The organism is Streptomyces sp. AC550_RSS872, from assembly GCF_019049285.1.
Taxonomy (GTDB): domain Bacteria; phylum Actinomycetota; class Actinomycetes; order Streptomycetales; family Streptomycetaceae; genus Streptomyces.
The window spans coordinates 54,993-168,772 of the sequence record NZ_JAGMUL010000208.1; the positions used below are offsets into that span (position 1 = coordinate 54,993).

General features: G+C 70.0%; 104 protein-coding genes, 1 tRNA gene and 6 pseudogenes (1 of these 111 only partly in view). 73 read left to right on the plus strand and 38 right to left on the minus strand.

The annotated features are described in order from the left end of the window. Positions 1–54: 54 nt before the first annotated feature. The 3 genes from KUM44_RS43780 to KUM44_RS46590 form a co-directional block, all read right to left on the minus strand. Positions 55–450 (minus strand): hypothetical protein, encoded by a 396-nt coding sequence (locus KUM44_RS43780; RefSeq protein WP_217215342.1) that lies wholly within the window; start codon positions 448–450, stop codon positions 55–57. An 87-nt stretch (positions 451–537) separates the two neighbouring features. After that, a complete protein-coding gene (locus KUM44_RS43785; protein WP_217215343.1) occupies positions 538–1,038 on the minus strand; it encodes an NUDIX domain-containing protein in 501 nt (166 codons plus the stop codon). Between the two features lie 102 nt (positions 1,039–1,140). Next, positions 1,141–1,554: a hypothetical protein gene (locus tag KUM44_RS46590; protein WP_254390981.1), complete on the minus strand. Its 414-nt coding sequence runs from the start codon at positions 1,552–1,554 to the stop codon at positions 1,141–1,143. A 17-nt stretch (positions 1,555–1,571) separates the two neighbouring features. On the opposite strand from KUM44_RS46590, the pseudogene KUM44_RS47440 reads away from it, so the two are divergent. After that, positions 1,572–1,793 (plus strand): annotated as a pseudogene (locus KUM44_RS47440) (site-specific integrase); the annotation flags it as partial. Positions 1,794–1,800: 7 nt separating this feature from the next. On the opposite strand, the gene sodN reads toward KUM44_RS47440, so the two are convergent. Next, positions 1,801–2,196 (minus strand): superoxide dismutase, Ni, encoded by a 396-nt coding sequence (gene sodN / locus KUM44_RS43795; RefSeq protein ID WP_217215344.1) that lies wholly within the window; start codon positions 2,194–2,196, stop codon positions 1,801–1,803. A 145-nt stretch (positions 2,197–2,341) separates the two neighbouring features. Here sodN and sodX point away from each other — a divergent pair, with 145 nt between their 5' ends. Beyond that, positions 2,342–2,776, plus strand: a complete 435-nt coding sequence (sodX, locus tag KUM44_RS43800; protein ID WP_217215504.1) for a nickel-type superoxide dismutase maturation protease — start codon at positions 2,342–2,344, stop codon at positions 2,774–2,776. On the opposite strand, the gene KUM44_RS43805 is transcribed toward sodX, so the two are convergent. Further along, the gene (locus KUM44_RS43805) at positions 2,680–3,309 is read right to left on the minus strand and encodes an ABATE domain-containing protein (protein ID WP_217215345.1); all 630 of its coding nucleotides are present in this window, start codon (positions 3,307–3,309) and stop codon (positions 2,680–2,682) included. The genes sodX and KUM44_RS43805 overlap by 97 nt on opposite strands. Positions 3,310–3,407: 98 nt before the next feature. On the opposite strand from KUM44_RS43805, the gene KUM44_RS43810 reads away from it, so the two are divergent. Together KUM44_RS43810 and KUM44_RS43815 are read left to right on the plus strand one after the other, a co-directional pair. Continuing rightward, on the plus strand, positions 3,408–4,181 hold the full coding sequence (locus KUM44_RS43810) for a trans-aconitate 2-methyltransferase (RefSeq protein WP_217215346.1): 774 nt from the start codon (positions 3,408–3,410) through the stop codon (positions 4,179–4,181). A 219-nt stretch (positions 4,182–4,400) separates the two neighbouring features. Then, on the plus strand, positions 4,401–4,790 hold the full coding sequence (locus tag KUM44_RS43815) for a hypothetical protein (RefSeq protein WP_217215347.1): 390 nt from the start codon (positions 4,401–4,403) through the stop codon (positions 4,788–4,790). Positions 4,791–4,871: 81 nt separating this feature from the next. On the opposite strand, the gene KUM44_RS43820 is transcribed toward KUM44_RS43815, so the two are convergent. From KUM44_RS43820 to KUM44_RS43830, 3 genes are read right to left on the minus strand one after another with little or no spacing between them, the layout of a single operon-like run. Beyond that, positions 4,872–5,633 (minus strand): amino acid ABC transporter ATP-binding protein, encoded by a 762-nt coding sequence (locus tag KUM44_RS43820; RefSeq protein WP_302186131.1) that lies wholly within the window; start codon positions 5,631–5,633, stop codon positions 4,872–4,874. Next, the gene (locus tag KUM44_RS43825) at positions 5,630–6,592 is read right to left on the minus strand and encodes an amino acid ABC transporter permease (RefSeq protein ID WP_217215348.1); all 963 of its coding nucleotides are present in this window, start codon (positions 6,590–6,592) and stop codon (positions 5,630–5,632) included. The genes KUM44_RS43820 and KUM44_RS43825 overlap by 4 nt, the downstream gene beginning before the upstream one ends. Positions 6,593–6,622: 30 nt before the next feature. After that, positions 6,623–7,588 (minus strand): ABC transporter substrate-binding protein, encoded by a 966-nt coding sequence (locus tag KUM44_RS43830; protein ID WP_217215349.1) that lies wholly within the window; start codon positions 7,586–7,588, stop codon positions 6,623–6,625. A 665-nt stretch (positions 7,589–8,253) separates the two neighbouring features. Between KUM44_RS43830 and KUM44_RS43835 the strand changes: the two genes are divergently transcribed. The 4 genes from KUM44_RS43835 to KUM44_RS43850 all read left to right on the plus strand — a co-directional run bounded on the left by KUM44_RS43835 (position 8,254) and on the right by KUM44_RS43850 (position 11,759). Further along, on the plus strand, positions 8,254–9,477 hold the full coding sequence (locus tag KUM44_RS43835; RefSeq protein ID WP_217215350.1) for an NADP-dependent malic enzyme: 1,224 nt from the start codon (positions 8,254–8,256) through the stop codon (positions 9,475–9,477). A 433-nt stretch (positions 9,478–9,910) separates the two neighbouring features. Next, positions 9,911–10,873 (plus strand): zinc-binding dehydrogenase, encoded by a 963-nt coding sequence (locus KUM44_RS43840; protein ID WP_217215351.1) that lies wholly within the window; start codon positions 9,911–9,913, stop codon positions 10,871–10,873. Between the two features lie 113 nt (positions 10,874–10,986). Continuing rightward, on the plus strand, positions 10,987–11,196 hold the full coding sequence (locus KUM44_RS43845; RefSeq protein ID WP_030049537.1) for a helix-turn-helix domain-containing protein: 210 nt from the start codon (positions 10,987–10,989) through the stop codon (positions 11,194–11,196). Continuing rightward, positions 11,196–11,759: a Clp protease N-terminal domain-containing protein gene (locus tag KUM44_RS43850; RefSeq protein WP_217215352.1), complete on the plus strand. Its 564-nt coding sequence runs from the start codon at positions 11,196–11,198 to the stop codon at positions 11,757–11,759. The genes KUM44_RS43845 and KUM44_RS43850 overlap by 1 nt, the downstream gene beginning before the upstream one ends. Before the next feature lie 100 nt (positions 11,760–11,859). Here the strand turns inward: KUM44_RS43850 and KUM44_RS43855 are convergent, their stop codons facing one another. Both KUM44_RS43855 and KUM44_RS43860 read right to left on the minus strand, forming a co-directional pair. After that, entirely contained in the window at positions 11,860–12,909 is a 1,050-nt protein-coding gene (locus KUM44_RS43855) for a PadR family transcriptional regulator (protein WP_217215353.1), read from the minus strand. Between the two features lies 1 nt (position 12,910). Beyond that, on the minus strand, positions 12,911–13,915 hold the full coding sequence (locus KUM44_RS43860; protein WP_217215354.1) for a DUF4097 family beta strand repeat-containing protein: 1,005 nt from the start codon (positions 13,913–13,915) through the stop codon (positions 12,911–12,913). Positions 13,916–14,086: 171 nt separating this feature from the next. Here KUM44_RS43860 and KUM44_RS43865 point away from each other — a divergent pair, with 171 nt between their 5' ends. The 9 genes from KUM44_RS43865 to fxsT all read left to right on the plus strand — a co-directional run bounded on the left by KUM44_RS43865 (position 14,087) and on the right by fxsT (position 26,951). Beyond that, the gene (locus KUM44_RS43865) at positions 14,087–14,932 is read left to right on the plus strand and encodes a hypothetical protein (RefSeq protein WP_217215355.1); all 846 of its coding nucleotides are present in this window, start codon (positions 14,087–14,089) and stop codon (positions 14,930–14,932) included. Between the two features lie 81 nt (positions 14,933–15,013). After that, the gene (locus KUM44_RS43870) at positions 15,014–15,193 is read left to right on the plus strand and encodes a DUF6104 family protein (RefSeq protein ID WP_030049542.1); all 180 of its coding nucleotides are present in this window, start codon (positions 15,014–15,016) and stop codon (positions 15,191–15,193) included. 649 nt (positions 15,194–15,842) lie between these two features. Further along, complete coding sequence (locus tag KUM44_RS43875) at positions 15,843–16,199, plus strand: CU044_2847 family protein (RefSeq protein WP_217215356.1); 357 nt, start codon at positions 15,843–15,845, stop codon at positions 16,197–16,199. Continuing rightward, positions 16,196–18,145, plus strand: a complete 1,950-nt coding sequence (locus KUM44_RS43880; protein ID WP_217215357.1) for a trypsin-like peptidase domain-containing protein — start codon at positions 16,196–16,198, stop codon at positions 18,143–18,145. Before KUM44_RS43875 ends, KUM44_RS43880 begins: the two co-directional genes overlap by 4 nt. A gap of 136 nt (positions 18,146–18,281) precedes the next feature. Further along, positions 18,282–19,280, plus strand: coding sequence for a MoxR family ATPase (locus tag KUM44_RS43885; RefSeq protein WP_217215358.1), 999 nt, complete (start codon positions 18,282–18,284; stop codon positions 19,278–19,280). A 3-nt stretch (positions 19,281–19,283) separates the two neighbouring features. Next, positions 19,284–22,544 carry an SAV_2336 N-terminal domain-related protein gene (locus tag KUM44_RS43890; RefSeq protein ID WP_217215359.1) on the plus strand — a complete coding sequence of 1,087 codons (3,261 nt, stop codon included), beginning with the start codon at positions 19,284–19,286 and terminating at the stop codon, positions 22,542–22,544. Further along, positions 22,541–22,693 (plus strand): hypothetical protein, encoded by a 153-nt coding sequence (locus tag KUM44_RS43895; RefSeq protein ID WP_217215360.1) that lies wholly within the window; start codon positions 22,541–22,543, stop codon positions 22,691–22,693. Before KUM44_RS43890 ends, KUM44_RS43895 begins: the two co-directional genes overlap by 4 nt. Further along, a complete protein-coding gene (locus tag KUM44_RS43900) occupies positions 22,690–23,889 on the plus strand; it encodes an FxsB family cyclophane-forming radical SAM/SPASM peptide maturase (protein WP_217215361.1) in 1,200 nt (399 codons plus the stop codon). Before KUM44_RS43895 ends, KUM44_RS43900 begins: the two co-directional genes overlap by 4 nt. Before the next feature lie 101 nt (positions 23,890–23,990). Then, the gene (fxsT, locus tag KUM44_RS43905; RefSeq protein ID WP_217215362.1) at positions 23,991–26,951 is read left to right on the plus strand and encodes an FxSxx-COOH system tetratricopeptide repeat protein; all 2,961 of its coding nucleotides are present in this window, start codon (positions 23,991–23,993) and stop codon (positions 26,949–26,951) included. A 207-nt stretch (positions 26,952–27,158) separates the two neighbouring features. Here the strand turns inward: fxsT and KUM44_RS43910 are convergent, their stop codons facing one another. From KUM44_RS43910 to KUM44_RS43925, 4 genes are all read right to left on the minus strand, one after another. Next, the gene (locus KUM44_RS43910) at positions 27,159–30,968 is read right to left on the minus strand and encodes a multifunctional oxoglutarate decarboxylase/oxoglutarate dehydrogenase thiamine pyrophosphate-binding subunit/dihydrolipoyllysine-residue succinyltransferase subunit (RefSeq protein WP_217215363.1); all 3,810 of its coding nucleotides are present in this window, start codon (positions 30,966–30,968) and stop codon (positions 27,159–27,161) included. A 291-nt stretch (positions 30,969–31,259) separates the two neighbouring features. Beyond that, entirely contained in the window at positions 31,260–32,366 is a 1,107-nt protein-coding gene (locus KUM44_RS43915) for a cell wall metabolism sensor histidine kinase WalK (RefSeq protein ID WP_217215364.1), read from the minus strand. Next, positions 32,363–33,100 carry a response regulator transcription factor gene (locus KUM44_RS43920; RefSeq protein ID WP_030956984.1) on the minus strand — a complete coding sequence of 246 codons (738 nt, stop codon included), beginning with the start codon at positions 33,098–33,100 and terminating at the stop codon, positions 32,363–32,365. The genes KUM44_RS43915 and KUM44_RS43920 overlap by 4 nt, the downstream gene beginning before the upstream one ends. 133 nt (positions 33,101–33,233) lie before the next feature. Further along, entirely contained in the window at positions 33,234–33,911 is a 678-nt protein-coding gene (locus KUM44_RS43925; protein ID WP_217215365.1) for a spermidine synthase, read from the minus strand. 186 nt (positions 33,912–34,097) lie between these two features. Here KUM44_RS43925 and KUM44_RS43930 point away from each other — a divergent pair, with 186 nt between their 5' ends. Further along, on the plus strand, positions 34,098–34,931 hold the full coding sequence (locus KUM44_RS43930; protein ID WP_217215366.1) for a rhomboid-like protein: 834 nt from the start codon (positions 34,098–34,100) through the stop codon (positions 34,929–34,931). Here KUM44_RS43930 and KUM44_RS43935 read toward each other — a convergent pair. Beyond that, entirely contained in the window at positions 34,914–35,714 is an 801-nt protein-coding gene (locus tag KUM44_RS43935) for a GNAT family N-acetyltransferase (RefSeq protein ID WP_217215367.1), read from the minus strand. The genes KUM44_RS43930 and KUM44_RS43935 overlap by 18 nt on opposite strands. Before the next feature lie 169 nt (positions 35,715–35,883). Here KUM44_RS43935 and lon point away from each other — a divergent pair, with 169 nt between their 5' ends. After that, on the plus strand, positions 35,884–38,298 hold the full coding sequence (gene lon / locus KUM44_RS43940) for an endopeptidase La (RefSeq protein ID WP_217215368.1): 2,415 nt from the start codon (positions 35,884–35,886) through the stop codon (positions 38,296–38,298). A gap of 114 nt (positions 38,299–38,412) precedes the next feature. Here lon and KUM44_RS43945 read toward each other — a convergent pair whose 3' ends face one another. Further along, positions 38,413–39,252, minus strand: a complete 840-nt coding sequence (locus KUM44_RS43945) for a lysozyme (protein WP_217215369.1) — start codon at positions 39,250–39,252, stop codon at positions 38,413–38,415. A 252-nt stretch (positions 39,253–39,504) separates the two neighbouring features. On the opposite strand from KUM44_RS43945, the gene KUM44_RS43950 reads away from it, so the two are divergent. Next, entirely contained in the window at positions 39,505–40,017 is a 513-nt protein-coding gene (locus tag KUM44_RS43950) for a MarR family transcriptional regulator (protein ID WP_217215370.1), read from the plus strand. Between the two features lie 61 nt (positions 40,018–40,078). On the opposite strand, the gene KUM44_RS43955 is transcribed toward KUM44_RS43950, so the two are convergent. Then, positions 40,079–40,867 carry a protein phosphatase 2C domain-containing protein gene (locus tag KUM44_RS43955; RefSeq protein ID WP_217215371.1) on the minus strand — a complete coding sequence of 263 codons (789 nt, stop codon included), beginning with the start codon at positions 40,865–40,867 and terminating at the stop codon, positions 40,079–40,081. A 444-nt stretch (positions 40,868–41,311) separates the two neighbouring features. On the opposite strand from KUM44_RS43955, the gene KUM44_RS43960 reads away from it, so the two are divergent. From KUM44_RS43960 to KUM44_RS43980, 5 genes are read left to right on the plus strand one after another with little or no spacing between them, the layout of a single operon-like run. Then, positions 41,312–44,671 (plus strand): nitrate- and nitrite sensing domain-containing protein, encoded by a 3,360-nt coding sequence (locus tag KUM44_RS43960; RefSeq protein ID WP_217215372.1) that lies wholly within the window; start codon positions 41,312–41,314, stop codon positions 44,669–44,671. Continuing rightward, entirely contained in the window at positions 44,668–45,171 is a 504-nt protein-coding gene (locus KUM44_RS43965; protein WP_217215373.1) for a roadblock/LC7 domain-containing protein, read from the plus strand. Before KUM44_RS43960 ends, KUM44_RS43965 begins: the two co-directional genes overlap by 4 nt. After that, the gene (locus KUM44_RS43970) at positions 45,168–45,596 is read left to right on the plus strand and encodes a DUF742 domain-containing protein (RefSeq protein ID WP_217215374.1); all 429 of its coding nucleotides are present in this window, start codon (positions 45,168–45,170) and stop codon (positions 45,594–45,596) included. Before KUM44_RS43965 ends, KUM44_RS43970 begins: the two co-directional genes overlap by 4 nt. After that, entirely contained in the window at positions 45,577–46,215 is a 639-nt protein-coding gene (locus KUM44_RS43975) for an ATP/GTP-binding protein (RefSeq protein WP_217215375.1), read from the plus strand. The genes KUM44_RS43970 and KUM44_RS43975 overlap by 20 nt, the downstream gene beginning before the upstream one ends. 25 nt (positions 46,216–46,240) lie before the next feature. Beyond that, entirely contained in the window at positions 46,241–47,494 is a 1,254-nt protein-coding gene (locus tag KUM44_RS43980; RefSeq protein WP_217215376.1) for a styrene monooxygenase/indole monooxygenase family protein, read from the plus strand. Here the strand turns inward: KUM44_RS43980 and KUM44_RS43985 are convergent. From KUM44_RS43985 to KUM44_RS44000, 4 genes are all read right to left on the minus strand, one after another. Next, complete coding sequence (locus KUM44_RS43985) at positions 47,412–48,566, minus strand: NlpC/P60 family protein (protein ID WP_217215377.1); 1,155 nt, start codon at positions 48,564–48,566, stop codon at positions 47,412–47,414. The two genes, KUM44_RS43980 and KUM44_RS43985, sit on opposite strands and share 83 nt — an antisense overlap. Positions 48,567–48,668: 102 nt before the next feature. Further along, on the minus strand, positions 48,669–48,986 hold the full coding sequence (locus KUM44_RS43990; RefSeq protein ID WP_217215378.1) for a hypothetical protein: 318 nt from the start codon (positions 48,984–48,986) through the stop codon (positions 48,669–48,671). Next, the gene (locus KUM44_RS43995) at positions 48,979–49,623 is read right to left on the minus strand and encodes a TetR/AcrR family transcriptional regulator (protein WP_217215379.1); all 645 of its coding nucleotides are present in this window, start codon (positions 49,621–49,623) and stop codon (positions 48,979–48,981) included. The genes KUM44_RS43990 and KUM44_RS43995 overlap by 8 nt, the downstream gene beginning before the upstream one ends. A 273-nt stretch (positions 49,624–49,896) precedes the next feature. Beyond that, entirely contained in the window at positions 49,897–50,835 is a 939-nt protein-coding gene (locus tag KUM44_RS44000) for a diiron oxygenase (RefSeq protein WP_217215380.1), read from the minus strand. Positions 50,836–50,960: 125 nt separating this feature from the next. Here KUM44_RS44000 and KUM44_RS44005 point away from each other — a divergent pair, with 125 nt between their 5' ends. Then, positions 50,961–52,070: a ferritin-like domain-containing protein gene (locus KUM44_RS44005; protein WP_217215381.1), complete on the plus strand. Its 1,110-nt coding sequence runs from the start codon at positions 50,961–50,963 to the stop codon at positions 52,068–52,070. A gap of 257 nt (positions 52,071–52,327) precedes the next feature. Here KUM44_RS44005 and KUM44_RS44010 read toward each other — a convergent pair whose 3' ends face one another. From KUM44_RS44010 to KUM44_RS44035, 6 genes are all read right to left on the minus strand, one after another. Further along, positions 52,328–52,858, minus strand: a complete 531-nt coding sequence (locus KUM44_RS44010) for a DUF3291 domain-containing protein (protein ID WP_217215382.1) — start codon at positions 52,856–52,858, stop codon at positions 52,328–52,330. Between the two features lie 70 nt (positions 52,859–52,928). Beyond that, positions 52,929–54,404 (minus strand): penicillin-binding transpeptidase domain-containing protein, encoded by a 1,476-nt coding sequence (locus tag KUM44_RS44015; RefSeq protein ID WP_217215383.1) that lies wholly within the window; start codon positions 54,402–54,404, stop codon positions 52,929–52,931. Beyond that, positions 54,401–55,783 (minus strand): FtsW/RodA/SpoVE family cell cycle protein, encoded by a 1,383-nt coding sequence (locus tag KUM44_RS44020; RefSeq protein WP_217215384.1) that lies wholly within the window; start codon positions 55,781–55,783, stop codon positions 54,401–54,403. The genes KUM44_RS44015 and KUM44_RS44020 overlap by 4 nt, the downstream gene beginning before the upstream one ends. A 181-nt stretch (positions 55,784–55,964) precedes the next feature. Next, positions 55,965–57,200, minus strand: a complete 1,236-nt coding sequence (locus KUM44_RS44025; protein WP_217215385.1) for a HAMP domain-containing sensor histidine kinase — start codon at positions 57,198–57,200, stop codon at positions 55,965–55,967. Then, positions 57,197–57,970 (minus strand): hypothetical protein, encoded by a 774-nt coding sequence (locus KUM44_RS44030; protein WP_217215386.1) that lies wholly within the window; start codon positions 57,968–57,970, stop codon positions 57,197–57,199. The genes KUM44_RS44025 and KUM44_RS44030 overlap by 4 nt, the downstream gene beginning before the upstream one ends. 91 nt (positions 57,971–58,061) lie before the next feature. Continuing rightward, positions 58,062–58,568, minus strand: coding sequence for a dual specificity protein phosphatase family protein (locus KUM44_RS44035; protein WP_217215387.1), 507 nt, complete (start codon positions 58,566–58,568; stop codon positions 58,062–58,064). Between the two features lie 112 nt (positions 58,569–58,680). On the opposite strand from KUM44_RS44035, the gene KUM44_RS44040 reads away from it, so the two are divergent. Continuing rightward, the gene (locus KUM44_RS44040) at positions 58,681–59,487 is read left to right on the plus strand and encodes a nuclease-related domain-containing protein (protein WP_217215388.1); all 807 of its coding nucleotides are present in this window, start codon (positions 58,681–58,683) and stop codon (positions 59,485–59,487) included. Positions 59,488–60,109: 622 nt separating this feature from the next. Here KUM44_RS44040 and ligD read toward each other — a convergent pair. Beyond that, positions 60,110–60,991 (minus strand): non-homologous end-joining DNA ligase, encoded by an 882-nt coding sequence (gene ligD, locus KUM44_RS44045; protein WP_217215390.1) that lies wholly within the window; start codon positions 60,989–60,991, stop codon positions 60,110–60,112. Between the two features lie 71 nt (positions 60,992–61,062). Between ligD and KUM44_RS44050 the strand changes: the two genes are divergently transcribed. Beyond that, positions 61,063–62,124: a Ku protein gene (locus KUM44_RS44050; protein WP_217215398.1), complete on the plus strand. Its 1,062-nt coding sequence runs from the start codon at positions 61,063–61,065 to the stop codon at positions 62,122–62,124. A gap of 17 nt (positions 62,125–62,141) precedes the next feature. Here KUM44_RS44050 and KUM44_RS44055 read toward each other — a convergent pair. Then, positions 62,142–63,413: pseudogene (locus KUM44_RS44055) on the minus strand (beta-ketoacyl synthase); the annotation flags it as partial. Positions 63,414–63,424: 11 nt separating this feature from the next. After that, positions 63,425–63,823, minus strand: coding sequence for a thioesterase domain-containing protein (locus tag KUM44_RS44060; protein WP_308402857.1), 399 nt, complete (start codon positions 63,821–63,823; stop codon positions 63,425–63,427). A gap of 236 nt (positions 63,824–64,059) precedes the next feature. On the opposite strand from KUM44_RS44060, the gene KUM44_RS44065 reads away from it, so the two are divergent. Continuing rightward, complete coding sequence (locus KUM44_RS44065) at positions 64,060–64,878, plus strand: SAM-dependent methyltransferase (RefSeq protein WP_217215401.1); 819 nt, start codon at positions 64,060–64,062, stop codon at positions 64,876–64,878. An 18-nt stretch (positions 64,879–64,896) separates the two neighbouring features. Here KUM44_RS44065 and KUM44_RS44070 read toward each other — a convergent pair whose 3' ends face one another. Together KUM44_RS44070 and KUM44_RS44075 are read right to left on the minus strand one after the other, a co-directional pair. Then, positions 64,897–65,817 carry a helix-turn-helix transcriptional regulator gene (locus tag KUM44_RS44070; RefSeq protein ID WP_217215404.1) on the minus strand — a complete coding sequence of 307 codons (921 nt, stop codon included), beginning with the start codon at positions 65,815–65,817 and terminating at the stop codon, positions 64,897–64,899. A 189-nt stretch (positions 65,818–66,006) separates the two neighbouring features. After that, positions 66,007–66,237: a DUF397 domain-containing protein gene (locus tag KUM44_RS44075; protein WP_217215406.1), complete on the minus strand. Its 231-nt coding sequence runs from the start codon at positions 66,235–66,237 to the stop codon at positions 66,007–66,009. 263 nt (positions 66,238–66,500) lie between these two features. Here KUM44_RS44075 and KUM44_RS44080 point away from each other — a divergent pair, with 263 nt between their 5' ends. The 4 genes from KUM44_RS44080 to KUM44_RS44095 all read left to right on the plus strand — a co-directional run bounded on the left by KUM44_RS44080 (position 66,501) and on the right by KUM44_RS44095 (position 68,633). After that, the gene (locus tag KUM44_RS44080) at positions 66,501–66,998 is read left to right on the plus strand and encodes an ATP-binding protein (RefSeq protein WP_308402858.1); all 498 of its coding nucleotides are present in this window, start codon (positions 66,501–66,503) and stop codon (positions 66,996–66,998) included. A 228-nt stretch (positions 66,999–67,226) separates the two neighbouring features. Continuing rightward, positions 67,227–67,583, plus strand: coding sequence for a hypothetical protein (locus KUM44_RS44085; RefSeq protein ID WP_308402859.1), 357 nt, complete (start codon positions 67,227–67,229; stop codon positions 67,581–67,583). 29 nt (positions 67,584–67,612) lie between these two features. Beyond that, positions 67,613–67,807, plus strand: a complete 195-nt coding sequence (locus KUM44_RS44090; protein WP_217215407.1) for a hypothetical protein — start codon at positions 67,613–67,615, stop codon at positions 67,805–67,807. Between the two features lie 622 nt (positions 67,808–68,429). Further along, a complete protein-coding gene (locus KUM44_RS44095; RefSeq protein ID WP_069768673.1) occupies positions 68,430–68,633 on the plus strand; it encodes a cold-shock protein in 204 nt (67 codons plus the stop codon). 298 nt (positions 68,634–68,931) lie between these two features. On the opposite strand, the gene KUM44_RS44100 is transcribed toward KUM44_RS44095, so the two are convergent. Continuing rightward, on the minus strand, positions 68,932–69,345 hold the full coding sequence (locus KUM44_RS44100) for an arsenate reductase ArsC (protein WP_217215409.1): 414 nt from the start codon (positions 69,343–69,345) through the stop codon (positions 68,932–68,934). A gap of 90 nt (positions 69,346–69,435) precedes the next feature. Here KUM44_RS44100 and KUM44_RS44105 point away from each other — a divergent pair. Then, positions 69,436–69,578 (plus strand): annotated as a pseudogene (locus KUM44_RS44105) (ArsR family transcriptional regulator); the annotation flags it as partial. A 524-nt stretch (positions 69,579–70,102) separates the two neighbouring features. Here the strand turns inward: KUM44_RS44105 and KUM44_RS44110 are convergent. Further along, complete coding sequence (locus KUM44_RS44110) at positions 70,103–70,474, minus strand: helix-turn-helix transcriptional regulator (RefSeq protein WP_217215411.1); 372 nt, start codon at positions 70,472–70,474, stop codon at positions 70,103–70,105. Positions 70,475–70,818: 344 nt separating this feature from the next. On the opposite strand from KUM44_RS44110, the gene KUM44_RS44115 reads away from it, so the two are divergent. The 4 genes from KUM44_RS44115 to KUM44_RS47445 all read left to right on the plus strand — a co-directional run bounded on the left by KUM44_RS44115 (position 70,819) and on the right by KUM44_RS47445 (position 76,419). Next, positions 70,819–72,180: an NAD(P)-binding domain-containing protein gene (locus KUM44_RS44115; RefSeq protein WP_217215413.1), complete on the plus strand. Its 1,362-nt coding sequence runs from the start codon at positions 70,819–70,821 to the stop codon at positions 72,178–72,180. A 573-nt stretch (positions 72,181–72,753) separates the two neighbouring features. Then, entirely contained in the window at positions 72,754–73,776 is a 1,023-nt protein-coding gene (locus KUM44_RS44120; protein WP_217215414.1) for a hypothetical protein, read from the plus strand. Between the two features lie 229 nt (positions 73,777–74,005). Further along, positions 74,006–75,466, plus strand: a complete 1,461-nt coding sequence (locus tag KUM44_RS44125; RefSeq protein WP_217215415.1) for a class I SAM-dependent DNA methyltransferase — start codon at positions 74,006–74,008, stop codon at positions 75,464–75,466. Then, the gene (locus KUM44_RS47445; RefSeq protein WP_217215416.1) at positions 75,463–76,419 is read left to right on the plus strand and encodes a BsuBI/PstI family type II restriction endonuclease; all 957 of its coding nucleotides are present in this window, start codon (positions 75,463–75,465) and stop codon (positions 76,417–76,419) included. The genes KUM44_RS44125 and KUM44_RS47445 overlap by 4 nt, the downstream gene beginning before the upstream one ends. A gap of 516 nt (positions 76,420–76,935) precedes the next feature. Here the strand turns inward: KUM44_RS47445 and KUM44_RS44135 are convergent. Further along, a complete protein-coding gene (locus KUM44_RS44135; RefSeq protein ID WP_308402860.1) occupies positions 76,936–77,694 on the minus strand; it encodes an HNH endonuclease in 759 nt (252 codons plus the stop codon). Between the two features lie 56 nt (positions 77,695–77,750). On the opposite strand from KUM44_RS44135, the pseudogene KUM44_RS44140 reads away from it, so the two are divergent. From KUM44_RS44140 to KUM44_RS44150, 3 genes and pseudogenes are all read left to right on the plus strand, one after another. Then, positions 77,751–78,549 (plus strand): annotated as a pseudogene (locus KUM44_RS44140) (IS5 family transposase). 1,487 nt (positions 78,550–80,036) lie between these two features. Beyond that, positions 80,037–80,498 (plus strand): GntR family transcriptional regulator, encoded by a 462-nt coding sequence (locus KUM44_RS44145; protein ID WP_217215418.1) that lies wholly within the window; start codon positions 80,037–80,039, stop codon positions 80,496–80,498. Between the two features lies 1 nt (position 80,499). Further along, complete coding sequence (locus KUM44_RS44150; protein ID WP_217215420.1) at positions 80,500–81,066, plus strand: HD domain-containing protein; 567 nt, start codon at positions 80,500–80,502, stop codon at positions 81,064–81,066. Here the strand turns inward: KUM44_RS44150 and KUM44_RS44155 are convergent. Together KUM44_RS44155 and KUM44_RS44160 are read right to left on the minus strand one after the other, a co-directional pair. Next, on the minus strand, positions 81,054–81,527 hold the full coding sequence (locus tag KUM44_RS44155) for an NUDIX domain-containing protein (protein WP_217215422.1): 474 nt from the start codon (positions 81,525–81,527) through the stop codon (positions 81,054–81,056). The genes KUM44_RS44150 and KUM44_RS44155 overlap by 13 nt on opposite strands. Positions 81,528–81,530: 3 nt before the next feature. Then, complete coding sequence (locus tag KUM44_RS44160) at positions 81,531–82,286, minus strand: helix-turn-helix domain-containing protein (RefSeq protein WP_217215424.1); 756 nt, start codon at positions 82,284–82,286, stop codon at positions 81,531–81,533. A gap of 667 nt (positions 82,287–82,953) precedes the next feature. On the opposite strand from KUM44_RS44160, the gene KUM44_RS44165 reads away from it, so the two are divergent. The 15 genes and pseudogenes from KUM44_RS44165 (at position 82,954) to KUM44_RS44235 (ending at position 95,067) form a co-directional block, all read left to right on the plus strand. Further along, positions 82,954–83,304 (plus strand): hypothetical protein, encoded by a 351-nt coding sequence (locus KUM44_RS44165; RefSeq protein WP_217215426.1) that lies wholly within the window; start codon positions 82,954–82,956, stop codon positions 83,302–83,304. After that, positions 83,301–83,630 (plus strand): hypothetical protein, encoded by a 330-nt coding sequence (locus tag KUM44_RS44170; RefSeq protein WP_217215427.1) that lies wholly within the window; start codon positions 83,301–83,303, stop codon positions 83,628–83,630. The genes KUM44_RS44165 and KUM44_RS44170 overlap by 4 nt, the downstream gene beginning before the upstream one ends. Continuing rightward, positions 83,630–84,007 carry an RRQRL motif-containing zinc-binding protein gene (locus tag KUM44_RS44175; protein WP_217215429.1) on the plus strand — a complete coding sequence of 126 codons (378 nt, stop codon included), beginning with the start codon at positions 83,630–83,632 and terminating at the stop codon, positions 84,005–84,007. The genes KUM44_RS44170 and KUM44_RS44175 overlap by 1 nt, the downstream gene beginning before the upstream one ends. 4 nt (positions 84,008–84,011) lie before the next feature. Continuing rightward, positions 84,012–85,022 carry a hypothetical protein gene (locus tag KUM44_RS44180; RefSeq protein WP_217215431.1) on the plus strand — a complete coding sequence of 337 codons (1,011 nt, stop codon included), beginning with the start codon at positions 84,012–84,014 and terminating at the stop codon, positions 85,020–85,022. A 198-nt stretch (positions 85,023–85,220) separates the two neighbouring features. After that, positions 85,221–85,463, plus strand: coding sequence for a hypothetical protein (locus KUM44_RS44185; protein WP_217215433.1), 243 nt, complete (start codon positions 85,221–85,223; stop codon positions 85,461–85,463). Between the two features lie 93 nt (positions 85,464–85,556). Next, positions 85,557–87,137: a hypothetical protein gene (locus KUM44_RS44190; RefSeq protein WP_217215435.1), complete on the plus strand. Its 1,581-nt coding sequence runs from the start codon at positions 85,557–85,559 to the stop codon at positions 87,135–87,137. Between the two features lie 2 nt (positions 87,138–87,139). Continuing rightward, the gene (locus tag KUM44_RS44195; protein ID WP_374202131.1) at positions 87,140–89,314 is read left to right on the plus strand and encodes a hypothetical protein; all 2,175 of its coding nucleotides are present in this window, start codon (positions 87,140–87,142) and stop codon (positions 89,312–89,314) included. A gap of 220 nt (positions 89,315–89,534) precedes the next feature. Continuing rightward, positions 89,535–89,843, plus strand: coding sequence for a hypothetical protein (locus KUM44_RS44200; RefSeq protein WP_217215439.1), 309 nt, complete (start codon positions 89,535–89,537; stop codon positions 89,841–89,843). Positions 89,844–89,857: 14 nt separating this feature from the next. Then, a complete protein-coding gene (locus KUM44_RS44205) occupies positions 89,858–90,028 on the plus strand; it encodes a hypothetical protein (RefSeq protein WP_217215441.1) in 171 nt (56 codons plus the stop codon). A 4-nt stretch (positions 90,029–90,032) separates the two neighbouring features. Beyond that, the gene (ssb, locus tag KUM44_RS44210; RefSeq protein ID WP_217215443.1) at positions 90,033–90,488 is read left to right on the plus strand and encodes a single-stranded DNA-binding protein; all 456 of its coding nucleotides are present in this window, start codon (positions 90,033–90,035) and stop codon (positions 90,486–90,488) included. Positions 90,489–90,578: 90 nt separating this feature from the next. Then, positions 90,579–90,842: a hypothetical protein gene (locus KUM44_RS44215; RefSeq protein WP_217215450.1), complete on the plus strand. Its 264-nt coding sequence runs from the start codon at positions 90,579–90,581 to the stop codon at positions 90,840–90,842. Continuing rightward, positions 90,839–91,765 (plus strand): bifunctional DNA primase/polymerase, encoded by a 927-nt coding sequence (locus KUM44_RS44220; RefSeq protein WP_217215452.1) that lies wholly within the window; start codon positions 90,839–90,841, stop codon positions 91,763–91,765. Before KUM44_RS44215 ends, KUM44_RS44220 begins: the two co-directional genes overlap by 4 nt. Before the next feature lie 190 nt (positions 91,766–91,955). Continuing rightward, positions 91,956–93,222: pseudogene (locus KUM44_RS44225) on the plus strand (DUF3631 domain-containing protein). A gap of 175 nt (positions 93,223–93,397) precedes the next feature. Then, positions 93,398–93,592: an AlpA family transcriptional regulator gene (locus KUM44_RS44230; RefSeq protein WP_217215454.1), complete on the plus strand. Its 195-nt coding sequence runs from the start codon at positions 93,398–93,400 to the stop codon at positions 93,590–93,592. Continuing rightward, a complete protein-coding gene (locus tag KUM44_RS44235; protein ID WP_217215456.1) occupies positions 93,589–95,067 on the plus strand; it encodes a site-specific integrase in 1,479 nt (492 codons plus the stop codon). Before KUM44_RS44230 ends, KUM44_RS44235 begins: the two co-directional genes overlap by 4 nt. A gap of 141 nt (positions 95,068–95,208) precedes the next feature. On the opposite strand, the gene KUM44_RS44240 is transcribed toward KUM44_RS44235, so the two are convergent. Next, positions 95,209–95,280: transfer RNA gene (locus KUM44_RS44240), tRNA-Arg, on the minus strand. A 126-nt stretch (positions 95,281–95,406) separates the two neighbouring features. Between KUM44_RS44240 and KUM44_RS44245 the strand changes: the two are divergent. From KUM44_RS44245 to KUM44_RS44320, 17 genes and pseudogenes are all read left to right on the plus strand, one after another. After that, a pseudogene (locus KUM44_RS44245) lies at positions 95,407–95,883 on the plus strand (response regulator); the annotation flags it as partial. Positions 95,884–96,208: 325 nt separating this feature from the next. Continuing rightward, on the plus strand, positions 96,209–97,366 hold the full coding sequence (gene nrtL, locus KUM44_RS44250; protein ID WP_217215457.1) for an ArgS-related anticodon-binding protein NrtL: 1,158 nt from the start codon (positions 96,209–96,211) through the stop codon (positions 97,364–97,366). Between the two features lie 17 nt (positions 97,367–97,383). Further along, on the plus strand, positions 97,384–98,775 hold the full coding sequence (gene lysA / locus KUM44_RS44255; RefSeq protein WP_217215459.1) for a diaminopimelate decarboxylase: 1,392 nt from the start codon (positions 97,384–97,386) through the stop codon (positions 98,773–98,775). 170 nt (positions 98,776–98,945) lie between these two features. Continuing rightward, positions 98,946–100,238 carry a homoserine dehydrogenase gene (locus KUM44_RS44260; protein ID WP_217215464.1) on the plus strand — a complete coding sequence of 431 codons (1,293 nt, stop codon included), beginning with the start codon at positions 98,946–98,948 and terminating at the stop codon, positions 100,236–100,238. A gap of 6 nt (positions 100,239–100,244) precedes the next feature. Further along, positions 100,245–101,303, plus strand: coding sequence for a threonine synthase (gene thrC, locus KUM44_RS44265; RefSeq protein WP_217215469.1), 1,059 nt, complete (start codon positions 100,245–100,247; stop codon positions 101,301–101,303). Positions 101,304–101,623: 320 nt separating this feature from the next. Then, complete coding sequence (thrB, locus tag KUM44_RS44270; protein WP_217215470.1) at positions 101,624–102,544, plus strand: homoserine kinase; 921 nt, start codon at positions 101,624–101,626, stop codon at positions 102,542–102,544. Between the two features lie 419 nt (positions 102,545–102,963). Beyond that, entirely contained in the window at positions 102,964–104,976 is a 2,013-nt protein-coding gene (gene rho / locus KUM44_RS44275; protein WP_217215471.1) for a transcription termination factor Rho, read from the plus strand. A 411-nt stretch (positions 104,977–105,387) separates the two neighbouring features. Then, on the plus strand, positions 105,388–105,525 hold the full coding sequence (locus KUM44_RS47450) for a hypothetical protein (protein WP_308402864.1): 138 nt from the start codon (positions 105,388–105,390) through the stop codon (positions 105,523–105,525). Between the two features lie 216 nt (positions 105,526–105,741). Continuing rightward, a complete protein-coding gene (locus tag KUM44_RS46600; RefSeq protein ID WP_308402861.1) occupies positions 105,742–106,029 on the plus strand; it encodes a hypothetical protein in 288 nt (95 codons plus the stop codon). 206 nt (positions 106,030–106,235) lie between these two features. Further along, positions 106,236–107,372 (plus strand): LCP family protein, encoded by a 1,137-nt coding sequence (locus tag KUM44_RS44285; protein ID WP_217215473.1) that lies wholly within the window; start codon positions 106,236–106,238, stop codon positions 107,370–107,372. 136 nt (positions 107,373–107,508) lie between these two features. After that, positions 107,509–107,733: a 50S ribosomal protein L31 gene (gene rpmE / locus KUM44_RS44290; RefSeq protein ID WP_018571447.1), complete on the plus strand. Its 225-nt coding sequence runs from the start codon at positions 107,509–107,511 to the stop codon at positions 107,731–107,733. A gap of 109 nt (positions 107,734–107,842) precedes the next feature. Continuing rightward, entirely contained in the window at positions 107,843–108,919 is a 1,077-nt protein-coding gene (prfA, locus tag KUM44_RS44295) for a peptide chain release factor 1 (RefSeq protein WP_217215475.1), read from the plus strand. Positions 108,920–109,014: 95 nt separating this feature from the next. Continuing rightward, positions 109,015–109,854: a peptide chain release factor N(5)-glutamine methyltransferase gene (gene prmC / locus KUM44_RS44300; protein WP_217215518.1), complete on the plus strand. Its 840-nt coding sequence runs from the start codon at positions 109,015–109,017 to the stop codon at positions 109,852–109,854. 52 nt (positions 109,855–109,906) lie between these two features. Further along, positions 109,907–110,554 (plus strand): L-threonylcarbamoyladenylate synthase, encoded by a 648-nt coding sequence (locus KUM44_RS44305; protein ID WP_062717691.1) that lies wholly within the window; start codon positions 109,907–109,909, stop codon positions 110,552–110,554. Further along, complete coding sequence (locus KUM44_RS44310) at positions 110,551–111,231, plus strand: protein-tyrosine-phosphatase (protein ID WP_217215477.1); 681 nt, start codon at positions 110,551–110,553, stop codon at positions 111,229–111,231. Before KUM44_RS44305 ends, KUM44_RS44310 begins: the two co-directional genes overlap by 4 nt. A gap of 76 nt (positions 111,232–111,307) precedes the next feature. Then, on the plus strand, positions 111,308–112,546 hold the full coding sequence (glyA, locus tag KUM44_RS44315; protein WP_217215478.1) for a serine hydroxymethyltransferase: 1,239 nt from the start codon (positions 111,308–111,310) through the stop codon (positions 112,544–112,546). A 140-nt stretch (positions 112,547–112,686) separates the two neighbouring features. After that, positions 112,687–113,780, plus strand: partial view of an MraY family glycosyltransferase gene (locus KUM44_RS44320; protein ID WP_217215480.1) — the 5' portion only. 274 nt of this gene lie beyond the right edge of the window; 1,094 of the gene's 1,368 nt are visible here — the first part of the coding sequence; the start codon lies at positions 112,687–112,689; the stop codon falls past the right edge of the window.

Here is a 113,780-nt window from a genome sequence, read left to right on the forward strand (position 1 = left end):
ATGCTCGGGGTGCGGATGACGTCTGCCGGACGGCCATGCCAAGCACTGGCGACTTCAGGTCTGCTGCCCGTCACACACGACGGTTCCGGCCACCGTGTGAGGGATCTTCGATCCACATGCGACCATCTGCCGGTCCAGCCGCAGCGTGTACGCCTTTCCGCTCACGTGGTAGTCGATCCATGCGGTGTCGATGAAGCCGCCCTGCTTGCCCACGTCCAGGACGAACAGCAACTCGGGGAAGCCGGCACCTTCCTGGTCTTGATCGGTGCAGCTCTGGGTGATGCGGCTGCCTGCGCGGGCGTCCGCGTAGTGCCCGGGTGCCTTTCGCTTCTGGAAGTGCGGGGGCTCACCCAGGGCGGCGCCGATGTAGCCCGCGTCGACGCTCGCACCAAGATCGCAGTTGCTCCAGGCCGTGATGTGCGGTGTGCGGTCTTGGAACGGCTGCCTCAACCGGTCCGTTGCGCCGCTGGGGCATGGGCGCTGGGAGGAGGAACTTCAAACACCGGTTTCTTCAGCCTCGGAGGGGCATCGGAGTTCCTATTGCCAGCCGTCGAGGGAGACCTCCGGGCCTCCCGCGAGGTAGCGGTGGAGGGCGCCTGAGGTGGTGTCCACGAAGTTCTCGGGGATTGCGGCGGCGTCGACCCACCGGACCTGGGCGTGCTTGCGCGGTTCGCGGTTCTCGGGTTCGCCAGTCCAGTCGTGGGCGGCGAAGACGACGGTGAGGAAGCCGTTGGGGGCCTCCACACCCCAAGCGCCATGGATGACGTGGGCGACCTTCAGCGACTCTGGCTTCACCGTCAGGCCGGTCTCCTCGTACAGCTCGCGCACGGCCGTTTCCGTGATGGGCTCGCCGGGTTCGCTCTTGCCGACGGGGAGGTCCCACATGCCCTGGGCGAACTTGGCGTTCTGGCCGCGCTGGAGGAGGACGACGCGGTTGGCGGCCTTGTCGTGGACGATGACGGCGGCGGCCAGCAGGGTCATGGACTCGTGGGCGGGCGGGAGGGCTTTGGGCTGGTCGTCGGGTTGCGGCTTGGCCATGGTTACGGTCCTCCGTCGGCAGCCTTGGACAGATGGGGCCAGTGCTTTGCGAGCACAACGGGCCCCGGCCCTCAGGCCCCCTGCCCTCAAGCTCAGGTCGCATCATGCAGCAGCGCGTCGGTTCTCGACGGCGAGGGCGCCGAGGGCTTCCTTCTCTGGCGGGTAGATGGCGCGGATGTTGGCGACCTGCTGTTCGCGGGTGGCGGTCGGGTTGACGTCGGCCCGTCCCTCGCCGTCGAGCAGTGTCTCGAAGTCGGGGTACTCGGTGACCCGCTTGACCTTGACTTCACAGGTCTCGTCGGTGCCCTTGATACGGAAGCGAATGACTTCGCCGACGGAGAGGTCGGCGAGGTGCAGGCCACGATCGAGCGGGCCCGCACGATCCTCGTCGAACCCATCGCCCGACACGGGGCCTTCGAGGTCATGCGCCTGAGCGGCATCCTCGTCCGCCGTCGCTGAGAGCCGACTTGGCTGTCGCCGTCCGCCGCTTTCCACAGGCCGTTCGCGCACCGTCATGGGCGGGTGCTCTGCTCTTCTTCGCCTCCGCTCTCATCGCCGGCGGAGCGAGCCTGACGCAGGTCCAACTCGTCCTCGGCCACGCGTCCGCCGTCATCACGCTGCGGATCTGCGCCCACCTGTGGCCGGGCGAAGAAGACCGCACCCGGACCGCCATGGACGCCGTGTTCGGCGGCCTGCGGACCGGGTGCGGACAGGAAGACACTGCAAGCAAAGAAATTGCAGGTCAGAGGGCATGATCCAAGATCAGGCCTTCTTCGTCTCCCAGAAGATCTTGTCGATCTGGGCGATGTAGTCCAGAGCCTTCTGACCGCTCGCCGGGTCGGTGGACGCCTTGGCGGCCGAGAGGGCCTTCAGGGCGTCGTTGACCAGCTGGTGCAGCTCCGGGTACTTCTCGAAGTGCGGGGGCTTGAAGTAGTCGCTCCAGAGCACCGAGACGTGGTGCTTCGCGAGCTCGGCGCGCTGCTCCTTGATGACGGTGGCACGCGCCTGGAAGTGCGGGTCGTCGTTGGCGGCCATCTTTTCCTGCACGGCCTTCACCGACTCCGCCTCGATGCGGGCCTGGGCCGGGTCGTACACACCGCAGGGCAGGTCGCAGTGTGCGCTGACCTTGACCTTGGGGGCAAACAGGCGGGAAAGCATGGAGCATTCCTTCCTCGTGATCGTCTTCTCAGGTGGGACATTACTCCCTGCAAGACGGGTTTTCGCGAGTGCCCCCATGGGCTTAGGACAAAAGTCCAGGGTCAGACTGAGACTGGTGGAGGACAGTACCGGGGAGGTGCCGGGGATGCCGGAGTTGTCGCAGGACGCCGAGCGCGGGCGGGCCGCTCAGCCCTTCGGGTGGGCCGAGGTGACCGGGCCGTCGATGGTGCCCACGCTGTATCACGGCGATCTGCTCGTGGTGTGGCACCGGGGACGGATCCGTCCCGGGGACGTGGTGGTGCTGCGGCATCCGTTCCAGCAGGACCTGCTGGTCGTCAAGCGTGCCGCCGAGAAGCGTGAAGGCGGGTGGTGGGTCCTCGGGGACAACGCCTACGCCGGTGGCGACAGCACCGACTACGGAGTGGTGCCGGACGAGCTGATCCTGGGCAAGGTCCGGCTGCGCTACCGGCCGCGCAAGCCCGGTCAGCGCTCGCCGTTCGCGCTGGCGCGCTGGGCGCTGTCGGCGGTGCGGCTCGTGCTCGCCGACCGGTCCGCCTCCAGGCGTTTGCGGGCGCGGTAGGCGGCCACGTTGGCGCGGGTCGCGCAGCGGTCCGAGCAGTAGCGCCGGGAGCGGTTGGTGGACGTGTCCAGGTAGGCGTTGCGGCACGGGGACGCCTCGCACAGGCCCAGGCGGTCCACGCCGTACTCGGTGAGGTGGAAGGCCAGGCCCATCGCAGCGATGGCCGCGTAGCCGGCGGTCGCGTTGGACGGGTGGTCGGCGAGGTGCATGTGCCACAGGGGGCGGCCGTCGTCGTCCCGGAAGTCATGGCCGGAGATCTGCGGGCTCACCGGGAACTCCAGAAGCAGGGCGTTCAGCAGGTTCACCGCCAGCGCTTCGTCGCCCTTGTCCGCCGCCTCGAAGACCGCCCTCAGCCGCGCCCGCACCGAGCGGAAGCGGGTGACGTCCCCGTCGGTGGCGCGGCGGGCCGCCTCCTGACTGCCGCCGAAGAGATCGCGGATGGCCTCGACCGAGGTCAGCGAGTCCTTGCCCCGGGCCGGGTCCTCGCTGTTGACGAGACGTACGGCGTAATCCGAGTAATAGGCCAGTTCCACTTGTAGTCCTTACGGAGGCGTTCTATCGTCGACATGCGGTCGGTAACAGCTGATCGTGCTTCCAGGGTATTACGTGAACTGCGCGATGGAGGGGCTCGATGACGGACACGGACATCACCACCACGATCGGAGCCGACTGGGCCGCCTGGCAGAAGAGCTGGGACCGCCAGCAGGAGTGGTACATGCCCGACCGTGAGGAACGCTTCCGGATCATGCTCGACATGGTCGAGGCCCTGGTCGGCCCCGCCCCGCGCGTGCTCGACCTCGCGTGCGGCACGGGAAGTATCACGGCCCGGCTCTTCGCCCGGTTCCCCGGGGCCACCAGTACGGGCGTCGACCTCGACCCGGCCCTCCTCGCCATCGCCGAGGGCACCTTCGCGGACGACGACCGGGTCTCCTTCCTCACCGCCGACCTCAAGGACCCCGACTGGCCCGCGAAGCTGCCGTACGACTCGTACGACGCCGTCCTGACGGCCACGGCTCTGCACTGGCTGCACCGTGAGCCCCTCGCGGCCCTCTACGGTCAGGTCGCGGAACTCGTTCGCGACGGCGGTGTGTTCCTGAACGCGGACCACATGATCGACGATGCGACGCCCCGGATCAACGAGGCCGAGCGCGCCCTGCGCCACGCCCGTATGGATCAGGCCAAGGCGGACGGCGCCCTCGACTGGTCCGAGTGGTGGCAACTGGCCGCCAAGGACCCGGTCCTGGCCGAGCCGACGGCCCGCCGCTTCGAGATCTACGGCGAGCATGCCGAGGGTGACACGCCGTCCGTCGAGTGGCACGCGCGCGTGCTGCGCGAGAAGGGGTTCGGGGAGGCGCGGCCGGTGTGGTGCTCGCCGTCGGACACGTTGTTGCTGGCGCTCAAGTGACGCGGAAGAAGGGGCGGCAAGGAAAGATTCATGCCGGCACTATTGAATTCGTCGTGTCGGTGTTCTAAAGGGCATTCAGGGCGAGATCGTTGTTTTGGGTCATTTCAAGGGGCGCTGATATTGCATTGCTCCGGCGTGATCGTCCTGTGTAGGGTCGCAGCAGCTTGAGGGGGAATTCCCGCTCGGTTTCGACCAGCCGAAGGGTTCATCGTTATGCGCATGCGTAGAGTTATCGCGCCTTTTATGGCGACGGCGGCGGTGTCTGCGGGGCTGCTGGGCACGGCCTCGCCGGCCCACGCGGTCACCACGGAGTTCTGCACCCAGCCCTTCGCCCGGGCGGGCGTGGCCTGCTTCTACTCCGACGGGGACAAGATCACGGTGCAGGACCTCTGGGCGGACGGGATGCGTTCCGTCGCGATGTGGACCACCTCCTACGGGCGCTCCGGCGAATGTCACGACGCGAACGGCGCCAACAATCCGCCGACCGTGTGCGATTATGATTTCCGGGAGAATAGCCAGGTGGTGATCGAGGTCGTCCGCCGCGAAGGGGCGAACGGGGCGAATCACGACATCACCCGTCCCATTATTGGCTGGACGTCCGGTCGGTAAAAAACTGGCCCGCCTGACGACGGTAAACAGTTCGGCCCCGCCAAGAGGATCGGCGGGGCCGAACTGTTTTCCCTGCGCCTTTTACAGCACCTTGGACAGGAACGCCTGCGTCCGCTCGTGCTGCGGGTTGGTCAGGACCTCGCGCGGGTCGCCGGACTCGACGACCACGCCGCCGTCCATGAAGACCAGCGAGTCGCCGACCTCGCGGGCGAAGCCCATCTCGTGGGTGACGACGACCATCGTCATGCCGGACTCGGCGAGGTCGCGCATGACGTCGAGGACGTCGCCGACCAGCTCCGGGTCGAGGGCCGAGGTCGGCTCGTCGAAGAGCATCAGCTTCGGGTCCATCGCCAGCGCCCGGGCGATGGCCACCCGCTGCTGCTGGCCGCCGGAGAGCTGCGAGGGGTAGTTTCCGGCCTTGTCGGCCAGGCCGACGCGGTCGAGCAGCTCCTGCGCGCGCGCCCTGGCCTGGGCCTTGCTCACGCCCTTGACCTGGATCGGCGCCTCCATGACGTTCTCCACGGCCGTCATGTGCGGGAACAGGTTGAACCGCTGGAACACCATGCCGATGTCCCGGCGCTGGAGCGCGACCTCGCTGTCCTTGAGCTCGTACAGCTTGTCGCCCTTCTGGCGGTAGCCGACCAGCTCGCCGTCGACGTACAGCCGACCGGAGTTGATCTTCTCCAGGTGATTGATGCACCGCAGGAACGTCGACTTGCCGGAGCCGGAGGGGCCGACGAGGCAGAACACCTCGCCGGACTTCACCTCCAGGTCGATGCCCTTGAGGACCTGTACGGGGCCGAAGGACTTGTGGACGCCCTCGGCCTTCACCATGGCGGTCATGCCGCACCCCTTTCGCGGCTGAACGAGAGCAGGTTGGCCTTGACCTTCTGCCACGGCGTCGCCGGCAGGTTCCGGGACGAGCCACGGGCGTAACGGCGCTCCAGGTAGTACTGGAAGACGCTGAAGACGCTGGTCATGACCAGATACCAGATGGAGGCCACGAAAAGCATCTCCATCACTGCGTATGAGGTTGAGCCGATCGATGTGGCCGAGCGTGTCAGTTCCGGATACGACACCACGTACACCAGCGACGAAGTCTTCAGCATGTTGATGAACTCGTTGCCCGTGGGCGGCACGATCACCCGCATCGCCTGCGGGACGACGATGCGGCGCAGCGTCTTGCTGTGGCTCATGCCCAGTGCCTGCGAGGCCTCGGTCTGGCCCTCGTCGACGGCCATCAGACCGGCGCGGCAGATCTCCGCCATGTACGCCGCCTCGTTCAGGCCCAGACCCAGCAGGGCCGCCATGAACGGGGTCATGACGTCGACCATCTCGTCCTTGTAGATCGGACCGAGATTCAGCACGGGGAAGATCAGCGCCAGGTTGAACCACAGCAGCAGCTGGACGTAGACCGGCGTGCCGCGGAAGAACCAGATGTAGAGCCAGGCGACCCAGCTCGTCACGGGGTTCTTCGAAAGCCGCATCACGGCGAGCACGATGCCCAGAACCACGCCCATGGCCATCGCCAGGACACTGATCAGCAGGGTGCGGCCGGCTCCGGCGACGATGCTGGAGTCGAACAGCTTGTCGCCGACCGCGTTCCACTGGATCTTCTCGGCGGTGGCGAAGGCGTTGACGAGCAGGGCCACCAGGGCCAGTACGACGACACCGCTGACCCAGCGGCCGTAGTGCCGTACCGGAATGGCCTTGATCGCCTCGGGCGGGAGAGCCCCGCCGTCCTTGGAGACGGCGGCCGACGGCTTCGCGTCGGCCGGCTCCTTGTCGAACTTGTCAGTCACTGTGACTGCCCTTCAGCTTGCCCGGGACGGTCACTTGCCGCCGTTGATCGCGGCCTTGTCGATCGCGCCGGACTCGGCGCCCCACTTCTCGAGGATCTTCTTGTACGTGCCGTCCTCGATGATGGCGTTGACGGCCTCTTCGAGGGCCGCGGTGAGCTCCTTGTTCTCCTTGTTCACCGCGATACCGAACGGACCGGCGTCGACCTGCTCGCCGACGACCTCGAAGTCGCTGCCGCCGCCGGACTTGCGGGCCAGGTCCACGGCCACCGGGTAGTCGTTGACGCCGGCGACCGCGCCGCCCGACTTCACGCGGGTCTGGGCCTCGGTGTCGTTCTCGAACGACTCGATGTTGATCTTCTTCTTGCCGCCGTCCGTGCAGGCCTTGGACTGCGTCTGAAGCGCCTTCTCGTACGTCGTGCCGCGCTGGACGGCCGCCGTCTGGCCGCAGAGGTCCTCGATCGAGTTGATCTTCTTCGGGTTGCCCTTCTGGACGTACACGGCGGTACCGGCCGTGAAGTAGTCGACGAAGTCGACACCCGGGCCGAGCTTCTTGCCCTTGTCGTCCAGGCCCTCCTGGCGCTGAGGGGTGTCCGTGATCGAGGACATGGCGATGTCGTAGCGGCCGGAGTTCAGGGCGGTGATCAGGCCGTCGAAGGAGCCCGAGGTGAACTGGAACTCCACGCCGAGCTTGTCGCCCAGCGCGGCGGCGATGTCGGGGTCGACGCCGACGATCTTGCCGCCCTCCTGGAACTCCATCGGGGCGTACTCGGCGTTCGTACCGGCCTTGATGACGCCCGCGTCCTGGATCTTCTTGGGCAGCTTGTCGAAGAGCGGGGCGGTGTTCGACTTCCCCGTCTCGTTGCTGCCCTCGCTGCCGCTGTCGTTCGTCTGGTCACCGCAGCCGGTGAGAATCAGGGCGCCTGCGACCGCGATCGAGCCGACCGCTGCCAGCCGGGAGCGGGTGGCGGTCGTACGACGGGTGGAGCTTGCGGTCATGGTGGGTTCCTCCGGCGGATGGGTGGAGTTGCCGATGGGGCGGGCTCCCGCCGACGGGTTCGGCCGGGTGCCTTGGTTTCGTAGGTCGACAAGAGCACACACCTTCGAGTGCCGCGACCTCGTGTGATTACGGCATCTTGCCATTCGGACTTGGGTATTCACGGCGCCCGCGATGTCAAAATCGGGTAACGGGTGACTTCCGAACCGCCTCAGGCCGGACATCCTGACCGCACCTTCTGCGGGAATCTGCCCTTCCGGCCGAAAGATCTTCGGTGTATCTCGGGATGTGGGTCGGCTGGGGGGCGTGTTTGCGGGTGACAGTTGGCCATTGCGAAGTACATCGTAAATTGTCCGCTTATCTGACCACGAACCGCTTCGGTGTCGTCATCGGCTCGTGTCCGATTCGTGTCGTCCGTGTGCGTGTTTCCCTTCCTGTCATGTGATCTTGGACGTATTGGACTCGTCGACGGCGCGGTCCGTCCGGTAAGAAGGTTCTTTACACCCCTCATCCGGGGCTCAGGGCGCGTGTGCGGCGCGCCCGTCGCGTATGTGCCCGTACGTCGTACGTCGCACGTATCAACGAGCAGGGTCATACGCGGTCCCGCCCACTTCTCACCAGGAGTGGTCCCACCCTCAAACCATGAACACTTAAGGGGTCAGACAAAGTGGCAGCGGAGATCGTCAATCCTCGCAGCGGCGGCAATACCGATCAGGACGGCGGGGTCGAGCCCCTCGATTCCTTCGATCCGGCGTTCGCGCTGCACCGTGGCGGCAAGATGGCCGTGCAGGCCACCGTGCCGGTCCGCGACAAGGACGACCTGTCCCTGGCGTACACGCCCGGCGTCGCGAAGGTGTGCAGCGCGATTGCCGAGCAGCCGGAGCTCGTGCACGACTACACGTGGAAGTCGTCCGTGGTCGCCGTCGTGACCGACGGCACGGCCGTTCTCGGGCTCGGGGACATCGGGCCCGAGGCCTCCCTTCCGGTGATGGAGGGGAAGGCGATTCTGTTCAAGCAGTTCGGCGGCGTCGACGCCGTGCCGATCGCGCTGAACTGCACCGGCGTCGACGAGATCGTCGAGACCGTGGTGCGGCTCGCGCCGTCCTTCGGTGGTGTGAACCTGGAGGACATCTCGGCGCCTCGGTGCTTCGAGATCGAGCGGAAGCTTCAGGAGCAGCTGGACATTCCGGTCTTCCATGACGACCAGCACGGTACGGCTGTGGTGACGCTGGCCGCGCTGCGGAACGCCGCGCGGCTGACCGGGAAGGGGCTCGGGGATCTGCGGGCCGTGATCTCGGGGGCCGGTGCGGCTGGTGTCGCCATCGCGAAGATGCTGGTCGAGGCCGGTATCGGGGACGTGGCCGTCGCCGACCGCAAGGGCGTCGTGTCGGCCGACCGGGACGACCTGACGTCGGTCAAGCGGGAGCTGGCCGGGTTCACGAACAAGGCGGGCATCACCGGGTCGCTGGAGGCGGCGCTGGAGGGTGCCGACGTCTTCATCGGGGTTTCCGGCGGGACGGTGCCGGAGGAGGCGGTCGCCTCCATGGCCGAGGGCGCGTTCGTGTTCGCCATGGCCAACCCGAACCCGGAGGTGCACCCCGACGTCGCGCACAAGTACGCGGCGGTCGTGGCGACCGGGCGGTCGGACTTCCCGAACCAGATCAACAATGTGCTGGCGTTTCCGGGGATCTTCGCGGGGGCGCTTCAGGTCCGGGCTTCGCGGATCACCGAGGGCATGAAGATCGCTGCTGCTGAGGCGTTGGCGGCCGTGGTGGGGGACGACCTTGCCGCGGACTATGTCATTCCGTCACCGTTCGACGAGCGGGTGGCGCCGGCGGTTACCGCTGCGGTGGCTGCGGCGGCTCGGGCGGAGGGGGTTGCCCGGCGGTAGCGCTGCCGCTGGGGGGTGCCGAGCTGAGCTGCTCTGGGGTGCCCTGTGCTGGATGGCCTCGCCCTGGTGGGCGGGGCCGTCTTTTGTTGTGGGTGCGCCTGTCCGAGTGGTGGCGGGTGGCTGGGTGGGGATGCCTGCGGCGGCCCGTTGCTCTTCGGTGGGGGTTCGCCTAGCGCCTTGCGGTTCGTTGGGGGTCGGGGCCGCGCCGGGGGGTGTCCTCCTCGGTCGGGCGGCTCGGTCGCTTCAAGATGTGCTCTGCGTTGACGCCCGCCGCTGCGGGCGCACACCCCCCGACACGGCCCCTTGCCGCCGTGGGCGAGTGCGGGTTCGCGGGGGTGCGCCGACCACCTCAGGTTTCGTGGCTCGTCAAGCGGGTGTGTCTCACAGGGGCCTGTGGTTCCGTCGGTCGGCGTGGGCGCCTATCGTCAAGGTCATGTTCGCTGTCTACGCCGCCCGAATCGACCGCGACGAGCCGCTCTCCGGACTGGAGTTGGGGGAGCGTCCGGCCCCTGAGGCCCGCGCCGGTTGGAGTACCGTCAACGTCAAGGCCGCCTCGCTCAATCATCACGATCTCTGGTCGCTGCGGGGTGTGGGTCTGCCAGAGGAGCGGTTGCCGATGATCCTCGGCTGTGATGCCGCCGGGGTCGATGAGGACGGCAACGAGGTCGTCCTGCACTCCGTGATCGGACAGAGCGGGCATGGGGTGGGGCCCAGGGAGCCGCGGTCGATTCTGACGGAGCGGTACCAGGGGACCTTCGCCGAGCAGGTCGCCGTGCCCACGTGGAATGTGCTGCCCAAGCCGAAGGAGCTCTCCTTCGAGGAGGCGGCCTGTCTGCCGACGGCCTGGCTGACCGCTTATCGGATGCTGTTCACCAATGCGGGCGTACGGCCCGGGGACTCTGTGCTCGTGCAGGGGGCCGGGGGTGGCGTCGCCACTGCTGCCATCGTGCTCGGAAAGGCCGCGGGGTTGCGGGTCTTCGCCACCAGTCGGGATGAGGCCAAGCGGAAACGGGCCGTGGAACTGGGGGCCGTGGAGGCGGTGGAGTCCGGGGCTCGGCTGCCGGAGCGGGTCGATGCCGTGATCGAGACCGTCGGTGCCGCTACCTGGTCGCACTCCGTGAAGTCGCTGAAGCCCGGGGGCACGCTGGTGATCTCCGGTGCCACGAGTGGGGATCGGCCCTCGCATGCCGAGCTCACACGGATCTTCTTCCTGGAGTTGAAGGTCGTCGGGTCCACGATGGGGACCAAGGACGAGCTGGAGGATCTGCTGGCCTTCTGTGCTGCCACAGGTGTGCGGCCGGTGATCGATGAGGTGCTTCCCATGGAGCGGGCCCGCGAGGGCTTTGAGCGGATGGCGTCGGGGGAGCAGTTCGGGAAGATCGTGCTCAGTAACTGAGCGTGCCGGGTGGTAGTCGCGCCTTGCGGCGGGTTTGGGGCTTTGCCTCGGGCCCGCCGTTTTTTGTCAACGGGGGTTGACGGAGACCGGGGTGTCAACTTAGGTTGACAGGTATGGGTGAAGCTACAGATCTTGCCGAGCGGGCCGGCGATCGTGATCCGCGGGTCGGGTTGCGGGCCGTTGCGGCGTTGCGCCGGCTGCTGGAGCAGTTGGAGGCGGTGCAGGTGCGCAGTGCGCGCAATCAGGGGTGGTCGTGGCAGGAGATCGCCGCGGAACTCGGGGTCAGCAGGCAGGCCGTGCACAAGAAGTACGGGAGGCGTTGATGTTCGAGCGGTTCACGAAGGACGCCCGCGCGGTGGTGACGGGGGCGGTTGAGCATGCCGAGAGGGGTGGGGCGGGGAGTGTCGATGCCGAGCATCTGCTGCTTGCCCTGCTCGATCGGGAAGGGAGCCGGGCCTCGTTCGTGCTGGCCGCGCTCGGGGGTGGGGGGTGGCTGGACTCCGTGCGGCGGGCGTTGGGGGAGGCCCGGCGGCGGGGTGGGCTGTCGCAGGCCGAGGCCGATGCGCTGGCCGGGCTGGGGATCGATGTGGGGGAGGTCGTCGCCCGGGTGGAGGAGGCGCATGGGGTCGGGGCGTTGTCCGGGGACCCGGAGGGCAAGGGGTGGTGGTCCGGGCGGCGGTCGTTCAGCCGGGGGGCCAAGGACGTACTGGAGCGGGCGTTGCGTATCGCCGTCGCCCGGCGGGACCGGTACATCGGCGCCGAGCACATCCTGCTCGCGCTCGTCGGCCGGCCCGGCGTGCCCGCCGAGGTTCTCGCCGATCACGGAGTGACCTATGAGGCCGTCACCCGGGTGCTGGACGGAGGGGGAGAGGCGAAGGCTGGTTGAGGTGGGCAGGGGCGGGGGGTGGGTGGCTCGCTCGGGGGCCGGGTTCTGTCGGGCCGGGTGGTGCGGCTGCCGGTGCAGCCGCACTGCCCAGGGGCCGCAGTCATGGCTTCGGTGTGCGCAACAGCGCTCCGATGTGGGCCGCCGCCGTCGACAGGTGGCGGCGGGCGTCTCGGAGCTGGTCCGGGGTGACGCCGTGGTCCCTTGCCGCGTCGCGGATGTCGTCGCGGAAGCGGTCGAGCAGACGGTCCAGGTCGCGGACCGGGTCGTCGGTGGGGGGCTCGTGGGCCCACGTGGGCTCGTAGTCGGCGGGGAAGTCCTCGGGGGTGTCCGAGTAGTCGGTGTGGGGCTGGGGTGACTTGGCGGTGTCCTGGCGGCCGAAGCCGAAGTCGCGGCCGAACTCCTTGCCGTAGTCCTTGCTGAATTCGCCGAACTCCTTGGCCAGCTCCGTCAGGCCCTCCCGTACGCCCGTCGGCCAGTCGCCGCGTACGAAGTGGTCCTGTACGTGTTCCTGGACCCGGCGGGCGATGCGCTGGACCTCCTCCTGGGCCTCGGTGCGGGCGCGGTCCTGGGCCTCCTTGGCCTGTCGCCGGGCGCGCTGGGCCTCCTCGCGGGCGCGGCGGCTCTCGTCCTTGGCTCGCCGGGCCTGTTCCTTCCACTCCTGCTTGGCGCGGCGCATCTCCTCCTTGGCGGTGCGCCATGCCTCCTTGTCGGTGTAGTCGGAGAAGTCACCGAAGGGGCCGTCCGGCCTGGTGCCGTTGCCCTGACGGGCCTCGGAGGCCGCCGCTCGCATCTCGCGTCGCAGGTCGCCCGCCGCGCCGCGCACGTCGGCCCGGATCTCTGCGGCCAGTTCGGCGACCGACTCCCTGATCTCCAGCTCCAGGTCGGCCAGTTCGCCGGAGCGGTCGGCCAGTTCGGCGCGGCCGGCGTCCGTGATGGCGTAGACCTTGCGGCCGCCCTCGGTGGTGTGGGTGACCAGGCCCTCGGCCTCCAGTTTGGCGAGGCGGGGGTAGACGGTGCCGGCCGACGGGGCGTACAGGCCCTGGAAGCGTTCTTCGAGGAGGCGGATCACCTCGTAGCCGTGGCGCGGGGCCTCGTCCAGCAGCTTCAGCAGATAGAGGCGGAGGCGGCCGTGGGCGAAGACGGGAGGCATGTCAGAGCACCTTCTTGTCGGTCGTGCCGTCGGCCGGGGCGTGGGGAGCGGACTGGGGTGGGGTGTCCGTCGCGTCGGTGCCCTGGCCGGAGACGGAATTGTCCCCCGAGGTGTGGTGCGGGTGGGGCAGCGGGTCGGTCGTCGGGTCCGTGGCCGGCGATCCGGGCTCCTCCCAGGCCTCCGCCTCCCACGGCTCGTCCTCCCTCGGCGGGCGGCGCAGCAGCGCGATCGAACCGGAGACGGTCGTCGCCCGGAGTTTGCCCGTGCCGGCGCCCAGGCGGCCGGTGATCTTGTGCGCTCCCCACTGGCCGTGCACCCGCAGGCCCTCGAAGGCGTTGGAGATCCTGCCGCTCGCGGTGTTGGCCTCGACGTCCGCGTCCGCCGGAGCCGGCAGGCGGATGGCGATCTCGCCCGAGACGCTGGTCAGCCGGACGTCGGTCGGGCCCTCCGGGTCGAGGTCGACGATCATGGAGCCGCTGACCGAGTCGGCCTTCACGGAGGGGCCGGAGCCCTCTACGACGGTGAGGTCGCCGGAGACGGAGTTGAAGCGGAGGTCGCCGGTGACGGCCTGGGCCTCCAGGTTCCCGGAGACGGTGTCGGCGCGGACCGGGCCGGACAGGCCGACGAGCGTCGTGTCACCGGTGACGCCCTTGACGACCGACGGGCCGTGGATCCCGGAGACCACCGCACCGGCGCCGACCACACCCACCTCGACGCGCGTGCCGGCCGGCACCGCCAGGGAGACCACCGCGCTGCGGCGCCAGCCCTTGCGGTCGAGCCACTTGAGGAAGCCCTTCCAGGGCAGGTCCTCGTACGCCACCGTCAGCGTGCCGCTCTGCTGGGTGACGATCAGGGGTGGGCCCTCGATCTCGGAGACCTCCAGGCGGGCGGAACCTTCGTCCGTCCCCACGACGTTCACCGTTCCGTTGACGATGCGCACCTGGAGCTCGCTCACCGGCTCGTCGAAGGCGAGCTTGCTGGGCTCTGCTACGGACCACTCGGACATGGTGCGGACCTCCTGGGCGACCGGACGCGGCCGCACGGGCCGGATCGGAAACGCGACACGCCATATCGCGTCTTACGAGAAACACGATATATCGCGGCGGGGGAAAGTCAAGGTACTCGTTCTGGTGATCACAAATCTCGCGAGGTGGACAAAGCGGCCTAGCGTGTTGTCATGTCGACGGAACAGTCCAGGCCCGCTCGCCAGGCCCGCCCCGCCCCGGGCGCCCTGCTGCTCTGCCGCGCGGAGCCCGAGTCCGTCGCTCCCGCAGCCCGGCTGCTGCGCGAGGACATGCTGCTCGCGTCGGCCGGCGGGCAGTGGAGCGTGCTCGTTCCCGAGGGTCGGCCGTGGCTCGGGGGCGGCGAACCCGTCGACCGCGTCCTCACCGGCTGGGCCACCGCCCTCGCCGTCGGCGCACCCTGGCCCGTCCTCGCCCTGTGGTGGGACGCCGACCGCGCCGGATTCACCCTGGCCTCCGGCTTCCGCCGCCCCGTCGGCTACGTCTGGCTCGCCAACGGCACCCCGGCCGGTGAGGACGAGGCCATGCGCACCTTCGCCGGACGGCTCGGTCTCGACCCGGTCCTGGACATGCAGTCCCTGGCCGCGCTGACGCGCCCCGACTCCGCGGCCGACGCACGCGCGCGCATGCGTGGCCTGTTCGCCGTCCTCGCGCGCGCGGGCGTGTCCCTGCCCGTCGGCCTCGCCCCCGGCGAAGACGCCGAAAGCCTCCAGGCGGCCGCCCGCGACCAGCCGCACATCCGCCTGGTCGAGTGGTCGGGCTGGCGGCACGCCCTGCGCGCGGAACTCGACGCCGTGGAGGGCCGCCACCTCGGGCCCTGGCTGCCCTGGGTCGGCGGTCCCAGGTCACTCGCCCTCGCCCTGGCCCAGGTCGCGGCCGGTCTGCCCCTCACGGTCTGGGGGCTGCGGCGCCGCAGCGGCGGCTGGGCCGTGGCGGGGGCGGTGCTGCTGGCGCACGGCGCGCTGGGGCTGGCGTACGGCGTCACGCACGTACCCGACTGACACCGAGGAAGGCTTCGCCGGGCGCGGCATACCCTGAGGGAGTAGGCCGAGGGCTTGTCCCGTCAGTATCAGGAGCAAGAGTTGTACTTCACCGACCGTGGCATCGAGGAACTGGAGAAGCGGCGCGGCGAGGAGGAGGTCACCTTCGAGTGGCTCGCCGAGCAGCTGCGGACGTTCGTCGATCTCAACCCGGACTTCGAGGTGCCGGTGGAGCGGCTGGCGACGTGGCTGGCCCGCCTGGACGACGAGGACGACGACTAGACGACTAGGGGGTGTTTTGAAGGTCCCGTACAGTACCCGCGGCGCCCGGCACGCACCCTCGCCGCACCGGCCAAAGGCCCAAGTGGCTCCTACGCCACTCTCGGCTTCGCTCGAGCGGGGGGGGGACCCCATCGAGGGCCTTCGGCCGGCACGCCGAGGGCACGCACCGGCTGTGACGCCAAGCCGCTGCCGCGGCGGGCGCGGGCACCGCACGGGACTTTCAAAACACCCCTGGGGCGTGTCCGCAAAGTCCCGTCGTCCGCCCGGAGGGCGGTCCCCGCGGCGCCGTGGGGGAGCGTGCCAGGCGTCGCGGGGCAGGCGGGACTTGCGGACACGCCCAGGGCCTGTCCCGCGAATACGCGGCGCCGCCGCGGGGCCGCGATAGGCCGTCGATCGTCTGCGGCACCATCGGGGGGTGGTCGCGCCCGCGCGGCGGAGCCGCATGTTCCCTGAAGCCCCGCGCCCCTTCAGGGGCCCTCCCGAACCGACCAATGCCCGCCCCGGCTGCTCCTGCGGCCGACGCCCGTCCACTCCTGCGCCAACGCCCGCATACTCCTGCAACCAACCTGGGTATTAGCCTCGTCGCTGTTCAAGTGGGCGCCGTCCAGGATCGGTTGACCTGACGGCTCGGGCTCTTCGGGGGAGCGGTATGAGTCACATCCAGGACATCCAACTGCCGGACGGCACGGTGATCACCGCCCGGATCGGCGCGGCCGACCCCTACGACGACCAGGAGGACGTCGGCTTCACCGAGGCCGCCGTCGCCAAGGTCGAACAGCTCCAGGATCTGATCAAGGCCGTCGGCGGCACCGTGCTCGACGCGGCCCGGGCGGCCAAGCCGGACGAGGCCTCCATCACCTTCGGCGTGGAACTGACCGCCAAGGAGGGCCTGGCCGTCGCCGTGCTCGCGCGTGGGGAGGCCAAGGCGTCCCTGGAGGTCACCCTCACCTGGCAGTTCGATCGCGGCGGCGCCGAGGAGGGCGACCGGAGAGCGGTCGGCGCATGAGCGAGCGGCACGATCGTCTCTTCGAGCTGGTCAGGGCGGCCACCGTCCATCTGCTCCCGGCCGGCGGCAAGGACGGCCCGTTATGGGGCAGCGGCTTCTTCGTCGCGCCCGGCTGGGTGCTGACCGCCGCCCATGTGCTGTGCCGGCACCTCGCGACGGACCGCACCCTCGTCTTCCGGGTGCGCGGCGAGGGCGTCGACGCCGAGGCCCGGCTCGCGGAGTGGCTGATCACCGACCCGCGCAACCCCAAGGTCCCGCTGGCCGAGGACCTGGCCCTGGTCCGGCTGACCGGCGAGCACTTCCACGAGTGCGTGTGGCTCACCGACCGCGCCGCCCGCCACTCCGGCGCGCTGAAGGCCTGCGGCTACTACCCAGGCCCGCCCGAGGCCCACTTCCGCATGGTGGACGCCGTGATCAACGGCCAGGAGGACACCCACGGGCTGATCATCAAGCCCGACATCGACCTCCAGCCCGGTATGTCCGGCGGCCCGCTGCTGGACCCGGAGTCGGGAGCCGTCGTAGGACTGATCAAGTCCAAGCGCAAGGACAAGGACGGCGGCAAGGCCGTGGCCATCGCCGCGCTGCGCCGCTTCGGGGACACGTACCGCACGGTCATGGCCGCCCATGACCGCTGGCACGGCGAGGAGCCGTCGGAGAGCGGGGACAACTGGATCGACCTCCAGGGCGGGCCGACGGACGGCCAGGGCGCCGTCTGGACGCCCCGCGACCGGCGCCGGGCGCTCGCCCTGCTGGCCGAGCTGCCGCCCCCGCCCGACGAGCCCACCGTCAATGTCCTCGCCAAGGTGGCGCGCAGCGGCTTCCGGTGGCCGGGTGCCACGCCCGAGCTGCGGACCTGGCGTGACGGCCATGGTCTGCTCTATGAGGGCACCACCCCGCTCGACCCGCTCACCTTCCTGCGCTACCTCAGGCTCGTCGAGGCCCACGCCCGCGCGCGGGACGCGGGCAGCCCGGCCCTCGCCGACTGGATCACCAGGCGGCTGCGCAGGGACCCCCGCCGCGATCTGCACGCGCTGGCCCGGGACGTCACGCTCCCCGACGAACTCCGGCCGCAGCCCGGCGACCACGGCCCGGAACGCGTGGTGATCTCCTATCCCGGCCCCGGCGAGGGCCCCGTCGTGGCCCTGCTGCTGGACCCGGTGATCAGCGCGCAGCCCGTCCGGTTCTTCTGGCAGATCTGGTACGACGACGGCGACGGCCTGCCCGAACTCCACAAGGAGGACCGCTCCGTGCACGGCTGCCGGCCCGACGAACTCGTCCAGGCGCTGCGCGTCCCGCTGGGCGGACTGCTGGAGTCCAAGGACCGGGAGGGCCACCCCGTACCGCTCGAAGTCGGCCTGCCCGCCGAACACTTCGACACCGCCGTGCACCGCTGGCGGTTCGCGGACATCGCCGCCCTGAACGACCCCGGGCACCTGGGCGCACGCCGTCGCCTCGTGCTGCGCGCTCTTGAGCGCCGGGGATATCCGGACAACCCCTGGCTCGACCGCTGGCAGGGCATCACGGCCGGGCGGCGCTTCGAGGGCTGGCGCATGCCCCCGCCGGGCGCCGTGGACGCCACCGGCTACCACGCCGCCGAGCGCCACCGCATCCCCGTGATGTGCCGCCCGGCCGGACAGGGCACCGGCCACGTCGCCATGAAGCACGCGCTGCGCAGCGGCCACCCGGTGGCGCTCTGGCACATCGGCCCGCACCCCGAGCGCGGCGCCTGTCTGCCGGAGTGCGACACGCTCCACGCGCGCGTGGAGAAGTTCCTCGAAACGATCGGCTCGCTCGCCGAACTCCCCGACCGGCTGCGGCACGTACGGCAGGACATCAGCGAACAACGGCCCGACAGCGCCTGGGCCGAACCACTCGCCCTGCTCTACGACGACCCGCGCCGGCCGCTGCCGGCCGAGGAGACCGAAACCGTGGACGCACCGCTGTGAACAGCACCGAAGCCTGGCCGAAATCTCAGGTGTATTACGGCAGTTCCGGGTATGTTTCCAGGGGCCCGCTGCGGGCGCACGACGCTCCCTTCGGCCAGGACGTGGACCACCACCGACCGTCGACGAGGAGCGCACCATGAGCGAGTGGTTCATCTACCGGGGCGTCGGGGAGCCGGATCCGGCCAGGATCGACGCGCTGCCGGAACCACCGCCCTGGCGGAAGTTCGACGCCACGCCCGTCGACTACGAGGTCCCGCAGCTCGACTCCGCCACCCACCGCAGGCTCGGCGAGCGCACCGTCCCGCTGCCCGTCCAGGACCCCGACGCCCTCGAACTCGTCAACGCCGCCCTGTATCTGAGGCGCCCGCTGCTCGTCACCGGTGAACCCGGTGTCGGCAAGTCGACACTCGCCCACTCCGTCGCCTACGAGCTCGACCTCGGCCGGGTCCTGGAGTGGCCGATCGTGAGCCGCAGCGAACTGCGCGACGGCCTCTACACCTACGACGCCATCGGCCGCCTCCAGGACGCCCAGCTGCCCGGCGAGGAAGGCGCCCAGGACATCGGCCGGTACATCAGGCTCGGCCCGCTCGGCACCGCCCTGCTCGCCGCCGACAAGCCCCGGGTGCTGCTCATCGACGAGCTCGACAAGAGCGACATCGACCTGCCGAACGACCTCCTGAACGTCCTGGAGGAGGGCCGCTTCGCCATCCCCGAGCTGGAGCGCATCGCCGACCGCGACCCGGAGGTCCGGGTCCTCACCGACGACGGACGCCGGGTCACGGTGACGGGCGGTCAGGTCCTTTGTCACGCCTTCCCGTTCGTCATCATGACCAGCAACCGCGAGCGCGAGTTCCCCGCCGCCCTGCTGCGCCGCTGCATCCCGCTCGACCTCAAGGCCCCGCGGGACGAAAGGCTCGCCGCCCTCGTCCAGGCCCACTTCGGACAAGGCGCCTACGAGGCCAACCGCGACCTCGTCGACCAGTTCACCCAGTCCGAGGCGGACGGCGCGCTGCGCCCCACCGACCAGCTGCTCAACGCCATCTTCCTCACCCAGCACGCCGCCCGGGAGGCAGACCGGCGCCGCGAGGAGATCTCGGAGTTGCTGATGCAGCCCCTCGACCGAGGGCCCCGGTAGCCGATGCCGCCCCGTGCCCCCGACCTCCCGGCCGACGGCGTGAGCCCCGTGCTCACGGCGCTGGTCACGCGTATGCGGGACGCGGGCATCCCACCCGGTGTCGAGGAGCTGGCGGACGCCCTGTGGCTGGCCCGCTGGCTGCCTGCGTCCCCGGAACGGGCCGACAGGGCGACAGCGGCCCCCGCGCCCGGCCCGGAACCGGCCCTCGGTCCCGGCCCGCTCCCCCCGCTCCCACCCCGGCCCCTCGGCCCGCCCGACGACGACGAGGAGCGGCAGCCCGACAGCGCCCGCCTGTTCGCGCCCGGCCCGGGCGGCGACGACACCGACGTCCGGATGACCCCGGTGCGCGTCCCCGCAGCCCCCGCCCTGCCCGAACCCCTCGCCCTGCAACGGGGGTTACGGCCGCTCCAGCGCTACCGCGCCCCCGTACGCCCCGTCCCGCGCACCCTCGACGAGCACGCCACCGCCGAGCGCGCCGCCGAGTCCGGCCTCGTCCTGCCCGTCCTGCGCACCGACCGGCGCCGCGAGGCCCGGCTGCTGCTCCTGATGGACGTCTCCACCTCGACGGTCGTATGGCAGCAGGCCCTCGACGAACTGCGCCAGGTCTGCGCCCGCGCCGGTGCCTTCCGCGAGGTGCAGGTGCGCTATCTGCACGAGGCGCCCGGCGGACTGCCCGGCTGCGCGGCCGGCCCCGAGCCCGGTGCCGCCCTGCACGCACCGGAGCAGCTCAGCGACCCGACCGGCCGCCGGGTCACCCTGCTGCTCAGCGACTGCGCCGGGCCCATGTGGCGCAGCGGACAGGTGCAGCGGCTGCTGCACCGCTGGGCCACCACCGCGCCCGTGGCCGTCGTACAGCCGCTGCCGCAGCGGATGTGGCTGCGCACCCATCTGCCCGCCCGGCGTGGGGTGTTGCACCGGCGCGAGGGCCCCGCGGGGTCGCTGCGGTTCCGGCCCGACAAGGAACCGGTGGCCTTCGGCGCGCTGCCCGTGCCCGTGCTCGCGCTGCGGCGGGAGTCGGTGGAGGGCTGGGCGCGGCTGGTCTCCGGCGCGACGGGACAGTCGCTGTCGGCCGCGGCCGGCTGGGTGCGGGCCGACCATCCCGCGTCCGCGGCGCCGGTGCGGGCCGCGCAGGAACGCACCGGTGCGGAGCGCGTCCGCGCGTTCTGGCGTCCGGCGTCGTCCGAGGCGCGCCGACTGGCGGTGTACCTGTCCGCGGTGCCGCTGTACCTGCCGGTGATGCAGCTCGTCCAGCACGCCATGCTGGCCGGGAGTGGACCGGACGTGCTGTCCGAGGTGCTGCTGAGCGGGCTGTTGCGGCGCCGGGAGGACGCGGACGACCCTCGGGCCGTCCGCTACGACTTCCTGCCGGGCGTGGCCACCGAGCTGCGGTCACGGCTGTCGGTCGACGAGGTGGAGCTGCTGTTCAAGCACTGCTCCGAGTACGTGGAACGCAAGTTCGGGCGCAGCGCGCGGAACTTCCCCGCGCTCGCGGGAGCGTTCCTGCGGGGCGCGGTGCCACCGGGCGCTGCCCCGGAACGGCTCACGGACTCGGGAGAGCGGGAACCGGCCGGGCTGCGGGCGTTCGCCGAGGTGTCGGCCGAGGTGCTCAGAGATCTGGGGGCGCGGCTGCCCGCGGCGGCGGGCGCCACGGTGGCGGGGCAGAGCGCGACGAAACTGCTCGACCTTGGCCGGCAGGCCCTCGCGCGGTTCAACGGCGAGGGGCTCACCCGGGAACTCGACGCGGCGGTGGAGTACACACGGCGGGCGGTCGCGGTCGCGGGCTCCGGTGGCGAGCGGGTCACCGCCGCCGAGGAGCTGGCCCAGGCGCTGCTCGCCCGGTGGCGGGTGCGCCGCGTGGGCGAGGACCTGCGGGAGGCGTGGGAGGCGCTCGACGGACAGCCCGTCACGATGCGCGGACGGCTCGTCCTCGGACTGGTGTACTGGGCCCAGGCGCAGGAGGTGCGGGGGAGCGGGGTCGAGTTCGCCGGGATCCCGCGGAGCCTGCGGGACTGGGCCCGGGGCGAGCCGGGGCCGGCGGCGGAGCGGGCACGGGACGTACTGCTGTATCTGGCCGACCTCGACCTCGGCGCGGTCCTGGCCGACGAGGACACCGAGCAGACGGCACGGGCCCGCCGGAGCGCGGCCGCGGAGGCGCTGACCGGCGTACGGCGGTCACTGGGTGAGTCGGAGCCCTACGGCCCGGACTGGCGTGTGCTGCACCTGCACCGGGCCGTCGACGCGGCGAGCGCGTGGTTCCAGCTGTCCGGCTCGGTGCGTGCCCTCGTAGCCCGGGGTCGGCTGTGGCTCGACCTGGCCCGGGAGCACGAGGGGTACGCGCCGGTCGCCGACGCCGCCGCGGATGCCGCCGCGAGTGCCGCCGAGGACCTCATGGAGGCGGTCCGGGACGAGACCGCCCTGCCGGCCGCCGAGCGCTGCCGGATCTGGCTGGACGTGGCCGCCGCCGTCGAGATCCCGCCGACCGAGCGCGAGGAGAGCCTGCTGCTGTACGCAGTGCAGCAGGCCGAGCGAGCCGCGGGCGACGACCCGGAGCTCGGGTTCGAGTGCCTGGTGCGGGCCGGGCGGATATACCGCGACCGCCACGACCAGACCGGAGGACTGACCGAGCTGAACCGCGCCGTCGAGGCATGGGAGCAGGCCGTGCGGCTGCTCGGTGAGGACGACCGGCGACGGCCGCACACGCTGGCCGACCTCGGCCGGGCCCTGTATGTCCGGTTCGGCCTCAGGGCAGAGCCCGACGACATCGCCAGGAGCGTCGACCATCTGCGCCAGGCGGTCGACGAGTGCCCACCGGACGACCCCCAGCTGCCGTGGCTGCGCCGGAGCCTGGGACGCTCCTACTACCGGCGTTACCTCCTGGCCGGCGTGCTGACCGACCTGTACGAGGCGGACTGGCTGTTCACGGAGGCCGCCCGCGGTTCCGAGAACCCGTGGCTGCTCGCCCAGTGCCGGATCAGCCGCGGCAACGTGGCCCGGCTGCTGTACGAGCGCGCGGGTGCCGTCGCCGACCTGCACAAGGCGGTCGACTTCTACAGCCGGGCCGTCGAGATCGCCGAGGAGGCGGGCGAGGCGGAGCTGGCGGCCGCGGCCCTCACCCAACGCGGTCGGGCGCGCAAAGCGATGGGCAGGACCTACGAGGCCCGCACCGACTACGACCGTGCCCTCGGCCTGACGGACGACCGCGACCGCGTCCATCTCCTCCGCGCGCTCATCTCCCGTCTGTCCCCCGAAACGGCCGCCGAGTGACCTTCCCCGCCGAAGACACCCACATACCCCTCCCGGAGATAGCGCCCCCCGACCAGACCGACCACCCGGTACTGGCCGCGATCCTCACCGAGCTCCGCGACCGGGAGGGTGACCTCCTGGTCGTCGCCCACTACGAAGACGCGCCATGACGACCCGCCCCCACCCGCCCTGGCCGTACGCCCTCCTCGACACCACGGCCCACCGGCCCGTCCCCTTCCGGCAGTTCGTGCTGAAGGTGCACGGCCGGTGCAACCTCGACTGCACTTACTGCTACCTCTACCAGGGCCCCGACCACGGCTGGCGCGACCGGCCGGCCCGTACCTCCGAGCGCACCATGCGCCGCACCGCGGAGCGGATCGCCGAGCACGTCCGCGGCCACGGCCTGGACGCCATCCGTATCGAACTCCACGGCGGCGAACCCCTCCTCACCGGCCCCGGCCCCGTCCTCGCCTACGCCGACGCGGTGCGCGAGGTGGTCGGCTGCCAGGTCACCGCCACCGTCCAGACCAACGGCACCCGTCTGACGGCGGGCGTCCTCGACCGCCTCGCCGGCGCCGGCATCCGGGTCGGCCTCAGCCTCGACGGCGGACGCGCCGCGCACAACGCTCGCCGGGTCGACCACGCCGGACGCCCCGCCTGGCCCGCCGCCCGCACGGCGGCACAGCGGCTCGCGGCACGACCGCGGTCGTACGCCGGAATCCTCTGCACGATCGACCTGGCCGCCGACCCCCTGGACGTCTACCGCTCGCTCCTCGCCCTGGGCCCGCCCGGCGTCGACTTCCTCCTCCCGCACGCCAACTGGGACCGGCCGCCACCCGGCATGCCGAACCGCCCGCCGGGCCGGCACCGCCCCCAGCCCACCCCCTACGGCGACTGGCTCGCCGCCGTCTTCGACGCCTGGTGGGACGAGGGGCGGCTCAGCACGCGCATACGGCTGTTCCAGGAGATCGCCGGGCTGCTGCTCGGCTCTGCCAGCCGCGCCGAGGCCGTGGGACTGTCGCCGATGGCGGCCGTCGTGGTGGAGACGGACGGCGCCATCGAACAGGTCGACTCGCTCAGGTCGGCGTACGAGGGCGCGTCGGAGACCGGGCTCGACGTCTTCCGGCACTCGTTCGACCGCGCCCTGCGCCATCCCGGCGTCGCCGCACGGCAGCTGGGGGAGGGGGCGCTGGCCGAGGAGTGTCTGGGCTGCCCCGTGGGGAAGGTGTGCGGGGGCGGGAACTACGTGCACCGGTACGCTCCCGGGACCGGGTTCCGGCACCCCAGTGTCTACTGCGCCGACCTGGAGCGGCTCGTCCGGCACATCGCGCACCGGCTGGAGCGGACGTCACGGGCGACCCGATGACTGGAACAGTGCTCAACTCATTACCTCTGGAAGCGATTTGACGCACAATTGAATGACCTGTGCACAGACGTGACCAGGTTCAGTCGAGGGGAAACGGCGAGATGGCGGCGGAACTCGGACACGTCACGGTGGTCTTCGCCGGACAGAGCGAGTCCTGGGCCAAATGGATCGACCACCAGATCCGGGCCGCGGGACGGGGCACCACGCTGATCAGGTGGAACCCGCTGCGCCGCCCGCCGACCGCCGAGGCCTTCACCAGCCTGCTCAGCGCGCCGGGACGCGTCCTGCTCGTGATCGACGACTGGCACGAACGGCTGGGGAACGAGCGGTTCGAGGCCTGGGCCGAGGCGCTGCGGCAGGTCCTGCCGACGTACCAGGACCGGATCGCCGCCGTCAGCATCACCGCCCGGCCCATGCCCGAGGCCGTCATCGCGCTCGCCCCCGTCGAACTGCGCGGTCTGCGCCCCGAGGTGGCGCGCGGCCGGGTCCTGGAGTGTGCCGGCATACCCGCCCCGGGCGTCCTGATCGACCTGCGCCGCGGCCCCCGCTTCCCCGACGACCCACCGGAGGTATGGCACGTCCCGCGCCGCAACCTCCGCTTCGTCGGCCGCACCGAACTGCTGGAGAAGGTCTACGGCGCCCTCTCCGCCGCCGGCCCCACAGGCGCCGCCGTGGCACTGCTCGGCCCCGGCGGCTTCGGCAAGACCCAGCTGGCCCTGGAGTACGTCCACCGGTTCGCCGGCGAGTACGACATCGTCTGGTGGATCAACGCCGCCCAACGCGTCACCGCCCGCCAGCAGTTCGCCGACCTCGCCGCCGCCCTGGACCTGCGGGACTCCGGCGACCTCGCGACCACCATCACATCCGTCCGCCGGGAACTCGACCGCACCGCACGGCCCTGGCTGCTCGTCCTGGACGGCGCCGGCGACCCGGAGCGGCTGATCGACCTGGTGCCCGAAGGCCGCGGCCACATCCTCGTCACCACCCACCGCAGCGAGTGGGGCGCCCACGCCGAGAACATCGCCGTACCCGTCTTCGAACGCCGCGAGAGCGTCGCCTTCGCCGGGCGCCGCACGGACCGCCTCAGCGACATCCAGGCCGAGCGGCTCGCCGAGGCCGTGGAGGACATGCCGCTGCTGCTCGACCAGACGGCCGCCTGGCTGGACATCAACCCGACCGTGCCGGTCGACGACTACATCCGGGACATCCGCGACGGCCGCCCGGACCGCTTCGGCGTCATGGCCTCCGGCCAGTACCCGGAGAGCTTCGAGGTCGCCTGGGCGAAACTCGTCAACACCCTGCGCGACGGCTCGGAATCCGCCTGGCAGCTGCTCAACCTGCTCGTCTGCTTCTCCCACGACGTGGTGCCGGTACGGCTGCTACAGACCGCCCGGCACGGCGACCTGCCCGCCGAGCTGGACGAGCTGATCGCGGAGCCCAGCAGCTGGAACACGGCCCTGCGCCGACTGTCCGAGATCACCTCCATGCGGATCGAGTACGAGGCCGGGCCGCGCATGGACACCCAGACCGTCGGCACCCTGCGCATGCACCGCCTCTTCCACCGCTTCGTACGCTCCATCCAGTCCCCCGCCGACGCCGAGCGCTACTCGGCCGCCGCCCGCAAGGTCCTCGTCTCCGCCGACCCCCGCGACTCCTCCTCGGCCGGCAACTGGGCCCGGTACGCCGCCCTCATCCCGCACCTGGAACCCTCCGGGGCCCTGGAGTCGGCCGACGACGACGCCCGCGAACTGGTCCTCAACTGCATCGAGTACCTGCGGATGCGCGGCGAGTACCACGACGGCTGGTGGCTCAGCCGCCAGGCCGTGGAGCACTGGCGGGGCACCTCCGGGGACACCGACCGCTCGGTGCTCATCGCCGTCCACCAGCTCGCCAACATGCTGCGCCGGCTGGGCAGGTACCCGGAGGCGGAGAGCGTCGGCCGCGAGATCCTCGGCCGGCTCGAACGCGCCGACGACGTCCGGCCGATCGAGGTGATCCGCGCCAAGGACGGCCTCGGCGGCACCCTCATGGCGCTCGGCCGCTACCCGGAGGCACGCGCCCTGTTCGACGAGGCCGCCGCGAGCGCCGCGGCCGAACTCGGCGGCGAGCAGGTGCCGCGCACTCTCGCCATCCGCAGCAACCTCGCCGTCGCCCTCGGCCTCCAGGGCCGCTACACCGAGTCCCTCGCCCTGCACCGCAAGATCTACGAGGCTCGCCTGGACCTGCTCGGCGAGCGCGACGCCCTCACCCTCAACTCCTCGCTGCGCACCGCCTGGATGCTGCGTCTGCTCGGCAGCTACCGCGAGGCGCTGACCATCCAGGGCCACAACTCCCGGGTCCACAGCCAGGTCCTGGACCGCACCCACAGCCAGACCCTGCTCGCCGAGCACAACCTCGCGCTGTGCGCCCGCCGCGTCGGAGACCTCCAGTTCGCGCACGCCATGCTGCGCGGCGTCCGCGAGAAACTGATCCGCCGCCGTGGCCCGTTGCACCCCGAGACACTGATGGCGTCCTGCGACTACGCGATGCTGCTGCGCGACCTGGACCTCACGGAGGAGGCCAGGGGCCTGGCCGAGGCCACCGCCACCCAGTACGCCGCCCAGCTCGGCGACCGCCACCCGTACGCGATCGGCGCGCGGGACAACGTCGCCACCGTCATGCGGGACATGGGCGAGTACCGCGCCGCGCTGGCGCTGTCCCGCCAGACCGCGGCCCAGATGCGGCGCGCGGTGGGCCGGGACCACCCGTGGGCCATCGGCTGCGCCAAGAACGAGGTCGCCGCGCTGGCCGGCGCAGGAGAGATCGACGCGGCGGCGGCGCTGGGCCGGGAGACCGCCGACCGTTCCGCGCGCGTCTTGGGCGACGCCCATGTGCTCACCATCAGCCTACGGGCCGGACTCGCCCTGGACCTGGCCGAACTGGGCGAGCGAGAGGAGTCCGAGGCCCTGCACCGGGACACCGTGGCCCGCCTGACCTCCCGCCTCGGCGCCGACCACCCACAAACCCGGCACATCCTCGAACGCCAGCGCCCGTACTGGGACTTCGAGCCTCAACCGATTTGACCAGGGGGCGGAAAGGTCCCCTGACGCCCGGATCTAACCAGCCAACGGCACCGCAGTCCCCCCCAGGGGCGCGGGGAACTGCGCGACCAGCCACAACGAATCCGCAGCCGCGCACGCTCCCCAACCACCCCCCTGGGCAGGCGAAAGGGCCCGACGCCGAGCAAGAACTCGGCACCGGGCCCTGAACGCGGCTGAACCGCCGGAGGCCTACGCCTCGAACACCTCACGCACCAGCTGCTCCTGCTCGGCCTGGTGCCGCTTGGCGGAACCGACGGCCGGGGACGACCCGTGCGGACGCGAGATCCGACGCAGGCGCTCGCCGTGCGGGACCTCGGCGCCGACCGCCAGGTCCAGGTGGTCGATCAGGTTGAGCGCGATGAACGGCCACGCACCCTGGTTCGCCGGCTCCTCCTGGGCCCACAGGTACTTCTCGGCGTTCGGGTACTTGGCGATCTCGGCCTGGAGCTCGGCACCCGGCAGCGGGTACAGGCGCTCGATGCGGATGATCGCCGTGTCCGTGACGCCGCGCTTCTTCCGCTCGGCGTCCAGGTCGTAGTAGACCTTGCCGGCGCAGAAGACGACCTTCTTGACGGCGGCCGGGTCGACCGACGCGTCGCCGATGACCGGCTGGAACTGGCCCGTCGTGAACTCCTCCGCCTTCGAGGCGGCGGCCTTCAGGCGCAGCATCGACTTCGGGGTGAAGACGACCAGCGGCTTGTGGTGCGGGTTGTGCACCTGCCACCGCAGGAGGTGGAAGTAGTTCGACGGCAGGGTCGGCATGGCGACCGTCATGTTGTTCTGCGCGCACAGCTGGAGGAAACGCTCCGGGCGGGCGGACGAGTGGTCCGGGCCCTGGCCCTCGTAGCCGTGCGGCAGCAGCAGGACGACGCCGGACGTCTGGGCCCACTTCTGCTCGGCCGACGAGATGAACTCGTCCACGACCGTCTGGGCGCCGTTGACGAAGTCGCCGAACTGGGCCTCCCACATCACGAGGGCGTCGGGACGCGCCAGCGAGTAGCCGTACTCGAAGCCCATCGCGGCGTACTCGGAGAGGAGGGAGTTGTAGACGTTGTAACGCGCCTGGTCCTCGCCGAGGTACATCAGCGGCGTGAACTCCTCGCCCGTCTCGCGGTCGATCAGCACCGCGTGACGCTGGCCGAACGTACCGCGCTGCGAGTCCTGGCCCGCGAGGCGGATCGGCACGCCTTCCAGGAGGAGGGAACCGACGGCGAGCGTCTCGCCCATGCCCCAGTCGATGGTGCCGTCCTCGACCATGGACGCCCGGCGCTGGAGCTGCGGCAGCAGACGCGGGTGAACGGTGATGTGGTCGGGGATGTTGACCTGGGACTCGGCGATCCGCTTGACGGTCTCCGAGGTGACCGCGGTGCTGACGGCCACCGGGAACTCGGCCTGCGGCTCCGACGGCTCGGCCGCGGCCGGCTGCGAGATGGCCTCACGGACCTCCGTGAAGACCTTCTCCAACTGGCCCTGGTAGTCCTGCAACGCCTGCTCGGCCTCTTCCAGGGTGATGTCGCCGCGACCGATGAGGGACTCGGTGTACAGCTTGCGCACCGAGCGCTTACGGTCGATCAGGTCGTACATCAGCGGCTGGGTGAAGGCCGGGTTGTCGGTCTCGTTGTGACCGCGGCGGCGGTAGCAGATGAGGTCGATCACGACGTCCTTGTTGAACGCCTGGCGGAACTCGAAGGCCAGACGGGCAACGCGGACGACCGCCTCGGGGTCGTCGCCGTTCACATGGAAGATCGGCGCCTCGATCATGCGGGCCACGTCGGTGGCGTACATCGAGGAACGGGACGACTCGGGAGCCGCCGTGAAGCCGACCTGGTTGTTGATGACGATGTGGACCGTGCCGCCGGTGCGGTAGCCGCGCAGCTGCGACATGTTCAGGGTCTCGGCCACCACGCCCTGGCCCGCGAAGGCCGCGTCGCCGTGGATCGCCACCGGCAGGACGGTGAAGTCCGTGCCGCCCTTGTTGATGATGTCCTGCTTGGCGCGCGCGACGCCCTCCAGGACCGGGTCCACCGCCTCCAGGTGCGAGGGGTTCGCGACCAGGGAGACCTTGATCTGCTCGCCGTCGAGGCCGGTGAAGGTGCCCTCGGCGCCCAGGTGGTACTTCACGTCACCGGAGCCGTGCATCGACTTCGGGTCGAGGTTGCCCTCGAACTCGCGGAAGATCTGGGCGTACGACTTGCCGACGATGTTGGCGAGGACGTTCAGGCGGCCGCGGTGGGCCATGCCGATGACGACCTCGTCAAGACGGGACTCGGCGGCACTGTCGATGACCGCGTCCAGCAGCGGGATGACGGACTCGCCGCCCTCCAGGGAGAAGCGCTTCTGGCCGACGTACTTCGTCTGGAGGAAGGTCTCGAAGGCCTCGGCGGCGTTCAGCCGGCGCAGGATGCGCAGCTGCTCCTCGCGCTCCGGCTTGGTGTGCGCGCGCTCGATGCGGTCCTGGATCCACCGGCGCTGCTTGGGGTCCTGGATGTGCATGAACTCGACGCCGGTGGTGCGGCAGTACGAGTCGCGCAGCACACCGAGGATGTCGCGCAGCTTCATCAGGGACTTGCCGGCGAAGCCGCCGACGGCGAACTCGCGCTCCAGGTCCCACAGGGTGAGGCCGTGCTCGGTGATGTCCAGGTCGGGGTGCTTGCGCTGCTGGTACTCCAGCGGGTCGGTGTCGGCCATGACGTGGCCGCGGACCCGGTAGGAGTGGATCAGCTCGAAGACACGGGCGGCCTTGGTGACGTCGTCGTCGTGGCTGGCGTCGATGTCCTTGAGCCAGCGGACCGGCTCGTAGGGGATGCGCAGCGCCTCGAAGATGTCGTCGTAGAAGCCGTTCTCACCGAGGAGGAGGTTCGCGACGATCCGCAGGAACTCGCCGGAGGCGGCGCCCTGGATCACCCGGTGGTCGTAGGTCGACGTGAGCGTCATGACCTTCGAGATGCCGAGCTTGTTCAGCGTGTCCTGGGACGTGCCCTGGAACTCCGCCGGGTAGTCCATGGAGCCGACGCCCATGATCACCGACTGGCCGGGCATCAGACGCGGCACGGAGTGGACGGTGCCGAGGCCGCCGGGGTTGGTCAGGGAGACCGTCACGCCGGTGAAGTCGTCCATGCCCAGCTTGCCGTCGCGGGCGCGGCGGACGATGTCCTCGTAGGCCTGCCAGAACTCGAAGAAGTTCAGCGTCTCGGCCTTCTTGATGCCCGCGACCACGAGCTGGCGGTCGCCGTTGGGCTTGACCAGGTCGATGGCGAGGCCGAAGTTGATGTGCTCCGGCTTGACCAGGGTCGGCTTGCCGTCCTTCTCCGCGAAGGAGTAGTTCATCGACGGCATGGCCTTGATGGCCTGCACCATCGCGTAGCCGATCAGGTGCGTGAAGGAGATCTTCCCGCCCCGGGCGCGCTTGAGGTGGTTGTTGATGACGATGCGGTTGTCGAAGAGCAGCTTCACCGGGACCGCGCGCACGGACGTGGCCGTGGGCACCTCCAGCGAGGCGTTCATGTTCTTCGCGACCGCGGCGGCGGGGCCGCGCAGCGTCACGAGCTCGGGACCGTCGGCAGCGGCGGCAGCGGGCTCGGCCTTCTTCGGCTGAGCGGGCTTCGCAGCCGGCGCGGGCGCGGCGGGCTTCGCGGCGGCCGGGGCCGGAGCAGCCGGTGCCGGAGCGGCGGGAGCCGCGGGCGCGGCGGCTGCGGGCTTCGGGGCCGCGGGGGCCGGTGCGGGGACCGACGGGGCGGCCGGAGCAGCCGGAGCCTTGGTGGTGGTCTCTGCGGCCCCCGCGGCCGCAGTACCCGCCGGAGCCGGGGCGGCGGCCGCCCCCGGCTTGTAGTCGGCGAAGAAGTCCCACCAGGCTCGGTCCACCGAATTGGGGTCCTGGAGGTACTGCTGATAGATCTCGTCGACGAGCCACTCGTTCGGACCGAACGCGGCCGCGGGGTTCTTCCCCGCTTGGTCGGTGTCGGTCGAGATGCTCGAGTTACTGGGGGACTGTGGCGACACGGCGGCAACCGCCCTCTTCCGCTTCACAAGGTGATGGACAGCGGGAATCAAGGCTACGCCCCCATGGCCGGGAAGGTCAGGCTGAGCAAGGTCATCGTCGCGTAAGTCACATCGGAAAGCGTGTTTCGTGCTTGGAAATGGCGGGAAACAAGCGTGGTTCCGCTTCGGATGACCTCAGATGGGAAGACGCGATCACGACCTGACGCGCCGAAGGCGCAGGTCTGTACCTGATCACACGTGTCCGTCAGTCAGGACGCACGTGGATCTTGACGCTCCGCTTCGAACTTTACGTCAACTTGGTACGGATGGCTGCCCCGGAAGCGTGACAAGAATCCGGCAGCCTCGATCGGATTCGGCCACTCCGATCCGGCCGCCGTGCAGATCGACGGCCCAGCGCGCGATGGCCAGCCCGAGTCCCGTACCGCCGTCGCTGCCCGGCCCGTGCGGCCGGCTCACGGCGCCCCGGTTGAACCGCTCGAAGACCCGGTGCCAGTCCGACCGCGGAATGCCCGGGCCCTCGTCCAGGACCTCCAGCTCCAGCGACTCCGCGTACGCCCCGCGCCGCGCCTTGACCGTCACGCGGCCGTGCGGCGGGCTGTGCTTGATCGCGTTGTCGATGAGGTTGGCGACGACCTGGTGGATGCGCTCGGGGTCGGCGTGCGCGGTCAGCTCCGGCGGGGAGACGTCGAGATGCAGATGGACGTCGGTGCGGGTGTGGCTGCCGGAGCCCGACGCCATGCCGCCGCGCGCGGAGGAGACCATGTTGGCCTCCTTCAGCACCCCGGACAGGTACGGCCACACCTCGAAGCGCCGCAGCCGCAGCGGTACGACGCCGTTGTCCAGCCGGGACAGGTCGAGGAGCGTCTCCACCAGCCGGCCGAGGCGCTCGGTCTGCTTCAGCGCCGTGCGCATCGTCTCGGGGTCGGCCTCGGCGATGCCGTCGACGACGTTCTCCAGGACGGCCCGCAGGCCCGCGATCGGGGTGCGCAGCTCGTGCGAGACGTTCGCCACCAGCTCCTTGCGCTGCTGGTCCTGGGCCTCCAGCTCGTCGGCCATCAGATTGATCGTCCCGGCGAGGTCGCCCAGCTCGTCCCGGCGGTTGTCGCGTACCCGGCGCGTGTAGTCGCCGTGCGAGATGGACCGGGCCACCGCGTTCATCTCGTCCAGCGGCGCGGTGAGCGAATGCGCCACGAACTGCGTAATGAGCAGTGTGGCGATCATCGAGAAGACCGTGATGAAGCGCAGCTCCGTCTGGGTGCGCACCGCGATCATCGACAGGCCGGTGGTGATCAGCACCGCGATGATCACCAGCGCGCCGAGCTTGGTCTTGATCGAGAACGGACGTACGCCGCCCCAGGGCTCCCCGGGGCCTCTCCGCGCGGCCGGTCCGTCGCTCATGGCGTCGGGGTCTCCAGGGCGTAGCCCACGCCGTGCACGGTACGGATCCGCTCGGCGCCGATCTTCCGGCGCAGCGCCTTGATGTGGCTGTCGACCGTGCGGGTGCCGGAGGCGTCCGCCCAGTCCCACACCTCGGCGAGGAGCTGCTCACGGGAGAGCACCGCGCGCGGGGTGTTGGCCAGGCACACCAGGAGGTCGAACTCGGTCGGCGTGAGGTGAACGTCCTCACTGCGCACCCGTACGCGCCGCTGCGCGTGGTCGATCTCCAGCTCGCCGAGGCGCAGGATGCCCGAGCGCGGGGTCGTCGCGGCCAGCGCCGCCCGCTCGACGCGGCGCAGCAGCACATGCACGCGTGCCGCCAGCTCCCGCATCGAGAACGGCTTGGTCATGTAGTCGTCGGCGCCGACGCCGAGCCCGACCAGCATGTCGGTCTCGTCGTCACGCGCGGTCAGCATCATCACCGGCACCGGCCGCTGGGCCTGCACCCGGCGGCAGACCTCCAGGCCGTCGAAGCCCGGCAGCATGATGTCGAGGATCAGCAGGTCGGGCTGCCACGCCTCGGCCGTGTCGACCGCCGCCGGACCGTCACCTGCCGTCTGCACGAGGAATCCCTCGGCGCGCAGGCGGGCCGCGATGGCGTCCACGATGGTCGGATCGTCCTCGACCACGAGGACCCGGCGCTGTGCGCCGGGGGTCGCCGCCGTGCCGTTGTGGGAGGTGTGTGTCTGCTCCATCGCCCGCCCCAAAGTTGCTTTCCGGAATCCGTGGGGTGATTCCTACTGACTGGCTATGCCTGCGCATGCTTGCGATTGACGCTTGAATGATCCGCGTCAGGTGAGCAGAGTACGGGGAGTCGCCGCGCCACGGCTATCCAGGCCGTACGCCGAGGTGCACGACGTCCGGAACGCCCCGGGCAACGGGGATCTCTTCGGTACGCACCTGTTGGAATCCGGCATTACGCAAGGTTTCTTCGAATTCCGGAGAGGGCTGGGCGGACCATACGGCAAGCACCCCACCGGGCCTCAACGCCCCTGCGCAGCCCGCCAGTCCGGCCGGTGAGTACAGGCTGTCGTTGCCCTCGGTGACCGTCCAGTCGGGCCCGTTGTCGATGTCGAGACACAGGGCGTCATACGTGGCGGATGTCTCATGTACGTAGGCCACGAGATCCGTTTCCAGAATCTCGGTGCGCGGATCGGCGAGGGCCGATGCGGAGAAGTCGGACAACGGGCCGTCGAGATGCCAGTCGATAATCGCGCGCTCGCGCTCCACTACGGCGATCCGTCCCGGGCGCGGATCGGCCGCGGCATGTGCGAGCGAGAACCCGACGCCGAGCCCGCCGATCAGCACCTCCGGGTCGGGCCGTCCGTCCAGCGCGCCGAGCGCCGCGTCGACCAGCAGCCGCTCCGAGCGCCCGTCGGAGGTGTCCATCAGGAAGCAGCCGTTCGCGATGATCTGGAGCAGGTCACCGTGCCGCCGCAGCACGATCTCGCCGTGCGGGCCCTCGCGACGGTCCAGGACTTCGGGGATGTCGTACGAAGTGGGCATCCCGCCATCCTGGCAGGTCCGGCCGGGGCGGCCGGTGTGGCCGAGGGGATTGCCTTCGAAGGCGTGAACTGCTGGGGCGCGAGAACATGTTGAGAGGTTGCCGAGAATCCGCTGTTCTGTGGTGCAGATCACAGACATGGATGACCTGTGGTCCGAGGGTGGGCGAAACGGAAGGAGCGCCTCACCTTGGAACGGACTGCGGTCGGAGGCGTGACGGGCGTGACGGGCCCGGTTCCTGGGCCGGAGCCAGAGGTCGCGCGGCTGCTGGTCGGGATGCCGCGCCAGCGCGGGCCGGTCGGCGCCGTGCCGGTGCCCGCGGTGACGCCGCCGCTGCACGTGGTGCCGGTCCCCGCTGGAGCCGCCGCGCTCCGCGCCCGTTCCTCCCGTCCCTGGCGTCTGTTCCCCACCCCCACCGGCACCCCGTTCACCCTCGCCTACGCCGCCGTACTGGCCGTCACCTCGCTCATCGCCACGTACGCCGCCCCTGACCTCGTCCACGCCCTGCACCAGGACTCCAGCACCGATGTCGCGCACCTCGTGCGAACGCCCGTGCTGGTGCTGCTCGCCAGCGCGTTGTGGGTCGCGGGCGGCTTCCTGGGGCCGTACGCACTCGGCTTCCTGTTGGTGCTGACCGCGCTGGAGCGACGGATCGGCGGTGTGCGCACGGCCCTTGTCTTCGTGACCGGGCACGTCCTGGCCACGCTCGCGACCGAGGTCCCGGTGGGGCTCGCGGTGCTGGTCGGCCGGCTTCCCGACAGTTCGCTGTTCCGCCTCGACTACGGCATCAGCTTCGGCGTCGCCACGAGCACCGGTGCGCTGGCCGGGCTGCTGCGGCCGTGGCTGCGGTGGCCGGCACTGGCGCTGTCCGGCGGGATGCTGGTCCAGGACCTGCTGAACCTCACGGATCCGCTGACCGATTGGGGTCATCTGATCTCCCTGGTCATCGGGATCGGGATGTGGCCGGTGGTCAGGCGGTGGCATGCCGCGCACTCGAAGTCGGGCTCAGTCGGCCCCGGGTGACCACACGTACGGCGTGGTCGTCGTCACCGCGTCGAAGCCCAGCCGCCGCAGGATGGGCGCACTGCCGTCGGACGCGTCGACATGCAGGTAGGTGACACCGCGGGCGACGGCGACGGCGATGGCGGCCCGGGTGGCGACGAGCGCGCGGTAGATGCCGCGGCCCCGCCACCCGGCCCGCGTCGACCCGCCCCACAGGCTCGCGAACCCGGTGCCCGCCCGGAACACCAGCCATGCGGCCGAGACGACCTCACCGTCCGCCTCGGCGACATGGACGGAGATCTCGTCCGGGGCCGACGCGACCCGGCCGATCAGGTCGTCGGCGAGCCAACTCCAGTCCCGGCCCCACACGACCGACTTCATCGCGGCGATACGGCGCATGTCCGCGTCCGCCGTGACGTGGCGCAGTGTCACGCCGTCGGGCAGGACCGGTTGTCGTACGGCCATGTCGGCGGCGCGTCCGACCAGGACCGTCTCCTGGTCCTCGGGCACGAAGCCCGCCTCGCGCAGCCGGTCGGTGAGGTCCGCCGGGTCGTCGTGGGAGCGGGTCTTCCACTCCACGGCCTCGGCGCGCGCCGCGAAGAAGTCACGCTGCCGCGCGATGAGCCGGTCCAACTCGGTGCCGCGCACGCCGAGGGAGCGCGGGCCGGTGACGAGGCACCGGAACCCGCCGACGATCCGCAGCAGCGGCCCGTCCTGTTCGTACGTCACGCCGGCGGGCGGAGTCGGGGGCACGCCGCGCATCTGGTCGCCGTAAGCCGCGAGAAGGATCTCTGTCTCTGTCACGGGGAGACGGTGCGGGAAGGATCGGGTCCCGGCAACCGTTTGTTCACGAAAGCCGAGGTCACCGTGTGTGCGGCAGCTGATCGCTCACAGCGAACGAGGGCCCGGGAACATTCGGGCCTCCCCGTGCATTGAGTCGGCATAACTCAACTTGACTGCCTAAGGGGAGATCATGGCTTCGACGTCCACACCGCTCACCCTGCCCGTGCTGCCGCTCGACGACGAGGTCGTGCTGCCCGGGATGGTGGTCCCGCTGGACTTGAACGACGCCGATGTACGCGCCGCGGTGGAGGCCGCCCAGGCGGCTGCCCGTTCGCAACCCGGCAAGCCGCGGGTGCTCCTGGTGCCGCGCATCGACGGGACGTACGCGAGCACCGGTGTGCTCGGCACCGTCGAGCAGGTCGGCCGGCTGGCCGACGGCGACCCGGGTGCCCTGATCCGGGGGCGCGGCCGGGTGCGGATCGGCGCCGGGACGACCGGGCCGGGTGCCGCGCTGTGGGTCGAGGGGGCGCGGCTCGACGAGAAGGTCCCCGAGCCGCTGCCCGGGCACGTCACCGAACTGGTCAAGGAGTACAAGGCTCTCGCCACCGCCTGGCTGCGCAAGCGCGGCGCCTGGCAGGTGGTCGACCGGGTCCAGGCCATCGACGACGTGTCCCAGCTCGCCGACAACTCCGGGTACTCGCCGTTCCTGAGCACCGAGCAGAAGGTCGAGCTGCTGGAGACCGCCGACCCGGTCGCCCGCCTCAAGCTCGCCACCCAGCAACTGCGCGACCACCTCGCCGAGCAGGACGTCGCCGAGACCATCGCCAAGGACGTCCAGGAAGGCGTCGACAAGCAGCAGCGCGAGTTCCTGCTGCGCCGTCAGCTGGAGGCCGTCCGCAAGGAACTGCGCGAGCTGAACGGCGAACAGGACGGCGAGGAGTCCGACGACTACCGGGCTCGCGTGGAGGCCGCGGACCTGCCGGAGAAGGTCCGCGAGGCCGCGCTCAAGGAGGTCGACAAGCTGGAGCGGTCCTCCGACCAGTCGCCCGAGGGATCGTGGATCCGGACCTGGCTCGACACCGTGCTCGAACTGCCGTGGAACGAGCGGACCGAGGACGCGTACGACATCCAGGGCGCCAAGGGCGTGCTGGACGCCGAGCACGCCGGCCTCGAGGACGTGAAGGAGCGCATCACCGAGTACCTCGCGGTGCGCAAGCGCCGTAGCGACAGGGGCCTCGGTGTCGTCGGCGGGCGGCGCGGCGGTGCCGTGCTCGCGCTGGTCGGCCCGCCCGGCGTCGGCAAGACCTCGCTCGGCGAGTCCGTCGCGCACGCCATGGGGCGCAAGTTCGTCCGGGTCGCCCTCGGCGGCGTCCGCGACGAGGCCGAGATCCGCGGCCACCGGCGTACGTACGTCGGCGCGCTGCCCGGCCGGATCGTGCGCGCGATCAAGGAGGCCGGATCGATGAACCCGGTCGTCCTCCTCGACGAGATCGACAAGGTGGGGTCCGACTTCCGGGGCGACCCGGCGGCAGCCCTGCTGGAGGTCCTGGACCCGGCCCAGAACCACACCTTCCGCGACCACTACCTGGAAGTGGAACTGGACCTGTCCGACGTGGTCTTCCTCGCCACGGCCAACGTCCTGGAAGCCATCCCGGAGGCCCTGCTCGACCGTATGGAGCTGGTTCGCCTGGACGGCTACACCGAGGACGAGAAGGTCGTCATCGCCCGCGACCACCTGCTCCCGCGTCAGCTGGAGCGGGCAGGTCTGAAGGCGGACGAGGTCGCGATCGACGAGGGCGCGCTGCGCAAGCTCGCCGGCGAGTACACGCGCGAGGCGGGCGTGCGCACCCTGGAGCGCTCGATCGCACGCCTCCTGCGCAAGGTCGCCGCCCAGCACGAACTGGGCGAGCGGGAGCTGCCGTTCACGATCGGCGACGGCGACCTGCGCGGGCTGATCGGCCGGCCGCACCACGTGCCCGAGTCGGCACAGGACCCGGCCGAGCGGCGTACGGCGGTCCCGGGCGTCGCGACCGGCCTCGCGGTGACCGGCGCGGGCGGTGACGTCCTGTACGTCGAGGCGTCGCTGGCCGACCCGGAGACGGGCGCGGCGGGCCTGACCCTGACCGGCCAACTGGGTGACGTGATGAAGGAGAGCGCACAGATCGCCCTGTCGTTCCTGCGCTCGCACGGCGCCGAACTGGAGCTGCCCGTCGCCGACCTGAAGGACCGGGGCGTGCACATCCACTTCCCGGCGGGTGCGGTGCCCAAGGACGGTCCGAGCGCCGGCGTCACGATGACGACCGCGCTGGCCTCGCTGCTCTCGGGCCGGCTGGTGCGCACGGATGTGGCGATGACCGGCGAGGTCTCGCTGACCGGCCGGGTGCTGCCCATCGGCGGCGTGAAGCAGAAGCTGCTGGCGGCCCACCGGGCGGGCGTCACGACCGTCGTCATCCCCAAGCGCAACGAGCCCGACCTGGACGACGTCCCGGCCGAGGTGCTGGACAAGCTCGACATCCACGCCGTGACGGACGTCCGTCAGGTCCTGGAGCTGGCGCTGTCGCCGGCCACCGAAGGCGCGGCCCCCGAGGTTCCGGTCGCGGCGTGACGACCCGGTCCATCAGCGGGCTCCGCCCCCGGAGACCGGAAAGGCAGGGCCCGGGTCCCGTGAGGGAAGCCCGGGCCTTCGCCGCGCGAGGGTCCAACCGTTGGCGGCGCCGTACTAGCCGTTGGCCAAAGCCTGTAGCCGGTCCAGCGCCCCGTTGAACTTGTTGTGGTCGCCGACGGTCGGGCCGGAGGACGTGTACTGCCACATCGTGTAGTAGCTCCAGCCGGCCGGCAGTTCCCCCACCTCGGCGGCGTACCGGGCGACCCACAGCGGGTTGGCAGTGGCGAAGCCGCTGTAGTTGCCGGTGCACTGCTTCCACCAGCTCGTCGCCGTGTAGATGACGGCGGCGCGGCCGGTGCGGGCCTTGTACTGGTTCAGGAAGTCGCGGATCCAGGCGACCATCGCGGTCGGGGTCTTGCCGTAGCAGGCGTCGCCGTAGGGGTTCCACTCGATGTCGAGGGCGCCCGGCAGGGTCTTGCCGTCGCGGGACCAGCCGCCGCCGTGGTTGACGAAATAGTTGGCCTGGGTTGCGCCATTGGTGGTGTCCGGGGTGGCGAAGTGGTAGGCGCCGCGGATCATGCCGACGCCGTAGGAGCCCTTGTACTGCTGGGCGAAATAGGGGTTGGTGTAGTAGGTCCCCTCGGTGGCCTTCACATAGGCCCACTTCACCCCGCTGTCCCACAGGGCCGACCAGGCGACGTTGCCCTGGTGGCTGGAGACGTCCACGCCTTCCGTCTGAGCGGCCAGGTCAGCGACGGGTTCACCGTCCGTGCCGTCATGGGTGAGGACGCCCATGCCCATATGGGCGGAGCCGCGGGGCGGGGGGTCGTCGGCGGACGCGGAAGCGGGCCGGGTGGTCAGTACGAGGAGGGTCAGGGTCAGGACGGCTGCGAGCACGACCCCGGCGACAGGGGTGTGCCGGGGGCGGAGCGGTTCGGATCTGTGCACGGGCATAGCGTGCCTCCGACGGCTCGGTGACGCTCGGTGGAGACGTCGCGCGTATCCGTGACCGGCCGCCGTCCGGGGTATAGGTGGCGCGGGCATGCCAGTCAGGTTCCGACAGGGACGCCAGACAGCGAGAAGGGCAGGTGGAAGGGGGTCCGAAGGCTGCCGTTGGTCTGAGCCTGCGAAATACTGACGGAGCTGCGGCAACGACGGCGGTCGGCGGAAACTTTCCGGGCCGGGACATTCGAGGCAGGGGCTGACGTGCGGGAAGACGGAAACGGGGACGAGCGGCAGGGACCGTCGGGAGGTGCCCCCGCCGAGGGAGCGTCCGGCGGTGGTCCGGGCCGGCCCGAGTTCCTCGATCTGGAACGGGAGTTGACCGTTCTGTTCCGGCGCGCTCGGGCCAAGCAGGGCGAGATGGCCCGCGAGGTCCATCCCGACCTGGAGTCGGCGGCGTACGGGCTGCTGGTGCGGCTGGACGAGTCCGGGCGGCTGCGGGCCACCGAACTCGCCGCCTACATCGGCGTCGGCAAGGCCACCATGTCCCGCCAGCTGCGCGCCCTGGAGGACCTGGGCCTGGTCGCCCGCGAGCCCGACCCCGCCGACGGACGGGCGTGGCTGGTGCACCTCACGGAGGAGGGACGGGGCCGGGTCGCCAAGGTGCGCGAGGCACGGCGGGCGCGCTATGTCGAGCAGCTCTCCCACTGGGACCCGCGCGAGGTCGCGGAGCTGGGCCGGCTGCTGAACCAGTTGAACCGGGGGATGGAGAAGTAGGGCAAGCCGCAGGGGCAGGCTCGCGGAGGGTCCGGGTGAGCGCGGGGCGACCCCCGCCCGCTCACCACTCCACGTACACCACCGTCGCGTCGTCGTGCGTCTTGCTCCGCCCCAGGCACGTCCGCTCCTCCGCGTCCGCCCGCTCCAGCGCCCGTACCCGGTCCACCAGTCCCCGCGCCCCTTCCTTGCGTACGAAGGTGAAGCAGTCCCCCCAGTCGCCCTCCCGGAACTTCTCCACCCAGCGGGTCGCCCCGTCCGTCAGCGCCGCCAGGGCCCGGACCTCCTCGCGCGGCAGCACTCCCGTCACCGCCCGCGCCGCCACCGACGGGTCCGCGGCGGCCGTGAAGAAGCCGCCCTCCTTGTTGCGGATGTGGGCGTCGATGAGGGCGTCCGTGGCCAGGGAGGCGCGGGGGAGGCGGGCCAGGCGGTCGTCCAGGCAGGGGGTGATCGTGCCGTCGGGCGACTCCAGCAGGAGGGCCGAGTCGGAGAGGATCAGGTACTCGACCTTCTGCGGCGACCAGCGGGCCACAACCGCCGTGGCCTGTGGGGTGCGCGGGTGAGAAAGGTCACAGGTTTGGGTGTGTGCCTCAGCGGTACGGGTGATGGCCCGGCTCAGCGCTTCGCCCAGCGGAACATCGGGGAGTGAAACGGTCAGTTCGGTCAGGGCCCCGCCGAGCCGCGCGGTGAACCAGGGGACGGAATGCAGACAGCCCGTCTCGCCTCTCGGTGGGGTCACTCCGTCCAGGACCACCACTACGCCGCCCTGCCCCGAGGCGGGAAGGCCCACACTCGCGAAGTCCTCGTTGGGACGGGCCGGATCGCCGGGCTCCGAAGCAAGCTCTGTTCGCATTCGGCCAGTCTGCACGAGCCCTTCACAAGGTCCACGAAGGGGTCGCATCGACCGCCGAATAGGCGACGCCGCGCAGGTCAGACGTCTGATTTGGGGTGGAATGGAGCGCTCCGGGAAGACGTGGCGGCGAATACTGCCACCGCCCGCCGCAGACGTCCAACCGGCCTGCCGCACAAGGCGAGTGCGCGCGTCCGAGGAACTTGCCCGCCAACTCCCCTCCGGGGTTCACTCCTTCGGGTGGCGGGTCAGGTGATGCGCGGCCGTCGCCCACCGGCACTGGGAGGGTCGGGGACCGGTGAGGACACCCCCTGCTCGAGCACTGCATCCATCAGCGAGCTCCGCTCGCGGGCGCGAGTTTGGGGGAGGGGTGTACGCGAGGTCGGCGGTAGTTGACAGAGCGTCATCCGGACCCATGGGTATCACGAGTCAGGAATGCGAGCACCGGTGCAGAAGACGCGGCCACGTCGCTCAGGCAAGCAGACGGCCTCCGCAGGGGGCACGCAGCCCACTCCCGGCGCCGCGACCGGCACCACCGGCGACGCCGCACCCGCGGGCAAGGGGCGTCCGACGCACGTACGCAACCGGCTGATCGTCGCCGTGGCCGTCGTCGCCGCCGCCATCGCAGGCGCCGGCGTCCCCTCGATCGTCACCGCCTCCGGGCAACTGCACGACTCCCAGGAACTGGTGACCCTCGCCGAGCAGACCGAGAACGCGCTCACCCTCGCCCACTCCCTCGCCGACGAACGCGACGAGGTCACGTCGTACGTCGCCGCCGGCCGCCCCAAGTCCAAGGCGCCGAGCGAGCAGCGCAGCGTCCGCGTCGACCGGCAGGTCGAGGAACTGCGCGCCGACCCCGACGCGCCCGCCTCCCTGCGCGACGACCTCGACGCCATCGCGGCCGTACGCAGGGGCGCGCTCACCGGCAAGAGCACCGCGCTGGAAGCGCACACCGCCTATTCGGCCACCATCACCGAACTGCACCGGCTCGCCGAGCGCCTGGCCGAGCAGATGCCGCCCCGTGCGGGCGCCGGCGCCCATGCGCTGGCCGAACTGGACTCGGCCGTCCAGCAGGCCGCCGCCGCGCGGGGTCTGCTGCTTGCCGCGCTCAGTGTGCCGACCACCACCGAGACCGTCATCGACCCGATCACCGGCCTCGCGACCACCCGGAAGACCTCCTCGGACGCCGACGCCAAGCAGCGCGCCGCCCTCAGTGCCGCCGCCCAGCAGGCCCGGCTGCGCTCCGACGCCGCCCTCGCCGACTTCCACGACACCGCGCCCAAGACGGCACGCACCTCGTACGACTCCACGGTCACCGGGCACGACGTCAACATCGCCGACCGCTATCTGGCCGCCCTCACCGACCAGCCCGCGCTCTCCGACCGTGACCTGGCCACCGACACCAAGCGCGCCGAGGCCGCCCTCTCCGCCCGCGTCGACCTGATGCGCGGTGCCGAGTCCGCCCTCTACGACCGCCGCACCAAGGCCCTGGAGCAGCTCCGCGACGACGACGTCACCGCGCTGGAGATCCGGATCGCCATCCTCGGCGCCCTGATGCTGCTCGCCGTCGGCGTCGCCACCGGCATGGCCCGCAGCCTCACCCGGCCCCTCGCCGTCCTGCGCCTCGGCTCCGCCCGGCTCGCTCGCGCCGAGGACCCTTCGGCCGAGGAGCCCGTCAAGTTCACCGGCCGCAAGGACGAGTTCGCCCAGGTCGTCGACTCCGTCAACGCCCTGCACGCACACGCCCGCGCCCTCCACGAGCGCATCACCACCCTGGAGTCCGACCGCAAGCACCTGGTCGGCCAGCGCCAGAAGATGGCCGACGCGCGCGAGGGACTGCGTGCCGAACTCGCCGAGTCCGCCGCCCAGCTGGAGCGCCTGCGCGGCAGCATCGGCAACACCTTCGTCAACCTCGCCCTGCGCACCCTCGGCCTCGTCGAACGCCAGCTCGCGGTCATCGAGGGCCTGGAGGAGCGCGAGCAGGACCCCGAGCGCCTCGCCACGCTCTTCAAGCTCGACCACTTCGCCACCGTCATGCGCCGGCACAGCGAGAACCTCCTCGTCCTGGCGGGCACCGAGCATGTCCAGCAGCACGCGGGACCGGTCCCGCTGGTGGACGTGGTCCGGGCCGCGGTCAGCGAGATCGAGCGCTACGAGCGCGTACGCATCGCAGCGCTCCCGCCCCACGCGCATGTGGCGGGCTTCGCGGCGGACGACCTCTCCCACCTCCTTGCCGAGCTGATGGAGAACGCGACGTCGTTCTCCCCGCCCGACCTGCCCGTCGAGGTCTCCGGCTGGCTGCTGGAGAGCGGCGAGGTCATGCTGTCGGTCCAGGACGAAGGCATCGGAATGACGAGCGATCGTCTGACCCGCCTCAACGCCCGGCTCGCCGACTTCGACCCCGTGAACTCCTACGACCAGGAGGGCGACAACGGCCTGGGCCTCGGCCTCTACGTCGTCGCCCGCCTCGCCCACCGCCACGGCGTCCGCGTCCAGCTCCGCGAGCAGAAGCAGGGCGGCGTCGCCGCGGTCGCGGTCCTGCCCAAGGGCCTGCTGACGGGGGCCTCCGCGGCAGCGGTCCCCTCGGACGCCCGGCACCCCGCCGCCGCCCCCGCCTTCTCCCTCCCGGGCGCCGACGCGGAGGCCAACTCCAACGTCCTGCACAGCCGCACGAAGTCCGCCGACCCCCTGCTGGAACTGGCGGAGAAGGCCGTACAGGAGGCGACCCAGAAGCACCCGACGGCCCCCGAGCCCGAGCAGGAACGCGAGCACCCTGCCGAGACCACGATGGAGCTCCTGCTCCCGATACAGCCGACGCCCGGGCCGACGCCCGAGCCGGACCTCGCTGAGCCAGCGGCCGGGGAGCCGACACCGGGTGGACCGACGGCCGCGGGGCCGACACCGGGTGGACCGACGGCCGCGGGGCCGACACCGGGTGGACCGACGGCCGCGGGGCCGACAACCGGCGAGTCGGTTGCTGCGGGGCCGGTGTCCGCCGAGCCGGCGGCTGCGGAGTTCGCCGCCGAGCCCGCGACGCCAGGGCCCACCGCGTCGGCGCCCGGTGGGCTGACCGCTGGTGGCCTGATGGCCGGTGGCCCTGGCCCGATGGCCGGTGGTTCGACGCATGGCGGGTCTGCGGTGGGTGAGTCGATGGCTGGTGGGCTGACGGCTGGTGGGCTTGCGGTGGGTGAGTCGGCGGTTGGTGGGCCGATGCCTGGTGGGCCTGCGGTGGGTGAGTCGATGGCTGGTGGGCCGACGGCAAGTGGGTCGGCGGCCGGTGAGCCGGTGCCTGGTGGGCCGACGGCCGCGGGGCAGGTGGCCGGCGAGTTCGCGGGTGCGGAGTTCGCCGTCGAGACCGCGACGCCAGGGTCCGTCGCCGAGCCCGTGGGCCGCGGACACGGCATCGACGGACAGCCTGTGGCCGCCGACGGCGAGGGCTCCCCACTGGGGCCACCCGCACCCGACGACGATCGCCGCACGGGTGGTGCGGGTGGGAACGAAAACCCCGCCGAAGGCGAAGCCGAGGCGGAACACACCCGCACCCCGGACGAGGACCCCCGCACCGACAAGGGCCTCCCCAAACGCACCCCGAAGATCACCGCCACCGCCCAGGCCCCGCGCCGGCGAACCGGCACGGTAGACGCCGAAGCCCTCCGCAGGAGACTCGGCGGCTTCCGCAGGGGAGCACAGGCGGGACACCGCGACGTACAGGCGGAGATAGCCGAACAGACGGGCCAGAACACGGCCCCGACAGCAGAATCCGAAGCAGCAGCCACGGGGGGCACAGCCGAGGAGGCAAGCAGTTGACCGCTCCCAGTACCTTCGGACTGAGCAGTGAAGCCCGCAACCTGCACTGGTTGTTGACGAATCTGGTCGAGGAGGTGCCGGGCATCCAGTCAGTCGCGGTGGTCTCCTCCGACGGATTGCTCCTGCTCTCCTCCGACCACGCCCGCAACACCGAGGCCAGGGAAGCCAGGAACGACAAGCCCACCGGCCCGCGCGGCTCCTCCGCCGACCTGGCCACCATCGTCTCCGGCATCGGCAGCCTCACCATCGGCGCCGCCAAACTGATGCAGTTCGGCGGCGTGAAGCACACGATGGTCGCCATGGACGAGGGCAGCCTGTTCGTGATGTCCATCAGCGACGGCTCGCTGCTCGGCGTGCACGGCTCCGCCGACTGCGACATGAGCGTGGTCGCCTACCACATGGCCCTCTTCGTCGGCCGGGCCGGCCACGTGCTCACCCCCGAACTCCGCAGCGAGCTGAGGAAGTCCCTCGAGACCGCCTCGGCAGGGAGCACCCGATGAGCAACGCCCCGCAGAACAGGCCCCAGCTCCCCGTCCGCGGCGGCGACCGCAAGCCCGCCCGCGTGCGCCCCTACTCGCTCACCGGCGGCCGTACCCGTTTCGGCCACGTCCTCCTCGTCGAGACGTTCGTCGGCAGCACGGCCGCGCTGGAGGCCGGTGAAGACCGCAAGGAGCTCACGAACGGTTCCCTCTCCACCAGGGTAATGCCGGAGATGCGGGCCATCGTCGAACTGTGCCGCCGGATGCGCACGGTGGCCGAGATCGCCGCGCTGCTGAAGATGCCGCTCGGCGTGGTCCGGGTGCTCCTCAGCGACCTCGCGGACCAGGGAAAGATCCGTGTGTACGGCACCGGAACCGGCCATGGCACGGGCCGGCCGGAACGCGCGCTGCTGGAAAGGGTGCTGAGTGGACTCCGCCGTCTTTGACGCCGCTCGCGGTGTCTCCCCGCTCCTCGTCGACGAGGGGCCCGAACAGCCCTGGCAGACGGACCGGACCCGGGCCCCCGTCGCCACGAAGATAGTGGTGGCGGGCGGCTTCGGCGTCGGCAAGACCACGCTGGTCAGCGCCGTCTCGGAGATCACCCCCTTGCAGACCGAGGCGCTGATGACCGAGGCGAGCGAGGGGACCGACGACCTCACCTCGACGCCGGGCAAGCAGACCACCACCGTGGCCATGGACTACGGCCGCATCACGCTCGACGACGACCTGGTGCTCTACCTCTTCGGCACACCGGGCCAGCAGCGGTTCTGGTTCATGTGGGACGACCTGGTGCGCGGCGCGATCGGCGCGGTCGTCCTGGCCGACACCCGGCGCCTGAAGGACTGCTTCCCGGCGCTGGACTACTTCGAGAGCTGCGGGCTGCCGTACGTCGTCGCGGTCAACCACTTCGACGACAGCGAGCTGTTCGAGCCGGAGGACGTCCGCGAGGCCCTGACCGTCCCCGCGCACATACCTGTCATGATCATGGACGCGCGGCGTCGGATTTCGGCCATCGAGACCCTGTTGGCCCTCGTCCGTCACGCACTGGACGAAACCCCCGAGTAGAGCCGAGTAGGAGAACAGCCCCCGGATGCGGAAGATACTCGTCGTCGGAGCCGGTCAGTCCGGACTCCAGATCGCCCTCGGACTCCAGTCGCACGGGTACGAGGTCACCCTGATGGCCAACCGGACGGCGGACGAGATCCGCTCCGGTCGGGTCATGTCCACGCAGTGCATGTTCCACACGGCACTCCAGCACGAGCGCGATCTCCAGCTGAACTTCTGGGAGTCCCAGGCCCCGAAGATCGAAGGACTCGGCGTCTCGGTCGCGGCCCCCGGCTCCTGGAGCGAGGGCCCGGCGGTGCGGGCGATCGACTGGCTGGGGCACCTCGACGGGTTCGCGCAGTCGGTCGACCAGCGGGTGAAGATGGCCGGCTGGATGGAGACGTTCGCCCAGCGCGGCGGCCAGCTGGTCATCCACGGTGCGGCGGTCGGCGACCTCGACTACTTCTCCCGTACGTACGACCTGGTGCTGGTGTCCGCGGGCAAGGGTGAGCTCGTCCGGATGTTCGAAAGGGACGCGGAACGGTCCCCGTACCGCGAGCCGCAGCGCGCGCTGGCCGTGTCGTACGTCCACGGCCTGGGCCCGCGTCCGGAGCACCCGGACCAGGAGGCCGTGCGCTGCAACCTCGTCCCGGGTGTGGGCGAGCTGTTCGTCATGCCCACCCTGACGACGTCCGGGCGCGCGGACATCCTGTTCTGGGAGGGCATACCCGGCGGCCCGCTCGACATCTTCGACGGCGTGCAGGACCCGGCGGAACACCTCTCCCTGACCCTGGAACTCATGGAGAAGTACGTCCCCTGGGAGTACGCGCGGGCCACCAAGGCCGAGCTCACGGACGCGGGCGGCGTGCTGAGCGGGCGGTACGCGCCGACCGTGCGCAACCCGGTCGGGCGGCTTCCCGGCGGCGGGCTCGTGCTGGGGGTCGCGGACGTCGTCGTGGCGAACGACCCGATCACCGGGCAGGGTTCCAACTCGGCCTCCAAGTGCGCGGCCGCGTACCTCGCCTCGATCGTCGAGCACGGGGAGAAGGAGTTCGACGAGGCGTGGATGCGCGCCACGTTCGACCGCTACTGGGACACCGCGCAGCATGTGACCAAGTGGACGAACGCGATGCTGGCGCCGCCGCCCGAGCACATTCTCAACCTCATCGGCGCGGCGGGACAGCTGCCGCCGGTCGCCGACCGGTTCGCCAACGCGTTCAACGATCCGGCTGACTTCGAGAACTTCTTCTACGATCCGGAGAGGACCGGGGCGTATCTCGCTGAGGTTTCTGGCGCCTGACCTCCGCGCCTGCCTTCGGGGGCTCCTCGGGGCGTACGGCTCCCAGGACCGGGTTCGACGCGATCGGCGAGATCTTGATCTTCTCGCCGGTGCGCGGGGCCTGGATCACCTTGCCCTTGCCGACGTACATCGCCACGTGGGTGGCGTCCGGGAAGTAGACGACCAGGTCGCCCGGGCGCAGTTCGGTCAGCGGGATGCGGTCGAGCCGCGCCCACTGCTCCTGGCTCGTGCGGGGGATCGGGGTGCCGGCGTGGGCCCAGGCCTCGGACGTCAGGCCTGAGCAGTCGTACGACTTCGGGCCCTCCGCGCCCCACTTGTACGGCTTTCCCAGCTGCTTCCTGGCGTAGCGGATGGCCCGGTCGGCCTCGGAAGACGGTTTGTGGTCGTCCTTGGCCAGGGCACCGGATGCCATGAAGGCCCGCTGGGCCTTGGCGATGTCGGTCTTCTCGAACTCGGCCAGGGCGTCCAGCTGGGCGGCGGTCAGGGACGCCAGGAGCTTCTCGACCTTCTTGAGGCGCTTCTCCACGGTGTCCCTGGCCTTCTTCTGGCGCTTCGCCAGGGCGAGCTGCGCGTCGAGGGCCTTGCGGGCCTTGCGGGCCAGCTCGTCGGCCGTGCGCTCCGTGCCGGTCAGCCGGCCGACCGCCTCCGCGCGCTCGCGTGCCAGCAGGCCGATGACATGGCCCTGGTCCAGGGCGTGCTGGGGGTCGCGGGCCAGGAGCAGCCGCACGTACGGGGAGATGTCCGTGGTGTTCTGGTACTGCTGGCGGGCCAGGCGGCCGGCCGCGCCCCGGCTGTGGTGCAGGGAGAGACGGGCGCGGGCCAGGGCGGTGTCCAGGCGGGTCACCTCGGTGCGCTGCTTCTTCAGCTTCTCCTCGGTGGCGTTGTAGGTCTCCGTGGCCTGTTCGGCCTGTCGGTACAGCCGCTGAAGGTCTGTCAGGAGGCCGGCCGTGGAGCGCTCCTGTGGGTCGGGGGACGACCGCTCGGGGGCCGCCGTCGCGGGTGCCGGGGCCGATGCGAGGATCGTGGCGGCCGACACCGCCGTACACGCCAGACGCAGAAGCCTTCCTGACACGTCATCACCTCCGGTGCGGAGAGAATCTCTGCTCCGCATCGCGAGCTTTAGCCCGGGACGACGTGTTCGCTCGGTGGGTGTGCTCGGGTCGGCGGAGCCCGATCACTCGTTCGTGTCGTGTGGCTTGCCCTGCGGCGTGGTGTCTGGCCTGGACCACGGCCAGTTCAGACGGCGGGTCTGCCTGCCCTCGGGGTCGTACTCGTACTTCCAGCGCTGCGAGAGGCCCATGCGGCCCGGGTTGCGCGGTACGCGGTGGTAGACGAGGACCGTGGGCGGGCCGCCGTGCGGATCGGGGACCGGGACGCGGTACGTCTTGGGCGGGTGGCCGGTGATGCCCAGGAGCACGGGCAGGACGCGGCCGTCCAGGGGGCCGCCCTCGAAGGGGGTGTCTTCGCTCTTCACGGCACCAGTGTCAGCCATCCGCCGCGAGCTTCTCGGCCAGGGCGGCGGTCTGGGGGTCCCGGTTCGCGGTGACGGAGAGTGCGGCGGCGAACTGGTCGACCAGCCAGTCCCGCAGTTCCTCCACGGGGGGCTGCTTGCCCTCGTCGAGCCAGATCAGGGACGCCGCCTCGACCGCGGTGATCCACATACGGACGGTCATACGGAGGTGGAGGCCGGGGTCGGTGACCTCCAGGTGACTGAGGATGTGCTCGGCCGCGGCGCGGCGGACTCCGTCCACGATCGCGGTGGTGCGGGACGTCTCCACGACGCTGCCGCCCTGGAGGAGGGCGCTGAAGCCGGTGTCGTGCTCGTCGACGAAGGCGAGGTAGCGGTCGAGGGCGCGGGAGAGGCGGGGGAGGAGGGGGCCCTCGCGGGGTTCGTCGAAGCAGTGCCGGAGCTCTTCGGCGGCCGAGCGGAGGGCGGCCTCGTAGAGCTGTTGCTTGCCGCCGGGGAAGTAGCGGTAGACCAGGGGACGGGAGACGCCGGCTGCCTCCGCCACGTCGTCCAGGGACACGTCCTCGGGGGTGCGGTGGGCGAACAGTTTCAGCGCGGCGTCGAGGAGCTGACTGCGGCGCTCCTCGACGCTGAGGCGGCGGTAGGCGGGGGCGGCGGACATGGGAAGAAGCCTAGTCGCCGTGGGGGGTGCGGTGATCTGGCGGCTGCGGGTGCGTTGTGGCTGGTCGCGCCCACGCGGCGGAGCCGCATATCGATACAGCCCCGCGCCCCTGGGTAGGCCGGCGCGCCGTGGTTCGTCAGCCGGCCTGGGATGGTCAGCGCCGCCTGGGCCGCCTTGGCCGCGGGCAGTCGTGCCGCCCAGGGCGGCTCCCGACCCAAAGAGGGCGGCACCCGTCAGCGCGGGCGAGCGTCCCGGCCCAGAGCTCAGCCCCACTCACGCGAGCAGACCCGACGACCTCCACAGTCGCCGCCCGACCCCCCGCAGCACCCCGATGTCGTCCAGGAAGTCCGTCAGTTTCCTCGCCCCCGTCTGCATGACCTCCTGTCGGTGGCCGCTCGCCTTCACCTGGGCCATGGCCTCCCGTTTGTCGAGGCCGACGTTCGTGTACACCTCGGGGTTCACGAAGGCGACGGAGAACACGCGGGCGAATTCACCGGAGGTGACCCGCGTGAACTCCTGGGACCACTTCGGGGCCGTCACCATCTGGCGGCGGAGCTCCTCGCGGGCGTACCGGACGTGGCGGGCCTCCTCGACCACATGGATGCGGGTGACGCCGCGGATGAGGGGCTGGACTCGTTCGTCGGGGAAGGTCAGGCGCTGCATCCAGTCGAGGACCTCCTCGCCGAGGAGGGTGGCGGTGAAGGAGCCGGGGGTGGTGGAGATCGTCTTGAAGAGGCGGCCGAGGGTCTGATGTGCGCGGCTGACCGGGTACCAGGGGGTGTCACCGTGGGAGATCAGACGGGCGAACATCTTGGAGTGCCGGCACTCGTCCTCGATCTCGGTGAGGGCGTAGCGGACGTGGGCGCTCGTTGCCGCCTTGTCGTAGATGTGGCGGACCAGGAGCTGCATGAGGATGATCTCGAACCAGATGCCCAGGGAGGCGAGCGCTGCGGCCTCGTGCTGGGAGAGGAGGATGCGCTGTTCCTCGCTCATGCGCTGCCACAGAGGCGTGTCGTAGAGCGAGACCAGCTCCGGAGGCCAGAACCACTTGCCCTCCTCGAAGGGCGCGTCCCAGTCCAGCTCCTTGTCGGGGTCGAAGGAGTGCTTGGCGGAGGAGGCCAGGAGGCGTTCGGCCACCTGCTCGCGGTCCTTGAGCAGGCCGAGTGCGTCGCGCAGTCCGTCGAGCGCGTCGGCTTCCGTCAGGGTCGTCATCGGTCGCTCACCTCTGTTACCGGGGTACGTCGTCCGCGTCTTATGAGACTGCTTGTCAGCAAGGCCGTCAATCCCCTGCGCGGGACTTGTTGACCGCTCGTCTATCGCGTGTGAGCCTGCGGGGCATGCCGACCTATGACCTGTACGCCAACGAGCCGGGAGAGCCTCTCTGGCAGGTGCCCGCGGCCGGTGCGGCCCGTTTCACCTGGGAGTACGACGACGGGCGTGAGCGGCTCCTGGCCCTGTACCAGAAGGGCAAGGACAAGCAGTGGGACGGGCAGCTCAGGATCGACTGGGATGTGGAGGTCGACCCGTGCGACGCGCTCGGTACGCCCGAGGAGGCGATGGCCCTGTACGGGACGCCGTACTGGGCGAAGATGAGCGAGCGGGAGCGGGGCGAGCTGCGCAAGCACTACGCCTCCTGGCAGTTCAGCCAGTTTCTCCACGGCGAGCAGGGCGCGATGATCTGTGCGGCGCGGATCGTGGAGTCGGTGCCCGACATGGACGCGAAGTTCTATTCGGCGACCCAGACGATGGACGAGGCGCGGCACGCCGAGATCTACGGGCGCTTTCTGCACGAGAAGATCGGGATGGTCTATCCGGTCAACGACAATCTCCAGGCCCTGTTGGGGGACACCCTGCGGGACAGCCGGTGGGACATGCCGTATCTCGGTATGCAGGTGCTGATCGAGGGGCTCGCGCTGGCCGCCTTCGGGATGATCCGGGACACGACCACCAAGCCGCTGCCCCAGCAGATCCTGGCGTATGTGATGCAGGACGAGGCCCGGCACGTGGCCTTCGGGCGGATGGCGCTGAGGGACTACTACCAGCAGTTGACCGATGCCGAGCTTCGTGAGCGTGAGGAGTTCGTCATCGAGGGCTGCTATCTGATGCGGGACCGGCTGCGGGGTGTCGAGGTTCTGGAGAACTTCGGCATTCCGAAGGGGGAAGCCGAGCAGATCAGTGAGCGGTCGGAGTTCCTGCAACTGTTCCGGCGGCTGCTCTTCTCCCGCATCGTCCCGTGTGTGAAGGACATCGGGCTGTGGGGCCCGCGCCTCCAGCAGGCCTATGTGGGCATGGGGGTGTTCGAGCTGGGTGACTCCAATCTGGACCTGTTGATGGCGCAGGACGAGGAGATCGCCGAGAAGCTGGACGCCGAGCGGTTCGCGGTGGAGGAGCGGGAGCGGGTCGCCGAGGTGGGCCAAGCGATCGAGGAGGGAGCGGGCGAGCCCTAGGTGTATTGCCCTGAGAGGTCGTGTCCGCAAAGTCCCGCCTGCCCCGCGACGCCTGGCACGCTCCCCCCAGAGGGGGCACCCCCATCGCCGCACCGGGCGAAAGCCCACGTACAACCAGTACGAGGGCTCCCGCCCGGCACGCCGAGAGCACGCTCCCCCACCCTCGAACCGCGCTTCGCACGGCTTGGGCGGGAGGTGCCCCCACGACGCCGCGGGGCCCGCCCTCCGGGCGGACGACGGGACTTTGCGGACACGACCTAGGCCGAGCAGCCCAGCCCGTCCGGTACCTCGCCGGGCACCGGCTGCGCTCCCTGCGGCGGGAACGAGGTGCGCAGGGTGAAGGCGTACGGCGTCGGGCCGTTCGTGCGGAGGTGGAGGAGGCGGGACTCCGCCTCGGCGACCGTCGGGCGGTGGCCTGCCGGGACCCACCACAGAGCCGTCATCGCCTCCTGCACCCGCTCGAACCACTCGCGGCGCCGGGCCAGCATCTCCCGGTGGCGCCCCTGGTACATGTACGAGGTCAGGGCGTTCGTGTCGCGCCACATCGTCAGGTTGATGATCAGCCACTCGTCGCCGAAGACGCTCACCTCGGTCGCGTCGCCGGAATCGCCCTTCAGCCGCCAGACAAAGCCGTCGGCGGCCTCGGCGTCGGCGTTGACGGGATCGAGGTTGTCGACGAAGTCCTTCAACTGCGGGGAGTCCAGCGGGGCCTTGAGGCGAGCGATGTTGACCTGGGCGAGTTCGTAAGCGGCTTCCGGGACGGCTTCCGAGGAGTCTGATGTCGTCATGCACCGAACGATAGGTCGGGGCGGGCCGGAGGCCCAGGAGATATCTCAGTACCCGGGCACTCGCGGTGCGTCAAGGGGCGTCCTTCGAGGGCGAGTTCAGCACCGCCTCCATCACCGCCCGCGCGATCGGCGCCGCGTCTCCGCCGCCGCTGATCTCGCCCCGGTCGGCGTCCGCGTCCTCCACCACGACGGCGACGGCGACCTTGGGCTCCAGGTCCGTGTCGCTCTTCGCCCAGGAGACGAACCAGGCGTACGGCGTCCCGGAGTTGCCGAGGCCGTGCTGGGCCGTGCCGGTCTTGCCGCCGACCGTCGCGCCGGGGATCCAGGCGTTCGAGCCGGTGCCCTCGCGCACTACGTCCACCATGAGTTCCTTGAGGAGTACGGCCGTCGAGGGCCGCATGGCCTGCCGTGCCGGGCGCGACCCGCCCGCCGACACCGTGGAGCCGCCCGCCCGGGTCGTGCGCTCCACCAGATACGGCGAGCGCACCTGGCCGCCGTTGGCCACGGCCGCCGCGACCATCGCCATCTGGAGCGGTGTGGCACGGGTGTTGTACTGGCCGATCGACGACAGGGCGAGCTGTGCCTTGTCCACCTTCGTGTCGAAGGTGCTCTCGGCGACCGAGTAGGGGATCTTGAGGTCCGCGTCGTTGAAGCCGAAGGCTTCCGCCGTCCTCGCCATCCGGTCCACGCCCACCTTGACCCCGAGCTTGGCGAACACCGTGTTGCACGACCATTCGAGCGCCTTGCGCAGCGGAACGTCCTTGCAGCCCTTGGACTCGTTCGTGAGGGAGGTCCTGGTGCCCGGCAGGGTGTACGGGTCCGGGGAGTCGGTCGGCTCGTCCAGGTCCTCGACCACACCCGAGTCCAGGGCCGCGGCGGCCGTCAGCACCTTGAAGGTCGAACCCGGCGGATATGTCTTGCGCACCGCCCGGTTGAGCATCGGCTTGTCCGGGTCGCGGTTCAGCGTCGCCCAGGACCGGGCCACCGCCGAGCGGTTCCCGGACAGCACGGACGGGTCGTACGACGGGGCGGACACCAGGGCCAGGATGCGGCCCGTCGCCGGCTCCACGGCCGCCACCGCGCCCTTGCGGCCCGCCAGGCCCTCGTACGCCGCCCGCTGCGCGGCCCCGCGGAGGGTGGTGACGACGTCGCCGCCGGGATACCGGTCGCGGGCGGAGCCGTTCCACAGGGGGAAGGGCGAGAGCAGCGGGTCCGTGCCCGACAGGACGCCGTCCTCGGAGTGCTCCAGGAGGGTCGTGCCGTACACCTGGGAGGCGAAGCCGGTGACCGGCGCGTACATCGGGCCGTTCGTGTACGTCCGTTCGTAGCGGAGCGGCTCGCGGGTGTCGCGGGATCCGGTGACCGGGGCGCCGTCGACCAGGATGTCGCCGCGCGGTTGGCCGTAACGGGAGATCGTGGTGCGGCGGTTGGCGATGTTGTCGCCGTAGGACGGCGCCTCGAAGACCTGGATGCGGGTGGCGTTCACGAGCAGCGCGACCAGCAGCACGGCGCAGAAGAAGGCGGCGTGCCGGATGTGCCGGGTCATCGGGCCGCCTCCTCGCCCTTGGGCACGCCGAGCCGGCTGCGCGCCTTGTCGCTCAGGCGGATCAGCAGCGCCACGATCGCCCAGTTGGTGACCACCGACGAGCCTCCTTGTGCCAGGAACGGCATCGCCATGCCGGTCAGCGGGATCAGGCCGGTCACGCCGCCCGCGATCACGAACACCTGGAGCGCCACGATCGAGGCGAGCCCGACCGCGAGCAGCCGGCCGAAGGGGTCGCGCAGGGCGAGCCCGGCGCGGTAGCCGCGCTCCACCAGCAGGCCGTACAGGAGGAAGATCGCGGACAGGCCCGCCAGGCCCAGCTCCTCGCCGGCCGTCGCCAGGATGAAGTCCGACTTGGCCGCGAAGCCGATCAGGATCGAGTGGCCGCGGCCCAGGCCCGTGCCGAGCATGCCGCCCGCCGCGAACGCGAACAGTGACTGGGACAGCTGGTTGGGGCCCTCGCCCGCCTCGATCGACGCGAACGGATGCCGCCAGTCCTCGACCCTGCCGTGCACATGCGGCTCCAACTGCCCGACGGCCACCGCGCCCAGCGCCGCGAGCAGCAGGCCGAGCGCGATCCAGCCGGTGCGGCCGGTGGCGACGTAGAGCAGGACCACGAACAGGCCGAAGAACAGCAGGGAGGTGCCGAGGTCGCGTTCGAGGATCAGGACGCCAACGCTCAGCAGCCAGATGGCGACGATCGGGCCGAGGACCCGGCCGGTGGGCAGTTGCAGTCGGTTGATCCCGAGGACGCGACGGCCCGTGTACGCCAGCGCGCTGCGGTTGGCGGCCAGATACGCCGCGAAGAACACCGCGAGCAGTACCTTCGCGAACTCGCCGGGCTGGATGGAGAATCCGGCGATCCGGATCCAGATGCGGGCGCCGTTCACGGAGGGGAAGAAGATCGGCAGGGTGAGGAGGGCGAGCGCGGCGACCACACAGACGTAGGAGTAGCGCTGGAGGACACGATGGTCGCGCAGGAGCAGGACGACCAGGATGAACAGCGCCACGCCCAGCGTGGACCAGACGAGTTGGGCGGGTGCCGCCAGGTCGTCGGGCGTCTCCAGGTCGAGCCGGTAGATCAGGACCAGACCGAGGCCGTTGAGCAGTACGCCGATCGGCAGCAGCAACGGGTCGGCGCAGGGGGCGCGCAGACGCACCGCCAGATGCGCGACCAACGCGAGGACGCCGAGCCCGGCGCCGTAGCCGGCGGCGCCGGGCGGGACGGTGCCGTGCCTGGCGATCCCGACCGCGCAGTAGCCGTACACGGAGAGCAGGACGGCCACGACGATGAGGGCCAGTTCGATGCCACGGCGCCGGGGGAGAGGCACGGCGGGAGCGGGCGTGTCCGCTGCCACCAGGGTGGTTCCGGCCTTGGTCATGTCCGGAACTTACCCAATTAGTCCGTCTTGTGTGTCTTACGGCTCAGCACCAGCGTGGCTTGTGCCCGACGACGTCGATGTGGCGCGCCGAGCCCAGGCCCGGGTGCCGTCCGGGAGGAGGTACACCGGCCCGCAGCCGGCGCACAACCGCAAGCCCCGAGCTCCCGGCCGCTCCACCCGCCTACCGCAACACCAGAGTCGCTACGGCCCCACCATCCACCGCATTGGAAAAGGAAAGCCGGGCCCCCAACACCTCCGCCTGCCCCAACGCGATGGTCAGCCCCAGCCCGTGCCCCTTCGCCCCACCCTCCGTACGGAACCGCTGCGGCCCGTGCGCGAGGAGATACTCCGGATACCCCACGCCGTGATCCCGCACGGTGACCACCCGCCCGTCGACGGTCAGGGACACCGGCCCCCGGCCGTGCTTGTGCGCGTTGGCCACCAGATTCCCCAGCACCCGCTCCAGCCGCCGCCGATCGGTCTCCACGACAGCGTCCCGCACGACAACCACCTCGGTCTCGGTCCCGGACGCCCGAACCACCCGCTCTGCCAGTGCAGCGAGCGGCTCCGTGTCCAGCTCCGACCGCTCACGCCCGGTGTCCAGCCGCGAGATCTCCAGCAGATCCTCGGTCAGCGTCCGCAACGCGGTCACCCGGTCCTGCACCAACTCCGTCGGCCGCCCCGGCGGCAGCAACTCGGCCGCCGCGTGCAGCCCGGTCAACGGCGTCCGCAGCTCGTGCGCGACGTCCGCGGTGAACCGCTGCTCGGCGAGCAGCTTGCTTTGCAGCGACGACGCCATGGAGTCGAGGGCGGCGGCGACGGCGGCCACCTCGTCCTGCGGGCGGGTCGGCTCCTTCGTACGGGGATCGTCGACCCGCGCGTCCAGGTCGCCCCCGCTGATCCGCCGGGCCACCCGGGCCGTGGCGTGCAGCCGGCGCGTCACCCGGGTCACCGCGAACGCGCCCACCAGCAGGGTCGCCCCGATCGCCAGGCCCGACGACCACAGGATCGCCCGGTCCAGCCCTTCGATGGTGCGGGCCTGCTGCGAGTAGTCGACCTCGACCGCGAGGGCACGCGCGCCGTCGGCGGGCCCTGCCGCCCACATCGTGGGCCGCCCCCGGTAGTCGGCGACCATGGTGCCGCGCTCCCCGGCGACGGCCAGTTCCCGCAGGGAGTCCGGCAGCTCCGGTGGGTCGACGGAGACACCGTGCCGGAGGGCGTCGCCGGCCTCGAACGCCGCCGTCGCGTCCTCCAGCCGGGACAACGCGAGCTCGCGGGCCTGGCCGACGGTCTGGTTCGTCACCGAGACGTGCACGAGGATGCCGAGCAGCGCGGCGAGCGCGCAGCACATCACCGTGATGAAGACGGCCGCCTTCACGGCGAGCGTGCCGGCCCACTGGGGGAGCCCGAGCCTCATGGGGTGCTCGCCGAGGGGGAGACCGAACGGGAGGCGGACGGCGAGGCGGAGCGCGACGGCGAGACGGAGTGCGAAGGCGAGGGGCGGGGCGTCTTCATCGTGCGCGGGCCGGTGCGCAGCATCTCGTCGTGTGTGAGCAGCATCGCCTTCTGGTCCGCGTCCCAGGTCCACTGGAGCCGGTACTCGTAGCCGGCCACCTCGGACGGAGAGCGCATGATCACCGACCGCCCGGCCAGCTCGACGGCGCTGACGGCGTCGTCCCAGCTCATCACCTGCACCAGTCGGTCCTTCTCCACGGTGTAGACGCGCACCGCGGTCGTCTTGCCCGGCAGCAGCCGGAACCCCAGCGTCAGCTCGGGCCGCCCGTCGCCGGTCAGATCCCGGTAGTACGGCCGCAGCACCGGGCACTTCCCGTGCCCCGCGCCGTCGCCGCACTGGGACATCAGGCGGCCGGTCTCGCGGTACTGGGCGGCGTCGCCCTGGTAGTCGCCCGGGCTCTTGGCCATCTCCTTGCGTACGACCGTCACCGGGTCCACGTCGCGCAGGCTGCCCCCGGAGACGGTGATGCCCTTCACGACCTCCCGGACCACCTCGCCGATCTCATAGGCGGGGCGGGATGCGGGCGTCAGCTTCGGCCAGAGCTTGTCCGGGCTGACCGCGGTCTTGGTCGGGCCCGCGCCCTGGAGCTCCCCGGCGTCACCGCAGGCCGTCGCGGCCGCCAGCAGCAGGGCGACAAGCGCGGCGATGCGCGTGGGGCGGCTGCGGGGCACAGTTCTCCTGGGGCTCGGGGCGGTGTCGCCCGTACACACTAATCGGACGGAAGTCCTTTTTGCGCACCCGGTGGGCGGACGGGCGAAACGGCTACTCGGCGAGCTCTTCGAGGAGCCGGGCGGTCGACAGGCCGGCTCGGAGGTAGTCGACGAACAGCTCGTTGTGCAGGGCCCACGGAGAGCGGCGGGAGCGTATCAGCCGGATCGCCTGCTCGGGGGAGCGGCTCCGGCGGGTCAGGGCGTGGGCGACGACGAGCCCCGAGCGGTTGTACCCGTGATAGCAGCGGACGAGGACCCTGCGGCCCTCGTCCAGCGCCTCGCACGCCGCCTCCGCCAGCCGTATCACCCCCGCGAGCTGGGTCCCGTCCAGCGGTCCGTCGGGAATCGGCCACACATGGTGCTCGACGCCGGGATCCGGTCCGTGCCCGGGCAGGCGCAGCAGCGTCTGGACGAGATCGAACTGGTCCCGTACGACCGCGAACTCCAGTTGCCCCGACTGCCCCCGGAACTCGTGCCCGCCCATCCACAGGCCGGGCTCGATCTCGCTCCACGGGCTGTCCGGAGCCGGTACGTCGGGTTGCTTCCTGCGGGTACGCAACGGCGCCTCCCCCACCACCCCTAGGGCGGTCTGCCCAACTCCTCTCAAAGGTAACCGGGTTCTTGCCCCCGCAGCACCCCGCCTGTTCCCATGGTCAGTGGGGTGATGGTGCATGAACGGACTGCGCGTCATACCGACCTGGCGACACGGCCAGGAACGGCTCTACGTCTGCCTCAAGGACGGGCGGAACGTCGCCTGGTACGACCGTGAGGCGGCCCGCATCAACCTGCTCTCCGCCGACCGCGAGGAAGATGTGCTGGAGGCCCTCGGCCCCTTCGTCACCGGCCCGGTGACCGTGGGCCCGCCCCCGGTCCCCACCCCCGCGGAACTGGCCCGGCTGGCCCTGCACCCGGACGACGACCTCGCGCCCAACCGCCCCGGCGAGGCGCTCCTCGTCGCCCTCGACCGGGACCCGGGCCCCTCCCACCGGCTGCGCGCCGACCCGCGGCGGCGGGCCCTGACCGCGGAGCAGACGGTCGGCGAGGCCCTGGACCGCCTGGACGGTGCGGGCTGGCACACGCTGCACTCCGTGCCGCTCCCCGGCGGCGACCGCATCCACCACCTGCTGATCGGCCCGGGCGGACTGTTCGCCGTACACGCCATGTACGCCCGCAAGCAGAAGGTGACCGTGGCCGACCCGATGATCTCCCTCGGCCGCCGCGAGCCCACCCCCCTCCTCCGCCACATCCGCACCAACGCCGACCGTGCCTCCTACGCCCTCACCGCCGAGGTCCACCCAGCCCTGGCCCTGCTCGCCCCCACGGACGTGACCGTCACCGCCCCCCACCTGGAGGTCCGCATCCTCAAGGACACGGACCTACCGGGCCTGGCCCGCCTGGGCGGCGTACTGAAGCCGGCCGACGTGGAGGCCCTCCACGCGATGGCAAGAGACCGCCGGACATGGTCCACCACCGGCTGAACCATGCCCCCAAGGGGCGCGGGGAACTGCGCACCCAGCCCCCACGGCCCGTCAGCCGCGCAGAGAGGCATCAACCACCACAGCGAGGGCGGTCCCCCAACGCCGGGGGCCCTGGATAGCTGCGGCCGGTCCTCGCCCCGAGGGGCGCGGGGAACTGCGCGCTCAGCCCCCATGGCCCGTCGGCCGCACACAGCCCCTGAGCCACCGCGGCGAGGGCGAATCCCTGCGGTCCCCCAACGCCGGGGCCCCGGATAGCTGCGGCCGGTCCTCCCCCCAAGGGGCGCGGGGAACTGCGCGCCCAGCCCCATGGCCCGTCGGCCGCACACAGCCCCTGAGCCACCGCGGCGAGGGCGATTCCCTGCGGTCCCCCAACGCCGGGGCCCCGGAAGCTGCGGCCGGTCCTCCCCCCCGAGGGGCGCGGGGAACTGCGCGCCCAGCCCCCACGGCCCGTCGGCCGCACACAGCCCCTCAGTCACCGCGGCGAGGGCGAATCCCTGCGGTCCCCCAACGCCGGGGCCCCGGATAGCTGCGGCCGGTCCTCCCCCCAGGGGCGCGGGGAACTGCGCGCTCTGCCCCCACCGCCCGTCAGCCGCACACCCGGCATCAGCCACCCACCGACCGGTCAGGGCAGCCGCCCCACCCCCTCCGGCCCGAGCAGCGCAGCGAACAGGTCGCCGTAGTCCTGAAGCCGGGGCGCAAGGTCGGACGCGAGGACGGTCAGCGCGGCAGGGGAGCGACACTCCGCCACCTCCTCCCAGGTCACCGGCGCGGACACCGCAGGCTCCCGCCGAGCCCGCAACGTATACGGCGTGGCCGTCGTCTTCCGCGCAGCGTTCTGACTCCAGTCGACGAACACCTTCCCCGGCCGCAAACTCTTCGTCATCCGGTGGAGCACCAGCCGCGGCATGGCCTTCTCGGCCTCCACGGCCAGCTCCTTGGCATACTCGGTCGCCTCTTCGGAAGGAGCCGGCCGAATGGCCGCGGCGAGATGGAGCCCCTTCGAACCGGAGGTCTTGGCGTACGCCTCGATCCCGTCGGCCGCCAGCCGCTCCCGCAACCAGAGCGCGACCTCGCAGCAATCGACCACCGTGGCGGGTGACCCGGGGTCCAGGTCGAAGACCAGCCGGTCCGCCTCGCCGGGCGCACCGATCACCCACTGAGGCGTATGGAACTCGGTGACGAGGTTCGCGGCCCACATCAGACTCGCGAGATCCTGCACGAACACCATGCGCGCCGGCCCCTCGACCCGCGGCACCTCCGCCGTGGTGACCCAGTCAGGGGTGCCCGGCGGGACGTTCTTGGCGAAGAACACCTGGCCGTCCGGCCCGTCCGGGTACCGCAGGAAGGACACGGGCCGATCCCGCAGATGCGGCAGCAGGAACTCGGCCGTGGTGGCGTAGTAGTGCAGCAGCTCGCCCTTGGTGAAGCCGGTCGCCGGATACAGCACCTTCTCCAGATTGCTGAGCGCGAGCCGTCGCCCCTCCACCTCTGTGATCGGCGTCATACCATGAGAATTCCAGAAAACCTGGTGGATGTCCGGGTGATCCTGGCATAACGACCGAAAGGGTGCTGCACGTGCGATCCATCTGGAACGGCGCCATCTCGTTCGGCCTGGTCAGCATCCCGATCAAGCTCGTGAACGCCACGGAGAACCGCTCGATCTCCTTCCGCCAGATCCACACGGAGGACGGCGGCCGTATTCGCTACCGCAAGGTCTGCGAGCTGGAGGACCGTGAGGTCACCCAGGCCGAGATCGGCAAGGGCTACGAGGACGCGGACGGCACGATCATCCCGATCACGGACGAGGACCTGTCCCACCTGCCCCTTCCGACCGCGAAGACGATCGAGATCGTGGCCTTCGTACCGGCCGACCGCATCGACCCGCTCCAGATGGACAGCGCGTACTACCTGGCCGCGGGCGGGGCCCCCGCGGCCAAGCCGTACACCTTGCTCCGCGAGGCGCTGAAGCGCAGCCAGAAGGTCGCCATCGCGAAGTACGCCCTCCGGGGCCGTGAGCGTCTGGGCATGCTGCGGGTGGTCGAGGACGCCATCGCCATGCACGGACTGCTGTGGCCGGACGAGGTCCGGGCCCCCGAGGGCGTCGCCCCGGACACCCACGTCACGGTGAACGACAAGGAGCTGGACCTCGCGGACGCCCTGATGGACACCCTCGGCGAGATCGAACTCGACGAGCTGCACGACGCGTACCGCGAGGCCCTCGAGGAGGTCGTCGCCGCGAAGGCCGCCGGCGAGGCCCCGCCGGAGACACCCGAACCGGCGAAGGCCGGCAAGGTCCTCGACCTGATGGCGGCTCTGGAGAAGAGCGTGCGGGCGGCGAAGGAGTCGCGGGGCGAGGAGCCGGCGAAGCCGGAGGGGGCGGCGCAGGTCAGGCGCCTGCCCGAGCGCAAGACGTCCCGCGCGGCACCGAAGCAGACGGCCGGCAAGAAGTCGACCGCGACGAAGAAGGCAGCGGCGAAGAAGACGGCGTCCGCGAAGAAGTCGACGGCGAAGACGGCCCAGGGAGCGAAGAAGACGGCGGCGAAGACCACCGCCAAGAGCACGGCGAAGAGCACGGCGAAGAGCACGGCGAAGAAGACGACGGCCAAGAAGGCACCGGCCCGCAAGCGCACGGCATGACCGCCACCCACCTCACGTCACCGAGCCGCGCCCTCCGCCGACCTGCGCAACGCCAACACCGCGTTGTGCCCCCCGAACCCGAACGAATTGCTGAGCACCAGGTCCCCGTCCTCCGGCAACGCCCGAGGCGCGCCTGTCACCACATCCAGGTCGATCGCGTCGTCGACCTCCCCGCCCCCCACCGTCGGCGGCACCATCCCGTGATGCAGCGTCAGTACGGCGGCGACGGCCTCGACTCCGCCCGCGGCCCCCTGAAGATGCCCCAGGTGCCCCTTGAGCGCGGTGACAGGAACCCTCCGCCGGCCGAGCACCGCCCGTAGCGCCCCCGCCTCCGCGAGGTCGCCCTCGATCGTCGCCGTGGCATGGGCGTTCACATGGACGACGTCCCCGACCTCGCCGCCGGCGTCCCGCAGAGCCCGCCGCAGGGCGAGCGCGACGCCGGCGCCGGACGGGTCGGGTGCGGCCATGTGGTGGGCGTCGGCGGACAGACCCCAGCCCGCGGCCTCGCAGTAGATCCGCGCGCCACGGGCCCGTGCGTGCTCCTCCGCTTCGAGTACGAGGATCCCGGCGCCCTCACCGTTGACGAACCCGCTCCGGTCCTTGGCGAAGGGCCGGGAGGGCGAGCCGTCCGAGGGGTCCCCGTCGGCCAGGGCCCGCATCGCCGCGAAGGACGCCATGATCGCCGGCGTGACCACGGCTTCGGCGCCGCCCGCGAGAGCGATGTCGATCTGCCCGTACCGTATGCGGTCGATCGCCTGCCCTATGGCCTCCGTCCCCGAGGCACAGGCGCTCGTGACCGTCCTGGCCTCGCCGGTGATGTGCAGGTCGAGCGAGACCTGTGAGGCGGCCTGCGAGGGTACGGTCATGGGGGTGGTCAGCGGCGAGACGGCCCGCGGCCCCTTCTCCCGCAGCTTCCGGTCCCCGCCCACCAGCACGGACGCGTCCCCGAGGATCGCGCCCAGGCTCACCCCCACCCGCTCCGGATCCACCCCGCTCTCCCGCGTCCCGCCCTCGGTGAACCCGGCGTCCGCCCACGCCTCCCGGGCCGCCAGCACCCCGAACCGCGCGGCGCGGTTCATCCGTCGCGCCACCGGTCGTGGCAGCAGTTCCCCGGGATCAACGGGTACGACCCCGGCCACCCGCACGGGCAGCCCGGCGAACTCCTCCCCCTCCAACTCCCTGATCCCGTGCCGCCCGTCGAGCAGCCCACGCCACAACTCCCCGACCCCGAGGCCGAGCGGAGTGACCGCCCCCAGTCCGGTGACGACGACCTTGCGGGGCCCGGATGCGGCGGTCACGCTCATCTCTGCGTCCCCTCTGACCGTTTCTGATCGTTGAAAGAAGAACATGCCCAGCTTCTGCATGGCGTGCACATGCAAAAGGACGGCGGTCGTCCCCTCACGACAGCCGCGAGGCGACGAACCCGACCAACTCCTCTTTCCGCGGGTTGAGATAGAAGTTCCCTCACTCGAAGACCCAGGAGCCGCAGTTCGGGGTGGTCGTAGGCGGCGGCACTTCGGGACCCAGCTTGCGGATGTGATCCAGGATCTCGCTGTCGGCCGGCACCGGGCGGGGCGCCCGCTCCTGCGACCTCGTACGCCACCGCCGACCCCATGCTGTGGCCGAAGAGAGCCAACGGCGGGTCATCGGGCAGTTCGTGCAGCAGGGCCGCGGTGATCGCGTCCGCCAGCTCCTCCACCGTGGCCGCGCACAGGTCGGACAGCCGGTCCTGACAGCCGGTCCTGACGGCCGGGGTACTGCACCGACATGACCTCGATCTCCGGGGGCGTCAGCGCGGCCCAGTCGTGAGTGGTCACTCCGGAGTGGTCATTCCCCGGTGATTGACCGATGGGCTGGCCCGACCAACTGCCGTCTCCCTAGGATGGGTTGTCGGCGAGGTGATCGCCTCGGCCGGCCCTGTGACTGGGGGAAACGATGGAGCCTGGTAAGCAGCTGTCCACGTCGATCGACGCCACGATCCCGACAGCCGCGCGCATGTACGACTACTACCTCGGCGGCAAGGACAACTACGCCTCCGACCGAGCCGCCTGCGAGGAGCTGGACAAGGTCGTCCCCAGCACCCGCGCCCTCGCCCTGAACAACCGCCGCTTCCTACAGCGGGTGGTCCGGACGCTGGCCGAGGACTACGGCATCCGGCAGTTCCTCGACCACGGCTCGGGCCTGCCCACCCAGAACAACGTCCACCAGGTCGCCCAGTCCGTCGACCCGTCCTCGCGCGTGGTGTACGTCGACAACGACCCGATGGTCCTGGTCCACGGCCGCGCCCTGCTCGACCAGAACGACAACACCGCCGTCATCCACGCCGACATGCGTGAGACCGACGCCATCTTCTCCCACGCCGACACCGAGCGCCTGATCGACTTCTCGCAGCCGGTCGCCGTGCTGTTCAACTCGGTCTTCCACTGCATCCCCGACGACGACACCAAGGGCCCGCTCGCCGTGGTCCGCCAGGTGCGCGAACGGCTCGTGCCGGGCAGCTGCATGGTGATGTGCCAGCTGGTCAGCGAGGACGCCGAGGTCCGCAAGTTCGTCACCGACTTCATGGACCAGGCGACTCAGGGGCACTGGGGCCGGGTGCGCCAGGAGAAGGACGTGGCGGAGTACTTCGAGGGTCTGGAGATCCTGGAGCCCGGCCTCGTGGAGGTCTCCACCTGGCGTCCCGACACCGAGGTGGCCCCGCGCCAGCTCACCCAGGAGTGGATCGAGTTCGGCGGCGTGGGCCGACTCGCGTAGGCAGCGGCCGACCCCGGCTCAGGGCTTCGGGGAGTACCGCTCCAGCGTCTCGCGCAGCCGCTCCAGGGACTCGCGCGGGTTGAGGGCCTCGTCACCCAGACGGTCCAGGGCGAGGCGGTACTCCTCGGTCTCGTCGCGGTCCTCCAGGAACGCCGCGCTCTTGATGTGCTCCAGATAGACGATGTCGGGCAGGTCGACGCCGCCGAACCGCAGATAGGTCACCGGCATCGCGGGCGCGGAGGCGTTGGTCGCGTCCAGGGGCACGATCTGTACGGTCACATGGGGCCGCTGGGCCATCTCCACGAGATGCTCCAGTTGCTCCCGCATCACCTCGCGGCTGCCCAGCACGCGCAGCAGCACCGACTCGTCGACGATCGCCCACAGTTGCGGCGCGTCCGGCCGGTGCAGCAGCTCCCGTCGGCGCATCCGCAGCTCCACACGCCGCTGCACCTCACGGCCGGGCGCCGTCGGCAGCCCGCGCTCCACGACGGCCCGGGTGTAGTCCTCGGTCTGCAACAGGCCGGGAACGTACTGGAGTTCGAAGGTGCGGATGGCCGTGGCGGCCTCCTGGAACCCGACCAGCCGGTCAAACCACTCCGGCATCAGCCGCTTGTCATAGCGCTGCCACCAGCCGGGCTCACCGGCACGCCGCAGCAACTGCAACAGCACCGTGGCCTCGTACTCCTCGGCGCCGTACTGCTCCAGCAGTGCGCGGATGTCGGCCTCGGTGGGCGGCCGACGCCCCTTGCCCGTCTCAATGCGCGACAACTTCGCCGGGCTGAATCCCACGGCTCGCGCCGCCTGGTCCTGGGAGAGGCCCGCGTCCTCGCGGATCCCCGCCAGTTGGACGCCGACCAGCATCTTCAGCAGGGTCGGCGCGGGTTCGGTCCGGTTCAGATACGGCTCGAGGCGGGAGATGCGAGGTGACTCGGCGGACATCCTGACTCCCCTAGACCGGCATACGACAGACCGCATTATCGCATCCCGCCGCCTCGTGCCGCCGGAACCGCAGGAAATGGAGGGCTGACCTTCCGCTTGGCGGCGGTGTCTCGCTCCTCGCCGGCCTACCTTTCCCGGGCAGAGGGTCCGTATTCACCCGAAGGGGGTCATACGTGGGTCATACGCGGGTCATACGAGGTGGTCGAACTCTCCCTCCTTCGCGCCCGCCAGGAACGCGGTGATCTCGGCCGGGGTGTACACGAGGGCCGGCCCGTCGGGGTCGCGGGAGTTGCGCATCGCGATGCTGCCGTCGCCCAGGGGCGCCACCTCGACGCAGTTCCCCTCGGCGTTGCTGTGCCGGCTCTTGATCCAGCGGACGCCCAACGAGCTTGCCCGCACGCCGTTCGATGCTGATGGCACTGCACTCTCCTTGCTCACGTTCCGCCACGCGTGCGCCCCGCCGACCCTCCGGGCCCGAACCGCACCGCGTGCTCTGGTCGACACCGCTCGCGCAATTTCCCGTGAAATTGCACGGAGGCGCCGTCGGCGTGGATAATAGCCCCTGGCGTCAACGGCAGTGCGGACGCCCCGTCCTGACCGTGTATCAGGGAGACGTTGTGTCCTTACCTGCGTACGAAGGGCTTCGACTGCCCGGCGGTGCCGCGTCCCCCGCGGGGTTGGCAGTGACACCGGAAGCACGCACCGGCACCCCGGCCCGGGCCCGCCTCGCCAGGCCCGAACCCCCGCGCATCCCGCCCCGTTCCGCCGCTCTGTGTCTCGTCGGCGCCGAACAGGGCTGCGGTCAGGCCCGCGACTTCGTCCGTCGCACCCTCGCCGACTGGTCGTTGGACCACTGCGGCGCAGACGCCCTCACGGTGGTCGCCGAGCTGCTCGCCAACGCCGTACTGCACGCCGCACCACATCGCCCGGCCCGCCCGACGGCCGGCGGCGACGCCGAGATCTGGCTGAAACTCAGCCTGCGCCGCCCGGCCCACCTCGTCTGCGCGGTCACCGACCCGAGCGACAACCCGCCGGTGTACCCGCACACCAGCGACCCCTTCGACGAGCACGGACGCGGGCTGCGCATCATCGACGCCCTGTCCGAGCACTGGGGCTGGACCCGACGCCAGCCCGCGGGCAAGACGGTCTGGGCGATGCTCCCGACCGACCACCAGGCCTGACTTTTTGATTCGCGACGGACGGGCGGTGTACTGCATCCGCACATGTGCCGTCGCGCGCGAACATTTGGGCAAGTGCCCGAATAGGCAGCCATATTTGGGATGACCCGGGCGACGGTGTAACGCGGTCGCGTTCGGATGACGCAGAACCAGGCAGAAACAGGTCACCCTCAAGGGCCGTAATCGGCTCCGTGATCTGTCCGCCCAGCATCGCGTCAGATCGGATTTCTCGTGAACACCGACCCGGTTTCCGGATACCAGTCGTACGACCAGCCTGCGGCCGCCGCCCCCGACCGCTCGCCCCGCAACCAGGCCACCGCACGCAGAGCGGCCCTCACCATCTGCACGATCGCCGACGTCTCGGCCGGCCTGCTCGGCCTGTGGATCGTGCTGTACCTGCTCGACGCGAACCAAGGAAACGCCTTCGTGGAGTTCGTGCACGGCTCGGCGGACTGGCTCGGGGGATGGGCACAGGACATTTTCATGATGGACACCGACAGCGTACGCGTCCTCCTCAATTACGGCCTCCCGGCTGCCCTTTATCTGCTCCTCGGGCACGGAATTGCCGCCCGACTCAACAGGGCCTGACGGCATTACCCAGCGGAAGGACCGGCGTTGTGACTCGCACGCCCGCCGAAAACAATCACCTGCCGATTTATGAAGACCTCGTGCGCGAACGAGGAGACGCCGTGGCGGAAGCGCAGATGGCGGCCGCGCATACGCATCACCAGGCAGCGGAACTGCTGAGCGAGGGGGAGGCCGCCTACCGGGACCACCGGCCGGCACACCACGGCCGACCTCACCAAGGGTGACCGGCCGGGCAGGACCGCCGTCCCGCTGCCCGCAGGCTCGATGAACGTTCCACGGCCGCCCAGAACTCGCCCTCACACACGGGGCCGCAGGACTCCGCACTCCGCAGGCGGCGGACCACGCGGCCGCGACCGACGCAGAAGCCGGCCGCGCCCCGGCCGTACCCAGAACGACACCCCGATCGGGGCGTCGTCCAGGCGGGCGGCGCGGCGTTGGGCCCCTGGTGGAGAAGCGGTGTGGCGGCAGCCGGCGGGCTCGGACATCCGGGGCGTCGGCGGACGGTCTTCCTGTACGAGTCGGACGACCTGCGCAGCCGGCGGGCGGTACGTCGGCCCCCTGCTGACCGGCGACGCCTCGCCCTGGCGGGGTGGTGCTTCGCCGACCGACGCTTTGCCACCCGCCCGGTGAGGCTGCCCGGCGCAGCGGGATCGTTAGAGGGGCGCGTCATCGGTAGCGGCAGCGGCCACGCCGTTATAGCGTTGTTATTAGCAGTCGTGGTTCCGAAGTCCGTTCGCCCGTGATCGCCATCACGGGCGTTCTTGCTGTTCAGCGTCTCTCCGGACCAGGGCGATCACCTCCCGGTCGCGCAGGGTGCGTGCCCGGTTTCCCTCGAAGGAGACAGTCATGGCCAAGGGCACTGTGAAGTGGTTCAACAGCGAGAAGGGCTTCGGCTTCATCGAGCAGGAGGGCGGCGGCCCCGACGTCTTCGCCCACTACTCCAACATCGCCAGCCAAGGGTTCCGCGAGTTGCAGGAAGGCCAGAAGGTCGAGTTCGACGTCACCCAGGGCCAGAAGGGCCCGCAGGCGGAGAACATCCGCCCCGCCTGACGCCTGGCCTGCGTCGGTCTGGCCCGGCATCCCGGCTTCGGGACACCGGGCCGGACCGGTCGGCTTGTCGCTCTTCAGGAGCGTCGGAGGTCGGCCGCCCGCTCCGGCGAAATGGCGGCGAATGCTGGATTGCACTGTTTGCTGTCGGTCCCGGCGACTCCGCGTTCCAGGCCGAGCCGGGCGCCCTCGGTCGGCATCTGTCAGGCGGAACGGGCGGCCGACGTACTGCCACCGGGGATGCATCCGTCGCAGGGCGCCCATGGGCTTGGCACCGATGAGCCGCCCGTTCGTGCCCGTTTCATACCGACGGCTGCGGCGCGATCTCCTTGATCAGGCCCTCGACCAGCTTCTTGATGTCGTCGCGGATCGGGCGGACCGCCTCGACGCCCTGGCCGGCCGGGTCCTCCAGCTGCCAGTCCAGGTACCGCTTGCCGGGGAAGACCGGGCAGGTGTCGCCGCAGCCCATGGTGATGCAGACGTCCGACTCCTTGACCGCGTCCACGGTCAGGATCTTCGGGGTCTCGGCGGAGATGTCGATGCCGACCTCGCGCATGGCCTCAACGGCGGCGGGGTTGACCTGGTCGCCCGGGTCGGACCCGGCGGAGCGGACCTCGACGCGGTCCCCGGCCAAGTGGCTCAGCCAGGCCGCGGCCATCTGGGAACGGCCCGCGTTGTGGACACAGACGAAGAGCACGGAGGGCTTGTCGGACATCAGAGGTCTCTCTTGTCTTACGACGGCATCAGGAGCGAATGACATCAGCACCCGTGGTGTCAGCCACCACTGATGTGACAGTATCAGCGCATGCTGACGTCAGTCGACACTGATCTGACCGGGTTCTGGCCGACCCGCTCCGCCTCCGGATCGTGACCCTGCTCGCCCAGGAGACGCTGTGCACCACGCACCTGGTGGAGGAGACGGGTGCGAGGCAGACCAACCTCTCCAACCGGTGGCCACCGAAGCCACCGGTGCGGCGGCCCCTGTGCGGCCCCTGCGCGGCAGCGCATCGCGCTCATGCGGCGTGCTGCCCGCAGTCCGCCCACGCGGAGCCGACCTCGTGACGGGTGACCGGCCCACGCCACCTGCGCCGCCGTCGGGCCCGGTGAATACGTACACCGCACTGTCGGCGCAAACGCCGCATATACGGTCCGGCGCGATCTGCGTGCTGCCGCTGGGACCGGGGGCGCTGGATGCGACCGGGTACAGCCTGATCGCGCCCGTCCTTCCGGGCCTGGCCGCGCGGACCGGGGCCCGTGCGTCGGTGAGGGGCGTGCTGGTGGCGGCGTCCCCCCGGGCATGGTCGCCGACTTCGCGCCGGCCGGCGCGGCAGTGGCGCGCAGGACGCGACGGTCGCGGCCGTTGTCGCCGTCACCGCCGCCGGTGTGGCCGTGATGCTCACCGGGCGCAAACGGGCCTGAAGGTCCCGTGCGTCGTGGTGCCCGTTGCAGTGAACCGCCGCGGTGAGTGCCGGTCAGGCAGCGTACTGGCCCAGTATCTGCCCCATGGCGGCAAGCACGGACGGCTCGACGCGGTAGTAGACCCAGGTGCCGCGCCGCTCGGAGGTGAGCAGGCCCGCTTCCTTCAGCTTCTTCAGGTGGTGGGAGACGGTGGGTTGGGAGACGCCGACGTCGGAGATGTCGCAGACACAGGCCTCGCCGCCCGCGTGCGAGGCGACGGCCGAGAACAGCCGCAGACGCACCGGATCACCGAGCGCCTTGAACATTCGCGCGGTCCGCTCCGCCTCCTCGGCGGTGAACGGCCGCTCGGTCAGGGGCGGGCAGCACGGCGCCACAGCCTCGGGGGCCTCGGGTTCCAGCAGCGGCAGCACGTCCGTATTCGACATACGTCTATGTTGACACGCGTCGAAGCAATGCCCCAGGGGCTGCCGCCCTTCCCGCTGCCCGCAGGCGAGGCGGGCGGCGATGCGCCGGGCGATGCGCCGTCGAGCGCGCCGAGGAGGGCCAGGTAGCGGGGGGCGGGGCGGTGCCCGGTGGCTGGTGCCCGGTGGCTGGCGGTCAGGGCGATGGTGTCGATGTCCTCGACGATGCCGTCCTGCCGATGGTTACGGCACGGAGATGCTCCGCAATAGCCCTCAAATTCGATGAGTGTCTATGTTGACGTATATCGAATCAGTTGTAATGCTGGGTGGGTGAGGTATCGACGAACGTCGAAACAAAGGGAGTCGCCGTGAACGCCCCCACCACCGTCCTGCCCACCGTGGTGATCGGAGCCGGCCCCGTCGGCCTGGCCGCCGCCGCCCGCCTCGTCGAGCGCGGCCTCGAACCGCTGGTCCTGGAGGCTGGAGCAGCTGCGGGCAGCGCCGTACGGCAGTGGAGCCATGTGCGGCTGTTCTCCCCGTGGGCCGAGGTCGTCGACCAGGCCGCCGAGAAGCTCCTGGCTCCGACCTGCTGGACCGCCCCCGACGGTGCCACCTACCCCACCGGCGGTGACTGGGCTGAGCGGTACCTCCAGCCGCTCGCCGATGTCCTCGGCGACAAGGTCCGCTACGGCGCCACGGTGACCGGCGTCGCCCGCGCCGGCCGCGACCGGATCGTCGATGCGGCCCGCGAGGAGCAGCCCTTCACCGTGCACCTCACCACCGCCGACGGTGGTGAGGAGCGGATCACCGCCCGAGCGGTCATCGACGCCTCCGGCACCTGGTCGACCCCGAGCCCGCTGGGCGCCGACGGCCTCGGCGCCCTCGGTGAGAAGACCGCCGCCGACCGGATCTCCTACCGCGTCCCGGACCTCAAGGACCCGGCCGTCCGTGCCCGGTACGCGGGCAAGCGCACCGCCGTCGTCGGCTCCGGCGCCTCCGCGTTCACCGCCCTCGCCTACCTCGCCGACCTCTCCAAGGAGGCGCCCGGCACGCATGCGGTGTGGATCCTGCGCCGCGGTATCGGCGCCCACACCTACGGCGGCGGCGAGGCCGACCAACTGCCGGCCCGCGGTGCCCTCGGTCTGGCCGCGAAGGCGGCCGTCGAAAACGGCCACGCAAGCGCGGTCACCGGCTTCCGCACCCAGGCCGTCGAGCAGGACGGCACCCGGCTCGTCCTTGTCGCGGAGGGCGACCGTCGTCTCGACCCAGTCGACGAGGTCATCGTGCTGACCGGCTTCCGCCCGGACCTGTCGTTCCTCTCCGAGGTCCGCCTCGGCCTCGACGAACGCCTCCAGGCACCCACCGCGCTCGCCCCGCTCATCGACCCCAACGTGCACTCCTGCGGCACCGTCCACCCACACGGCGCCACCGAGCTCTCCCACCCGGAGCAGGACATCTACCTGGTCGGCATGAAGTCCTACGGTCGCGCGCCGACGTTCCTGGCGCTGACTGGCTACGAGCAGGTCCGCTCCATCGCGGCGGCGATCGCCGGAGACCGCGAGGCCGCCGAGCGCGTGGAGCTGACCCTGCCGGAGACCGGCGTGTGCAGCGGCGGGGGCCTCCTCGAAGAGCCGGACGCCGCCCGGTCCGACACAGGCGGCGGCTGCTGCGCTGCTCCGGCCACCGTCCAGATCGGCGTCGGCGCCCCGATCGCCTCCGGAGGCTGCTGACCCCTCAAAACCATCCCTAACGGCAGGAGATGGGAGGGACGTTCTGACGCTGCGCGATACGCACCCCGTGTCGGGCAAGCAGTGGACAGACAGCGGAGATCGCCCACGATAAGCGCGGCCTGAAGTCAAGGGAGGCCAATGAGGACCGACCGCCTCTTTTGGTCCTGTCGAAGCGAATGGTTCGCGGCGACGGGGTCCTCCCAGGGGTGTGGGCGGGTGTGATCGTTCGGCGTGGAGGTCACACACCAGTCGCTGCCTGCGGCCGCTTCGCGATCAGTGCGCAGCAACGACAAAGAGCGGGCCCCAGTGAGACTGGTTCCCGCTCTTCATGCTTGGCATCTGCGCTGGTCAACCGCATCGTCGTACTGGTTGAGGCGAAGTGCCCCCGGCAGGATTCGAACCTGCGCACACGGCTCCGGAGGGCGGTTCGGCTGTCTGCGTTCACCCTGGTCACGGCGGTTCCAGGGCCCCGGAGTTGCTTTCCTGTCCACCGATAGTCCACAACCCCTGACGCCTCAGTGCATGCTCCTTGTTAGGTTGATCGCCCTGTCGGGTCAACATGGAGGGGGGGCCGTGGAGTTCCACGGTTCAGAGGTGCCATTTGCGCGCGCAGTCGAGAAGAAGTTGCTGGGGGTCGAGGTCGTCAATGTTGAGCAGCTGCTTACGCTGAACGAGCGCCAGCTGCGGTTGTTGCCCGGGATCGGGCCGAGCACCGTATCGCACATCGTCTCGGTGCTGGAGGAGGCAGGGCTATCTCTAGCTGCCGACCCATACGCGGCGTATGAATGTGCCCGCCATTCAGAGGTTGCCCGAGACGCCGAACTGCGGGCCTACTTCTTGTGTAATTCGTGTAGAGACGCTTACGCCCACCGCGCCTTCGGCGATCGGAAACCGGAGTGGGTTTCGAGGGAGCAGATCGACGGATACTGCGGCCATTGTAATGAATTCCGAGAAGTGCGCCTCTCGCAGTGGTTTCTTTGCGGTACCTGCGATCGTGTCGTGCGGTCGATCGGGCGGGGCCTTGCATCCGCCAAATTTGTTGAATCGGAGTGGGCGGACAAATTCCGGGAGACGCCGGAGTTGTCACTTCGGGAAATTGATCCGGTCGAGTTGCGCCCTCGGGGGCAGCGGTCAGACGCGGATCGGGTGGCGACAGCCGATTTTGTGGCCAATTACGTGTCAGGTGAAGCCGCGCTGGGAATCGAACTAAAAAGCGGCCGTAGTGCACTTGCTGGAGGCGGCATAGGGAGTCCCATGTCTCAGTTTCAACTCGACACAACCGACTGCGACGACATAACGGCAGCTGCAGTAGCGTTGAACGCCCCAATTTTCTTGGTCCACGCCCAGATCATCGGTCGAGCGCACGCACCGACAGAACGGTATGTAGGAGTGGGATTGTGGTTCGCCCGGCCGTGGGACATGCTTCAGCACTGCGAATCTGTCCGAAGACGTCCACGCGAAACGAGAGACGCTGCTTACTTCAAGACCGCTATGTTCCGACCCTTCACAGAGTTTCCTGCTTATGTGAACAACCAATTTCCTTCCGATTTGGAATCCATGCAACGCGATGGTTTTCCTGTCCTGTACCGGCGTTGACTTGAGTGACGCACGGCTGCTGTCAGCGCACGGCCTCAACCTCGTAATGCAACAGACAGGTCACCAGCAGCTACAGGCATCCTGGCTCGCTCGTTCGTGAACTGCCCCCGCAGCTCAGAAGCTGTCGCAGGTCATCAGCCGTCCGATCGAGCTCGGGTCCGTCCAGTGACGCCGCAATAGATTTCCCCCAACGACCTCGTGAGGGGTGCCCCGTGAGAGAATCACCGCCGTGAAAGTGATCGAGAACACCGAGGCACGACGGGTGGAGGCGCTCAGTGTCCTTGCCCCTGAGATTCAGGCCGCACTGGGGCAGTTCTTCACCCCTGCACCAGCCGCCGCCCTGATCGCCTCAATGCCTCGCCTGGACGCGCTGAGTAACACTGTGCGTGTTCTGGACCCCGGCGCCGGGGTCGGCTCGCTGACCGCCGCACTGGTGGCCCGACTGCACGAAGAGCGCCCCGGTGTGGACGTTCACGTCGTTGCTGTGGAGACCGACCCACAGGTCGTGCCCTACCTGCGAACCACGCTCAAGGAATGCAGGGACACCTACGGCACCACTTTCGACCTCGTGCAGGGCGACTACCTCACCGACGATGACGCACTCATCGACGGGCCGTTCGACCTTGTCGTCGCCAACCCGCCCTACGGAAAGCTCGCCGCAGGCAGCCTGCACCGTACGCGCATTGCGCAGCACCTGGTCGATACCAGCAACATCTACACAGCCTTCTGGGCCAGGGCGACAGCCGCCCTCGCCCCCGGCGGCCAGATCGCGATCATCGTGCCCCGCTCGTGGGCAAACGGCACCTACCACCGCGCCTTTCGGCAGTGGGTACTCGACCGCACCAGCCTCGACCTCCTACACGTCTTCGAGAGCCGCAACACAGTGTTCGCCGACGCCGGCGTCCTCCAGGAAAACGTCATCGTGGTTGGCACACGGGGCGACCAGCAGCCACAGGTCGTCCTGTCAGCGTCGATTGCGCATGACGACGCCCCGCTCCGCCGCACCGTCCCGTTCGACGCCGTAGTCCTGCCCGGGGACCGCGAGCGGTTTGTCCGCTTCGATGATTCCGCTGTCGTGCCGCCGGCCGTCTCATTCACCTTGGCCGACCTGGGCCTGGGCGTCAGCACGGGCAAGGTCGTCGACTTTCGCAACCGCGAGCACTTGACCGAAGACCTCGGCGCCGACGGTGTCGTGCCGATGGTCTACCAGGCCAACGTTCGCGGCGGAGAGATCGAGTGGCCACAGCGCCCCGCGAAGAAGCCGCAGGGCTTCTCTCCCAGCACCGAGGCTGCCCGCAAACTGCTCCTGCCCGAAGGGCACTACGTCGTCATCAAGCGCTTCTCCGCGAAGGAGGAGAAGCGGCGCGTGGTCGCGGGCGTTTGGAAGCACGAGGGCCCGGTTGCCCTGGACAACAAGACCAACTACCTGCACGAGAAGAAGGGGCCTCTCGACCCTCAGCTCGCGCACGGGCTGATGCTCTGGCTGAACTCCTCGACGCTCGACGCGATCTTCCGCACTTTCTCCGGGCACACCCAGGTGAACGCTGGGGACGTCAAGACGCTCCCCTTCCCCTCCCGTGACGACCTGGTGCGCTTGGCACAGAACGCGCCGGAATGGCTCCCGGAACAGACGAAGCTCGATGCCCTCGTGGCTGACTTGTTCCCAGCTGTCGTAGGCTCCCCAGTGTGATCAGTACTTCACGAGCAACCGTCGAAAATGCCAGTGCCCTTCTGCAAGCTTTCGGCTTTGACAAGGTCCGCTCCAATAGCAGGTCTGCCCTTACAGCCCTCGCCCTGCTCGGCCTGGATCCCGGCGAGCCGTGGGACACGGCGACCAACCCGCGTCTCGGCGTCACGGAAGTCATGGGCGTCATAGCGGAAAGGTGGGGCAAGGAGTACGCCCCGAACTCGCGCGAGACCTTCCGCAAGCAAACGCTCCATCAGTTCGTCGATGCGGGGTTCGCTGAGCACAACTCCGATGCTCCCGAAGGGCGCGCGGTGAACTCCTCCAAGAATAATTACCGGATCGCTCCAGCTGCTCTGTCCGTAGTGCGCCTCTTCGGCACTCGAGGATTCCAAGATGCCCTCGACGCCTGGGTAGCCGGAGCTCCCACCCAGCAGGCCGCTTACAAGGCCACCCGCGAGATGCAGATGCTCCCGGTCACGCTGCCCGATGGCTCACTGTTCCGTCTCTCTCCAGGTGGCCAGAACCCCCTGATCCGGAACATGGTCGAGGAGTTCTGTCCTCGCTTCGCCCCCGGCGGACAGGTGCTCTACCTGGGGGACGCCAAGGATCACCGCTACGACATCCGCCAAGACGACGTCTTCGCACGTCTCGGGCTGGCTTTCGACGAGCACGGCAAGAACCCGGACCTCGTGGTCTACGACGAGCAGCGAAGTTGGCTTTTCCTGATGGAGGCCGTGACTTCTCACGGGCCGATCGACTTCGGACGGCGTGAGCACCTGAAGAACCTCTTCGCGACGGACAAGGCAGGGCTGGTGTTCGTGAACTGCTTCCCGGACCGTGCCACGATGCGTAAATGGCTGGCTGACCTCGCATGGGAGACTGAGGCTTGGGTGGCTGACGCGCCTGACCACCTGATCCACCTGAACGGCTCTCGGTTCCTCGGCCCCTATGAATAAGCCTTATCAGCTCGCGCTCTGATTGTTGGGATTCTGCCGGCCTCCTTCTCGCGGGACTGGATGCTCTGTTGGCACGGTACGAGGCTGCCTTGAACGAGACGAGGCTCCGCGGCCGAACTGAGCTGGTGGACCGTCAGCTGGGGAAGCTTGGATCTCTGTGTGACGGTTGCTGCACTGACCTGCGATAAAGCCGTGGGCGGATCCAACTGACCGCCGAATGGCCTCCGCTATTCCCCGTGGTTCCCCGCAGCATCTGGACGGCCGCTGGCTCAGTGCAGCCCGGCTTACCGGTCTACTGATCATCGGTCTCGCTGACCAGCGAGACAGAAGAAGTCCACGGCTCTGAACAGCTCAGATGCCGTGGGCTTCTGTCGTTGTTGGTCGGCGACGGGTGACCTTGGACGGCCCAGAGACGGCCCGGGAGTCAGTCACGAGAAGTTCCGCCGGTTGCTCGACGGCTGTGGGGTCACTGCATCCCAGCCGATGAGCCAGGCTTCACCAGCAGCACGACACCCCTTACCGACCGTGGTGATTCCTGTGGTACGCAAGGTAGTCACGCTCTATCAGATGCCCTGACGCCTCCCTGAGGTGCCCGAGGGAACTCTCGGAAGAATGATCGGTGACGATCAAGTCGTCAGAGACGCTCAGCGTGCCGAAGTCGAAAAGGAGATGATGATTGGGGCACAGGCAAAGCACGTTGGCTACAATATCAGGACCGGAGTGAGGATGCCCCAGGGGTTGAATATGGGCTGCTTCACTGTAGGCCCCTTTAGGGGTAGTAAGTCGAATGCCGCACACTTGGCAAGTGTGATCATGAATCCGCTTGACATGGTCTGCCACGGCAGTGCTTCGAATTATGCGCTGCGTGTTCACTTCGGCACGCGACGGGGATACCTTCCCGGCTGGCTCATTAGGGGGTTGAGCCGGTGAAGAGTCTCTGGGTTCTTCGACTATCTCCACGGTTGGGTCAACTTTTGGGATTCTTCGATACTCTTCCCACCCCGCTTCGGTTAGCGTCCAAATGCCTCGCGATACGCTTGCTGGAACTAGGAGCTTCGCTCGTTCCATGTTTTTCCGTTCGAACCTAGTCCTGTTCCACCATTTAGACTCATCGCCTCTTTTCGTGAGGGTCCAATCCTCCTCCGAAAGTAGCGCCCCATAGCGCTGCTCCATCACCTTGAGCGCGCGGGCCGTGGGTACGCTGCCACCTAGCTCCCCCAGCATGGTCAGAAGCCACTCCCGAAGGACCTGTTGAGGGGTCAACTCTGATGCCATGGTGGGATCTTAGAGCTCATCTCATTTGGCTGGATAAGCTGCCGGTCGTGGCGAGGATCGTTGAGCGGCTGGTGCCGGACGAGTTGTGGGAGCTGTTCCAGCGGGTGGTGCCGGAGGCGCCGTCGCGACCCCAGGGTGGCGGCCGGCGTCGGCACGGCGACCGCGAAGTGCTGGCCGCAATCGTCTTCGTGGCGACATCAGGCTGCACGTGGCACAGTTGCCGACCGCCTCGTTCGGGCCGTCCGGCGCGACGGCTCACCGACGCTTCACGGAGTGGACGAAAGCCCGCGTGTGGGCCAAGCTCCACCGTCTGGTCCTCGACGAACTCGGATCCCGTGGCGAACTGGACTGGTCCCGGTGCGCGATCGACTCGGTCAACATGCGGGCCCTGAAAAGGGGGAGCTGACAGGCTCGAATCCTGTAGACCGGGGTAAGTACGGGTCAAAGATCCACTTGATCACGGAGCGGACCGGCCTGCCCCTGTCCGTCGGAATCTCGGGCGCCAACACCCACGACAGCCAGGCTCTGATCCCACTGGTGAAGGGCATACCACCGATCCGCTCCCGCCGCGGACACCGACGGCGCAAGCCCCACAAACTCCACGCCGACAAGGGCTACGACTACAACCACCTGCGGCGATGGTTATCCGGCCGCAGCATCCGGCACCGCATCGCCCGCAAGGGCATCGAGACCTCGCAACGACTCGGCCGCCACCGTTGGGCCATCGAACGCACCATGGCCTGGCTGGCCGGATGCCGACGACTGCACCGCCGCTACGAACGCAAAGCCGACCACTTCCTCGCCTTCACCAGCATCGCCTGCACCCTGATCTGCTACCGCAGACTCACCAAATGAGATGACGTCTAAGTGTGGTTGGGCCGTGTGAGGCGACAGTGGCTTCTGCTTCTGTCACCGGAAGCGTTGCACGCCGGCTCCATGCCGTCCGTTGATATCAGCTCGTTCCATCGCCACAGGCTTCTAGCGGCTTCACCGGTGGTAGCGCAACCAAAACTGTTGTCCCGGAGGGCCTTCCTTCTGACGGTTCAAGATCACTGCCGTCGCGTTTCCAAGTCTGTCCACTTCGATCGGTGAAGTACATCGTCACGGCAGCCACCTGGTCTCCAGGGTCAACCGGAAAAGGGCGGCTCGCTGCCTTGCTGAGGCGGGACTCAGTAAGCGCGGCATCCGAACAAGGCGGAAGCGCGTGGATGAAGATTTGGACCCACTGCGGATCGATGGCCTGCTTACCGCGAAGCAGGAGCATACCGACTGTGACACCTAAGACCGGATCTGGTGATCGGTTCATAAGGTGCAGTCGGCCTCCATCCGTTCCGGCGTGCCACCACCACGAGACGCGATCAGCTTGGGCCTTGCTTCTCTTTTGGGAATCCTCTCGGGACTGCTCCAGCTGACTGTGAGACACAGCTGCGCTGTAGTAGGTGGCGATTCCGGTAAATATGAGCCCACCGATAGCAGCCACGGAACCAACCACGGTTCCCACGTGCACCCACGGAACGCGGCGCCACCAGCTCACAGCAGGGCCAGTATCTGGGTCGGGCTCAGACGGCGGCTCTGAAAGGGATGTGGCGTCTCGCGGGAGTTGCCGGACCCGTCTTGGTGTAGGTCGTTGTCGCGCCAGCCGTAACCTGAGGCGTCGATCGCGTTCTCTGCTCACTTCCCCTCCCTACTCTGTGAGCTGTATAGACGCTTGCATACCTCGGGTGGTGCGCGCCGCTCACTTGCGAAACATCCCTCCGGGATGGACCCTCCGTCGTCCGGCCCCAGCAGTGGATGCGCGAAACGAGCGCGCAGAACGTGGCGACGGATCGGGATAGGAGGTGCCTGGATCCGTAGGTTCCTACGTTTCGTGGCGGGTCGTGCGGTCTGGAAGGTGTGATCTTGTAAGACCGACCCCGGAAGTGCGTCACGCCTCGACGTCACCTGCGGCGATGCCTCAAGATCCCGTCCACGCCTCGTCCACAGCCCCCGACATACAGCCGCTCCGGGCCGCACACGCCTGCACATACGCGAAGACCCCGTCCCAGCGAAAGCGCTGATGGCGGGGTCTTTGGGCACCTCATGCAAGGTGCCCCCGGCAGGATTCGAACCTGCGCACACGGCTCCGGAGAGCATGCGCATGACGGTCCTCATAGTGGCCCTGACCTGCGCTCTAGCCGACTCTCGACTCTTCGAACCGTGGACTCACGCACTGCTCACGCACTCGCTGTTCCGATCTAGGTCGCGAGAGGGAGCGGACCCCCCTCCGCAGCGGTCGCGAATCGTGGGAGTCTTGAACTCTTGGAGTCTTGAGGTGCCGACGGACAGACGGAGAGGGAGGGCGAGTGCCGCAGCAGGCCAACCCTCGGGGAACCTTCCTGAAGATTGCCGACTCAGTGAAGCGGCAGATCGAGGAAGCCCCGGAGATGACGGAGCTTCCGTCTCTGGCTGAGGTCATGCGTGACCACAAGATCTCGCGCGGCGTCGCTCTTCGCGCGTTCGCCGTGCTACGGCAAGAGGGCGTAGCCGAACCGGTGCCGGGGGGGCGGTGGCGTGTCGTACGCGCGGATGCGCGAGCTGACCGGCGCCCGCTAGAGCAGCGGATCGCGGACATCATCACGGGTGAGGGGCTCGAAGTAGGGGAAGCCTTCCCGAGCGCTTCCGCGCTGGCCGACCGGTTCGGGGTCTCACGCCCCACGGTGACCAAAGCACTGGAGAAGTTGGAGACCGCCGGCGTGCTGGCGGGGGGAGGACAAGGCAAGGTGCGGACGGTCCGTGCCGTGCCGACGCGAGAGGAGCGTTCGTAGCTTGCCGACGTTGACGGAGTGGGCCTATCCCCTGGCTGAGTCCTTGCTCGCCGAGCCGCTTCCGCGGCGCTGGAAGCACTGTCTCGGAGTAGCCGAGAGGGCGCGTACGATCGCGCTCGTTCTTGACCAGGACGCGGAGCTGTTGGAGGCCGCGGCGGTGTTGCACGACATCGGCTATGCGCCGGACCTGGCCAAGACGGGCTTTCACCCGCTGGACGGCGCGCGCTACCTCCGGGACGTGGCCGACGCTGACGAACGAGTCATCAACCTGGTCGCCCACCACTCCTGTGCATGGATGGAAGCGGAAGCGCGCGGCTTGCGTGAGGAGCTGGAGGGTGAGTTCCCCCGCGAGAGCTCGCATCTGAATGACGCGCTCTGCTTCTGCGATATGAACACCACGCCGGACGGCACGCCCACGAACCCGATCGATCGGGTCAACGAGATCACCGGACGGTACGGGCCGGACAGCCTGATCGGGCAGTTCATCCGCCGGGCCGAACCCGAGATCTTGGCGTGCACATCCCGCGTGCTCGAACGGGTCGCCGCCGCGAAGCGTCAGCCGATGTAGGGGGTCGTGCGCGTCTGGTCCATGGCGTGCTCGATCCGGAGTCGCATCGTGGGGTGTACGTCCAACGTCGTCAGGTCCGCTGGGTCGACCCAACGGACCTGAGTCGTCTCGTTGCTCGTACGGAGTTCACCGCCGACCGGCCGCGCGCGAAAGCAGATGCTGAACTGCTGACGCACCTCGCCGTCGTCGTACTGCATCACGTGACCGGGGTCGGTGTAAATCCCGGACATGTCGACGACTTCGGCCTTGATGCCCGTCTCTTCCCAGACCTCGCGCACCACGGTGTCGCTGATGGACTCGCCCACGTCGTGCCCACCGCCGGGCAGTGCCCAACGGCCATTGTCGGACCGCTGGATCATCAGCACCTGTCCCGCATCGTTTTGCACGAATGCCACGACGGACGGCACCACCGAGTTGGCCGGCGGGGCGTCGGGGTCGTGAAGGTAGTCGATGCGTCCCATGCCTCATGCTCCTGTGATGTCGTGTTCAGTCACTGGCCTTGCACCCTCCCACGTCTGCTGAACGCTGTTGGCGAAGGTGTCGAAGAGCCCGCCCCCAGGGAGCCGCCGCAGGTGCAGCACCGGAGCCAGGTAGGCACCGATGCCGTATACGTGCGTGTTGACGAGCATCTCGTCATCCACACGGTAGATCGAGTTGTAGAGCACGGTGTCGTGCAGGCGGAACGTGATCTCAGGGTGGCTGGTGAACAGAGGGCGGTAGTTGACCAGAGCGTTGCGGATCTTTCCGTCCATGATGCGGTGACCTTCGTCGATGCCGCGCCGGATGACGGCCTCGCACGCGGGGTCGCCCATCAGCACGCGAATCGCGACGCTCTTAGATTTCGCCTTGAGGACCGACAGGAAGCGCGGGTCTTCCGCAAGGCCGATTCCCGCGTAGACCAGGATGTCGATGCGCTCCTTGGCACGTTCGCACATCTCCCGCCACAGGTCGGTCGGTACGACGTGGCGATGCGGGTAGACCGTGACAATCTCCGCTTTGCTCAGGTCGGTTGCACTGTCGAGTGATCGCGTGTCGTCCCACAGCGTTGTCACGTCGACGTTCAGGACGGACGCCGTGGCGTACTGGTGACGCCGGTAAGGAACCTTGCCCTGCGTGATCCAGCGCTCAACCGTCTTTGGGTTGACTTCGATCTCTTCGGCGAGCTGCTGAATGGTCATGTTCTGCGCCAAGAGGGCCGACCGAAGACGCTCGTTGGACATCTCCACCCCCGATGGGAGCTCTAGGGAGCTCTTGACGGTAGCCAGATCAACCGGAGCTGTCCACGCATGGGGTAACCAACTCCCCTGACCTGCACTGATTCTGAAGGTGCACCAAGAAGTCCTGGTGCAAAGCCAAGAAGTTCGGCCGCCGTACTTGACGGCCCCCTATGCAGTACCTGTAAAACAGGTACTGCATACCCCGCCGGACCCGCTTACACGCGGTTCGAGCGGCAGGGGAGACGTAAAAGCCCGTCGTCTTCACGGATCGATCGGTGTCATCGGCTAAGCCGCTGGTCTGACCCTCGGGGCGTACACCCAGGGACCGGATCGGCGGGAACCCCGGTGATTGGGCTGCACCCGGTCCATGACAGGTAGCCATTCCAGGGAGATCGACTCAGCGAGTGACGACTGAGCGACGCGGTGACCGCGCGCCGTCCAAAGGAGGCGGAGCAAGGCGCAGACGGTAGCCGCGAGACGACAGTGACGGGCTTTCCCGTCACTCGTCATGCGGGCAGGGCGCCGACAGCAACGTCGGTGGCCTGCCCGCTTGATGAGGACTTTCGAAGGTCCCACCCGCACCGTATCCGGTGCGGTTCCTTTCCCACGGCACGCCGCCCGTCGAGGCACCTCCGGGCGGCGTGCCGTTCCACTGTGAGGAGTCACCTCCATGAAGTACATCGTTGCCGGTCATCAGGCTGTCACCGCAACGGAGTTCGCGGAACTGGCGTTGGGCACCCCGCTTGAGCTGTGGCTCGGGGTCGAGGGCGAGACCGACGAGGAATGCGCGCCCTGCAAGAACCGTTACGAGGGCGGCAGGCTGTGCGCGATCTGCGCAGAGCGTGCGGCCCGCCTGGACGCAGCCCGTGACATCCTCACCGATCCCGAGTACCGCAGCCTGCCCGACGACCTGATCCGCCTGGCCGCGCGGGTGGTCGACGAGCACCCGGACCTGTTCAACGTGGTCCCGCTGGTCCGCCCCGCCCGCCGCCGTTCGGTGCGCCGGGGTGCTGCGGCATGAGCGACGGTCTGACGCTGGATGACCTGGCCCTGCCGCTGCGGGTGCTGCGTCTGCTCGCCCGGGACTTCGGGCACCTGGCGGCGCCGGCCGTGGAGGTGTCCACCATCTGGCCCGATCGGCTGGAGCTGTCGTTCCACGGCGACCTGGCCGACTTCGAGGCGTGGCGCGATGCGCTGGGCATCGCCCCGGACGCGGTGACGCACCGCACGCAGAGCGGGGGCCGTACGCGCGTCCTGCTCGCGTCCGGCGAGTACGCGGGCGCCACGGTGAAGTTGGTGGGCTACGCCGATGTCCCCGCCGCGGCGCCGGTCGGGGCGGGGGCCTGATGGCAGCGCTGGGCAAGTGCTTTGACCCGACCGGAGCCCGGCACGGCATCCCCACCTACCCGTGGCGCTACGCGCCCGACGGGTTGGCGACCAGACGGCAGTTACGGGCCCGCGGTCTGCGCCCCGGCGGACAGCCGATCGCAGCCCAGGTGCTCCGGCCACGCTGCCGGCGTGAACCTCTGGTCGCCTACCTCTACCGGCTCGACAAGGCGCTTCCGGTGCGGCCGATGACGCCGGCGAAGCGGCGGGCATTGGCGTGCGCGATGCGCGCTCGCCGCACCTGCCCGCAGTGCCGCCGGGACGCCGGATATGTCATTCCCGCATCCCTCGGGGTCTGCGTCCCCTGCGCGTACCCCGACGACCAGTACAAGGAGTGATCACATGGACTGGATGAAGGCCGCCCGGCAGGCGGTGCACTGGAGTCTGCCGGCCGGGCTGACCGGCCTGTCGCTGGGCTGGACCGTGTACGCGGTGGGTGAGATCCTCTCCCGTCAGGCCCCGGAGCCGCTCGCGTACACGGTGGCCGGTATCTACGACGCGGTGTGGCTGTACGCGCTGGCCATGGAGACCGCGCACCGCCGGCAGGGCTCCAAGGCGACGCTGCCCGCCACGCTGGGGTGGCTGTTCCTGGTCACCTCGGTCGGTGTGCTGTTCACCCACGGCCTGCTGTACGCCACGGTGGTCGTCGCGGTCATTGGCGCGGTGGTTCCGGCCGCTGCCAAGGCCACGCTGATCATGGCGGTGGAGCGGGACGCCACCCGGATCTCCCCCGCGGCACAGCAGCAGATCGACGCGGTGCGCAGCGCGACGCGGGATCAGGTGGCGATCGGCCGGGCGGTGACCCGTGCCAAGGCCGACCGGCACACGACGGCCGCCGCGCTGGAGGGCGAGGAGCGCAAGGCCCGCGGCAAGGCGCAGAAGCTGCGCCACAAGGCGGCCGAGAAGCTGGCCGAGGTCATGACCGAGCACCCCGCGGCCGATGTCCCGCAGGAGGTTCCGGCGTTGTTCTCGGATGAGGACCTGGCCCGGGTGCTGGGTCAGTGGACACAGGGGGGTGTGTCCCCGGGTGTGTCCCCTGTGTCCCCGCAGGTCGGCCCCGTGTCCACGGCGCCGGAACTTCCCACGCCGCAGGACGCGGGACACACCCCGCTGGACTGGTCGGGGCTTGCTCAGGTGGCGGCCGTGGCCGGCGTCGAGACCCCCGAGCCGGGCGAGCCGCTGAGCGAGGAACAGCTCACCGTCGTGCTGCGGTGGCTGCGCCACTCCGAGAACCCCCCGCTGTCCTATCGCAAGGCGCTGGCCGCGTACCGCGCGGCGGGCTTCTCGGCGAAGGAGGAGCGGGTGCGCAAGGCGTACGCCGCGCTGATCGAGGCGGAGGACGCACAGCCGTAAGCCAGCGTCCGGCACACATCAATGAGGACCAGCCCAGGACTAGTGGGCTGGCCCTCGTTGCGACTGCCGGAAGCAGTCGAGCACCAGTGAAGCAGACCCGGTGAGCCCCGGCGAGCGGCACCTTCGCAGACCCGGCCGTGCAGACCCGGCGAGCTGTACCGAGCACACCCCGCCATCTGAGACTCGGGAGATTCGACCGTGACCACACCCACCGTCCAGGCCCCCGCCGCCGCTCAGCAGGCGCACGGCACCCACCACTTCGTGATCACGCTGGAGAAGCCGGGGCAGTTTTCCATGACCCAGGAGGGCACCTTCACGCCCCCGCCCGGCTCCACCCGCCAGGACGCCTACCTGGCCATCTACCAGGCCGTGACCGCGCAGAACCCCCGGCTGAAGGGCGCCTCGGTCGGCTTCTTCCTGCTGGAGCCCAACCAGCTCTGACCAGTACCTCACCTCGTGCAGTGGCCCGGACGCTAGGCCGTCCAAAGCGCGCGTCCGGGCCCTGCCCTCCTCCACTAAAGGAGTGCCGTCAGCATGACCGACACGACCACCGAACCGGTAGCCCACCCGGCTGCCACCGAACCCCCGCCCGAGCCGCCCCCGCCGCGCGAGCAAGCGCCCGAACCCGCTGCCCGGCGGGAGCCGGCGCACACGCCCGGCGGTATCCCGGTACTGCCGTTGACGCTGTCCGGCACGAACAGTGCGGTCGGCGCGGTGTCCACGGCCGCCCTGGTCGGCGGCGGACCGGTCGCGCTGGCCGTGGCCGCGGGCGGCGCTGCCGTCCTGGGCACCGCCGCCGCGGTCCGCGCCCACCGGCGCACCGCTCAGGAACGCCGTACGACGACGTCCACCATGCCCGGCACACCGCGCGGCGGCTCCCGCCGCACCACCGGAGCCTCCGCTTCGCGCGGTAGCGGCCGGGGCACGGGCTCGGGCGCGGGCCGGCGGGGACGCGGCAGCGGTGGCGCCTCCCGCACCGGGACGGGCCTTTCGACCGGTGGACGGGCCGGCAGTCAGGGCGCGGGACGTCACGCTGCCCGCACCGGGTCACGGTCTGCCGCGGCACGCGCGGCAGGCACCGCACGCACCCCGGGGGCGTGGACCAATACCGGCAGGCTCGGGCAGGTACGCGCCCTGCGGCAGGCCAACCGGGCGCAGACGCCGACCCGTTCGGCCGCCCGGCAGCAACAGACCAACGCCCGTCGGGCAGTGGCCGATGCCCGCCGGGACGCGCGCGCCGCCGCCCGCGCCAACCGGGCCGCACAGGCACCCGGCCGCGGTCTGGCCCGGCGGGCCGCCGGGTGGGCCGCGGGCCGTACCGGGGCGGGCATGCGGGCGCTGGTCAACCGGGCCCGCACCGCACGCGATCGTCGCACCGGGCAGCAGATCGCCGACCGGCGGGCCGCCGTACGCCGGGCGCCCGCGCGGCGCCGGGCCCGCCGAGGCCTGCTGGCCTCCGCGGCCCGCTTCCAGGGCCGCCGCCTGCTCGCCGCCCTCGCCGCGGGCGCGGTCGGGGTGCTGGGCTGCATCACCACCCCGCTCGGGCGCCGTCTCGGCTGGCGGTGGCTGATGCACCCCGGAGGCCGCCTGTATCGGCGCCTGATGCTGGCCGCCGGTGAGCAGCGGGCCGCCCGCGACGAGAGCATCCGTGCCCAGCAGGCCGAAGAAGAGGCCGAAGCCGACCGCGACCCGAACGAGATCGGGGACCGCGTCGCGCGCCCCGCCCGGATCATCCCCACCGCTCCCACGTCTGCTCAGGAGGCCATCAACGTGTCTGGTTTCAAGTTCGAAGAGGCCGCAGCCGAGATGGAGAACGCCGCCCGCACCTACGAGCCCGACGGGAACATGGAAGTTCTCGCGATGATCGACAACCTGCCCACCGCGCTGCTATCGGTCGCCAACACCTTCCGCATCCTGGCCGAGCGTTCGGATGAGGAGTTCGCCTTCGAGAAGGACGTCGCCGGAGCGTTCGACGACATCCACCGCATGCTCCTCAACGGCGTGGATGCGGCCGAGACCCTGGTGCCGCTGTTCCGCAACGTGCACGCGCAGGACATCGCCCGGCACGAGGACCCCCGCAACGGCACCGAGGCCGAGAAGGGCTGGAACGTCTGACCATGACTGCCACCGAGGCCACCATGACCAAGCAGAACAACAGCGAATCGCAGGTAGAAGCCGTGAGTGGCCCGGTGTGGGACTGGGCGGCCGGTCACGGACCCGTGACCGGCGCCCTGTCCGCCACCACCGGCATGTTCGCCGTCGCCACCACCGGCGCCGCAACCTCCATGCCCCCGGGTTGGGCGCTCGCCGTCGGCGCCGCCGGAGCCATCGGCCACACCGCCGCCGGCATCCGCCTGCGCAACGCCGGCCGGACCATCGCCGCCCGCGCCGCGTCCTGGCTCATTGGCGCCGGATGGACCACCTGGGCCGTCACCGACGGCCCGCTGACCTGGCAGGCCCTCGGCTCCCTCGCCGTGATCGGGGTGGGCGTCGGCACCGCCACGCGGTCGACGAACCTGTACGAGGAAGCCCGCGAAGAGGAAGCCCTGCACGCCGAAGAGCGGGCGGTCGCGCTGGAGTTGTCCCAGGAGCGCCGCGCGATCGCCGAGGAGTGGATCGACCGCATCCAGCGGGTGTGCAGCCTGACCGTGCGGGTCCTGGCGGTGGAACACTGGCCGACCGGCACCGGCTTCACCATCGACGCCGAACTCCCCGGCGGCACCACCTACGACCAGATCGCCGCCCGCGCGGCGGCACTGTCGGCGGACGCGCACCTGCCGCACGGCTGCACCGCCACCGCCGGCCCCGGCATCCACCAGGGCCGCACCCTGATCGACGTGGCCACCGTCAACGCCCTGGAACGGGAGACCACCTACCCCGCCGACTACGCCCCCCTGTCGGTGCTGACCGGCATCCCGTGGGGCTACCGCTCGAACGCGGAGCAGATCCAGACCTACCTGCGCGAGCAGTGCGCCCTGGTCGTGGGTCCGACGGGGTCGGGCAAGACCAACATGGTCCACGTCATCCTGGCCGGGTTCGCCCGCGCCACCGATGTCCTCACGTTCGTCATCGACCTGAACGCAGGATCGGCCGGCCTGTCCTGGGTCCTGCCCGCCCTCCAGCACCAACCGGAGCCGGGGGAACGCCCGTTGCGCCCCGGGATCGACTGGCTGGCGGGCACGGTCGAAGAGGCCCATTTGATGCTGGATGCGCTGCTGCGGATCGGCAAACAGCGCAAGATCGCCTATCAGTCCCTGATGGCGCGGGAGGACACCGACCTGTTGCCGATCGGCCCGTCGATCCCGCAGATCATGCTGGTCATCGACGAGGGCGCGGAGATCCTCACCAGCACCGACAAGGATCTGAAGAAGCTCGCGGCGAAGATCCTTGAAGTGATCCGGATGCTGCGCGCGATGGGCATCCGCACCGTGCTGACCGCGCTCGGCTCCACCGGCTCCGTGCTCGGCAACCTCATGATCCGCCGCGAGGCCAAGGTGAGGGTCGCGCTGACCGGCGGCGAGAAGGAAGGCATGGACCTGGGCAAGCTCTTCCCCGGCAGCCGCGGCCTGAAGGTCGACCAAGCCCCCTACAAGGGGGCCGGGTTCATGGGAACCCCCGAATCCCCGGCCGGGTTGTTCAAGTGCTGGCGGATCCTGCCCAGCCAGATCCGCGAGATCGTCGCCGCCACGTCCGAGCGCCACCCCGGCCTCGACGCGGTCTCCGCGGAGGCGGCCGGGGAAGCGTACGCCCGACGGTGGGACGCGGACCGCATCGCCTGGATGGGCAACCCGCAACCCACCCCCATCACCCCCGGCCACGACCGTGGCAACGGGCGCCAGGGGCTCAACCTGTCCGCCCTGCGCAACGAGCGGGACACCCCGCCCACCCCACAGGCGGGGTCGGGGTCGGAGGTGGACCGGCTCGTGGACGCCCTCATGGGCCAGATCGACGAGCAGTTCGGCACCACCGACGAGCCCGACCACTCCGACCCGGCACCGCGCCCGGAGCTGGAACGGCCGCAGCGCGAAGGGCTGAACCTGTCCGCTCTGCGTGAGGAGCGGGAGTCGAACACTGGCCAGCAGCGCGAGAGCGGGCCGGACTGGCTGCCCGACGCGATCACCGCGATCGCATCGGCGGGTGCGGCGGGCATGAAGCCGTCCGCCGTCGCCGACCGCGTGGGCCGCAGTCGCCAGGCCGTCCGCGACGCGCTCAAGGCGGCGGCCGAGCGGGGCGAGTTGGTCTACCGGGACAACGGACCGCACTCGGTCTACGTCCACCCCGACCACGCCTGAACGCTCACGCACGGCTACCGGCTACTGGCTAGTGGCAACTTGCCACTAGGCAGTAGAACGGCCCTCTACTGGCCACCAGGGGCCTCTAGCAGCCTGTTTGTGCTTGCCGGTAGCCACTAGCCAGTAGTCAGTACAACCACACACCGTAACCAGCAGGCGCCCGCCGGAACCTCTCCGGTGGGCGCCTGCCCTATCCCGGCTCGCCGGAAGGGAGCACCACATGCGCGACCACCGCGAACCGCCCGGACACCTCGCCCCGCACATCCCCGCCGACACCTGGAACCGCGCACAAGCCACCGGACAGCCCGTCGTCATCGTCGTCCAGGACACCACCACCCAGGGCTTCCCCTGGCGGCGGCTGTTACTGCCGTTCGCCATCGTCGGCGCCGCCGCGCTCGGCACGTGGGGCGTCGTCGCCGCCCTGTGCTGGCTGATGGACGTCGCCGCCCACACCGCAACCGTCATCGCCGGAGCCGCCGGGCCCATCGGCGTCGGCGGCATCACCCTCAAACTCGCCCGCTCCAAGTGACGCCAAGGAGCCTCGTGTTCGAGATCCGCGTCATCTGCGAGCCGGACGACGTCGACCGCGTCAGCCAGGCCCTGGCCGCCGCGTTCGACACCGGTCCGGCACGCCAGTACCCCACCCGCGACCGCAAGCGCACCCGCCTGTACTTCACCTCCGACCACCGCCCCACCACACCCGAAAGCGAGTAATCGCATGTCGTTTGGAGAGACCCCGATCACCCTGGTCGGCAACCTGACCGACGACCCGGAACTGAAGTTCACCGAGGGCGGCGCGGCCCTGGCGAAGTTCACCATCGCCGTCACCCCGCGCACCTTCGACCGCACCTCGAACCAGTGGAAGGACGGCACCACCGCCTTCTACCGCTGCGCCGCCTGGCGCACCCTCGCCGAACACATCGCCGACAGCCTCAGGAAGGGCTCGCGTGTGGTGGCGGCCGGCCGGATGCGCCAGCACGACTGGCAGACCCCGGAGGGCGAGAACCGCTCGATGCTCGCCGTCGAGGTCGACGACATCGGCGCCTCGGTCCGCTTCACCACCGTGACCATCAACGGCAAGCGGACCGCCCAGAACGGCCCGTCCGGTGGCGACCCGTGGGCCGCGGCCAACGGCTCCGCCGGGGCCGCATCGGACGCCGAACCCCCGTTCTAGCTGCGCCAAGGGCGGCCCCCCACTCTCGCCAAAGATCACGGGGCCGCCCTTGCCAACCAGTCCTTACCAGACCTGTTGGAGGTCTCCAGCATGACCCAACCTGCCCTCATCCGGCGAGTGCGCGGCCACCGGCCACGCTTGCTGGACCTGTACTGCTGCCAGGGCGGCGCCGCCAAGGGCTACGTCGACGCCGGGTTCGAGGTGACCGGCGTCGACCTCGCCCGCCGCGTGCTCGGGGTGCCGTGGATGAACCGCGACGGCATCCGCGAGTGCATCCCACCCGCTTACACCCAGTGGATCGGACGCCACGCCCTCACCCACCTCGCCGCACCCGCACTGGGGGTGGCGGCATGAGCGAGTCCCTCACGGTGTCCCTGGAGACCCTGCACTTGCTGTCCGCGGCGCTGTTGTGCGGCGAGCGCGGCTGGCCCGTCATCCCGCTGGTCGCGGGCGCCAAGCGGCCCGCCGGGCACCCCGAACGGGCCTGCCCCCGTACGGGGCGGTGCTCGGCCGGGCACCGCACCCCGGAACAGCGCGCCACCACCGACCCCAACCTCATCCACGCGGCATGGGCCCACCGGCCCTACAACGTGGGGATCGCGACCGGCCCGGCCGGGCTGCTCGTCATCGATCTGGACGTGCCCAAGGCGGAAGAGCAAGAAGGAGCGCCTGACGGCGCCACTTCCTTCAAGGCGCTCTGCGAGCGCACCGGAGAGCCCCATCCGTACACCTATCAGGTGCGGACTCCCAGTGGGGGACGACACCTGTACTTCACCGCCCCGGCCGGGGTGCGGTTGAAGTGCAGCGTGAAGCGGCTCGGCCCGCGCATCGACACCCGCGCATGGGGCGGCTACGTCGTCGCCGCCGGCAGCACCACCGGGCAGGGCGCCTACGAGGTCGCGGAGGCGGCCCCCGTGGCGCCGCTGCCCGCATGGCTGGCCGCCCTGCTCGCCGAGCCCACGCAACCGGTCCGCCCGCCCGCGCTCACGCCGGTACGGGACGGCACCAAAGCCGCGCGCACCGCCCTGGAACGCGAATGCGCGGTCGTGGCGGCGGCCACCGAGGGCGGGCCCGACGGCCGGAACGCCACGCTGCACAAGAGCACGTGCAAGGTGGCCCGGTTCGTGGCCTGGGGACACATCCCCCGGCACGCCGTGGAGGAGGCAATCCAGGCCGCGGGGGAGTCGACGGGACTGCCGGCTGCCGAGTGCCGCACGACCATCCGCAGCGCCATGGACTGGATCCTCGCCCACGCCACACCGCGGGAGGCCGCGTGATCGCCGCCTGCTCCCCCCTCCTGGATTGCCTCGCCCCCGCCCCCGACGGGCCGCAGGACGCCACCGTGTCCTTTCGCACGAGGGCGGTGGGCGACCGAAAGAAGGTCGCCCGAAGGGCGTCCTTTCAGCTCTTCTGCCCGACGTCCCGCACGTCGGGCCCACCCTGCAACACCGAAGGGAGGAACGCCCGATGACTGACACCACCACGCTTGCCCCGTCCATCGACGGCGCCGCACTGCTCGATGAGGTCGAAGCGTTCCACCGCCGCTTCAACGTCTTCCCTACCGAACACGCCTACGTCGCCGTCGCCCTGTGGGACGCGCACGCCCACCTCATCGACGCGCTCGACGGCACCGCCCGCATCGCCTTCCTCAGCCCCGAACCGGGGTCAGGGAAGTCACGGGCCCTGGAGATCATCGAGACTCTGACCCCGCGCGCCGCGACCACCGTCAACGCCTCGGCCAATGCGCTCTTTCGGCTGGTTGCCGCAGATGAGGGCACCCCGACGCTTCTCTTCGATGAGATCGATACCGTCTTCGGCCCCAAGGCGGGTGGCAACGAAGAGGTCCGTGGGTTCCTCAACTCCGGGTACCGGCGCGGCGCCAAGTCTCTGCGCTGCGTCGGAGAGGGCTCAGACCAAAAGGCAGGCTGGTTCGACTCGTTCTGTGCCGTCGCCATGGCCGGACTCGGCTCCCTGCCGGACACGATCCTGACCCGCTCCGTCATCATCCGCATGCGTAAGAAGGCGCCCAACGAGAAGTGCGAGCCCTACCGGCGCCGCGTCCACGAGAAGCAGGGCCACGCCCTGCGCGACCGGCTCGCCGAATGGACCGCCACCATCCACGACCAGGTCGCCGAAGCCTGGCCGGAGATGCCTGAGGGCGTCACGGACCGGCCGGCGGACGTGTGGGAGCCCCTGCTCGCGGTCGCGGACGCGGCCGGCGGGCACTGGCCCGCGCGGGCCCGCGCGGCCTGCGTGGCGCTCATCAAGTCTGCGTCCGAGGGCGATCAGGCATCCCTCGGGGTACGCCTGCTGACCGACCTGCGCGACAAGGTGTTCTGCGGCGTGGACCGGATGCCCACCGCGGCCATCCTGGAAGTCCTCCTCAACCTCGATGACGCCCCGTGGGCAGACATGAGCGAGGACGGACAGGGCGTCAAGCCGCTCACCGCACGTGCCCTGTCCAAGCTCCTCAGCCAGTATGTGCGCCCCGACAACAGCCCCATCAAGCCCCGCGGAATCCGGGTCGGAGCCACGACCCCCAAGGGCTACTACGCGGAAGACCTCAGCGACGCCTGGGCCCGCTACTGCCCCCCCGGACCCCCAGAAGTCCGCAACATCCGCAACATCCGCAACACCGCAGGTCAACGGGGGTGAATCTGTGGCGGAAGGCCCTTCCGGAACCCGCCACATGTTCGCGGAAACCGACACACGCACCCTCCGCAGCGTCGGCTAACGCTGCCCACTCGACAGGTGCCGCCAGGTTCACGCGTGGCGGCACCTATCCGCAACACAACCGGCATCCGCCACAGATCCAAGCCGCTGACCAGCGATGTTGCGGTGTGGCGGATGTTGCGGATTCTCCAGGGCTGAGTCCCGACCCCGAGCAAAACAGAAGAGAGGACGGAGGCATGAGCGCCCGCGTGGTGGACGAGAAAATGACCATCAAAGAAGTCATCGCCGATCTGAAAGTTCCCCCGTCGACCTTTTACCGGTGGCGTCAACTTGGTAAAGGGCCCCGCGCGATCAAGCTCCCGAATGGAGACGTACGCATTAGGCGGTCGGAGTACGAGCGTTGGTTGACGGAGCGGGAGGACGCTGCGTGACCAAAGGCACGACGAATCAGGGCGCTCACGGGAGTGAGCGCCCTGATGGGAGCGAAGAGCGCACCTTTTCATCTGACGTCCGGATCTGGGGTGTGAGTAAGGTGAGAAGTAAGTCCGCCCCTTATCAACTCCGTTGGATCGTCGCAGGTAATCGCTGCTACGCATCGTTTGCGTCTTCCGCGCTTGCCGATAACCGCCGCTCAGAGCTGCGAAAGGCTGTGCGCAAGGGTGAAGCATTCGATGTGGAGTCAGGTCTGCCCGAGTCGGAGATTCGGCAGGCGGAAGCAGTGGAAGCTGCAAAGGCTAAGGAGAAGCTGGACCCCAATTGGTGGAATTTCTCGCGTGAGTTCATGAAACGCCGCTGGCGTACGGTAGCGGCAAAGACGCGAGAAGGGTTCGCCGACAGCTTGGCTTCTTCGGCCCTTGGCATGATGGAGGACAGGCCTGACGCTCCAGAGCCTGAGGCTGTACGACGCGCGATCAGGTGGGCCGTCGTGCCGGGCAGCGAGAACGAGGAGCCCCCGGCGGAGCTGGAAAAGGTTTGTGCGTGGCTTGCCGAGAACTCCCGCCCTCTCTCGGCGTTGAGGGAATCCGTTATCGCCGAGGACGTCCACTATCGACTTGCCTACAAGCTGGACGGTAAGTTGGCGGCTAAGGACACGTACAAGAGGCGCCGTCGCGGTTTCAACGCGGCCATCGCCTACGCAATCCAGAAGGGATATCTGGACGAAAATCCGATCGCTAGATTGGAGCGGCCCGCGACTGCTGCAAGTGGTCCGATTGACCCGCGAGTTCTCATGAACGCCGTGCAGGGGCGGGAGTTCCTGACGGCCGTCTCATATGTAGGTTCGGTGCATCGGAACCGGGGGAGACGTCTGGTCGCTTTCTTCGGATGCATTCTGTACGCGGCGATGCGCCCGGCGGAAGTCGTGGGCCTGCGATTGGACGACTGCTACTTGCCGGAATCGGGGTGGGGTGTGCTCACCCTTCGGGAAACACGCCCCGTATCGGGCAAGAAGTGGACCGATTCCGGCGAGCGGCACGACAAGCGGGGGCTGAAGATGCGGGACCCCGAGGCGGACCGCCCGGTGCCGATTCCGCCTGTCCTGGTGGCGATGCTCCGGGCGCACGTGAAGGAGTTCGGCACCGCGGCGGACGGCCGGCTGTTCCAGAACGAGCGGGGCGGCCTAGTGGGCACGTCCAGCTACTGGCGCGTGTGGCAGGAGGCTCGCCCCCTGGCCTTCCCGCCGCACAAGGTCACGTCGCCTCTGGCGCGCAAGCCGTACGACGGGCGAGCCACGTGCATCACGGACTGGCTCCGCTCCGGCCTCCCGGTGGCGGAGGTGGCCCGCCGCGCGGGCACCTCCCCGGAGGTCATCGACCGCCACTACGCGGGCTGTCTCGACAACAGCGAGGAGGCGAATAACAAGATGATCGAAAAGGCCATGGGATGGGACCTGCCAGAGGCTGAGTGAGCCGTGCGTGGCTCACGCACTCCTCACGCACAAACAGTGAGAGAGAGTGAGAAAGGGCGGGAGTCAGTGAGACTGACTCCCGCCCTTTTCTGCTGGCATCCGCCCTGGTCAAGTCTCGTTTCAACTTTATGACCAGGCGAGTGCCCCCGGCAGGATTCGAACCTGCGCACACGGCTCCGGAGGCCGTTGCTCTATCCCCTGAGCTACGGGGGCGTGTCGGGCGCCTTGCTTGGCGGCGACGGGTAGAACCCTACCAGCTCTTGGGGGGTGTTCATGAACGGGTTTAAGGGGCGATGGCACCTGCCGTGACCTGGGGTGGCTCGCCCGCACGGGGTGGAAGTGGGGAAAACCCGGACGCGGTGGCCGGTCCCGACCTACTCTCGAGTTGTGCCAGGCGCGTCGGGCCGGGTGCTTGTTGTGGACGACAACAAGGTCATCCGGCAGCTGATCAGGGTCAATCTCGAGCTGGAGGGGTTCGAGGTGGTGACCGCGGCCGATGGTGCCGAGTGTCTGGAAGTCGTTCATCAGGTGCGCCCCGATGTGGTCACCCTCGACGTGGTCATGCCCCGCCTCGACGGGCTGCGCACCGCCGCGCGACTGCGTTCCGATCTCCGTACCCGCGATCTCCCCCTCGCCATCATTAGCGCCTGCACCCAGTACGAGGTCGACACCGGCCTCGACGTCGGCGTGGATGCCTTCCTCGCCAAGCCCTTCGAGCCCGCCGAACTCGTCAGCCTCGTACGGCGGTTGATCGAGCGGAACCCGGGCGGGGAGCGGGCGGGGGAGCATGAAGGCGGGGGCGAGGGCAGAGGCGTGGACAGGCCGGACCCGTCGGGCAGGGCAGATCGGCCGAACAGGGTGGATCGGCCGAACAGGGTGGATCGGTCGGACAGGGCAGATCGGTTGGACAGAGTAGATCGGGCGGGCAGGACTGCTGACGCGGCCGTGGTCGGTGGCGTCCTGGGGGCCGCCGGAGAAGCCGCCGGGCGCGCCGGCTCCTGACACGGCATCGGTCCCCAGTCAGCCCCTCCTCTCCCCGCGCCGTCGCCTACCTCGCCCCGTTACCGTCACCCGTCCACATCCCGGGACCCAGCCCAAACCCGTTCGCATACCCACCCCCCTCCTCCCCTACGCTTGTCCCGTGACCCCCGTCGAGCTCTCCCGTACCGTGCTGCGCGCGGTGCGTCGTGCTGTCGATGAGGGGGAGCTGCGCGTCGCCGTGCCGGAGCGGGCCGTGGTGACCGTTCCCGGGCCCGGTGGCTGTGGTGACTACGCCACCAACATCGCCCTCCAGCTCGCCCGCCCGGCGGGGGAGCCGTCCCTGCGCGTCGCCGAGATTCTGCGGCCGCACCTCGTCGACGCGGACGGCGTCGCCGACGTCGTCGTCACCGGGCCCGGATTCATCAACATCAGCCTGCGCGACACCGCACCCGCCGCCCTCGTCGAGGAGATCCTGCGGCGCGGAACGCGGTACGGGTTCGCCGACGGGCCCGGCAGGCACGCCGGGCACGGCAGGCACAGCGGGCACCGCGGCCGTAGCGAGCCCGACGGGCGTGGTCGGCCTGACGGGCAGGGCCCGCCCCGCGCGTGCAGCAGCCACGGAGACCTCTTCGGGCACGTTCTGCAACTGCACTGCGCCCACGACGTCCGTGCCGTCGTCGTCACGGACGTCCTCGCCCGTCTCCTCCGCTCCCAGGGTGCCCTCGTCCGCACCAGCTGCGAGGGCCGGCCCGAGCCGGAGTGGGAGGCCGTTCTCGGTGTGCGGGTCGATGCTCATGGCAGTGCCGACGCCCCGGCGCCGCTCGACGTCGGTGTACGGCCCGTGCCGGCGCCCGCCGACCCGCTTCCGCTCGGCCGCGACGCCGCCCGCTGGGCGCTGCTTCACCCCGCCGGGCACGACCGGCCCCGTATCACCGACGAGCACCTCGTCCAGCGTGAGAGCAACCCTCTCTTCCGCGTCCGTTACGCCCACGCCCGCACCCGGGCCCTCAGCCGTAACGCCGCCGACCTGGGGTTCGCCGCCGAACCCGGGGACGTACGACACGACGTCACCGCCCTTCTCGCCGACCACCCCCGCGTCCTCGCCCGAGCGGCGGCGCACCGCGCGCCCGATCGGCTCGCCCGGCATCTCGTCAGCGTCGCCGATGCCGTTCTGCCGCTGCTGCCCGCCGTCCTGCCCCGCGGTGCGGAGAAACCCTCGGCCGCCCACCGTGCCCGGCTCGCGCTCGCCGAAGCCGCCGGGACGGTGCTGGCCGGTGGCCTGTCCCTGCTCGGCATCGACGCACCCGAACACCTCTGAGAGAGCCCACGAAAGTCATGAGCCGTTCCGCACACCCCGCCGGGCCCCGCCACGCCGACGTCCTCCCCGAGGGCCACTACTCCGCCCCGCCCGCCGACCTCAACACCCTCGACCCGAAGGTGTGGGCCCAGACCGTCGGCCGGGATGCCGACGGCGTCGTCACCGTCGGCGGTATCGACGTGAAGAGCCTCGCCGAACAGCACGGCACCCCCGCCTACATCCTCGACGAGGCCGACTTCCGTGCCCGGGCCCGGGCCTGGCGCGGTGCCTTCGGGGCCGACGCCGACGTGTTCTACGCCGGCAAGGCGTTCCTGTCCCGTGCCGTCGTCAGGTGGCTGCACGAGGAAGGGCTCAACCTGGATGTGTGCTCCGGGGGCGAGCTCGCCACCGCCCTGTCGGCCGGCATGCCCGCCGACCGCATCGCCTTCCACGGCAACAACAAGTCGAAGGAAGAGATCCACCGCGCCATCGAGGCCGGTGTCGGGCGTATCGTCCTCGACTCCTTCCAGGAGATCGTGCGGGTCGCGCACATCGCGCAGGAACTCGGCAAGCGGCAGCGGGTCCAGATCCGTATCACCGTGGGTGTGGAAGCGCATACGCACGAGTTCATCGCCACCGCCCACGAGGACCAGAAGTTCGGCATCCCGCTCGCCGGGGGGCAGGCCGCCGAGGCCGTGCGGCGGGCGCTTCAGCTCGACGGGCTCGAGCTCATCGGGATTCACAGCCACATCGGGTCGCAGATCTTCGACATGTCCGGCTTCGAGGTCGCCGCGCACCGCGTCGTCGGGCTGCTCAAGGACATCCGGGACGAGCACGGGGTCGAGCTGCCCGAGATCGACCTCGGCGGTGGCCTCGGGATCGCGTACACGAGTGACGACGACCCCCGCGAGCCCCACGAGATCGCCAAGGCCCTGACGGAGATCGTCAGCCGCGAGTGCGACGCCGCCAGGCTGCGGACCCCGCGTATCTCCGTCGAGCCCGGGCGGGCCATCGTCGGGCCGACCGCCTTCACGCTCTACGAGGTCGGCACCATCAAGCCCCTCGACGGGCTGCGGACGTACGTCTCCGTCGACGGCGGCATGTCGGACAACATCCGTACGGCGCTGTACGACGCCGAGTACAGCGTCGCCCTGGTGTCCCGGACGAGCGACGCCGAGCCCATGCTCGCCCGAGTCGTCGGCAAGCACTGCGAGAGCGGGGACATCGTCGTGAAGGACGCGTTCCTGCCCTCCGACCTGGCACCGGGTGACCTGATCGCCGTACCGGCGACCGGGGCGTACTGCCGGTCCATGGCCAGCAACTACAACCATGTGCTCCGGCCGCCCGTCGTCGCCGTGAACGACGGCGGGTCCCGGGTGATCGTCCGGCGTGAGACGGAGGAGGACCTCCTGCGTCTCGATGTCGGGTAGTCGGTAGTCCCGGCAGGAGAAGGACCCGGGGCGGAAGGCGGGAGGAAGATCTCCTGTCTTCCACTCCGTACAAATGAAATCGATGTCTCACGATCCGGACGAAGGGCAGAAACTCCCGTCCGGTGAGTGAGACTGGTGCAACCGTAGACGGTATGAGGAAACGAGGTCGGATGATGCGTACGCGTCCGCTGAAGGTGGCGCTGCTGGGCTGTGGGGTTGTCGGCTCAGAGGTGGCGCGCATCATGACGACGCACGCCGACGACCTCGCCGCCCGGATCGGGGCCCCCGTGGAGCTCGCGGGCGTGGCCGTACGGCGGCCCTCCAAGGTCCGTGAGGGCATCGACCCCGCGCTCATCACCACCGACGCCACCGCCCTCGTCAAACGCGGCGACATCGATGTGGTGGTCGAGGTCATCGGGGGCATCGAGCCCGCCCGCACCCTCATCACCACCGCCTTCGAGCACGGCGCCTCCGTCGTCTCCGCGAACAAGGCGCTCCTCGCCCAGGACGGGGCCGCCCTGCACGCCGTGGCCGAGGCGAACAACAAGGACCTCTACTACGAGGCCGCGGTCGCCGGTGCCATCCCGCTGATCCGGCCGCTGCGCGAGTCCCTCGCCGGCGACAAGGTCAACCGGGTCCTCGGCATCGTCAACGGGACCACCAACTTCATCCTCGACAAGATGGACAGCACAGGGGCCGGCTACCAGGAGGCCCTCGACGAGGCCACCGCCCTGGGGTACGCCGAAGCCGACCCCACCGCCGACGTCGAGGGCTTCGACGCCGCCGCCAAGGCCGCCATCCTCGCCGGTATCGCCTTCCACACGCGCGTGCGCCTCGACGACGTCTACCGCGAGGGCATGACCGAGGTGACCGCCGCCGACTTCGCCTCCGCGAAGAACATGGGCTGCACCATCAAGCTGCTCGCCATCTGCGAGCGGGCCGAGGACGGCCAGTCGGTCACCGCGCGCGTGCACCCCGCCATGATCCCGCTGACCCATCCGCTCGCCTCAGTGCGCGGCGCGTACAACGCCGTGTTCGTGGAGTCCGACGCCTCCGGTCAGCTCATGTTCTACGGCCCTGGCGCGGGCGGTTCGCCGACCGCCTCGGCCGTGCTCGGCGACCTCGTCGCCGTCTGCCGCAACCGGCTCAGCGGGGCAACGGGGCCCGGCGAGTCGGCGTACGCCGCCTTGACCGTCTCGCCGATGGGTGACGTCGTCACGCGCTACCACATCAGCCTCGACGTGGCGGACAAACCGGGCGTTCTCGCCCAGGTGGCGACCGTGTTCGCCGAGCACGGTGTCTCGATCGATACGGTTCGCCAGCAGGGCAAGGACGGTGAGGCATCCCTCGTCGTCGTCACCCACCGTGCGTCCGACGCGGCCCTCACCGGGACCGTGGAGGCGCTGCGCAAGCTCGACACCGTGCGGGGTGTCGCCAGCATCATGCGGGTTGAAGGAGAGTAACCAGCAATGACCCACCAGTGGCGCGGAATCATCGAGGAGTACCGGGACCGGCTGCCCGTCTCCGACACCACGCCGGTCGTGACGCTCCGCGAGGGCGGCACGCCCCTCGTGCCCGCGCAGGTGCTCTCCGAGCGCACGGGCTGCGAGGTCCACCTCAAGGTGGAAGGCGCCAACCCCACCGGGTCCTTCAAGGACCGCGGTATGACCATGGCCATCACCAAGGCGAAGGAGGAGGGGGCCAAGGCTGTCATCTGCGCCTCCACCGGCAACACGTCGGCCTCCGCCGCCGCCTACGCCGTACGCGCGGGCATGGTCTCGGCCGTTCTCGTCCCACAGGGCAAGATCGCGCTCGGCAAGATGGGCCAGGCCCTCGTGCACGGCGCGAAGATCCTCCAGGTCGACGGCAACTTCGACGACTGCCTCGCGCTCGCCCGCGACCTGAGCGACAACTACCCCGTGGCACTGGTCAATTCGGTCAACCCGGTGCGTATCGAGGGGCAGAAGACGGCCGCCTTCGAGATCGTGGACATGCTGGGCGACGCCCCCGACATCCACGTCCTGCCGGTGGGCAACGCGGGCAACATCACCGCGTACTGGAAGGGGTACACGGAGTACGCCGCCGACGGCATCGCCAAGCGGACCCCGCGCATGTGGGGCTTCCAGGCCTCCGGCTCCGCGCCCATCGTGCGCGGCGAGGTCGTCAAGGACCCGTCGACCATCGCCACCGCCATCCGCATCGGCAACCCGGCGTCCTGGCAGTTCGCGCTCGCCGCGCGGGACGAGTCCGGCGGGTTCATCGACGAGGTGACGGACCGTGAAATCCTGCGCGCCTACCGGCTGTTGGCCGCGCAGGAGGGCGTCTTCGTCGAGCCCGCCTCCGCCGCGTCCGTCGCCGGCCTGCTGAAGGCCGCCGAGCAGGGCAAGGTCGACCCGGGCCAGACCATCGTCTGCACCGTCACCGGCAACGGCCTCAAGGACCCCGACTGGGCCGTCGCCGGCGCCCCGCAGCCCGTCACCGTCCCGGTCGACGCGGCGACGGCGGCCGAGCGGCTCGGGCTGGCGTAGGCGAGTCCGTACCCCGTCGCAGAGCGGTCGCCAGAGCCGTCGTACGGGGCTCGTGAAAGCGAGTAAGAGGGCGCTCGCCTGGGGAATTTCCCTACAGGGGGTGCACAGGGGGCATACGACACGCATCGTGCGCCTCCTGTGCGCCCTATGTCGCCACAGAACCTACCTTCGATAGGCTGTACCGAACCCGCCCGCCGCATATGCCTCCGCATGGGGCGCGGTGCCGCGCCGTCTCCGCGGCCCGGAAGCGGCCCCCAGGGGTTCTCGTACGTCATCGAATGTCTTCGACCATCACGCAGCTCAAGGAGAGTCATCAAGCGATGGCCGGTCCAGCGTTCCGCGCCGCCGCCGTCCGGGTGCGCGTCCCCGCCACCAGCGCCAACCTCGGGCCGGGCTTCGACGCCCTCGGCCTCTCGCTGGGGCTCTACGACGACGTGGTCGTCCGGGTGGCCGACTCCGGGCTGCACATCGACATCGCGGGTGAGGGCAGCGAGACACTGCCGCGTGACGAAAAGCACCTTCTCGTACGCTCCCTGCGCACCGCCTTCGATCTGCTCGGCGGGCAGCCGCGCGGCCTGGAGATCGTCTGCGCCAACCGCATTCCGCACGGCCGCGGCCTCGGCTCCTCCTCGGCCGCCATCTGCGCCGGCATCGTCGCCGCCCGCGCCGTGACCATAGGCGGCGAGGCCAAGCTCGACGACGCCGCCCTGCTGGAGCTGGCCACCGAGATCGAGGGCCACCCCGACAACGTCGCGGCCTGTCTGCTCGGCGGGTTCACCCTCTCCTGGATGGAGGCCGGCGCCGCCCGGGCCATCAGGATGGATCCCGCCGATTCCATCGTTCCGGTGGTTTTCGTGCCCGGAAAGCCGGTCCTCACCGAGACCGCGCGCGGCCTGCTCCCGCGCACCGTCCCGCACGTCGACGCCGCCACCAACGCGGGCCGTGCAGCCCTGCTCGTCGAGGCCCTGACCAGGCGCCCCGAGCTGCTGCTGCCCGCCACCGAGGACCGTCTCCACCAGGAGTACCGCGCACCGGCCATGCCGGAGAGCGCCGCGCTGGTGGAGCGACTGCGGGCCGACGGAGTCCCGGCAGTCATCTCAGGAGCGGGACCCACCGTGCTCGCGCTGGCCGACGTGGACAGCGCCGACAAGGTGGCCCATCTGGCAGGCGAGGGCTGGGCCGCGAACCGGCTCGATCTCGACGCACAGGGAGCGAGCGTGTTGCCGCTTGCGCCCGGCTGAGTCGAATAAAAGCGCGCGCTTGCCGGATTTCGAGAGGGGGAATGTTTGTTGGATCCGGTAGTGTTAACCTCAAGTCTGCACCCGACCCCACCATGGCGAGGTGCTTCGTGTCCCCGTCCGGGACAGACATTCTTCCGGGAGCCTCCCAAGCCGCACTGTGTTTCGTACGACGTACGCGGGCAGTACCTCGTACGCGGGCACTGAGCGACTTGCCGGGCACGCTCCGGAACCGGCGCGACCGAGCCGAGTGACACAGACACTCAGTGCCACGGTTCTGGGAAGCGCCATCACCAGATATTCCTCCGCCGCATTGGCGGACCACCGCCCCGGCACGGTCCACACACCAGGGACCGAAGCCGGACAGCACAACCGGTCGCCGAGCCAGACAGGCCGACGTCCGCTCCAGGGAAGGACCCTTCGTGAGCGACACCACCGATCTGATGGGCGCACGTGTCGAGGAGACCGCTGCCGCGCCCGCCACGGACGCCTCCGCGCCTGCCACCGGTGCCGGCTCCCGGCGGCGCCGCGGTACCGGCCTCGAGGGCATGGTGCTGGCCGAGTTGCAGCAGGTCGCATCCGGCCTCGGCATCAGGGGCACGGCGCGTATGCGCAAGAGCCAGCTGATCGAGGTCATCAAGGAGGCGCAGGCCGGCTCAGGCGCCGCCCCGGCGAAGGCCGAGACCGCCACCGAGACCAAGCCGAAGCGCCGCGCCACCTCCCGCGCCCGTACGGGTGACGAGGCCGCCGCCGCGAAGAAGGCGGAGAAGGCCACCGAGGCCCCCGCCGAGAAGGCCGTGGCCCAGCAGCAGATCGAGATCCCCGGCCAGCCGGCCAGCGACGACGCCCCGGCCGAGCGCCGCCGTCGCCGCGCCACCGCCGACGCCGGTGCCCCCGCGGCCGCCCCCGAGACGGTCGCCGCCGAGGCGAAGAGCGAGCCGAAGGCCGAGACGCCCGCGCAGCCGCAGGGCCAGCAGGGCGACGCCGGTGAGGGCGCGGAGGGCCGCCGCCGCGACCGCCGTGAGCGCGGCCGGGACCGTGACCGCGGGGACCGCGGTGACCGTCGCAAGGGCGACGACCAGCAGGGCGGCGGCCGTCAGGACCGCCAGCAGGGCCAGCAGCAGGGCGGCGGCCGTCAGGACCGTCAGGACCGTCAGGACCGTCAGCGTGACAACGGCCCGCAGGACGACGACGACTTCGAGGGCGGCCGGCGTGGCCGTCGCGGGCGTTACCGCGACCGTCGTGGCCGTCGCGGCCGCGACGACATCGCCTCCGAGCCGCAGATCGCCGAGGACGACGTCCTGATCCCTGTCGCGGGCATCCTGGACATCCTCGACAACTACGCCTTCATCCGTACGTCCGGCTACCTGCCGGGTCCGAACGACGTGTACGTCTCCCTCGCCCAGGTCCGCAAGAACGGCCTGCGCAAGGGCGACCACATCACCGGTGCGGTCCGTCAGCCCAAGGAAGGCGAGCGGCGCGAGAAGTTCAACGCGCTCGTGCGTCTCGACTCCGTCAACGGCATGGCGCCCGAACACGGCCGCGGCCGCCCGGAGTTCAACAAGCTCACCCCGCTGTACCCGCAGGACCGGCTCCGTCTGGAGACCGACCCGGGCGTGCTGACCACCCGCATCATCGACCTCGTGTCGCCGATCGGTAAGGGCCAGCGCGGTCTGATCGTGGCCCCGCCGAAGACCGGCAAGACCATGATCATGCAGGCGATCGCCAACGCGATCACGCACAACAACCCCGAGTGCCACCTGATGGTCGTCCTCGTCGACGAGCGTCCGGAAGAGGTCACCGACATGCAGCGGTCGGTCAAGGGCGAGGTCATCTCCTCGACCTTCGACCGCCCGGCCGAGGACCACACGACGGTCGCCGAGCTCGCCATCGAGCGCGCCAAGCGCCTGGTGGAGCTGGGCCACGACGTCGTCGTGCTGCTCGACTCGATCACGCGTCTGGGCCGTGCGTACAACCTCGCCGCGCCCGCCTCCGGCCGCATCCTGTCCGGTGGTGTCGACTCGACCGCGCTGTACCCGCCGAAGCGCTTCTTCGGTGCCGCGCGCAACATCGAGGACGGTGGCTCGCTCACCATCCTGGCCACCGCTCTCGTCGACACCGGGTCCCGCATGGACGAGGTGATCTTCGAGGAGTTCAAGGGCACGGGTAACGCCGAGCTCAAGCTCGACCGGAAGCTCGCCGACAAGCGCATCTTCCCGGCGGTGGACGTCGACGCGTCCGGTACCCGTAAGGAAGAGATCCTGCTCGCCCCCGACGAGCTCGCCATCGTCTGGAAGCTGCGCCGGGTGCTGCACGCGCTCGACCAGCAGCAGGCGGTCGAGCTGCTCCTCGACAAGATGAAGCAGACGAAGTCGAACGCCGAGTTCCTGATGCAGATTCAGAAGACCACGCCTACGCCGGGTAACGGCGACTAGTAGCCCGGGGTCGCGGGCTGCCAGTCGAGTGCGGGTGGTTCGTGGTGGATCGCGCCCGCGCGGCGGAGCCGCACATTCAATACAGCCCCGCGCCCCTGAGGGGCGTTGAGGCCGCCCCTCGTCACAACAGTGACGGGGGGCGGCCTTTTGGCGCTGAGAGGGACGGGCGCATGCGCGCGCCCCGCACAGCCGCCGGATGCGTTTCGGGCTGCCCGCTGCCCGCTGCCGCTGCCGCCGTCGGTGTCGCCGCGGCCGTCGCCGCCGCGCTGCTGACCTCGTCCGCGGGGGCCGCGACCGCGCTGCCCACGCCCACCGTGAAGCCCGCGACCAGTTCGCCCTCGCTCGCCGAGCTGGGGCGGCGGGTCGCGGGTGCCGTCGTCGGCACCGTCGTGCCACGCGACGCCGATCCGCATGACGACGTCCCGTGGCACCGCCTCGTACGCCGCCGGCACGAGCGCCAAGGTCTACGGCTGGGGCAGGACCAGCTCCGCCGGCCAGGACATCTCCGGCACGCTGAAGACGGCCACGCTGCCCGCCCGTCCGGCATGACCTGCGCGGGCACCCAAGAGCGGCGGCGACAGAGTCAGGACGTCCGCCGATGGCGGGAGACACAGGCTCGGTGATCCGCGTCCTACGACCCTGTGGGTTGGCGCGAAGTCCTCGGTGGGGCTGGTCCCCTCTCCTGCGATCCTCGGGGTGCAAGCACCCCGACGGGTAGCTCTCCCGGCACGATCCTCTGGGCGGCAACGGCCCCTTCGGCACCGAGTGAAGGTCGGCTCCGGCTGGAACCGGTACAACTCCCTGCGCGGCCACGGTGACTTCACCGGCGACGGCAGGACCGATCGGACCGCGCGCAGTGCGACGGGCGGATGCATCTACCTGTTCAAGGGCACCGGCAAGTCCGGCACCGGCGAAGGCTGGGCCGACTTCCTGGCCCGTGACACCGGCGGCACGCTCTCTCTGTACCCGGGCACCGGAAAGGCCACGAGCGAGATCTTCAGCACACCGAAGTCCGTCGGCACCGATTACGAGCAGTACGACACCCTGGGCTGAAACCGCAGGTGAGACCGGCCTGCCCGGGATCGCCGACTACGGACCGTGCCCATCGCTCCCCGGCGGTGGGCACGGTCCGTTGTGCAACCCTTCTCCGAGTTTCCCCGTCTGACCGGACGGGGCGACGATGGTGTGGTACGGGCCAAATGGCCACGCCTGTCCCTGAAAGCAGGGGGTAACCGACCGGACGAGAACCGAGGAGCACAGTGTCCGCCGAGAGCACGCCGGAGCCCGGCATACCGGGCGAGACCGGCAGCACAGGTCCCCGCCACCGCGCCAAGGGCCGCCGACGCAAGCCCCGCGACAAGCGCAAGGGCCTGCTGATCATGGCCTGGACGGCCGCCGGGATCGTGATCCTGGGCGGCACCGGCGCCGGGTACCTGTACTTCAAGCTCAACGGCAACCTCAAGAGCGTCGACATCGACCAGGCCCTGGGCACCGAACGCCCGGAGAAGGTCGACAACGGCTCCGAGAACATCCTCGTCCTCGGCTCGGACACCCGCTCCGGCAGCAACAAGAAGCTCGGCGGCGGCACCGACGACGGCAGCGCCCGCTCGGACACGGCGATGATCGTGCACGTCTACGAGGGCCACAAGAAGGCCAGCGTGGTCTCCATCCCGCGGGACACCCTCATCGACCGCCCCCAGTGCACCGACGCGGGCGGAGACACGCACGCCGCCGCGTCCGGCGTGATGTTCAACGAGGCGTACACCACGGGTGGCGCCGCCTGCACCGTGAAGACGGTCGAGTCCGTCACCGGCATCCGCATGGACCACTACCTGGAGGTCGACTTCTCCGGCTTCCAGAAGCTCATCGACGAGCTCGGCGGCGTCGAGGTGACCACCACCAAGAACATCAACGACCCCGACAGCCACCTCGACCTCAAGGCCGGCACCCACCAGCTCACCGGCAAGCAGGCCCTCGGGCTGGTCCGCACCCGGCACGGCGTCGGCGACGGCTCCGACCTCGGCCGTATCCAGCTCCAGCAGGCCTTCGTCAAGGCACTGATCAACCAGATCAAGGACATCGACCTCTTCGGCAACCCAAAGAGGCTCTACGACCTGGCCAACACCGCCACGAAGACGGTGACCACCGACTCCGACCTGGGCTCCGTCAACAAGCTCATGTCCTTCGCGAGCGGCCTCAAGGGCATCAGCTCCAAGAACATGAACATGGTCACGATGCCGGTCCAGTACGACCCGGCCGACCCGAACCGGGTGATCGTGGCCGAGGCGAAGGCGAAGCAGGTGTGGACGGCGTTGAAGAACGACAAGCCGATCCCGAAGTCGGCCACGGAGGGCACGGCCAAGGGCGACGCCAAGGGTGTGGTGAGCGCTTCGTGAGCTTCCTGGAATAGATCACGGGTCCCCCCGGTTTTGGGGGATGGCCCCAGTCCTGGCAGACTGGTACGTCGGCTCCGGTTCACGCCCCCGCATCCCGCGGATGCGACCCGGCGCCCTCCCGAAACTAGGAGACACCTTGAAGCGCGACATCCACCCCGAGTACGTCGAGACGCAGGTCAGCTGCACCTGTGGCGCGTCGTTCACCACCCGTAGCACGATCGACAGCGGCACCATCCGCGCCGAGGTCTGCTCCGAGTGCCACCCGTTCTACACGGGCAAGCAGAAGATCCTCGACACCGGTGGCCGTGTGGCCCGCTTCGAGGCCCGCTTCGGCAAGGCTGCTGCCGGCTCCAAGAAGTAGCGAGCTCCCATTCGCCGGTCCACGGCCGCGCCCCTCACAGGCGCGCCGGGACCGGCGTTTTTGGTCGCCCGCCTTCCCCCTTCTTTCTTACGCAGTTCAGGAGCCCAAGATGTTCGAGGCCGTCGAGGACCTGGTCGTTGAGCACGCCGACCTGGAGACGAAGCTCGCCGACCCGTCGGTCCACGCCGACCAGGCCAACGCGCGCAAGCTCAACAAGCGCTACGCCGAGCTCACCCCGATCGTCGCCACGTACCGCTCCTGGAAGCAGACCGGCGACGACATCGAGACGGCGAAGGAACTCGCCGCCGACGACCCGGACTTCGCGGCCGAGGTCAAGGAGCTGGAGCGGACGCGCGAGGAGCTGACGGAGAAGCTGCGGCTTCTTCTCGTCCCGCGCGACCCCAGCGACGACAAGGACGTCATCCTCGAGATCAAGGCGGGCGCGGGCGGCGACGAGTCGGCGCTGTTCGCCGGTGACCTGCTGCGGATGTATCTGCGGTACGCGGAGCGGGTCGGCTGGAAGACCGAGATCATCGACGCCACCGAATCCGAGCTGGGCGGCTACAAGGACGTCCAGGTCGCGGTGAAGACCAAGGGCGGCCAGGGTGCCACCGAGCCCGGCCAGGGCGTCTGGGCCCGGATGAAGTACGAGGGCGGCGTGCACCGCGTGCAGCGTGTCCCGGCGACCGAGTCCCAGGGCCGTATCCACACGTCGGCCGCGGGTGTCCTCGTCACCCCCGAGGCCGAGGAGGTCGACGTCGAGATCAACCCGAACGACCTCCGCATCGACGTGTACCGGTCGTCCGGCCCGGGCGGGCAGTCCGTCAACACCACCGACTCCGCCGTGCGCATCACGCACATTCCGACCGGAGTCGTCGCTTCCTGCCAGAACGAGAAGAGCCAGCTACAGAACAAGGAGCAGGCACTGCGTATCCTGCGCTCCAGGCTGCTCGCGGCGGCCCAGGAGGAGGCGGAGCGGGAAGCCGCCGACGCCCGCCGCAGCCAGGTCCGCACCGTCGACCGCTCCGAGAAGATCCGTACCTACAACTTCCCGGAGAATCGCATCTCGGACCACCGGGTCGGCTTCAAGGCCTACAACCTGGACCAGGTCCTGGACGGCGACCTCGACGCGGTGATCCAGGCGTGCGTCGACGCGGACTCGGCGGCCAAGCTGGCGGCCGCGTAAGGACGTAGACGTAAGGGACGTACGCACGTACGAGTACGACACGGAGGACTTGCGTGCAGCAATTCATCGGGGGGCGAACCCCGAGCCCCCGCAGCGTGCTGCTCGCGGAGGTGGCCCAGGCCACCCAGCGGCTGGCCGACGCCGGCGTGCCCTCGCCGCGCAACGACGCGGAGGAGCTCGCCGCGTTCGTGCACGGCGTGAAGCGGGGCGAGCTGCACTCCGTGAAGGACGCGGACTTCGACGCCCGCTACTGGGAGGTCATCGCCCGGCGTGAGCAGCGCGAGCCGCTCCAGCACATCACCGGGCGGGCCTACTTCCGCTATCTCGAACTCCAAGTCGGGCCCGGGGTGTTCGTGCCCCGCCCCGAGACGGAGTCGGTGGTCGGCTGGGCCATAGACGCCGTGCGCGCGATGGACGTCGTGGAGCCGTGCATCGTCGACCTGTGCACCGGCTCCGGCGCCATCGCGCTCGCCCTCGCCCAGGAGGTGCCGCGCTCGCGCGTGCACGCCGTGGAGCTGTCCGAGGACGCGCTGCACTGGACCCGCAAGAACGTGGAGGGGTCCAGGGTCGAGCTCCGTCAGGGCAACGCCCTGGACGCGTTCCCCGACCTGGACGGCCAGGTCGACCTGGTCATCTCCAACCCGCCCTACATCCCGCTCACCGAATGGGAGTACGTCGCTCCCGAGGCGCGGGACTACGATCCTGAGCTCGCCCTGTTCTCCGGCGAGGACGGCCTCGATCTCATCCGCGGTCTGGAACGGACCGCACACCGGCTCCTGCGCCCCGGCGGCGTCGTCGTCATCGAGCACGCCGACACCCAGGGCGGCCAGGTGCCGTGGATCTTCACCGAGGAGCGGGGCTGGGCCGACGCGGCCGACCACCCGGACCTCAACAACCGCCCCCGGTTCGCGACGGCCCGCAAGGCACTGCCGTGACCACCGCCGCGACTTCGATCCCGCAGTACGTGTACGAGGAGGCCCGCTAGACATGGCACGGCGATACGACACCAACGACGCGACCGACCGCACGACGGGTCTGCGTGAGGCCGCGTCCGCCGTCCGCCGGGGCGAACTCGTGGTCCTCCCGACCGACACGGTGTACGGCATCGGCGCCGACGCGTTCACCAAGGAGGCCGTCGGTGACCTGCTGGAGGCCAAGGGGCGGGGCCGTAACATGCCCACCCCTGTGCTGATCGGCTCCCCGAACACGCTCCACGGTCTCGTCACCGACTTCTCCGAGCTGGCCTGGGAACTGGTCGACGCGTTCTGGCCGGGCGCGCTGACGCTGGTCGCCAAGCACCAGCCGTCGTTGCAGTGGGACCTGGGGGACACGCGCGGCACGGTCGCGGTGCGGATGCCGCTGCACCCCGTCGCCATCGAGCTGCTGACGGAGGTCGGACCCATGGCGGTCTCCTCGGCCAACCTCACGGGTCACCCGGCCCCCGAGGACTGTGACGCCGCGCAGGAGATGCTCGGCGACTCGGTCTCCGTCTACCTGGACGGCGGCCCGACCCCCGGCAACGTCCCGTCGTCGATCGTCGACGTCACGGGCGAGGTGCCCCTCCTCCTGCGCGCGGGCGCGATCTCCGCGGACGAGCTGCGGAAGGTCGTACCCGACCTCGAGGTGGCCAATTGACAGCCCCTGATGTGGGGCGTGGCATAGGCAACGGGGAAAGCGCGGCGGAGATCACGACGACCTTCGTGGGACTCCCGCGCGACAGCTTCCGCATCCTCCACGTCAGCACCGGAAACGTGTGCCGCTCGCCGATCACCGAGCGGCTGACCCGTCATTTCGTGGCGCAGCGCCTCGGAGTGCTGGGCGGCGGGCTGATCGTGGAGAGCGCGGGCACCTGGGGCCACGAGGGCGCGCCCATGGAATCCAACGCGGAGACCGTCCTCGCCGACTTCGGCGCGGACGCCTCCGGCTTCACCGGCCGGGAGCTCCTCGACGAGCACGTCATCATGGCCGACCTCGTCCTCACGGCCACCCGCGACCACCGCGCCCAGGTCATCTCCATGGGCCATTCGGCGGGCCTGCGCACCTTCACCCTGAAGGAGTTCACCCGCCTGGTCCGCGCGATAGACCCCACGACGCTCCCTCCCCTGGAGGACGGCGTCGTCCAGCGCGCACGTGCCCTGGTCCGGGCGGCGGCGGCTCTACGCGGGTGGCTTCTGGCGCCGACGGCTGAGGCGGACGAGGTGTATGACCCGTATGGGGCGCCGCTCGGGTTCTTCCGGTCGGTGGGGGACGAGATACATCAGGCGCTGGATCCGGTGGTGACGGCGCTGACGGGTGTCCCCGCGAGGACGTAACAACACAGGGCGTCCCTGGCGCCCCGGGCCTACATTGGACGTACGTCATCGCCGACGCACGCCCCCGGAGCCCATCATGTCGGTCACCCATACCCTCGAGGCCGATGTCCTGCGCCGGCAGGACCCTCAGCTCGCCGACATCCTGCTCGGGGAGCTGGAGCGGCAGTCGACGACGCTTCAGCTGATCGCCGCCGAGAACTACACGTCGCCGGCCGTCCTTGCGGCGCTCGGATCGCCGCTGGCCAACAAGTACGCCGAGGGCTATCCGGGGAGCCGGTACCACGGCGGGTGCGAGATGGTCGACGTCGCCGAGCGGCTCGCCGTCGAGCGGGCCAAGGCGCTGTTCGGGGCCGAGCACGCCAACGTCCAGTCCCATTCGGGCTCCTCCGCGGTGCTCGCCGCGTACGCAGCCTTGCTGCGGCCCGGTGACACCGTCCTCGCGCTCGGGCTGCCGTACGGCGGACACCTCACGCATGGCTCGCCCGCCAACTTCTCCGGCCGCTGGTTCGACTTCGTCGGCTACGGGGTGGACGCCGAGACCGGGCTCATCGACCACGACCAGGTGCGCACCCTGGCCCTGGCGCACCGGCCCAAGGCGATCGTCTGCGGGTCCATCGCCTACCCCCGGCACATCGACTACGCCTTCTTCCGTGACATCGCCGACGAGGTGGGCGCGTATCTCATCGCCGACGCCGCCCACCCGATGGGGCTCGTCGCCGGGGGAGCGGCGCCCAGTCCGGTGCCGTACGCCGATGTGGTGTGCGCCACCACGCACAAGGTGCTGCGCGGCCCGCGCGGCGGCATGCTCCTGTGCGGCGCGGATCTCGCCGAGCGCGTCGACCGTGCCGTGTTCCCCTTCACCCAGGGCGGCGCCCAGATGCACACCATCGCCGCAAAGGCCGTCGCGTTCGGGGAGGCGGCGACGCCGGCGTTCGCGGTGTACGCCCATCAGGTGGTCGCCAACGCGAGGGTGCTCGCGGCCGGGCTGGCGGCGGAGGGCCTCGTCGTCACCACGGGCGGCACCGACACCCACCTCATCACCGCCGACCCGGCGCCCCTTGGCGTCGACGGCCGTGCGGCGCGCGGACGGCTCGCGGCGGCCGGGATCGTCCTCGACTGCTGTGCGCTGCCGCACGGCGACGTCCGTGGCCTGCGCCTCGGTACGGCGGCCGTGACCACCCAGGGCATGGGGGAGAAGGAGATGGTGTGGCTCGCCGCTACGATGGCCCGGGTGCTCAAGGGGGAGACCGAAAGCCAGAAGGTACGTGAAGAAGTGCGGGAGCTGGCCGGTGGATTTCCGCCCTATCCGGGCTGAGGAGGGGTACCTGCGCCTTCGTACACAGCCACACGTGCAACCATCGTCGCTACCCGGAAGTCCCTGCACATATGCGTCGCGTACGCGTCCATCGCTAGTGTGTGGGGCTGAGATGGCCAGCGAGACCTGTGGGGAAGCCTGTGCGTGAATACCTGCTGACGCTCTGCATCACGGCCGCGGTGACGTATCTGCTGACAGGGCCGGTACGCAAATTCGCGATCGTGGCCGGGGCGATGCCGGAGATCCGGGCACGTGACGTGCACCGGGAACCCACTCCGCGGCTCGGCGGTATCGCGATGTTCTTCGGGCTGTGCGCGGGTCTGCTGGTCGCCGACCACCTCACGAACCTCAGTGCCGTCTTCGAGAAGTCCAACGAACCGCGGGCGCTGCTCTCCGGAGCGGCGCTCATCTGGCTGATCGGCGTCCTGGACGACAAGTTCGAGATCGACGCCCTGATCAAGCTGGGCGGCCAGATGATCGCCGCGGGCGTCATGGTCATGCAGGGTCTGACGATCCTGTGGCTGCCCATCCCCGGCTTCGGCTCGGTCGCCCTGACCCAGTGGCAGGGCACCCTGCTGACGGTCGCCCTGGTCGTCATCACCATCAACGCGGTCAACTTCGTCGACGGCCTGGACGGCCTCGCGGCGGGCATGGTGTGCATCGCCTCGGCCGCGTTCTTCCTCTACGCCTACCGCGTCTGGGTGTCGTACGGCATCGAGGCCGCCGCGCCGGCCACCCTGTTCTCGGCGATCCTGATGGGCATGTGCCTGGGCTTCCTGCCGCACAACATGCACCCCGCGCGGATCTTCATGGGCGACTCCGGCTCGATGCTGATCGGCCTGGTCCTCGCGGCGGGCGCGATCTCGATCACCGGACAGGTCGACCCGGACGCGCTGAAGCTGTTCGCGGGGTCGGAGAAGGCGGCTGTGCACCAGACGGTGCCGGTCTACATTCCTCTGCTGCTGCCGTTGACGATCATCGCGATCCCGGCGGCCGACCTGGTGCTGGCGATCGTGCGCCGCACCTGGCGGGGGCAGTCGCCGTTCGCCGCCGACCGCGGCCACCTCCACCACCGCCTCCTGGAGATCGGCCACTCCCACAGCCGCGCGGTGCTGATCATGTACTTCTGGTCGGCCCTGATCGCCTTCGGCGCGCTCGCCTACTCCGTGAACTCGGCGTCGATGTGGATCGTCCTGGGCGTGGTCTTCCTCAGCGCCATCGGCCTGGCCCTGCT

Excerpts from the sequence above, each read along its gene's own strand:
- KUM44_RS43785 (WP_217215343.1), bottom strand. The coding sequence starts at position 1,038 with ATGGCCAAGCCGCAACCCGACGACCAGCCCAAAGCCCTCCCGCCCGCC.
- KUM44_RS46590 (WP_254390981.1), bottom strand. The coding sequence starts at position 1,554 with ATGACGGTGCGCGAACGGCCTGTGGAAAGCGGCGGACGGCGACAGCCA.
- sodN (WP_217215344.1), bottom strand. The coding sequence starts at position 2,196 with ATGCTTTCCCGCCTGTTTGCCCCCAAGGTCAAGGTCAGCGCACACTGC.
- sodX (WP_217215504.1), top strand. The coding sequence starts at position 2,342 with ATGCCGGAGTTGTCGCAGGACGCCGAGCGCGGGCGGGCCGCTCAGCCC.
- KUM44_RS43810 (WP_217215346.1), top strand. The coding sequence starts at position 3,408 with ATGACGGACACGGACATCACCACCACGATCGGAGCCGACTGGGCCGCC.
- KUM44_RS43815 (WP_217215347.1), top strand. The coding sequence starts at position 4,401 with ATGCGTAGAGTTATCGCGCCTTTTATGGCGACGGCGGCGGTGTCTGCG.
- KUM44_RS43820 (WP_302186131.1), bottom strand. The coding sequence starts at position 5,633 with ATGACCGCCATGGTGAAGGCCGAGGGCGTCCACAAGTCCTTCGGCCCC.
- KUM44_RS43830 (WP_217215349.1), bottom strand. The coding sequence starts at position 7,588 with ATGACCGCAAGCTCCACCCGTCGTACGACCGCCACCCGCTCCCGGCTG.
- KUM44_RS43840 (WP_217215351.1), top strand. The coding sequence starts at position 9,911 with ATGTTCGCTGTCTACGCCGCCCGAATCGACCGCGACGAGCCGCTCTCC.
- KUM44_RS43845 (WP_030049537.1), top strand. The coding sequence starts at position 10,987 with ATGGGTGAAGCTACAGATCTTGCCGAGCGGGCCGGCGATCGTGATCCG.
- KUM44_RS43850 (WP_217215352.1), top strand. The coding sequence starts at position 11,196 with ATGTTCGAGCGGTTCACGAAGGACGCCCGCGCGGTGGTGACGGGGGCG.
- KUM44_RS43855 (WP_217215353.1), bottom strand. The coding sequence starts at position 12,909 with ATGCCTCCCGTCTTCGCCCACGGCCGCCTCCGCCTCTATCTGCTGAAG.
- KUM44_RS43860 (WP_217215354.1), bottom strand. The coding sequence starts at position 13,915 with ATGTCCGAGTGGTCCGTAGCAGAGCCCAGCAAGCTCGCCTTCGACGAG.
- KUM44_RS43865 (WP_217215355.1), top strand. The coding sequence starts at position 14,087 with ATGTCGACGGAACAGTCCAGGCCCGCTCGCCAGGCCCGCCCCGCCCCG.
- KUM44_RS43875 (WP_217215356.1), top strand. The coding sequence starts at position 15,843 with ATGAGTCACATCCAGGACATCCAACTGCCGGACGGCACGGTGATCACC.
- KUM44_RS43880 (WP_217215357.1), top strand. The coding sequence starts at position 16,196 with ATGAGCGAGCGGCACGATCGTCTCTTCGAGCTGGTCAGGGCGGCCACC.
- KUM44_RS43885 (WP_217215358.1), top strand. The coding sequence starts at position 18,282 with ATGAGCGAGTGGTTCATCTACCGGGGCGTCGGGGAGCCGGATCCGGCC.
- KUM44_RS43890 (WP_217215359.1), top strand. The coding sequence starts at position 19,284 with ATGCCGCCCCGTGCCCCCGACCTCCCGGCCGACGGCGTGAGCCCCGTG.
- KUM44_RS43900 (WP_217215361.1), top strand. The coding sequence starts at position 22,690 with ATGACGACCCGCCCCCACCCGCCCTGGCCGTACGCCCTCCTCGACACC.
- fxsT (WP_217215362.1), top strand. The coding sequence starts at position 23,991 with ATGGCGGCGGAACTCGGACACGTCACGGTGGTCTTCGCCGGACAGAGC.
- KUM44_RS43915 (WP_217215364.1), bottom strand. The coding sequence starts at position 32,366 with ATGAGCGACGGACCGGCCGCGCGGAGAGGCCCCGGGGAGCCCTGGGGC.
- KUM44_RS43920 (WP_030956984.1), bottom strand. The coding sequence starts at position 33,100 with ATGGAGCAGACACACACCTCCCACAACGGCACGGCGGCGACCCCCGGC.
- KUM44_RS43925 (WP_217215365.1), bottom strand. The coding sequence starts at position 33,911 with ATGCCCACTTCGTACGACATCCCCGAAGTCCTGGACCGTCGCGAGGGC.
- lon (WP_217215368.1), top strand. The coding sequence starts at position 35,884 with ATGGCTTCGACGTCCACACCGCTCACCCTGCCCGTGCTGCCGCTCGAC.
- KUM44_RS43945 (WP_217215369.1), bottom strand. The coding sequence starts at position 39,252 with ATGCCCGTGCACAGATCCGAACCGCTCCGCCCCCGGCACACCCCTGTC.
- KUM44_RS43955 (WP_217215371.1), bottom strand. The coding sequence starts at position 40,867 with ATGCGAACAGAGCTTGCTTCGGAGCCCGGCGATCCGGCCCGTCCCAAC.
- KUM44_RS43970 (WP_217215374.1), top strand. The coding sequence starts at position 45,168 with ATGAGCAACGCCCCGCAGAACAGGCCCCAGCTCCCCGTCCGCGGCGGC.
- KUM44_RS43980 (WP_217215376.1), top strand. The coding sequence starts at position 46,241 with ATGCGGAAGATACTCGTCGTCGGAGCCGGTCAGTCCGGACTCCAGATC.
- KUM44_RS43990 (WP_217215378.1), bottom strand. The coding sequence starts at position 48,986 with ATGGCTGACACTGGTGCCGTGAAGAGCGAAGACACCCCCTTCGAGGGC.
- KUM44_RS43995 (WP_217215379.1), bottom strand. The coding sequence starts at position 49,623 with ATGTCCGCCGCCCCCGCCTACCGCCGCCTCAGCGTCGAGGAGCGCCGC.
- KUM44_RS44000 (WP_217215380.1), bottom strand. The coding sequence starts at position 50,835 with ATGACGACCCTGACGGAAGCCGACGCGCTCGACGGACTGCGCGACGCA.
- KUM44_RS44005 (WP_217215381.1), top strand. The coding sequence starts at position 50,961 with ATGCCGACCTATGACCTGTACGCCAACGAGCCGGGAGAGCCTCTCTGG.
- KUM44_RS44010 (WP_217215382.1), bottom strand. The coding sequence starts at position 52,858 with ATGACGACATCAGACTCCTCGGAAGCCGTCCCGGAAGCCGCTTACGAA.
- KUM44_RS44015 (WP_217215383.1), bottom strand. The coding sequence starts at position 54,404 with ATGACCCGGCACATCCGGCACGCCGCCTTCTTCTGCGCCGTGCTGCTG.
- KUM44_RS44020 (WP_217215384.1), bottom strand. The coding sequence starts at position 55,783 with ATGACCAAGGCCGGAACCACCCTGGTGGCAGCGGACACGCCCGCTCCC.
- KUM44_RS44025 (WP_217215385.1), bottom strand. The coding sequence starts at position 57,200 with ATGAGGCTCGGGCTCCCCCAGTGGGCCGGCACGCTCGCCGTGAAGGCG.
- KUM44_RS44040 (WP_217215388.1), top strand. The coding sequence starts at position 58,681 with ATGAACGGACTGCGCGTCATACCGACCTGGCGACACGGCCAGGAACGG.
- ligD (WP_217215390.1), bottom strand. The coding sequence starts at position 60,991 with ATGACGCCGATCACAGAGGTGGAGGGGCGACGGCTCGCGCTCAGCAAT.
- KUM44_RS44065 (WP_217215401.1), top strand. The coding sequence starts at position 64,060 with ATGGAGCCTGGTAAGCAGCTGTCCACGTCGATCGACGCCACGATCCCG.
- KUM44_RS44070 (WP_217215404.1), bottom strand. The coding sequence starts at position 65,817 with ATGTCCGCCGAGTCACCTCGCATCTCCCGCCTCGAGCCGTATCTGAAC.
- KUM44_RS44095 (WP_069768673.1), top strand. The coding sequence starts at position 68,430 with ATGGCCAAGGGCACTGTGAAGTGGTTCAACAGCGAGAAGGGCTTCGGC.
- KUM44_RS44100 (WP_217215409.1), bottom strand. The coding sequence starts at position 69,345 with ATGTCCGACAAGCCCTCCGTGCTCTTCGTCTGTGTCCACAACGCGGGC.
- KUM44_RS44110 (WP_217215411.1), bottom strand. The coding sequence starts at position 70,474 with ATGTCGAATACGGACGTGCTGCCGCTGCTGGAACCCGAGGCCCCCGAG.
- KUM44_RS44135 (WP_308402860.1), bottom strand. The coding sequence starts at position 77,694 with ATGGCATCAGAGTTGACCCCTCAACAGGTCCTTCGGGAGTGGCTTCTG.
- KUM44_RS44155 (WP_217215422.1), bottom strand. The coding sequence starts at position 81,527 with ATGGGACGCATCGACTACCTTCACGACCCCGACGCCCCGCCGGCCAAC.
- KUM44_RS44160 (WP_217215424.1), bottom strand. The coding sequence starts at position 82,286 with ATGTCCAACGAGCGTCTTCGGTCGGCCCTCTTGGCGCAGAACATGACC.
- KUM44_RS44165 (WP_217215426.1), top strand. The coding sequence starts at position 82,954 with ATGAAGTACATCGTTGCCGGTCATCAGGCTGTCACCGCAACGGAGTTC.
- KUM44_RS44170 (WP_217215427.1), top strand. The coding sequence starts at position 83,301 with ATGAGCGACGGTCTGACGCTGGATGACCTGGCCCTGCCGCTGCGGGTG.
- KUM44_RS44175 (WP_217215429.1), top strand. The coding sequence starts at position 83,630 with ATGGCAGCGCTGGGCAAGTGCTTTGACCCGACCGGAGCCCGGCACGGC.
- KUM44_RS44180 (WP_217215431.1), top strand. The coding sequence starts at position 84,012 with ATGGACTGGATGAAGGCCGCCCGGCAGGCGGTGCACTGGAGTCTGCCG.
- KUM44_RS44190 (WP_217215435.1), top strand. The coding sequence starts at position 85,557 with ATGACCGACACGACCACCGAACCGGTAGCCCACCCGGCTGCCACCGAA.
- KUM44_RS44195 (WP_374202131.1), top strand. The coding sequence starts at position 87,140 with ATGACTGCCACCGAGGCCACCATGACCAAGCAGAACAACAGCGAATCG.
- KUM44_RS44200 (WP_217215439.1), top strand. The coding sequence starts at position 89,535 with ATGCGCGACCACCGCGAACCGCCCGGACACCTCGCCCCGCACATCCCC.
- ssb (WP_217215443.1), top strand. The coding sequence starts at position 90,033 with ATGTCGTTTGGAGAGACCCCGATCACCCTGGTCGGCAACCTGACCGAC.
- KUM44_RS44215 (WP_217215450.1), top strand. The coding sequence starts at position 90,579 with ATGACCCAACCTGCCCTCATCCGGCGAGTGCGCGGCCACCGGCCACGC.
- KUM44_RS44220 (WP_217215452.1), top strand. The coding sequence starts at position 90,839 with ATGAGCGAGTCCCTCACGGTGTCCCTGGAGACCCTGCACTTGCTGTCC.
- KUM44_RS44230 (WP_217215454.1), top strand. The coding sequence starts at position 93,398 with ATGAGCGCCCGCGTGGTGGACGAGAAAATGACCATCAAAGAAGTCATC.
- lysA (WP_217215459.1), top strand. The coding sequence starts at position 97,384 with ATGAGCCGTTCCGCACACCCCGCCGGGCCCCGCCACGCCGACGTCCTC.
- KUM44_RS44260 (WP_217215464.1), top strand. The coding sequence starts at position 98,946 with ATGATGCGTACGCGTCCGCTGAAGGTGGCGCTGCTGGGCTGTGGGGTT.
- thrC (WP_217215469.1), top strand. The coding sequence starts at position 100,245 with ATGACCCACCAGTGGCGCGGAATCATCGAGGAGTACCGGGACCGGCTG.
- thrB (WP_217215470.1), top strand. The coding sequence starts at position 101,624 with ATGGCCGGTCCAGCGTTCCGCGCCGCCGCCGTCCGGGTGCGCGTCCCC.
- KUM44_RS47450 (WP_308402864.1), top strand. The coding sequence starts at position 105,388 with ATGACGACGTCCCGTGGCACCGCCTCGTACGCCGCCGGCACGAGCGCC.
- prfA (WP_217215475.1), top strand. The coding sequence starts at position 107,843 with ATGTTCGAGGCCGTCGAGGACCTGGTCGTTGAGCACGCCGACCTGGAG.
- KUM44_RS44305 (WP_062717691.1), top strand. The coding sequence starts at position 109,907 with ATGGCACGGCGATACGACACCAACGACGCGACCGACCGCACGACGGGT.
- glyA (WP_217215478.1), top strand. The coding sequence starts at position 111,308 with ATGTCGGTCACCCATACCCTCGAGGCCGATGTCCTGCGCCGGCAGGAC.